This window comes from Streptomyces sp. NPDC001393, from assembly GCF_053597455.1.
Window position 1 is genome coordinate 1 of the sequence record NZ_JBSFIH010000034.1, and the last position, 92015, is coordinate 92015.

Annotated in this window: 80 protein-coding genes and 10 pseudogenes; 46 read left to right on the plus strand and 44 right to left on the minus strand. The window is 69.8% G+C overall.

Going from position 1 to position 92015, the window contains the following annotated elements; genetic code table 11:
• Window positions 1-279: 279 nt before the first annotated feature.
• Entirely contained in the window at window positions 280-552 is a 273-nt protein-coding gene (locus tag ACWC2T_RS29840; RefSeq protein WP_450673529.1) for a hypothetical protein, read from the minus strand.
• Here ACWC2T_RS29840 and ACWC2T_RS29845 point away from each other — a divergent pair.
• From ACWC2T_RS29845 to ACWC2T_RS29855, 3 genes and pseudogenes are all read left to right on the plus strand, one after another.
• Window positions 488-786, plus strand: a pseudogene (locus tag ACWC2T_RS29845) (transcriptional regulator). The gene ACWC2T_RS29840 and the pseudogene ACWC2T_RS29845 sit on opposite strands and share 65 nt — an antisense overlap.
• Window positions 787-1033: 247 nt before the next feature.
• The gene (locus ACWC2T_RS29850; protein WP_450673523.1) at window positions 1034-1336 is read left to right on the plus strand and encodes a KUP/HAK/KT family potassium transporter; all 303 of its coding nucleotides are present in this window, start codon (window positions 1034-1036) and stop codon (window positions 1334-1336) included.
• Window positions 1273-1868 (plus strand): annotated as a pseudogene (locus ACWC2T_RS29855) (pirin family protein); the annotation flags it as partial. The gene ACWC2T_RS29850 and the pseudogene ACWC2T_RS29855, both read left to right, overlap by 64 nt.
• A 336-nt stretch (window positions 1869-2204) precedes the next feature.
• Here ACWC2T_RS29855 and ACWC2T_RS29860 read toward each other — a convergent pair.
• Window positions 2205-2531, minus strand: coding sequence for a hypothetical protein (locus ACWC2T_RS29860; RefSeq protein WP_450673451.1), 327 nt, complete (start codon window positions 2529-2531; stop codon window positions 2205-2207).
• 257 nt (window positions 2532-2788) lie between these two features.
• Here ACWC2T_RS29860 and ACWC2T_RS29865 point away from each other — a divergent pair, with 257 nt between their 5' ends.
• The gene (locus ACWC2T_RS29865) at window positions 2789-3787 is read left to right on the plus strand and encodes a helix-turn-helix transcriptional regulator (protein WP_450673452.1); all 999 of its coding nucleotides are present in this window, start codon (window positions 2789-2791) and stop codon (window positions 3785-3787) included.
• Window positions 3788-4245: 458 nt separating this feature from the next.
• Window positions 4246-5286: a LuxR C-terminal-related transcriptional regulator gene (locus tag ACWC2T_RS29870; RefSeq protein ID WP_450673453.1), complete on the plus strand. Its 1041-nt coding sequence runs from the start codon at window positions 4246-4248 to the stop codon at window positions 5284-5286.
• A gap of 87 nt (window positions 5287-5373) precedes the next feature.
• Here the strand turns inward: ACWC2T_RS29870 and ACWC2T_RS29875 are convergent, their stop codons facing one another.
• The 10 genes from ACWC2T_RS29875 to ACWC2T_RS29920 all read right to left on the minus strand — a co-directional run bounded on the left by ACWC2T_RS29875 (window position 5374) and on the right by ACWC2T_RS29920 (window position 15792).
• Window positions 5374-6186, minus strand: a complete 813-nt coding sequence (locus ACWC2T_RS29875; RefSeq protein ID WP_450673454.1) for a glycosyltransferase — start codon at window positions 6184-6186, stop codon at window positions 5374-5376.
• A 16-nt stretch (window positions 6187-6202) separates the two neighbouring features.
• Entirely contained in the window at window positions 6203-7486 is a 1284-nt protein-coding gene (locus ACWC2T_RS29880) for an ATP-grasp domain-containing protein (RefSeq protein WP_450673455.1), read from the minus strand.
• 52 nt (window positions 7487-7538) lie between these two features.
• A complete protein-coding gene (locus ACWC2T_RS29885) occupies window positions 7539-8333 on the minus strand; it encodes a sulfotransferase family protein (protein WP_450673456.1) in 795 nt (264 codons plus the stop codon).
• Window positions 8330-9199: a sugar phosphate isomerase/epimerase family protein gene (locus ACWC2T_RS29890; RefSeq protein WP_450673457.1), complete on the minus strand. Its 870-nt coding sequence runs from the start codon at window positions 9197-9199 to the stop codon at window positions 8330-8332. The genes ACWC2T_RS29885 and ACWC2T_RS29890 overlap by 4 nt, the downstream gene beginning before the upstream one ends.
• A 63-nt stretch (window positions 9200-9262) precedes the next feature.
• Entirely contained in the window at window positions 9263-9988 is a 726-nt protein-coding gene (locus ACWC2T_RS29895; RefSeq protein ID WP_450673458.1) for a hypothetical protein, read from the minus strand.
• Complete coding sequence (locus ACWC2T_RS29900; RefSeq protein WP_450673459.1) at window positions 9985-10920, minus strand: Gfo/Idh/MocA family protein; 936 nt, start codon at window positions 10918-10920, stop codon at window positions 9985-9987. Before ACWC2T_RS29900 ends, ACWC2T_RS29895 begins: the two co-directional genes overlap by 4 nt.
• A 3-nt stretch (window positions 10921-10923) precedes the next feature.
• Window positions 10924-12522 carry an Ldh family oxidoreductase gene (locus ACWC2T_RS29905; protein WP_450673460.1) on the minus strand — a complete coding sequence of 533 codons (1599 nt, stop codon included), beginning with the start codon at window positions 12520-12522 and terminating at the stop codon, window positions 10924-10926.
• Window positions 12523-12542: 20 nt separating this feature from the next.
• Window positions 12543-12938: a VOC family protein gene (locus ACWC2T_RS29910; RefSeq protein WP_023549584.1), complete on the minus strand. Its 396-nt coding sequence runs from the start codon at window positions 12936-12938 to the stop codon at window positions 12543-12545.
• A gap of 104 nt (window positions 12939-13042) precedes the next feature.
• Window positions 13043-14347 (minus strand): ATP-grasp domain-containing protein, encoded by a 1305-nt coding sequence (locus ACWC2T_RS29915; RefSeq protein WP_450673461.1) that lies wholly within the window; start codon window positions 14345-14347, stop codon window positions 13043-13045.
• Between the two features lie 80 nt (window positions 14348-14427).
• Complete coding sequence (locus ACWC2T_RS29920) at window positions 14428-15792, minus strand: MFS transporter (protein ID WP_450673462.1); 1365 nt, start codon at window positions 15790-15792, stop codon at window positions 14428-14430.
• Between the two features lie 299 nt (window positions 15793-16091).
• Between ACWC2T_RS29920 and ACWC2T_RS29925 the strand changes: the two genes are divergently transcribed.
• From ACWC2T_RS29925 to ACWC2T_RS29970, 10 genes are all read left to right on the plus strand, one after another.
• Window positions 16092-17564: a nucleotide sugar dehydrogenase gene (locus ACWC2T_RS29925; protein ID WP_450673463.1), complete on the plus strand. Its 1473-nt coding sequence runs from the start codon at window positions 16092-16094 to the stop codon at window positions 17562-17564.
• Window positions 17565-17594: 30 nt separating this feature from the next.
• The gene (locus ACWC2T_RS29930; RefSeq protein ID WP_450673464.1) at window positions 17595-20828 is read left to right on the plus strand and encodes an amino acid adenylation domain-containing protein; all 3234 of its coding nucleotides are present in this window, start codon (window positions 17595-17597) and stop codon (window positions 20826-20828) included.
• The gene (locus tag ACWC2T_RS29935; protein WP_450673465.1) at window positions 20825-21625 is read left to right on the plus strand and encodes a polysaccharide deacetylase family protein; all 801 of its coding nucleotides are present in this window, start codon (window positions 20825-20827) and stop codon (window positions 21623-21625) included. The genes ACWC2T_RS29930 and ACWC2T_RS29935 overlap by 4 nt, the downstream gene beginning before the upstream one ends.
• Window positions 21615-22166: an adenylyl-sulfate kinase gene (gene cysC, locus ACWC2T_RS29940; RefSeq protein WP_450673466.1), complete on the plus strand. Its 552-nt coding sequence runs from the start codon at window positions 21615-21617 to the stop codon at window positions 22164-22166. The genes ACWC2T_RS29935 and cysC overlap by 11 nt, the downstream gene beginning before the upstream one ends.
• On the plus strand, window positions 22163-23128 hold the full coding sequence (gene cysD, locus ACWC2T_RS29945) for a sulfate adenylyltransferase subunit CysD (protein WP_450673467.1): 966 nt from the start codon (window positions 22163-22165) through the stop codon (window positions 23126-23128). The genes cysC and cysD overlap by 4 nt, the downstream gene beginning before the upstream one ends.
• Window positions 23129-23142: 14 nt before the next feature.
• A complete protein-coding gene (locus tag ACWC2T_RS29950) occupies window positions 23143-24450 on the plus strand; it encodes a sulfate adenylyltransferase subunit 1 (RefSeq protein WP_450673468.1) in 1308 nt (435 codons plus the stop codon).
• The gene (locus ACWC2T_RS29955) at window positions 24447-25574 is read left to right on the plus strand and encodes an aliphatic sulfonate ABC transporter substrate-binding protein (protein WP_450673469.1); all 1128 of its coding nucleotides are present in this window, start codon (window positions 24447-24449) and stop codon (window positions 25572-25574) included. The genes ACWC2T_RS29950 and ACWC2T_RS29955 overlap by 4 nt, the downstream gene beginning before the upstream one ends.
• A 5-nt stretch (window positions 25575-25579) precedes the next feature.
• The gene (locus ACWC2T_RS29960; protein ID WP_450673470.1) at window positions 25580-26398 is read left to right on the plus strand and encodes an ABC transporter ATP-binding protein; all 819 of its coding nucleotides are present in this window, start codon (window positions 25580-25582) and stop codon (window positions 26396-26398) included.
• Window positions 26385-27302: an ABC transporter permease gene (locus tag ACWC2T_RS29965; protein ID WP_450673471.1), complete on the plus strand. Its 918-nt coding sequence runs from the start codon at window positions 26385-26387 to the stop codon at window positions 27300-27302. The genes ACWC2T_RS29960 and ACWC2T_RS29965 overlap by 14 nt, the downstream gene beginning before the upstream one ends.
• Window positions 27303-27726: 424 nt before the next feature.
• The gene (locus ACWC2T_RS29970) at window positions 27727-28785 is read left to right on the plus strand and encodes an IS630 family transposase (protein WP_450673524.1); all 1059 of its coding nucleotides are present in this window, start codon (window positions 27727-27729) and stop codon (window positions 28783-28785) included.
• On the opposite strand, the gene ACWC2T_RS29975 is transcribed toward ACWC2T_RS29970, so the two are convergent.
• The 3 genes from ACWC2T_RS29975 to ACWC2T_RS29985 form a co-directional block, all read right to left on the minus strand.
• Complete coding sequence (locus tag ACWC2T_RS29975) at window positions 28741-29130, minus strand: hypothetical protein (protein WP_450673472.1); 390 nt, start codon at window positions 29128-29130, stop codon at window positions 28741-28743. The genes ACWC2T_RS29970 and ACWC2T_RS29975 overlap by 45 nt on opposite strands.
• A gap of 342 nt (window positions 29131-29472) precedes the next feature.
• Window positions 29473-31245, minus strand: coding sequence for a sigma-70 family RNA polymerase sigma factor (locus tag ACWC2T_RS29980; protein WP_450673473.1), 1773 nt, complete (start codon window positions 31243-31245; stop codon window positions 29473-29475).
• Window positions 31246-31421: 176 nt separating this feature from the next.
• A complete protein-coding gene (locus ACWC2T_RS29985) occupies window positions 31422-33359 on the minus strand; it encodes an autotransporter (protein ID WP_450673474.1) in 1938 nt (645 codons plus the stop codon).
• 205 nt (window positions 33360-33564) lie between these two features.
• On the opposite strand from ACWC2T_RS29985, the gene ACWC2T_RS29990 reads away from it, so the two are divergent.
• Entirely contained in the window at window positions 33565-33999 is a 435-nt protein-coding gene (locus ACWC2T_RS29990) for a hypothetical protein (protein ID WP_450673475.1), read from the plus strand.
• Between the two features lie 255 nt (window positions 34000-34254).
• Here the strand turns inward: ACWC2T_RS29990 and ACWC2T_RS29995 are convergent, their stop codons facing one another.
• The 5 genes from ACWC2T_RS29995 to ACWC2T_RS30015 form a co-directional block, all read right to left on the minus strand.
• Complete coding sequence (locus tag ACWC2T_RS29995) at window positions 34255-35664, minus strand: alginate lyase family protein (protein WP_450673476.1); 1410 nt, start codon at window positions 35662-35664, stop codon at window positions 34255-34257.
• Between the two features lie 1480 nt (window positions 35665-37144).
• The gene (locus ACWC2T_RS30000; protein ID WP_450673477.1) at window positions 37145-37924 is read right to left on the minus strand and encodes an SDR family NAD(P)-dependent oxidoreductase; all 780 of its coding nucleotides are present in this window, start codon (window positions 37922-37924) and stop codon (window positions 37145-37147) included.
• A gap of 14 nt (window positions 37925-37938) precedes the next feature.
• The gene (locus ACWC2T_RS30005; RefSeq protein WP_450673478.1) at window positions 37939-38550 is read right to left on the minus strand and encodes a nuclear transport factor 2 family protein; all 612 of its coding nucleotides are present in this window, start codon (window positions 38548-38550) and stop codon (window positions 37939-37941) included.
• Window positions 38551-38587: 37 nt separating this feature from the next.
• On the minus strand, window positions 38588-38812 hold the full coding sequence (locus ACWC2T_RS30010) for a hypothetical protein (protein ID WP_450673479.1): 225 nt from the start codon (window positions 38810-38812) through the stop codon (window positions 38588-38590).
• Window positions 38813-38872: 60 nt separating this feature from the next.
• On the minus strand, window positions 38873-39433 hold the full coding sequence (locus ACWC2T_RS30015) for an NAD(P)-dependent oxidoreductase (protein WP_450673480.1): 561 nt from the start codon (window positions 39431-39433) through the stop codon (window positions 38873-38875).
• Between the two features lie 102 nt (window positions 39434-39535).
• On the opposite strand from ACWC2T_RS30015, the gene ACWC2T_RS30020 reads away from it, so the two are divergent.
• Window positions 39536-40366 carry a helix-turn-helix transcriptional regulator gene (locus tag ACWC2T_RS30020; protein WP_450673481.1) on the plus strand — a complete coding sequence of 277 codons (831 nt, stop codon included), beginning with the start codon at window positions 39536-39538 and terminating at the stop codon, window positions 40364-40366.
• Between the two features lie 266 nt (window positions 40367-40632).
• Here ACWC2T_RS30020 and ACWC2T_RS30025 read toward each other — a convergent pair whose 3' ends face one another.
• Both ACWC2T_RS30025 and ACWC2T_RS30030 read right to left on the minus strand, forming a co-directional pair.
• Window positions 40633-40803, minus strand: coding sequence for a hypothetical protein (locus tag ACWC2T_RS30025; protein WP_450673482.1), 171 nt, complete (start codon window positions 40801-40803; stop codon window positions 40633-40635).
• Window positions 40804-40932: 129 nt separating this feature from the next.
• A complete protein-coding gene (locus ACWC2T_RS30030) occupies window positions 40933-41757 on the minus strand; it encodes a hypothetical protein (protein WP_450673483.1) in 825 nt (274 codons plus the stop codon).
• A gap of 118 nt (window positions 41758-41875) precedes the next feature.
• Here ACWC2T_RS30030 and ACWC2T_RS30035 point away from each other — a divergent pair.
• The 3 genes and pseudogenes from ACWC2T_RS30035 to ACWC2T_RS30045 form a co-directional block, all read left to right on the plus strand.
• A pseudogene (locus tag ACWC2T_RS30035) lies at window positions 41876-42337 on the plus strand (SDR family oxidoreductase); the annotation flags it as partial.
• A gap of 283 nt (window positions 42338-42620) precedes the next feature.
• Window positions 42621-43286, plus strand: coding sequence for a nitroreductase (locus tag ACWC2T_RS30040; RefSeq protein ID WP_450673525.1), 666 nt, complete (start codon window positions 42621-42623; stop codon window positions 43284-43286).
• Between the two features lie 689 nt (window positions 43287-43975).
• Window positions 43976-44221, plus strand: coding sequence for a hypothetical protein (locus ACWC2T_RS30045; RefSeq protein WP_450673484.1), 246 nt, complete (start codon window positions 43976-43978; stop codon window positions 44219-44221).
• Window positions 44222-44237: 16 nt separating this feature from the next.
• Here the strand turns inward: ACWC2T_RS30045 and ACWC2T_RS30050 are convergent, their stop codons facing one another.
• Window positions 44238-44684, minus strand: coding sequence for a MarR family winged helix-turn-helix transcriptional regulator (locus ACWC2T_RS30050; protein WP_450673485.1), 447 nt, complete (start codon window positions 44682-44684; stop codon window positions 44238-44240).
• Between the two features lie 66 nt (window positions 44685-44750).
• Here ACWC2T_RS30050 and ACWC2T_RS30055 point away from each other — a divergent pair, with 66 nt between their 5' ends.
• The gene (locus tag ACWC2T_RS30055) at window positions 44751-45293 is read left to right on the plus strand and encodes a phenolic acid decarboxylase (RefSeq protein ID WP_450673486.1); all 543 of its coding nucleotides are present in this window, start codon (window positions 44751-44753) and stop codon (window positions 45291-45293) included.
• A 4-nt stretch (window positions 45294-45297) separates the two neighbouring features.
• On the opposite strand, the gene ACWC2T_RS30060 is transcribed toward ACWC2T_RS30055, so the two are convergent.
• Window positions 45298-46308: an AsnC family transcriptional regulator gene (locus ACWC2T_RS30060; RefSeq protein WP_450673487.1), complete on the minus strand. Its 1011-nt coding sequence runs from the start codon at window positions 46306-46308 to the stop codon at window positions 45298-45300.
• A gap of 116 nt (window positions 46309-46424) precedes the next feature.
• Here ACWC2T_RS30060 and ACWC2T_RS30065 point away from each other — a divergent pair, with 116 nt between their 5' ends.
• The 4 genes from ACWC2T_RS30065 (at window position 46425) to ACWC2T_RS30080 (ending at window position 50948) form a co-directional block, all read left to right on the plus strand.
• A complete protein-coding gene (locus tag ACWC2T_RS30065; protein ID WP_450673488.1) occupies window positions 46425-47852 on the plus strand; it encodes an MFS transporter in 1428 nt (475 codons plus the stop codon).
• Window positions 47853-47872: 20 nt separating this feature from the next.
• Window positions 47873-49084, plus strand: coding sequence for a M20 metallopeptidase family protein (locus ACWC2T_RS30070; RefSeq protein WP_450673489.1), 1212 nt, complete (start codon window positions 47873-47875; stop codon window positions 49082-49084).
• Between the two features lie 416 nt (window positions 49085-49500).
• Window positions 49501-49665 carry a hypothetical protein gene (locus ACWC2T_RS30075; RefSeq protein WP_450673490.1) on the plus strand — a complete coding sequence of 55 codons (165 nt, stop codon included), beginning with the start codon at window positions 49501-49503 and terminating at the stop codon, window positions 49663-49665.
• A gap of 182 nt (window positions 49666-49847) precedes the next feature.
• Entirely contained in the window at window positions 49848-50948 is a 1101-nt protein-coding gene (locus ACWC2T_RS30080) for a hypothetical protein (RefSeq protein WP_450673491.1), read from the plus strand.
• A gap of 4 nt (window positions 50949-50952) precedes the next feature.
• Here the strand turns inward: ACWC2T_RS30080 and ACWC2T_RS30085 are convergent.
• The 3 genes and pseudogenes from ACWC2T_RS30085 to ACWC2T_RS30095 all read right to left on the minus strand — a co-directional run.
• Window positions 50953-51447 (minus strand): annotated as a pseudogene (locus tag ACWC2T_RS30085) (transposase); the annotation flags it as partial.
• 11 nt (window positions 51448-51458) lie between these two features.
• Window positions 51459-52118, minus strand: coding sequence for an MSMEG_1061 family FMN-dependent PPOX-type flavoprotein (locus ACWC2T_RS30090; RefSeq protein WP_450673492.1), 660 nt, complete (start codon window positions 52116-52118; stop codon window positions 51459-51461).
• Between the two features lie 196 nt (window positions 52119-52314).
• Window positions 52315-52980 carry a nitroreductase gene (locus tag ACWC2T_RS30095; RefSeq protein WP_450673493.1) on the minus strand — a complete coding sequence of 222 codons (666 nt, stop codon included), beginning with the start codon at window positions 52978-52980 and terminating at the stop codon, window positions 52315-52317.
• 183 nt (window positions 52981-53163) lie between these two features.
• Between ACWC2T_RS30095 and ACWC2T_RS30100 the strand changes: the two genes are divergently transcribed.
• Complete coding sequence (locus ACWC2T_RS30100; protein ID WP_450673494.1) at window positions 53164-53700, plus strand: DUF4118 domain-containing protein; 537 nt, start codon at window positions 53164-53166, stop codon at window positions 53698-53700.
• Window positions 53701-54431: 731 nt separating this feature from the next.
• Here the strand turns inward: ACWC2T_RS30100 and ACWC2T_RS30105 are convergent.
• Entirely contained in the window at window positions 54432-54737 is a 306-nt protein-coding gene (locus ACWC2T_RS30105; RefSeq protein WP_450673495.1) for a hypothetical protein, read from the minus strand.
• Window positions 54738-54811: 74 nt separating this feature from the next.
• Window positions 54812-55357, minus strand: a pseudogene (locus ACWC2T_RS30110) (LysR family transcriptional regulator); the annotation flags it as partial.
• Window positions 55358-55499: 142 nt separating this feature from the next.
• Here ACWC2T_RS30110 and ACWC2T_RS30115 point away from each other — a divergent pair.
• From ACWC2T_RS30115 to ACWC2T_RS30130, 4 genes are all read left to right on the plus strand, one after another.
• Window positions 55500-55577, plus strand: a complete 78-nt coding sequence (locus ACWC2T_RS30115; protein WP_450673526.1) for a hypothetical protein — start codon at window positions 55500-55502, stop codon at window positions 55575-55577.
• Window positions 55578-55741: 164 nt separating this feature from the next.
• Window positions 55742-56860 (plus strand): dimethylsulfone monooxygenase SfnG, encoded by a 1119-nt coding sequence (gene sfnG / locus ACWC2T_RS30120; RefSeq protein ID WP_450673496.1) that lies wholly within the window; start codon window positions 55742-55744, stop codon window positions 56858-56860.
• Window positions 56861-56911: 51 nt separating this feature from the next.
• Window positions 56912-58129, plus strand: a complete 1218-nt coding sequence (locus ACWC2T_RS30125) for an acyl-CoA dehydrogenase family protein (RefSeq protein ID WP_450673497.1) — start codon at window positions 56912-56914, stop codon at window positions 58127-58129.
• A gap of 696 nt (window positions 58130-58825) precedes the next feature.
• The gene (locus ACWC2T_RS30130; RefSeq protein ID WP_450673498.1) at window positions 58826-59635 is read left to right on the plus strand and encodes a hypothetical protein; all 810 of its coding nucleotides are present in this window, start codon (window positions 58826-58828) and stop codon (window positions 59633-59635) included.
• Between the two features lie 610 nt (window positions 59636-60245).
• Here ACWC2T_RS30130 and ACWC2T_RS30135 read toward each other — a convergent pair.
• Window positions 60246-60695 (minus strand): multicopper oxidase domain-containing protein, encoded by a 450-nt coding sequence (locus ACWC2T_RS30135; protein WP_450673527.1) that lies wholly within the window; start codon window positions 60693-60695, stop codon window positions 60246-60248.
• Between ACWC2T_RS30135 and ACWC2T_RS30140 the strand changes: the two are divergent.
• Window positions 60633-61361: pseudogene (locus tag ACWC2T_RS30140) on the plus strand (APC family permease); the annotation flags it as partial. The gene ACWC2T_RS30135 and the pseudogene ACWC2T_RS30140 sit on opposite strands and share 63 nt — an antisense overlap.
• 181 nt (window positions 61362-61542) lie before the next feature.
• On the opposite strand, the gene ACWC2T_RS30145 reads toward ACWC2T_RS30140, so the two are convergent.
• Window positions 61543-62562 carry a LacI family DNA-binding transcriptional regulator gene (locus ACWC2T_RS30145; protein ID WP_450673499.1) on the minus strand — a complete coding sequence of 340 codons (1020 nt, stop codon included), beginning with the start codon at window positions 62560-62562 and terminating at the stop codon, window positions 61543-61545.
• A 211-nt stretch (window positions 62563-62773) separates the two neighbouring features.
• Between ACWC2T_RS30145 and ACWC2T_RS30150 the strand changes: the two genes are divergently transcribed.
• The 7 genes from ACWC2T_RS30150 to ACWC2T_RS30180 all read left to right on the plus strand — a co-directional run bounded on the left by ACWC2T_RS30150 (window position 62774) and on the right by ACWC2T_RS30180 (window position 70910).
• Window positions 62774-64078, plus strand: a complete 1305-nt coding sequence (locus ACWC2T_RS30150) for an extracellular solute-binding protein (protein WP_450673500.1) — start codon at window positions 62774-62776, stop codon at window positions 64076-64078.
• Between the two features lie 9 nt (window positions 64079-64087).
• A complete protein-coding gene (locus ACWC2T_RS30155; protein ID WP_450673501.1) occupies window positions 64088-65020 on the plus strand; it encodes a carbohydrate ABC transporter permease in 933 nt (310 codons plus the stop codon).
• A complete protein-coding gene (locus ACWC2T_RS30160) occupies window positions 65020-65838 on the plus strand; it encodes a carbohydrate ABC transporter permease (RefSeq protein WP_450673502.1) in 819 nt (272 codons plus the stop codon). Before ACWC2T_RS30155 ends, ACWC2T_RS30160 begins: the two co-directional genes overlap by 1 nt.
• An 8-nt stretch (window positions 65839-65846) precedes the next feature.
• On the plus strand, window positions 65847-68207 hold the full coding sequence (locus ACWC2T_RS30165) for a beta-xylosidase/alpha-l-arabinosidase (protein WP_450673528.1): 2361 nt from the start codon (window positions 65847-65849) through the stop codon (window positions 68205-68207).
• Window positions 68208-68225: 18 nt separating this feature from the next.
• A complete protein-coding gene (locus ACWC2T_RS30170; RefSeq protein ID WP_450673503.1) occupies window positions 68226-68669 on the plus strand; it encodes an acetylxylan esterase in 444 nt (147 codons plus the stop codon).
• On the plus strand, window positions 68666-68941 hold the full coding sequence (locus ACWC2T_RS30175; protein WP_450673504.1) for an acetylxylan esterase: 276 nt from the start codon (window positions 68666-68668) through the stop codon (window positions 68939-68941). The genes ACWC2T_RS30170 and ACWC2T_RS30175 overlap by 4 nt, the downstream gene beginning before the upstream one ends.
• A gap of 433 nt (window positions 68942-69374) precedes the next feature.
• Window positions 69375-70910 carry a glycoside hydrolase family 43 protein gene (locus tag ACWC2T_RS30180; protein ID WP_450673505.1) on the plus strand — a complete coding sequence of 512 codons (1536 nt, stop codon included), beginning with the start codon at window positions 69375-69377 and terminating at the stop codon, window positions 70908-70910.
• A gap of 482 nt (window positions 70911-71392) precedes the next feature.
• Here ACWC2T_RS30180 and ACWC2T_RS30185 read toward each other — a convergent pair whose 3' ends face one another.
• Window positions 71393-72223: a HAMP domain-containing sensor histidine kinase gene (locus ACWC2T_RS30185; RefSeq protein WP_450673506.1), complete on the minus strand. Its 831-nt coding sequence runs from the start codon at window positions 72221-72223 to the stop codon at window positions 71393-71395.
• Between the two features lie 251 nt (window positions 72224-72474).
• Between ACWC2T_RS30185 and ACWC2T_RS30190 the strand changes: the two are divergent.
• Together ACWC2T_RS30190 and ACWC2T_RS30195 are read left to right on the plus strand one after the other, a co-directional pair.
• A pseudogene (locus ACWC2T_RS30190) lies at window positions 72475-72972 on the plus strand (VTC domain-containing protein); the annotation flags it as partial.
• A gap of 160 nt (window positions 72973-73132) precedes the next feature.
• The gene (locus ACWC2T_RS30195; protein ID WP_450673507.1) at window positions 73133-73990 is read left to right on the plus strand and encodes a phosphatase PAP2 family protein; all 858 of its coding nucleotides are present in this window, start codon (window positions 73133-73135) and stop codon (window positions 73988-73990) included.
• On the opposite strand, the gene ACWC2T_RS30200 is transcribed toward ACWC2T_RS30195, so the two are convergent.
• The 3 genes from ACWC2T_RS30200 to ACWC2T_RS30210 all read right to left on the minus strand — a co-directional run bounded on the left by ACWC2T_RS30200 (window position 73977) and on the right by ACWC2T_RS30210 (window position 75903).
• The gene (locus tag ACWC2T_RS30200; RefSeq protein WP_450673508.1) at window positions 73977-74708 is read right to left on the minus strand and encodes an MFS transporter; all 732 of its coding nucleotides are present in this window, start codon (window positions 74706-74708) and stop codon (window positions 73977-73979) included. The two genes, ACWC2T_RS30195 and ACWC2T_RS30200, sit on opposite strands and share 14 nt — an antisense overlap.
• Window positions 74709-75187: 479 nt before the next feature.
• Entirely contained in the window at window positions 75188-75739 is a 552-nt protein-coding gene (locus ACWC2T_RS30205) for a hypothetical protein (RefSeq protein ID WP_450673509.1), read from the minus strand.
• Window positions 75739-75903 (minus strand): hypothetical protein, encoded by a 165-nt coding sequence (locus tag ACWC2T_RS30210; RefSeq protein WP_450673510.1) that lies wholly within the window; start codon window positions 75901-75903, stop codon window positions 75739-75741. Before ACWC2T_RS30210 ends, ACWC2T_RS30205 begins: the two co-directional genes overlap by 1 nt.
• 119 nt (window positions 75904-76022) lie before the next feature.
• On the opposite strand from ACWC2T_RS30210, the gene ACWC2T_RS30215 reads away from it, so the two are divergent.
• A complete protein-coding gene (locus tag ACWC2T_RS30215; protein WP_450673511.1) occupies window positions 76023-76679 on the plus strand; it encodes a TetR/AcrR family transcriptional regulator in 657 nt (218 codons plus the stop codon).
• Window positions 76680-76912: 233 nt separating this feature from the next.
• Here ACWC2T_RS30215 and ACWC2T_RS30220 read toward each other — a convergent pair.
• Together ACWC2T_RS30220 and ACWC2T_RS30225 are read right to left on the minus strand one after the other, a co-directional pair.
• A pseudogene (locus ACWC2T_RS30220) lies at window positions 76913-77374 on the minus strand (DUF305 domain-containing protein); the annotation flags it as partial.
• A 429-nt stretch (window positions 77375-77803) separates the two neighbouring features.
• Window positions 77804-78208: an ArsR/SmtB family transcription factor gene (locus tag ACWC2T_RS30225; RefSeq protein WP_450673512.1), complete on the minus strand. Its 405-nt coding sequence runs from the start codon at window positions 78206-78208 to the stop codon at window positions 77804-77806.
• 119 nt (window positions 78209-78327) lie between these two features.
• Between ACWC2T_RS30225 and ACWC2T_RS30230 the strand changes: the two genes are divergently transcribed.
• Both ACWC2T_RS30230 and ACWC2T_RS30235 read left to right on the plus strand, forming a co-directional pair.
• Window positions 78328-80298, plus strand: coding sequence for a heavy metal translocating P-type ATPase (locus ACWC2T_RS30230; protein ID WP_450673513.1), 1971 nt, complete (start codon window positions 78328-78330; stop codon window positions 80296-80298).
• Window positions 80295-80702, plus strand: coding sequence for a (2Fe-2S) ferredoxin domain-containing protein (locus tag ACWC2T_RS30235; protein WP_450673514.1), 408 nt, complete (start codon window positions 80295-80297; stop codon window positions 80700-80702). Before ACWC2T_RS30230 ends, ACWC2T_RS30235 begins: the two co-directional genes overlap by 4 nt.
• 64 nt (window positions 80703-80766) lie before the next feature.
• Here ACWC2T_RS30235 and ACWC2T_RS30240 read toward each other — a convergent pair whose 3' ends face one another.
• Both ACWC2T_RS30240 and ACWC2T_RS30245 read right to left on the minus strand, forming a co-directional pair.
• Window positions 80767-81141 carry a hypothetical protein gene (locus ACWC2T_RS30240; protein WP_450673515.1) on the minus strand — a complete coding sequence of 125 codons (375 nt, stop codon included), beginning with the start codon at window positions 81139-81141 and terminating at the stop codon, window positions 80767-80769.
• 243 nt (window positions 81142-81384) lie between these two features.
• The gene (locus ACWC2T_RS30245) at window positions 81385-81600 is read right to left on the minus strand and encodes a hypothetical protein (RefSeq protein ID WP_450673516.1); all 216 of its coding nucleotides are present in this window, start codon (window positions 81598-81600) and stop codon (window positions 81385-81387) included.
• Between the two features lie 158 nt (window positions 81601-81758).
• Between ACWC2T_RS30245 and ACWC2T_RS30250 the strand changes: the two genes are divergently transcribed.
• Entirely contained in the window at window positions 81759-83345 is a 1587-nt protein-coding gene (locus ACWC2T_RS30250) for a protein kinase domain-containing protein (protein ID WP_450673517.1), read from the plus strand.
• 253 nt (window positions 83346-83598) lie between these two features.
• Here ACWC2T_RS30250 and ACWC2T_RS30255 read toward each other — a convergent pair whose 3' ends face one another.
• A complete protein-coding gene (locus ACWC2T_RS30255; protein WP_450673518.1) occupies window positions 83599-86358 on the minus strand; it encodes a protein kinase domain-containing protein in 2760 nt (919 codons plus the stop codon).
• A gap of 323 nt (window positions 86359-86681) precedes the next feature.
• Here ACWC2T_RS30255 and ACWC2T_RS30260 point away from each other — a divergent pair.
• Window positions 86682-87116 (plus strand): annotated as a pseudogene (locus ACWC2T_RS30260) (hypothetical protein); the annotation flags it as partial.
• A gap of 6 nt (window positions 87117-87122) precedes the next feature.
• On the opposite strand, the gene ACWC2T_RS30265 reads toward ACWC2T_RS30260, so the two are convergent.
• From ACWC2T_RS30265 to ACWC2T_RS30280, 4 genes are all read right to left on the minus strand, one after another.
• On the minus strand, window positions 87123-89027 hold the full coding sequence (locus ACWC2T_RS30265) for a S53 family peptidase (protein WP_450673519.1): 1905 nt from the start codon (window positions 89025-89027) through the stop codon (window positions 87123-87125).
• Between the two features lie 93 nt (window positions 89028-89120).
• Window positions 89121-89513: a sugar nucleotide-binding protein gene (locus ACWC2T_RS30270; RefSeq protein ID WP_450673520.1), complete on the minus strand. Its 393-nt coding sequence runs from the start codon at window positions 89511-89513 to the stop codon at window positions 89121-89123.
• Between the two features lie 23 nt (window positions 89514-89536).
• A complete protein-coding gene (locus tag ACWC2T_RS30275) occupies window positions 89537-89770 on the minus strand; it encodes a GPP34 family phosphoprotein (protein ID WP_450673521.1) in 234 nt (77 codons plus the stop codon).
• A gap of 144 nt (window positions 89771-89914) precedes the next feature.
• On the minus strand, window positions 89915-91513 hold the full coding sequence (locus ACWC2T_RS30280) for a hypothetical protein (RefSeq protein WP_450673522.1): 1599 nt from the start codon (window positions 91511-91513) through the stop codon (window positions 89915-89917).
• Between the two features lie 377 nt (window positions 91514-91890).
• On the opposite strand from ACWC2T_RS30280, the pseudogene ACWC2T_RS30285 reads away from it, so the two are divergent.
• Window positions 91891-92015: pseudogene (locus ACWC2T_RS30285) on the plus strand (oxidoreductase); the annotation flags it as partial.

Genomic DNA, 92015 nt, shown 5'->3' on the forward strand with positions numbered 1-92015 from the left:
GCCTCGCTTCGTGTTCAGGCGTACCGCCAGGGGCTGTGCAGGCGCTGAGAAACATCAATCCGCCGACTGACAGCAGGGCCCGACGGGTGACATGCGTACTGCCTGTGTTCTCCATGCCATGGGTAACTGCATCGCCCCGTACGGTGGTTGCGCTGTGTGGGGGCAGAACACTGGGAGCCTGATCTCGGCGCCGCGCGCCGCCGCGCGCCGCGCGCCGCCCCGGGTCCGTGGCGGCGCAGCTCTCACGCCACGAAGGGCGCGGGGATTCCGACGGCGTTGTCACCGAGTCCGACGGGCGAAGGCAGCCAGCAATTTGCCGAGTGCCATGACGATCAGGATGGCCACCCCGATCACCCGCAGGGCCTGGGGGAGCGTCAGTCGTGCGATGGCGTCCGGAACGGTGAGCGCACGGCGGACGGTCGGCGGCCGGGTGGCGGCGAGCAGCACGGCCAGGAAGCCGAGCAAGGCGGTGCCCAGCCCCGCACTGATGTTGGTGGTGCCGACGGGGCGTAGGCGCCCGCGTCGGCGAGCAACCAGTCGCCGGCGAACCACGCTCCGGCGAGTCCGGCCAGGCCCCGGGCTCATCCTCGCCCGGCTGGGCGAAGGCCCGCTGCCCGCCACCGAGCTGGCCGCTGAGGTCCGGTCGTGTACGCGCTGTACGACAACCATGTCGCCGAACTGTTGGACCAGGCCCTGTACCACATCGAGCACCTGAAACTCGGCCTCGCCGATACCCCGCCTCGCGCCAGCGCCGGGGATGAGGAGGCAGTCGCCGCGGCACGCTGAAGGCGCGGGCCAGAGGGCAACAGGGTTCGGTGTGCCAGCAGTGCCAGGCTGCGTCCGCAATATCTTCATCTTCCCCTGAACGGCGCCCCACCAGGCATCCAGGGTCGATTTCAAGAACATGCCAGTGGAAACGGCCCCCGCCTGCCGGTATTCGCACCTGCGATCGGTATCGTCCGCCCCGATGACGGGGCCTTCAGCACAGCGGCCTGCACAGAGGAGGATCGCCATGGCCGATCACCGGCAGGGGATGGCGCCGGATGGCGGATTCCCATCGCCGGCGCCGGAGGCTCGTCGTGAGAGCGTGCGCGAAACGGCACGCCTCGCTCTCGTGATCGGTGCTCTGGGCGTGGTCTTCGGTGACATCGGGACCAGCCCGATCTACACGCTGCACACCGTGTTCAACCCGAGCGCCCCGCATTCCATCGCGGTCAGCATGCAGAACGTGTACGGGGTGGTGTCCCTGGTGTTCTGGTCGGTGGTGATCAGGAGGCCCCGCCGGAGTCCCTCGTCGTGTCCGGCGGCCTCTTCCACGGCCTCCAGCTGTGGGTGAACCTGCCCGCCAAGGACAAGATGATGGCCCCGAGGTACCAGGAATCCGCGGCGGTCAGGTCCAGCTGCTCACCTCCCCCGACGGCGGCGCGCTGTTGCGGGTCATCGCGGGCGAGCTGGACGGCCACCAGGGCCCCGGCATCACGGACACGCCGATCACGATGATCCACGCGACCCTCGCCCCGGGCGCGGAGATCACCCTGCCCCGGCGGGAGGACTTCAACGGCCTGGCCTACGTCCTCGTGGGCCGCGGTGCGGTCAGTGCCGAGCGGCGTCCGGTCCACCTGGGCCAGACCGCGGTGTTCGGCGCCGGGTCCTCAGTGACCGTCCGCGCGGACGAGAAGCAGGACAGCCACACCCCGGACCTGGAGATCGTCCTCCTCGGCGGACAGCCGATCCGTGAGCCCATGGCCCACTACGGCCCGTTCGTGATGAACACCCGCGAGGAGCTCCAGCAGGCGTTCGAGGACTTCCAGAAGGGGAGGCTCGGCACGATCCCGGCGGTGCACGGGATGTCTGAGAGCGGACTGTAGGGCGCGCTAAAACCGCATGGCGGACGAGTCCTGTCCAGACAGGGACGGGGCTTGGCCGTCGTTGCTGCCTGTTCAGGCCGTCTTATTTGCGTCGGCTGGATTCGAACCTGCGACATCCGCCTTGGGAGTGGGATCGAATCCTTGCCGGGGGTTCTCGACGCTGCCGCGGGGTACCGTTTTGCCTGTTCAACGCCTGCGGCGGCGTACCCCATCCACCTCACGACATCTCGTGCCGGACTATCCGCAACATGCTCGACATCCGCGTTCTGGTCCCAGCGCGTTGGCGGAGCCCGCCGGCTCTGAAGGCGGGCGACACCCAGTCCCGAACACTCCCTGTCATTCCTCGGTCGTCGCCTCGCCCACGAGGAGTTCTTCGAAGTAGGCGAACGGGGCCTCGGCGCTGCATTGGAGGAGAGTGAACGAGTGGAGCTGTGGAGCGTGGGACAGTGCGCGCAGGCACACCTGGAGTGCGCTGCACTCTGCTGCCTCCAGGGAACGGGCGAGGAGGAAGAGGCCGAGCACAAGCCCGGTTCCGGCGTCGTTGTGGACGCTGACGTGTTCGAGACCCGTGTCGGCGTCGGCGTGACGTGTGACGATGTCTGCCACGTCGGCCGGAACGGCTGTTCCGGCTGCGGCCCGAAGCCTTGCGTGGACGAGGTACATGCTCAGGATCATGCATCCCGGGCAACGGGCCCATGTCGCCTCAACCCTGGACGGTTCAGGCCGCTGCACAAACAGGCCAGCGAGGGGGCGACTGAAGCGATGCGCCTCGTCTGCCGTTCAAGCGCGCCTTTCGGTGGATCCTCTGTATACCTGGCACTCTTGGTGATCTCTTTACTGAATCCATGGCTTTGTCATTCCGGCCGCCTTGACCTGTGTATTTATAATCCGTGCGGATTTTAGGCGGTCAGGGGGGGGCGATGCTGGAAACACTGGGACTTGATACCCGCTCGGAACGGGTGTATCGGGCGATGCTGGCGCATCCGTCGGAGGGTGTCGCCGCACTGACGGAGCGGCTCGGAATGAGCGAGTCCGATGTCCGGGGGAGTCTCGACGTGCTCAGCTCGCTGTCCCTCATCCGGTCGTCAGCGGGACAGGGGGCCGAATTCCTGACGGTGAGCCCCGAGGTGGCAATGGAACTCCTGCTGGCTCGCCGCCAGGCGGATCTCGCCGCACAGCAGGAGCGGCTGGAAGCTTCCCGTGCGGCCGCCGCACAGCTGATCGCCGAGTACTCCATGCTGAACCGGGGGCAGGACGGCTCCGAGTCCGAGCCATTGGTGGGTGCTGATGAGATTCGCCTGCGACTTGCCCAACTCGGCGAGCAAGCCCAGTCCGAGGTCATGACATTCGCGCCCGGAGGTGCCCACACCGCCGAGGACCTCAAGGCGAGTCGCGGCCCCAATGAGGCCCTGCTCAACCGAGGAATCCGGATGCGCACCGTGTATCTGGACAGTGTGCGCAACCATCAGCCCACGCTGGAGCACGTGGCGTGGCTGAACAGCCAGGGAGGGCGCGTACGCACCACGCCCACCCTGCCCGTCCGCCTGATCATCATCGATCGGCGCCTGGCCGTTCTGCCGACCGACACCTCCGACGCACGTGCCGGCGCGGTGGTGCTCAAGGGAACGGGTGTCGTCGCGGCGTTGTGCGCTCTCTTCGAGCAGGTCTGGACCACGGCCGCTCCGCTGGGAGACGCTCCTTCGGCGGACTCTCGAGGACTCGCCCCACAGGAGGCCGAGGCGTTGCGCCTGCTCGCGAGTGGTCTCACCGACGAGGCGATGGCAAAACGTCTGGGCGTTTCCCCGCGGACCGCGCGGCGCATCGCCGCCGATCTGATGGAACGCCTGGAGGCCAGGAGCCGGTTCCAGGCGGGGGTGCACGCGGTCCAGAACGGCTGGCTTCCAGCCAGCCGCCACTGAACCCCGCACGCACCGGCCCTCATTGCCTTGCGCGGTTCTGACCACAGTGGACGCATTGTGCCAAGGTCAGTTCCGGCCATGGCCGATCTCTTCCCCTCGTACGGGCGCCGGGCCAGAGTAGAGGGCGTCGGCAGGGATTCGCGAAAGCCGACGGCAGGAATTCTGATCCTGTTTCTGACCTACTCGGGATATTCGTACGGGGGTTTGCTGTGCCTATTTCGAAGCGATTCTCCAAGACTGTCGTCATCAAGTCCGCCATTCTGGTGGCACCCGTTCTCGCAACAATCGGCCTTGCTGTAATTCCCGGACACTGTCAGCCCGCCCAGCACCCGACGCGGACGAGCGCCTCCTCGGCCGTCACCGCGTCCGTTGCTCCCAACGACCTGACGTGGGGCGCATGAGCGCCGGTTCTCCCGGCAGCCGAAAACAGTGGACCCGCGAACTCGGACGGAGCTGATATGGCAAGGCGGACGGTCACTTCGGAGGAACTGAGCGAGCTGGTGTACCGGGCGGCGCTCCAGGACGCGAACTGGACCATGGAGTCCATCGCCCTGCGTGCCGGCATCGCCACGCCCGCGGTCGAGGAGGCGCTCGACCACCTGGAGACTGCCGGATTGGTAAGACCCTCCCGGAACTCTCCCAGCGGATACGACGCGGTGGATCCGAATATCGCCCTGATGCGCCTCTTCTCACTGGAGGACCAGCAGCTCGCCCGCCACCAGGAAGAGGTGTCCCGAACGCGCCGGGCGATCTCCATCATCATGCGGGATTTCCTCGGCGTCAGCTCGGCCCGGCGCAGGACGGTCGAGCTGGAGACCCTGGCAACCGCGGAAAGCGTCACCGCCTTTATGGACGACGCCGCGGCGGTGGCCCGTGGGCGCGTCTGGTCGATGTACGGGGGCGCGGCGCTGAGTGCCGACACTGTTGACGCGATGCTGCTGCGGGACTCGGCCATGGCCGCTTCAGGGGTGGCCCTTCGGCTGCTCTTCCCGCGAAGTCACGCGAAGGACCCGATGTTCTCCGGCTACCTGGAGGAATTGGCCAGGGCAGGGGCGGAGGTGCGGCTGGCGGCGCACCTGCCGGCGTCGATGGTCGTCGTCGACGACGACCTCGCGTTGTTGTCCGTCGACCCTGAGGACGAGTGGGCCCCGGCCCTGGCGGTCCACGGCCGTGACCTCGTACCGACGCTCCAGGCGCTGTACGACCACTGCTGGCTCGCGGCGGAGCCCTGGGGCGGCCACGCTGCGGCGCAGGAGCCGGCTGCCGGGAGAGGCGAGGCGCCCCTCAGCCCGGAAGAGCGGGCCATCGTGCAGTTCCTCGTGGAGGGGATGAAGGACGACGCCATCGCGCGGCGGCTCGGTGTTTCCACGAGGACCCTCAGCAGGATGATCGCCTCGCTGCTGGAGCGACTCGGCGTGCAGACCCGCTTCCAGGCGGCCCTCGAACTCAGCCGACGGGGCTGGCTGGCCGTTTCCGGCCCCGCTCTGGCTTCGGTCTGACGGCGGGTGGCGCTTGGTTGGTGGCGGCAGGTCACGGCGCCACCACCCGGCCCGGGGTTCCGCGGTGGCCTCGGTCGATTCCCGTCCTCACCGGGTCGGCAGCGCCCTGGCGAGGGAGTGCGCTGCCTGGAGAGCGGTGTTGAGGCCGGCAGCCGGGCGGTCGGCGGCCCACGGCTGGGTGCGCGCTGCGCCTCGGAACTGGCGCCAGCAGTCGACGGGCCGGCTCCCGCCGGCGAGACGGCCGGAGCGCCACGCCTCGCGGAAGGCGATGCGGGCCCCCTTGCTGTTGCGGTGGGCGACGCGCAGTTCCGGCACGAAGATCACCTCGCCCCCTTGCTCGGCCACTCGTTCCACGAGCCCGTTGTCGCTGGCAGTGACGAGGTCGGGGAACCCACCCGCGGCGCGGAACCGGTCCGTCCAGACGGCCGAGTTGCCTCCGGCGAAGAAGCGCACGGCGCTGTAGGGGGCATGGGCGTCGTACCTGGTGTCGTAGCGGTGCTGACGTGCCCGGGAGACCACGCCACTGTCGAAGGGCAGGACGCGGCCGGTGATCGCCGCCCGGTTGGCGGTCAGCGTCTCGCACAGCACCGCGCACCAGTCGGGCAGTGGACGTGCGTCGTCGTCAAGGAAGGCGAGCACCTGCCCGTGCGCGGCCTCGGCGGCGAGATTGCGGCTGGCGGCGGCTCCGCGCCGCACCTCGTTGCGCAGCAGACGCAGCCTGAACGGCCACTCTCCGGAGGGGAGGACGAGGGGGCGTCCGGACGCGTCGTCCACCAGGATCACCTCGGTGATGGCCCCGGTGTCGCAGACGCGCAGCGCGTTCAGCAAGTGCAGGACGTCGGCCGGCCGGTCTCTGGTGGCGACGACCACGGAAATGTCGGGTGCGGACTCGGCGTGCATCAGCTCTCCTGGAAGGTCAGTGGGCATGGGCAGCGGCGAACGGATCCAGGACCTCGTCAACCTCGGCGAGCAGGCGTCCGAGGGTGAGAGGCTCGTCGACAGCGGCGTCCTGGCCCTGCGGAACGGTACGGATGGTGATCAGGCCGGCGGCCCGGCGTGCGAGAGCCTCGGCACGCTCGCTGTCCTCGGCACGGACCAGGATCTGGCCGCAGCGGTCCTCCGACCAGTGCAGCGGGCGTACCGTGTCCCCCGGTTCGACCTGGATCCTGACGTCGAGGACTCCGTCGAGGGAGCGGGCCTCCTCGATGCCCTCGACGGCCACCACCCGGCCGGGCTCCGCGGTGAGGAACCGGATCGCCGCTGCGCACCCCGCCCCGGAGATGCCGGGCGTGCGGAAGCCGGGGAGGGCCTGCCGGTAGGCGAGCTGCTCCATGTCCACGCCGCAGGCGATCTCGACCAGGTCATTGATCCGGTCGCCGCCGCGCCGAGCATGCGACTCGATCACGCGCGGGCCCTGGCCGGTGAGCATGATCTCTGTGTGTGCCGTGCCGTCGACCAGCCCGACCGCGTCCAGGACCTGGCAGGTGAACTCGGCGACGCTATCCGCCTGTTCCGGGGAGATCCGGGCGGGGACGACGTGGCCCAGTTCGACCACGCCCCCACCGGTGTCCTTGCCGGTGACGGCCAGGACCGTATGGTCGCCGGCGCAGCTGAAGGTCTCCACGCTGAGCTCGGTTCCGGTGAGGAGTTCCTCCACCATGAAATCCTTCAGTCCGAACGACTCCAGCCAGTCCCAGGCCGCGTCGGCCTCCTCCGCGGAGTGGATCAGACGTACGCCGAGACTGCCGGAGCCCATCGTGGGCTTGACGACAGCCGCGCCGTGGCGCCGTACGAAGTCCCGCAGGGCGCTCCGATCGGTGCCCCGCTCGACCGCCACAGGGCCGAGGCCCCGGGCGTTGAGCAGTTCGCGAAGCGCCCTCTTGTCGTGCAGGGCGCGGGTGATCTCGTCGCCGTTGCCTGGTAGCCCGAGGCGGGTGGTCAGGTGGCCGGCGACGACTTGGGCCGCCTCCGTCTGGGTGAGGACGCGGCTGAACGGTGAGGTCGCGTGCAGTGCCTCGGCGAGCGCGGTCACGGCCGGTATGTCCTGATAGTCCATCAGGTGGATTTGGGTGCAGTAGGCCACGGCCGCCGGGTCGAAGGCACTGGGCTTCTGGATGTTGACCACATCCAGTCCCAGGTCGGCGGCTTTGCGGAGGATTCCGGCCTTGCCCCCGAGGACGAGGACGCGGGGTGCTGACATGGGTGTTGCTCCCGGGTTCTTCGGATGCGTCGGATGATCGGAGATGCGGGCTTCAGCGGCCGACGGAGAGCACGGGCCGGGCCTGATCCGTGAGGGCGGCCCACACGCGCTCGGTCTCGGCAGGGAGCGCACCGCCCGTGACTTCGTTCGTGCGGGGCGCCAATTCGGCGAGGAACGGTGTGAGTTCCAGGCCGAGGAACGCCTCCATCCGGGCCGTCGCCTCGCCCCGGCACACGTCCCGGTACTCGGCGACCAGGAACCGGTCCGTCGGGAGCGAGGCCGAGAACTCCAGCCAGGCGGCGTTCCACGCGGTCCACTTGGCGTGGGCGGCGGCACGGCTGACCGGACACCAGGGCCGGTCACCGGTCCACCGCAGCATGGAGTCGGCGACCTCGTCGGGGTGCCGCACCAGCACCAGGAAGCGGGCGTCGGGCAGCATGCGGCCCAGCCTCGGCAGGTGGAGCAGGTACTCGTTGTACTTGTCACCCCAGTACGGGAAGCCGGCGTAGCTCTCGCTCGTGATGCGGTGCGCCAGTTCGTCCGCGTCCCGGACGGCGCCCTCGGCGACGTCGCGTGCGGCGCGGCGCAGAGCGGCCTCCGCCTGGGCGCGCCACACCTCTACCCCGGTTCCCTGCGGAGGCTTGCGGTCCAACGCGTAGAGGACCTCGTCGGCGCGGAAGTGACGGGCTTCCAGGTCGACCGGGGTGAGCCAGCGGTCGAGCAGGTAGGGCAGTTTGCCGTTGACGGTGAAGTGTCCGCCGGCCGCGGCGAATGCGGAGCTCAGCGCGTACGACAGCGCGGTCGTCCCTGACCTCTGGCAGCCGACCAGGAGCACGGGGCCGGTCATGCGCGGGCTCCCACGCTCTGGCGGACGTCGTCCAGCAGGGCGGAGAGGAGACGCATGCACGTGGCGCTGGCCTCGCTGCCTCCTTCGGAGAAGGAGTCGCCCCAGGGCTCGTCGCGCTGTCCGGCGGTGAGTACCCGGCCGATACGCCAGTGGGTCTCCAGGGACAGCCAGCCCGCGTATCCGTCGTCGGACAGAGCGGTCAGGATCTCCCGCCAGGGCAGGTCACCGTCACCCATACGGACGTAGCCGCTGCGGCCCGCCGGGTCCTTCACGTGCACGTGCTTGATCCGCTCCCGGCCGAGCGCGTAGTCCGCGGGGAACGGCTGCGGGTCCCAGCCGCTGAACACGCTGTTGCCCGGGTCCCAGAGCGCGCCGAGCCGGTCGTCGCCGACCTGGTCCAGGAAGTCCATCAGGTGGCGCATGGTGGGGGTGTTGGTACGGGTGCCGGACTCCACCAGGGGCTCCACGCCGTGCCAGTCGAGGTCGGCGAGCACATCGCGGGCCACCGTGGCGGCGGCGGACGGGTCCGGGTCGCCCTCGCGGAAGAAGCTGAAGATGCGCACGGTGGGCGACCCGAGCAGGCGCGCCCGGCGAATGGCGTCCTCCAGCTCGGCGCGCACCCGCGCGGCGTCCTGGCTTGTCCGGGGCAGGGCACACTTGAGCGCGGGCGGGCAGAAGCCCGCGACTTCGAGCCCGGCGGACGCCAGCGTCTCGCGTATCCGGCGAAGTTGCCCGTCGTCGAGCAGGTGGGGCGGACGGTTCCAGACCGAGCGCACTTCAAGCCCTGCATAGCCCAGGTGTGTTGCGAGGCCGATCGCCCTGTCGAGGCTCTGATCGATCTCGTCGTTGATGATGGCCAGGCGCATACGTCTCCTCCTGACGTGGAGCAAAGAGGGTGTTGTCGGGTGAGGCCGGGCGCGCGGGCGGGGTCAGGACAGACCGAGCCAGGCGCGCAGCAGCGGCACGTCACGGTCGAGGCAGCCGGCCTTCGACTCGACGGTGGCAGTGGCGGTCCGGGGCAGGGCGTCGAGAACGTGCCTCGTCGGCTTCTCGCACGCGGAGAGCGCCAGGTGCCGTGACAGCTCGGGACTTTCCCAGTCGAACCCCTTGACCTGCACGGCGTCGGTGCGGGGGGCCAGCAGCGGCAGGGCTCGCAGCGCCTGGTCCGCCCCGCCGACCAGGCGGACCAGGCCCATGGTGTCGACGAGCACACGCACCCCGAAGTCGTCGCAGAGGTCGAGCAGTTCCGGGATCGTGGCGTAGCCGTGATGCGTCTCGACGAGTACGGCGCAGGGGCGCACGCCGAGGCTCTCCAGCGCCCGTAGCTGGCGTAGCGTCAGCTCGCGGCTGCTCGTGTTGCATCCGTCCGCGGCGAACACCTTCACCGGAACTCCCGCGTCCGGCACGGAGAGCGAGGAGTGCAGTGTCTCCGGATCCCACCGCGGGTCGCCCAGCACCAGGCTCAGCCCCACAAAGGCGACCCCGACCCCCTGCGCACGCACGGCGGGCAGGCCGTCTTCCTCCCAGCGATGTCCCTTGTCCGCACGCAGGTCCACGACGTCTCCGCCCAGGGAGAGAGTCAGGGCCGCGAGCTCGGACCCGGTGAGCTTCGGGTCGCAGCCGGAGGACAGGCCGACGCGCACGGCGGCCGTCATACCGGTACCCCGGCAGGCGCGGAGAGAGCCTCCAGGATCATGGTCACAGCCCGGGCGCCCGCCAGGTGGCAGTGGCGCGGTGCGCGGCCGGTGGCAATCGCCTCGACCATGTCCCGGTAGACCTCGCGGCGCAGCTCCGGCGTGTGGGCGGCCGGGGCGGCGAACGGTTCACCGAGGTCGTCGCCGGTGACCCGGCCATCCTCGACCAGTAGCCGCCGGTCGGGACCGAGCAGGTCGAGACGCTCGGTCCGGGAGCCGGACTCGGCGGTCACGGCGAAGCTCAGCGTTGCGCCGCCGGCGAACCGCACCACACCGGCGGTACGGGTCTCGATGCCGGGCGCCAGCTCACGGGTGCCCGTCACCCGCACCTCGCTGGGCTCGCCGAGCAGCTGGCAGGCCAGGTCGAGGTAGTGCACGCCCAGGTGGGCGGTGATGCCGCCCAGTGCGTTGGCAGGGTCGCCCCGCCAGGAGGCGCGCTGGAAGTGCGCCGCCGGGCGGAACCTGGAGACCTCCAGGACCGCCGACGTCGCAGCGGGCCAGTCCCAGGCGAGCACCTTGTCCGGCAGCCTCAGCCGGTGCTGGAGCATGACGCCGATCGGATTGCCGGTCCGCCGCGCCGTCTCGACGAGGCGGTCGAGCTCGGCAGTGGAGGTGGCGGGCGGCTTCTCCAGCAGCACGGCCTTGCCGGCCTCCAGGGCCTGCTCCGCCAGCTCCGCCCGGCCGCCGGGCGGTGTGCACAGCGCGACGAGCCGGATGGAGCGGTCGGTGAGCAGGTGCTGCCAGGACGTGTAGCGCGGAATGCCGGGCGGCGTCTCGACGTCGGGGTTCTCTTCCACGATCGCGCGTACGTCCGCGAAACCCGCGTCTTCAAGGGCCTGGACGTGCTGGCGTCCGGCCGCGCCGTATCCGACGAGTCCTACCGCGATGGTCACTGCTTACCCCTTTCCCGCCGCTGCCGGCTGGAGGCGGTGGTCGATGGAGTGGCCGCTGCCTTCCCCGGAGGGGGAGGCGGCCGTCCAGCCGAGTGCGGCGGCCACCGAGAGCGGCACCGGGATGCCGCTCTCCTCCGCCCGGCGCTCGGCGATGCGTTCCTGCTGTTCGGGGAAGTGGACAAGGGGCGGCTCTGCGGCGTAGCCGGAGGCCACGGCCGTGTGCAGCGCGTTCACCAGATCGTCCACGGGAGGGTCGCCGAACGCAGCCGGATCCAGCGCGATGAACAACTGTGCGCAGTCCATGGCGCGTTCGGGCTCGGCGCGCTGCTTGTGCACCCGCGGGCTGATGGTGCCGCCGCCCAGGATGCCGCCGAGGACCTCCGTGATCAGGGCGACGCCCAGCCCCTTGTGGGCGCCGAAGACCGGGACCGCGCCACCGCGGTCCAGTTCCTCGGGGTCGGTGGTGGGGCGGCCCTCGCGATCCACGAGCCAGCTGTCGGGCACCGTGGTACCCCGCTGCGCGGCGTGCCGGATCTTTCCGCTGGCGACCGTGCCGGTGGCGAAGTCGACGACGAACGGCTCGTCGTGGCCGCGCGGCACGATCATGCACACCGCGTCGTTGCCCAGGGTCGCCCGTGCCGCACCCGGCGCCGCGACCCCGGGGCCGGAGATATTGAAGATCAGGCCGATCACGCCGTGCTCCACGAAGTGGTGCCGGTAGGCGGCCAGCATGCCTATGTGGTTGTTGCCGCGTACCGCGACAGTGGCCACGCCCGATTCCTTCGCCGTACGGGCGCAGGTCGCGGCGGCCAGCTCGGCGGCCACCTGACCGAACCCGCCGTGGGCGGCCAGCACCGACACCGGACCGCCGGCGCTGATCCACTCGAGCTCGGCGTCGGCCCGGATACCGCCCCTGGCCAACCGGTCCAGGTACATCGGCAGCAGTCCGACACCGTGCGAGAAATGACCGCGCGCGTCGGCATCGACGAGGACCCGCGCCACCAGGCGTGCCCGGTCCGGTGTGACGCCCGCCGCGGTGAGGGCGTCCGCCACCCCGGCGAGCAGTTCGCTCCGCTTGAACCTGAGCGGCTCCGGCGCCGTCGGCTGGTCGCCGGCGGGCCGGCGTTCCGCGCGGTCGAGAGGAAGTTCCCGGTCCGCCACCCCTTGGACGGCGGCCGCGTCGTCCGCGACGACCAGGACCGCGGTGCCGCGCTCGGCCAGGTCGCGGACCAGGGCACGCAGTCGCCCGGGGTCGCCGGGCGCAGAGGTCCGGCGGGCGTCGACCACGACCGCCTCTGCGTCCGGCACCGCGCGGACCGAGCCGGCGACCACGGTGAGGGGGTCGCGTGCGGCCCGCCGTCCGCCGCCTCCGACGGGCCGCGACCCGACGCGGATCGTTCCGTACTGCGGGCGTCGCCGCCCCGTGCAAGCGTCCAGGAACGCGGCCGTTCCGTCGCGACCACCGATGACGGCGACCGCCTCTCCGGCCGGCACCGTGACGTTGAAGCCCGGTACGAGGATCCGCTCGTCGCCCACCGGGCCCTCGGCGACGATGAGGTCGTCGATCCGCAGGACGGACGTGCGGACAGATGTGCTGCTCACATCAGTCTCCCGGCAGTCGGTCAGCTGTCGGCGACCGGCTCGAGGAACTCGAGCCGGTTGCCGAGGCTGTCGAAGGCGTAGAAGCGGTCGTGGCCGGGGAAGTTGTCGTCCCAGGTGACCTCGACGCCCTTGGCCTCCAGGCGCTTGGCGAAGGCGCGCAGGTTGCGCACGAGGATGCCGGGGTGCGCCTTCTTGCTCGGCCGGAAGTCGGCCTCGACGCCCAGGTGCACCTCCAGGCCGCCGCCGCGGAACCAGCAGCCGCCGCGGGCCGCCAGGACCGGGGGCTTCTCCAGCTCCGTCATGCCGAGGATGTCGCCCCAGAAGGCCCGGCACTGGTCCTCCGCCCCCGGGGGGATCGCGAGTTGCACGTGGTGGAGCGGGCCGAAGGCGTAGTCCTCGGTGGTCTGATCGGTCATGCCGGTGTTCTCCTTAGGTGTGGTGTCGTCGGTCGGTCAAGGGATGGGGTGGTCGATCCGGGACGGGTTGCGAGGGCCGGGAGACTGTGTGCCCTTCCGGGCAACTACTCAAGCAGGTCGCCGAGTTCCGCCGAGAGGTCCTCGAACGCTCCCGACATGCCGGTCGCGGCGACGGTGAAGGTGAGGCACTTCGCAGCGTCCCGGGCCCGGTCGAGAGCCTCCTGCGGGGTCGCCCCCACGGCCCAGGCGTGCCCGGCCCGGGCGAACGAGCCGGTCACCCCGCGCAGCTTCTTGCCGACGCCGCGCAGGACGCCGACCTCGCACACGCCCGGCATGGACCGCGCCTCATCGACTCCGTCCACGGCGAGCACGTCCCCGACCGCGTCCGGGCAGGCGTACCAGATGGCCGCGTACTGCGCGGTGTCCGTCCGGGCGTCGACCTTCTTCTCGATCTCCGCCAGCGCGGGCAGTCCGAGGCTCTGCCGGGCCACTGCGTCGATCAGGTCGATGCCCGACACCCTGGCCAGCATGTAGGGGATCTCGTCGCCGGCGGGACGCAGGTGGGTCTCGATGATGTGCACCGAGCCGGCCGTGACGATCACCTCCGTGTGTGTCACGCCCGAGGTGATCTCCAGGGCGTCGAGGGCCGCGGTGACGGTGGCCTCGATGCGCTTGGCGACCTCGGCGCCCACCGGTGCCGGCAGGACGTGGCCCACCTCCACGAAGTGCTCGCGCTCGGAGATCTTCTGGGTGATGCACGCCACCACGTGCCGGCCGCCCTCGCTGATGCTCTCCACGCTGAACTCGGCGCCGGTGAGGAACCGCTCCACGAGGATCTCGGGCGAATCCATCTCCGCGGCGCCCTCCGCCGCCCAGGCGAGCGCGCGGTCGATGTCGGACGGGGCATCGATCCGGGCCACGCCTTCGCTGCCGACGCCTCGCAGCGGCTTGCAGATGAGCGGATACCCGGCCTCCTCGGCGAAGGCCCTGATCTCCTCGGCGTCGCGGACCACGCGGGCCGGGGTGCCGTCCACGCCCCGCTCGGCCAGCCGCTGCCGCATGCGCAGCTTGTCAGCCACCAGCTCGTAGGTATCGGCGGCGGGGGTCGGCAGGCCCAGTGCCTGTCCGATGGCCGCGGTCTTCTCGGTGTCCTTCTCGGTGTAGTTGGTGATCAGGTCGACCGGGTCGGTGCGGTGCACGAACTCGGCCGCCGCGACCCACTCCGCGACAGGCGCGTCGGCACGCAGCACGATCAGGCGCTGGATCTTCTCGGGGTGGACCAGTCGCGGCACGACGTCCTGGCGGCAGATCACGCTGGTGCGCAGGCCGGGTTCCACCGCGCGGGCACGTTCCGGGAGATCACGGCCGCCGCTGATGATCAGCAGGTGGCGCGGGTTCGGATCGGGCATCGGGTTGCCTCCTTGGGCCGTTGGGATGCGGTGGGATGCGGGGGATGCGGAGCGACCGGCGGGGCGCCGCGTCGTAGGGGCTATGGGGTGGCGGTCACCGGTGCGGCCGCCGGCTCGCCGGTACCGGCGGATGCGGTGGCGGCAGGCTCGGCGGACTCAGTGGCGGCAGGCTCGTTGGCGTGGGCCCGGGCGCGCCTGCGTTCGACCCGGTCGGCCGACGTACGGGCGGCGAAACCGGCGAGCGCGAAGGCGGCGGCCAGGCCGAGCCAGCCCCACGGGCCGACCGCCATGGCCGAGGTGACCAGCAGGGGGCCGACGATGTCCCGGGCGGACTCGCCCAGTTGGAAGACCGCGAGGTACCGGCTGCGGGCGTCGGCCGGGGAGAGGTTGAAGGAGACCTCCCAGGCCGCGGAGGAGTGCAGGTTCTCGCCCACGGTCAGCAGCAGCACCCCGAGCACCAGCAGCGCGCAGGCCGCCGCACTGCCCACGTAGTGCGCCGCGAGAACGGCGACGGCGGCCACAGCCAGAGCCAGGCCCGCGGTGACCATGCCCCGGACCGCCTTGGCGGTGGAGTCGGTCAGCCGGGTCCAGCGGACCTGGGTGAGGGCGGTGATCACCGTGTTGACGATCAGTACGGCGCTGACCAGCTGACGCGGCGCGTCCGTGTGGGCGGAGATCCACAGCGGAAGGCCGACGAAGAGCACCGAGTCGTGCAGCGCCAGCACGCCGTTGAATCCGCTCAGGGCGAGGAAGGGCCACTCCCGCAGCGGCCGGCGATCGGCGGCCGGGGCCTCTTCGGTGGCGTCGCCCGGGGCCGCGGTGGCAGGCGCCGACGAGTCCCGTGCGGGCTCGTACCGGTGCAGACTCCAGATCAGCGCGGCCATCACGAGGAACGACAGGGCGTTGCCGAGCGCCAGAGAGTCGTAGGCGACCCGGGTGTCGTAGGACAGGGCGATGCCGGCGAGCAGCGCGCCGAGCGAGAGACCCACGTTGCGCACGGCACGCAGGAAGGCCATGGTGCGGGTGCGCTGCTGCTTGGTGAAGAGGGTGCCGACCATGGCCTGGTTGATCGGCGGGCCGGCCTTCTCGGCCAGGGTCGTGGCGCAGATGACGGCGAGGAACGCCGGGAAGCTGTGCACGAGCAGGTAGAGGCTGTAGGTGACGACCCGCCACAGGTGCAGCGCCACCATCGTGCGGCGCGGGCCGATCCGGTCCGCCAGCATCCCGGTCGGCACAGAGGCCACCATCCCGGCGACACCGGCGATGGAGAGGCCGAGAGCGACCTGGTACGCGGGCAGTCCGACGCTGCGGGTGAAGAAGAGCATGCTGCCGGTCAGGAAGAGCCCCGTACCGATCGAGCCCGCAAAGGCGTTGAGCGTCAGCACGCGCGCGGCCCCGGGAGGCGGCAACGCGTCGAGGAGCTTTCGCGTTATCGGTCGTTGCATGGTTCCTCGCATTTCGAGGGTGCACTGGTCGGAATTCATCCTGGGGGTCCGGAAGTTGTGGGTCCAGCCCGTCCGTATGCGTGCGGAAGCCATGGCGTCAGCACGCCAGGATCCGTTCCGTCTCAGCACCCGAGACGCCCCTGAGGTGTCTCACATGCCGAGAATCCGGGGCGTCGCGGCAGCTCCCCGTCATGTCGGATCGTCGGGCGCGGGATCTGTGGACCGGGTGCCGGAACACCGGTCAGGATCTGACCCTGCGTTGTCCGAAACGCATCCCGACACGTACTGCGGAGGATTCGATGACCCCGGAGAACTCCGGCCCCTTGCTTGTCGACCGCATTTCCGCGATTCCCGGCTCCCTGACCGATCCGCTTTCCGATCTGCTTTCCACGTCGATTTCCGAGACGCTTCCCAGCTCCGTCTCCGGCTCTCTCTCCGAAACGGGACTGGATTCCCTCTCCGCGGAACTCGATCCTGAATACTCCGGAAACGGTGCGTTCTTCACCGCGGATCCCCTGACGCATCCCGAGGTCGCCGTCGTCGGACTGGGTTACGCCGGGCTCCCGGTCGCGGTGTCGGCCGCGGCCGCCGGGTACGTCACCTGCGGCATCGACCTCCGCGCCGAGGTGGTGGACAGCCTCAACGCCGGCCGGCCGCTCGTGGACACCGTGTCCGCCGAGCAACTCGCCGGAATCCGCACGCGGTTCGCCGCGACCACCGACCCCGCGGTGCTGGCGCGCTGCACCGTCGTGGTCGTGTGCGTGCCCACCCCCGTCGACGAGCGGGGCCGGCCCGACCTGGCGCTGCTGACGGCCGCGGTGGCCACGGTCCGCGACCATCTGCGCCCCGGCCAGCTCGTCATCATCGAGTCGACCACCTACCCGGGCACCACGGACGGCGTCGTCCGCGCCGTCCTGGAGGAGTCCGGGCTGCGGGCGGGCGACGACTTCGCCCTGGCGTTCTCCCCCGAACGCGTCGATCCGGGCAACCGGGACTTCGCCTTCCACAACACGCCCAAGGTGGTCGGCGGGTTCAGCGACCGCTGCCGGGACCGGGCCGCGGCCTTCTACACGCGGCTCACCGAGCGGGTGCACGTCACCCGGAGCACCCGCGAGGCGGAGGCTGCGAAGATACTTGAGAACACCTTCCGGCAGGTCAACATCGCGCTGGTCAACGAGTTCGCCCGGGTCTGCCACCGGCTGGGCGTGGACGTCTGGGACACCATCGACGCGGCGGCCACGAAGCCGTTCGGCTTCATGCCGTTCCGGCCCGGCGCCGGAGTGGGCGGGCACTGCATCCCCGTCGACCCGCTCTACCTCGCCCATCGCGCACGCGAAGCCGGCTACCCCTTCAGCCTGGTCGAGGCGGCCCAGACGGTGAACGACGCGATGCCGCTGTGGGTGGCGGAGCGCGCGATCGCCGAACTCGGCGCCCAAGGCGTCACCGCGGCCGGCGCGCGCGTGCTGCTGCTCGGCGTCACTTACAAGCCGGACGTGGCAGACGTACGGCACTCACCGGCCGTTCCACTGGCAGAGGCGCTCCTGGCGTCCGGAGTGCGGGTCTCCTACCACGATCCGTACGTCGACGTGTTCGAGGCAGCGGGTACGGCCTTGCCCGCCGTCGAAGGCGAGCTTTCCGAGGCTGTCGCGGCCGCCGACCTGGTGGTTCTGGTCCAGCGGCACGGCTGCTACCCGGCAGACCTGCTGGCCGGGGCCCGCCGGGTCATGGACGCCACCGGTCCCGCGTCTGCCCCGAACACGGCCCAGCTCTGAGCGGGCGATACCACCATGAAGGAGACAAGGATGGAGGGCACCCTCGCCCGCATCGCGGACCGGGTGACGCGGACCCCGCAGGCCACGGCTCTGCGCACGCCCGCCGGTTCGTGGACCTACCAGCAGCTGTGGGACGACGCGGGTCGCATCGCCGCCTCCCTGCGCACGAGCGCCGGGGTACGGCCTGGCGGGCTTGTCGCCGTACAGCTGCCGTCCGGGCCGGATGCAGTGGCCGCGATGCTCGGCGTGTGGCGGGCCGGCGCGGCCTTCCTGCCGATCGACGTGACGACACCGGCCGAGCGGCGCGCCTACCTGCTCACGCACTCCGGTGCCACGGTCCTCATCGGCACCGCCGGGGCCGGCGACACTGCCGTCCCGCCGCACGGCATCCCGGTCCTCACCCTGGACGGCTGCCGCCGCGACGGCGCCGGACAGTCCGCCCCCGCCCTCGCCGAGCCGGGCCCCGCCTACGTCATCTACACCTCCGGGTCCACTGGAACCCCCAAGGGCGTACTGGTCGAACACCCCGCGCTGGGCGGCCATGTGGACGCGGTCGTCGACAGCTTCGGCCTGACCGACCGCGACACCGTGCTGCAGTTCGCCAGCATCGGATTCGACGTGGCCCAGGAGGAGATCTGGCCCACCCTGGCCGCGGGCGGCACCCTCGCCTTCCAGGCCGGATTCCACGCCTCCGGTCTGCTCGACGCCGCGTTGCTCGCCGAGCTCGTCGCCGGGCTCGGCGTCACGATGCTCCAACTGCCCACCGCCTACTGGCGGATGCTCTGCGCAGAGTTGGAGACCCGGCCGGACATCCGGTTCCCGTCGGTCCGCCTCGTGGTCATCGGCGGTGAGAACGCCACCCTGCGCGACGCCGAGGTCCACCGCCGTACCTCTCTAACCGGCGCCGAACTCGCCAACGGCTACGGCCCGACCGAGACCGTCATCACAGCTACCCTGCATCAGATCCCACCCGACGGCCCGCTCGGCAGCCGCACCGGTAGCCTGCCCATCGGCGTCGCCCTGGGCGACCGGCAACTCCACGTCCTGGACCAGGACCTGCGCCCGGTCGGCCCCGGCGGCCAGGGCGAACTGTGGATCGGCGGCAATCTGCTGGCCTCCGGCTACCTCCACGACCCCGGGCGCACCGAGGAACGGTTCCGCCCGGACCCCTTCGCCGAGCGACCCGGTGCACGGATGTACCGCACCGGCGACCTCGTCCTCGTCCGCTCCGACGGAGCCCTGGAGTTCCTCGGCCGGGTCGACAACCAGGTCAAAGTGCGTGGCTACCGCATCGAACTCGACGAGGTCGACCGGCACCTGCGCGACCTCGACGGCGTGCTCGACGCCGTCAGCTTCGTCCTGGACACAGGGGACGACACCACCGCAGGAGGCGCGAAGCAACTGGCCGCCGCCGTCGTCACCGCCCCGGGCGGCCCCACCCCGGCCGGTGTCCAGGAGCGGCTCGCCGCTTCCGTGCCGGGCTACCTCGTGCCGAGCCGTGTGCTGGCGCTCGACGAACTGCCCATGACCACCTCCGGGAAGGTGGACCGCAACGCGGCCCGCGATCTGGCCGAGCGGCTCCATGCCCGTCCGTCCGCCCCAGACCAGCGCGGGAAGGCGGAACCGGCCCCCCTGCCTGCAGCCGACGACGATCCGGTCGCGATCGTGACCTTGCTCATCGCGCGGCTGCTCCAGACCCCGCACGCGGGCCCCGCAGACGACTTCTTCCTCCTGGGCGGCGACTCCCTGGTCGCCATGCGAGTCACCGCGCTCGCCCGCCAGGCCGGCGTCCCGCTACGCCCGGCCGACCTGCTGCGAGGCAGGACCGCCCGCGCGGCCGTGACGCTGGCCGGAACCCGCGAGCGCGCCGTGCCGCCGACCGACGGCCCGGGGCAGGAACGGGTATCCGGTGCCCCGGGACAGGAGCGGCACACCGGTGTCGTGGGCCTACTGCCCGCACAGTGCCGCTGGCTGCACGACGGCCCGCTGCCGGAGCGCGACCACTTCAACCTCAACGCTGTGTTCAGCGTGCCCGCCGGACTCGGTCGCGAGACCATCACCGCCGTCGCGCGCACCCTGCTGGAGCGGCACCCGGCGCTTCGCTCCGCGTTGCGAGACGGCGATGACATGGTCGACATCCGGCCCGTGGACGCGGAGGCCGCCGTCGCCTGCCACCGGCTCGCCAAGGTTCCGGAGGCGGAGCTCACCGACCGGATCGAGGACCTGCTCGCGGGCGCGCAGCGCACACTGTCGCTGCCCGAGGGCCGAGTTTTCCAACTGCTCCACGTGGACCTCGGCGACGCTCCCGGCCGTCTGCTGATGACCGTTCACCACTTCGTCCTCGACGGGGTCGCCATGGGGCTTCTCGTCGACGAACTGGAGGCCGCCCTCGACCTGCACCTCGGGCGCCCCTGCGACCGGCTGGCCCCGACCGCCACCGTCTTCGGCCTGCACACCGCCGTCTCCGCCTGGGTCACCAGCGACCAGGCCCGCAGCGACTTCGCCCGCTGGACCACCGAACTCGCAAGCCCTTGGGAGGCGTTGACGCCAACGCGACAGAGCGGCCCCGCGCTCCTGCCCAGCCTGCGCACCCACCGCTTCCGGCTCTCCCCGCAGCTGACCCACCGCATCATGCACGAGCTGCCCGCGCTCGGCCTCCCCGCCCACGACTTCGCACTCGGCTGCCTCGTCGGCGGCCTCGCCCAGTGGAGCGGAGAGGCGGCGCACGCGGTGGACGTCTACGCCCACAGCCGGGACACCAGCATCGGCGACCTGGACGTCAGCAACACCGTGGGATACCTGCAGAGCACCTTCCCGGCCGTGCTGCGCTGGCACGGCGACGGACTGGAGAACCTCCGTCACACCCTGGCCGTTCTCGACCGGTTGCCCGCCCGCCGCTACGGGTTCGACGCCCTCCGCTACGGCTCCCCGCACGCCGGGGAACGCGCGGCCCTGAGCGCACTGCCCCGCCCGCAGGTACGCCTCAACTTCCGGGGGCACATCCTGCGGCTGGAACAGCGCAGGCCCGGAAGCGTGCTCACCTCCGCTCAGGAGAGCTTCGGCGCACACCGGTCGCCCACCCAGACCGAGCGTTACCTCGTCATGGCCGAGGCCGACATCGTCGGCGACCGCCTTGAGATGGGTCTGCGCTACAGCATCGACCACTGGCACGCACACGACATGGAGTCCCTCGGCGCCGCCATCGAGGAACGCATGCACCTGGCCGTACCCGCACTCGGCCCCGCCACGATCGGAGCGGCATGACCACCCCGGCAACGACCACCCCCGTGCGTCCCGCGCCGCACTTTCCCGGCATCGCAGCAGAGCACCAACCCGCCACCGGCACCGCACCCGGCTGGCCCCTCGTGCTCTACTTCCACCACGTCAACCCGGCCGTCCAGCACTACACCGCGCTCGCACCGGACGGCTTCGCGCGCGGCCTGGAGACCGTACTGGAACGGTTCCGCCCGTACAGCCCGTCCGATCTGCTCGCACCCGGCGGTCCCGTGCGCCCGGCCGAGCCAAGCGTGCTGATCACCTTCGACGACGGTTACCGGGACAACGCCGTGTACGCCCGGCCGGTCCTCGACGCGTTCGGAGTCCGCGCCGTGTTCTTCGTCAACACCGGCCGGATCTCGGACCGTTCCACCAATCCCCGTGAAGACTTCCTGTCCTGGGAGCAGTGCGACGCATTCGCCGAGGCGGGACACATCATCGCCGCCCACACCCGGACCCACCCACACCTGGACCGGATCGGCCATGCAGAAGCCCGCGACGAGGTCGAGGGCTCCCTCCAGACCATCGAGGAACGCTACGGCCGCCGTCCTGACCTCTTCGCGTATCCCTATGGCGGCATACCTGCCGAGCCCCTGCTCCCGCCTGGTGTCCTCGGCTTCGGGACCGTGCGCTCGCCCGCCCTCCCCTGGCCCCGTGCCCCGCACGCCATCCGGCGCACCTACCTTCCCGTCGGCGCCACCGAGGCATGGCCGGACCTGGTACGTCACTGGCACGAGAACTGGTACGGCGACTCCGGCAACAGGGAGCCGCGCGATGACCGGTGACGTTCGCGGACCGGGCGCCACCGTGTGGCTGACCGGCCTGCCCAGCGCGGGGAAGAGCACCATCGCGCTGGCGCTGGCCGAGCGGCTGAGCGGAGAGGACCACCGGGTGGAGGTGCTGGACGGGGACGAGGTGCGCGGCTTCCTCTCCGCCGGGCTCGGCTTCTCCCCGCAGGACCGGCACACCAACGTCACCCGCATCGGGTACGTCGCCGAACTGCTGGCCTCCCACGGCGTCCTCGTACTGGCCCCGGTGATCGCCCCCTACGCGGCCTCCCGCGCCGCCGTCGCGGAGCACCACGCCGCGCAGGGGACCCCGTATCTGGAGGTACACGTGGCCACACCGGTCGAGGTGTGCAGCCGGCGCGATGTGAAGGGGCTGTACGCACAGCAGGCCGCAGGCCGGCTCGCCGGCCTGACCGGTGTCGATGACCCGTACGAGGCGCCGACCGCACCGGACCTGCGGATCGAGGCCCACACACAGACGCCGAGGGAGTCCGCGGCCGCCGTCCACAGCCTTCTCAGGGAACGGGGAATCGCATGACCACCGTCATCGACCGATCAGTCGGACACGAGCGGCAGCACGCCACCGCGCCCCTGCCGGGTCCCGGGTACCGGCTTTCCCACCAGGACGCCCTCGAAGCGGAGTCGGTGCACATCTTCCGTGAGGTGGCGGGAGAGTTCGACAACCCCGTGCTGCTGTTCTCGGGCGGCAAGGACTCCATCGTGATGCTCCATCTGGCGCTGAAGGCTTTCCGGCCCGCTGCGGTGCCGTTCGGGCTCCTGCATGTGGACACCGGACACAACTTCCCCGAGGTGCTGGAGTACCGGGACCGTGTGGTGGCCGCACATGGGCTGCGCCTCCATGTGGCCTCTGTACAGGACTACATCGACCGGGGTGTGCTGCGCGAACGGCCCGACGGGACTCGCAACCCCCTGCAGACGCTGCCGCTGACGGAGAAGATCCAGTCCGAGAGGTTCGACGCGGTGTTCGGCGGCGGGCGCCGGGACGAGGAGAAGGCCCGTGCCAAGGAGCGGGTGTTCTCGCTGCGGGACGAGTTCGGCGGCTGGGACCCCCGCCGTCAGCGGCCCGAACTGTGGAACCTGTACAACGGCCGGCATGCGCCCGGTGAACACGTGCGCGTCTTTCCACTGTCCAACTGGACCGAGCTGGACGTGTGGCAGTACATCGCCCGCGAGGAGATCGAACTCCCGTCTCTTTACTTCGCCCACCGTCGCGAGGTCTTCCGGCGGGCCGGCATGTGGCTGACGGCCGGTGGCTGGGGCGGGCCGAGGGCCGGTGAGCCCGTCGAGGCAAGGCGGGTCCGCTACCGCACCGTCGGCGACATGTCCTGCACCGGTGCCGTCGATTCCGACGCCGACACCGTCGAGAAGGTCATCGCCGAGATCGCGGCGTCGCGTCTGACAGAGCGCGGCGCCACGCGTGCTGACGACAAGCTGTCCGAGGCCGCGATGGAAGACCGCAAGCGCGAGGGGTACTTCTAGCCATGACCGCCACCATGACGACAACCGCTGCCTCCGTCGACACCCTGCGGTTCGCGACCGCCGGGTCGGTCGACGACGGCAAGTCGACGCTTGTCGGCCGACTGCTGCACGATTCCAAGTCGGTCCTCACGGACCAACTGGAGGCTGTGGAGCACGCCTCCCGCAACCGCGGCCAGGACGCACCCGATCTGGCACTGCTGACGGACGGACTGCGCGCCGAACGCGAGCAGGGCATCACCATCGACGTGGCCTACCGCTACTTCGCGAGCACAAGCAGACGGTTCATACTCGCCGACACCCCTGGCCATGTGCAGTACACCCGCAACATGGTCACCGGCGCCTCGACTGCCGAGCTGACGGTGATCCTGGTCGACGCGCGCAACGGCGTCGTCGAGCAGACCCGTCGGCACGCCGTGATCGCCGCGCTGCTGCGCGTCCCGCACGTCGTCCTCGCCGTGAACAAGATGGACCTGGTCGACTACCGGGAGTCCGTGTTCGCCGCGATCGCCGAAGAGTTCGGCACCTTCGCGAACCGCCTCGGCATCCCGGGCATCACCTCGATTCCAGTCTCGGCACTGGCCGGGGACAACGTCGTGGAGTCCTCCGCCCGGATGGACTGGTACGGCGGCCCGACCCTGTTCGAACACCTGCAAGCCGTCCCGGTCGGTTCCGGTGCCGCCGCTCTGGGCACTCGCTTTCCCGTCCAGTACGTCATCCGTCCCCGGACCGCCGAACACCCCGACTACCGCGGTTATGCCGGCCGCCTGGCATCCGGCGCCCTGCGGGTCGGCGACCGCGTCACCGTGCTGCCGGCCGGGCTGACGACCACCGTCGCCGGTCTCGACCTGCTGGGCGAGCCGGTCGAGGAGGCGTGGGCGCCACAGTCCCTGACCGTGTCCCTGGCCGACGACATCGACGTCTCTCGCGGCGACCTGATCGTGTCCGGCACGGTGCCCGAGCCGGTCCGGGACATCGAGGCCACGGTCACACATCTCGACGAGCGCCCGCTGCGGGTCGGCGACCACGTCCTGCTCAAGCACACCACCCGCACGGTGCGCGCGATCGTCAAGGACGTCCCCTACCTGCTGGATGTGTCGACCCTGGAGCGCCGGGAGCGCCCGGAGGCGCTGCGGGCCAACGAGACCGGGCAGCTGGTGCTGCGCACCGCCGAGCCGCTGGCCCTGGACTCGTACGCCGCCAACCGCAGCACCGGGTCGTTCCTGCTCATCGACCCAGCGGACGGCACCACCCGGACCGCGGGCATGGTGGGAGAGGCTTTTTCCCCGACGGCGAATGAACCCGTTCGTGAGGTACTCACATGACCGCGATCCTCCACATCTCCCGCTTTCGGCGTCTCATGGGCGTGTGGCTGGCCGGAGCCGCACTGCTGGGTCTGGCCGGCTGCGGTTACGGATCCAAGGCAGCCCCGGGCACGGCGGCGGACGCGCTTGCCGGATCAGGGTCCGGGCCCGGATCCTCGACCCGGCTCTCCGCCTCGAACGTGAAGATTGCCTACTTCGCCAACCTCACCCATGTCACACCGTTGGTGGGCCTCCACGACGGACTGTTCCAAAAGGACCTCGGCGGCACCAAGGTGGAGCCCCAGGTGTTCAACGCCGGCCCATCGGAGATCGAGGCACTCAACGCGGGCGCCGTCGACATCGGCTGGATCGGCCCCTCACCCGCGATCAACGGCTATGTGCGGTCCGGCGGGCGAAGCTTGAGAATCATCTCCGGGTCGGTTTCCGGCGGCGCCGAGCTGGTGGTCGACCCGTCGAAGATCAAGAGCGTCGCGGACCTCAAGGGCAAGAAGATCGCCACCCCGCAGCTCGGCAACACCCAGGACGTGGCCCTGCTCAACTTCCTGGCGTCCAAGCGGTTCAAGGAGAACGCGTCCTCGGGCGCAGGCGACGTTTCGGTCATCCGCAGCGACAATGCCCTGACCCCGCAGGAGTTCCGGTCCGGGCAGATCGACGGCGCCTGGGTGGCGGAGCCGACCGCGGCCAAGCTCGTCGCCGAGGGCGGCAAGGTGCTCGTCGACGAGGCGTCATTGTGGCCCGGCGGCAGGTTCGTCACCACCAACGTGATCGTCTCGCAGACCTTCCTCAAGGCTCACCCGGACGTGGTGGAGGCAGTACTCAAAGCCTCGATGGACACCAACGCCTGGATCAACTCCCACCCGGACCGCGCCAAGGCGGACGCCAACGCAGCACTGACCGCTCTCAGCGGCAAACCACTGCCCGCCAAAGTGCTGAACCTGGCCTGGTCGCACATCACCGTCACCGACGACCCGCTGACCGCCACGCTCCGGCAGGAGGCGCAGCACGCGCAGACCGCCGGATTCCTCAAGCAGCCCGACCTCACCGGCATTTACGACCTGTCCTTGCTGGACAAGGTGCTCACCGCGGCCGGCCGGTCCCCCGTCGAAGAACCGGAAGAGAGGTGACCGGCATGGCCATCGCCACGCCACTCGGTCGTGCGGCCGCCGCATCCCCTGACGGAGCCGGTCCGGTCGCCGGAACCGGTCCTGCCGTCCGGCTCGCGCATGTGCACAAGACCTTCGGCCGACCGGGCCCCGCGGCTCCGGTACTGGAGGACATCAGCCTGGACATCGCCCCCGGGGAGTTCGTCTGCCTGCTCGGCGCTTCCGGCTGCGGCAAGTCCACCCTTCTCAACCTGGTCGCCGGCCTGGACCGGCCGACTCAAGGCAGTGTCGAGGTGCCCGGTGGGCGCCCCGCGCTGATGTTCCAGGAGCACGCCCTGCTGCCCTGGCTGACGGCAGGTCGCAACGTCGAGCTGGCGCTGCGCCTGCGCGGCGTGCCGCGTGCCGAACGCCGTGCCGAGGCGGAGCGGCTGCTGGAGATCGTACGGCTGTGCGGCGCCCATCGTAAGCGTGTGCACGAACTCTCCGGTGGCATGCGGCAGCGCGTCGCGCTGGCCCGTGCGCTGGCCCAAGCCCCGCAGGTCCTGCTGATGGACGAGCCGTTCGCCGCGCTGGACGCCATCACGCGTGACGTACTGCACCAGGAGCTGATCCGCATCTGGGCCGGACAGGGGTTCTCCGTCGTCTTCGTCACCCACGACGTGCGCGAGGCCGTTCATCTCGCGCAGCGCGTGGTGCTCCTCTCCTCCCGCCCGGGCCGCGTGGCCCGGGAATGGGCCGTGGACGTGCCACAGCCTCGCCGGACCGAGTCGGCCGCCTTGGCCGGGCTCTGCAAGGAGATCACCGACCAGCTTCGCAAGGAGGTCAGCCTCCATGGCCGTGACTGACGCCTGCACCACGACGTCCACCGCAGACTCCACGCCTCGCGATGCGTTCGGCGGCGCAGGCATGGCCATGGGGCTCGATGTCCTGCAGACCACCGCCGTCCGGCAGCGCGCTCTGCCCCGACTGCTGCTCGGGAGGATCGTGCCGCCCGTAACGGCGGTGCTCCTGGTGCTCGCAGCGTGGCAGCTTCTCTGCATGGCGCACGTCCAGCGCGCCGACCTGCTGCCCGGCCCGCTGGACGTGTGGGACAGCCTCCACGAGCAGTGGCTCGAAGGCACCACCCTCGGCGTGGTCTGGACCAGTGTCTCGCGCGGCGTCCTGGGCTTCCTGGCCTCCGTGATCATCGCGTCCCCCTTGGGCCTGGTCATCGGCCGGGTCAACTCCGTCAGGGCTGCGATCGGCCCCATACTGACGGGACTCCAAGCCATCCCGTCCGTGGCTTGGGTACCCGCCGCCATCCTCTGGTTCGGGCTGAGCAACGCCGCCGTCTATGCCGTGGTCCTGCTGGGCGCCGTACCGTCCATAGCGGGAGGCCTCGTCGCGGGCATCGACCGCGTGCAGCCCGTTCACCTGCACGCCGGGCGCACCATGGGCGCGACGGGAATCCACGGCATCCGGCACATCCTGCTGCCCGCGGCACTGCCCGGTTACGTCGCCGGCCTTCGCCAGGGCTGGGCCTTCGCCTGGCGCTCACTGATGGCAGCCGAGCTGATCGCCGGCTCACCTTCCCTGGGCCTGGGCCTCGGCCGGGCTCTGGAGAACGCCCGCGAGGCACAGGACATGCCGGCCGTCCTGGCCACCATCATCCTCATCCTGCTGGTCGGTATCAGCATCGAGCTGATCGTCTTCGCGCCGCTGGAGCGCCATGTACTCCGCTCCCGCGGCCTGCTGGCGAGCGACAACTGACACGAGGCTGCCGCGCCGGGGAGCTCCGGCGTATGCGGCCCGCGCGCCACATACGCCAGTCAATCGGCACCTGGCGGGCCGAGTCCCCACACCGATGCGCTGGGCCGAGCTGTTGACATGACAGAGGGAGGATTCACCCGTTGGCCACTGTGGGTCCATGCGCCGTTGTCCGCGTTTGGTGTTACCTGGTCGGACGCACGGTGTGAGAGGACATTCTGAACCGGTATGCCCGATTCTGGCGGTGGCTCGGGAGTGAGGCACTGTTCAGGCGATCGCGTGGTCCTTCGGCGGCTTCTAGTGGCTCGTCTCGGAGCCTTGACCAGTCAATTGACCCTTCGTCCGTTGCACGGCAGGCTGCCTTCAAGCTGTGATCGCGGAGGTCGTCGTGGGGCGTCGTCCGGGAGTGTTCGTCCGGCCGGTGAGCATGGAGGAAGGGCGTCGGCTGCAGCGGATCAGCCGAACCGCCAAGGACCCGGTGAAGCTACGGCGGGCGATCGTCGTGCTGATGTCCGCGCAAGGCCAATCCGTACCGGATATCACCTTGTTGATGCAGGTCAGCGCCGACTGTGTGCGCGACGTCATCCACGCCTTCAACGGGCGGGGATTCGACGCTCTGGACCCAAAATGGAGCAGGGGACGCCCCAGGACGATCAGTAGCCAGACGCGCGAGCACATCTGCCTGATCGCCCGGACGTCCCCCGCCGACTGGAAGATCGCTTCGTTCTCCACCTGGAGCCTGACCAAGCTGGCCGAGCATCTGGTCAAACAGGCAGTAGTCCCTGCGATCAGCCGCGAGACACTGCGGCGGATACTGCGCGAGGGCAAGGTCTCCTGGCAGACGACTACGACCTGGAAGTCCTCGAACGACCCCGACTTCATCGCCAAGATGCACCGCATCCTGGCCCTCTACGACACCCCGCCCGACGACGGCCGGGTAGTGTGTATGGACGAGTTCGGCCCGCTGAACCTGATGCCCCGCAAAGGCAGGGCATGGCGACCGGCAGCCTCCTCGCGCCGGCTGCGGGCCACCTACAACCGCTACGACGGCGTCATGCACATGCTCGCAGCCCTCGACCTGGCCACCGGCAAGATGTACTACCGCATCCGCCGGCGAAAGCGATGGCGCGAGTTCCTGTCCCTGCTCAAAGCCCTGCACGCCCGCTGGCCCGGAGAGAAGTTATACGTCGTGCTGGACAACTTCTCCCCGCACAAGCACCCGAACGTCCGGGCCTGGGTGGCTTCCCATGACGTCGAGTTGGTCTTCCTGCCGACCTATGGATCATGGCTGAACTGGATCGAGTCCGAGTTCGCCGCCCTGCGCTACTTCGCCCTCAACGGCACTGACCACCGCAGCCACGGCGAGCAGAACGCCGCCATCGCCGCGTACATCCGCTGGCGCAACGCCCGGGCCCAACCGAAGACCAACTTCGCCCCCGACTCACCCATCCGTGCCTGGGCCCAGTACCCGGCGAAGGCGGCTTGAGAAGTCCTCCACGGGCGCCTCCGGGAGTGACGGCCACTTCTCCATGGCTTCGACGATCTCCGCCAGACGGGTCTCGAAGGCCGCCGCGTCGACCTCGCCAGTCCCACACTCCTGCCACAGTTCAACGAGCTGATCCTCCAGCTCGCCGAGCTCGATCATCTTGTCGGACAGCGTGTAGCCGTCCAAGGAAGGTTTCCCGACCTCAAGCACCCAACGGTTTGCAGCCGCGTCTGCGGTGATTCCGCGACCCGCCAGTTCGACAACGCTGAACGCCACCCCGGGGTGAGCCGCCACGGCGAGGAACACACCCAGCGACACCGAGTTCCGCACGGGCTTCTCCGCCACGCGCCAATCCTCCTCCACGAGCACACCAGGCCGTACGTCCACGACAGTGATCAAGACCAGTTGGCAGCCTACAGAGTTATCCACCCAAGGATCCGAGACGAGCCACTAGCCAGACGTCCTTGTCCCTGTCGCTCATCGCCAGCAGACGCAGCATGGCTAACGCGTTCGTGACGCCGAAATAGGCCAGTCGCAGCAGCATGACCGATCACCATGTCGCAGCGATCGCCAACTGCGGGAGAGCACAGGCGCAAGCGGCCGCGGTCGCCGAACCGCACACCGGCTCCCACCAGGGCAGACAAGTTTTCGGCAAGGGCACCGCCCCGCCTGGGCAACCGCCCGTGGTCAGGACACGACGGAGCGCTGGGGCACGGTGCCCGCGTCGGTCGGCGTGGAGCGGGTGGTGTACTGCGGTACGGGGGCGTCGTCGCGGCCGGTGTCGCGCACGAGTCCGTACCGTTCGCGGTCGGCGGAGTGCGGGGCCGGGGGACTGGCGATGTCGTCGGCTGTCTCCTGCCAGGAGGAGGGCAGGACGTCGAGGTTGTAGTCGGCCTGGGTTTCGTTGAGGTGGAGTGTGACGCTGCCGTCGAGGTAGTAGTACTCGTTCTGCCACATCTGCTGGGCTCCCGGCGGCAGGATGATCAGTCCTTGCTGCCGGTTGCCCATCCAGGTGCCGCCGGCGGTCGCGCCCGGCTGACGGTCGTCCATGCGGTGGCCGCCGCCCGAGGCCACGTGGAACAGCCTTCCTCGCAGTCCGGTCCACGAGGGCATGGTCAGCAGCCCGGGGCGCAGCCCGTACATCACGTCCCAGTGGACGGTGAAGTAGCCCTTCCCGCGCAGTACCACCGTGTCCCCGCGGTGGACGAGCTGGTAGCCGTCCAGGTGTCTCTTGAGCCCCGTCATCGTCACCGTGGTCTGCGGGCGGTGGGGCAATGCGGCGGGCGGCCGGTCCGGCGGTGGCGCGCTGTCCACGGCGTCGACCACGGACCCGTACCGCGGCCGGGGCGAGGGATGCGAGACGGCCGAGCCCCGTAGCGGTGCCGGCCGTGACGGTGATGCGGATGCGGATGCGGTGAGCGAGGGCGCGGGTGCCGGGCCGGAAGCCGTCGGGGCGGTGGCCGGACGCGCCGACGGGCTGGACCATGGGGCCGCGTACACGAGCACGCCACCGCCCACGGCGAGCAGCGCACTCGCCGCCACCACGGCCTTCGCGGTGAGGCTCGTCCCTGCGGTCCCTGCCGTCCCCGCCGTCGCGGAACCCCTGGTGCCTGAAGTGGTCGTGGTGCCGGCATGGCCGGCCGCCGTGGCGTGCGTTCCCGCGGACAGCCACGGGCGCCAGGCCAGCAGTGCCGCCGGCACGGGCAGGAGGGCCAGGGGCGCCAGCAGTCCTTCCGGGGCCAGCATGCCTTCCTCGTGGCGGACGCACCGCGGGCATTGCCGCACATGGCGGCCGAGGCGTTTGCGCCACAGGCCGCTGGGGGCCCCGTTCCAGTCCAGGGTCAGCCGGGTCAGTTCCCCGCATGCGGGCCTGGCCGCGAGGGCTCGGACGATGACGCGGGAGGTGTGCAGGCGCTCCTTCATGCGTTGCACCCGTACAGCCGCTTGGTGGCCGGTCATGTCCAGAGCGGAGGCGAGCTCGGCCCGGGCGAGTCGGCCGGCCGTCTCCAGCCACCACAGTGACAGCAGCTCCCGGTCGTCCTCGTCGAGCCAACGGGTCGCGCGCACGGACTCCTCGCGTTGCCCGGACAGCCGCAGGTTGAGGATGACCCCCTCGGCGAAGTCGGCGGCCGGGTCGGGCCGGTGCTCAGCCGCGTCGAACGCCGCTCCCGTCGTCTCCCTCCGGCCGCGCCTGCGGATGTGGTCGCGGACCTCGTTCACGGTGATGGTGATCACCCAGGACCGGAACGCCTCCGGGCGCTCCAGTCCCCCGATGCCGCGCAGGACGCGCATCATCGTCTCTTGGACGATGTCGTCGACGTCGTCGCGGTACGGGTGCGCACGCGCCGCGACGCTGTAGACCAGCGGAAGCGTCCGGGAGCTGAGCTCTTCCAGGGCGCCGCGATCGCCGGCCCGAGCCGCGGCTATCACGTCGGCCGCGGGCGCGGCATGCCTTGGCATCGGGTCTCCCTTCGATCTGACGCGGGTACGATGCCCCGCTCGCGCCGACCGAGCCGGGTTGCGGGGGTCCTCGGGCAATCGCCGTCGGTATCACACACACCGTGGCAGCGATGTCATCGTAAGGTGTGAGCGCTGACAGCCATGGGCGGGCCGGTGGAATCCGTGGCGGCCGGGGATCAGCGGGAGTGACGCGGGGACGTACGCAGACGCGAGCGGCCGCGGACGAAGACGAAGACCGCGGCGACGCCGGTGAGAACGACGCCCGCCAGTCCTGTGACGGCCCACAGAGCACCGAAGTTGCTGCCGGTGTCCGCCATGGTGCCGGTGGAGGCGCCCAGGGGGGTGGCCGCTCGGCCGGTCCGGGCCGGGGAGGGCGCCGGTCCTGTCGCGGCGGAGGACGGGTGTGCGGCTGTGGTGGGCGTGAGGGCGGTGAGCATGGTGTGGGCGCCGGCCCGGCTGACGGAGAAGCGCGCCCCGCCGATGGTGAGACCGGTGCCGGAGACTGTTGCGGTCGTCGAACCGACGGTCAGCTCGGTGGAGTTCCGGGAAAGAAGGATCTTCGCGCCTGTGACGACCTGCAGCGTGCGCAGGGTCGTGTCGCGTGCCTTGCTGAGATCCAGGACGGCCGAGGGACCGGTCAGAGCGACCGCGCTGGATGTCCGCAGAGAGGTCCCGGAGACGATCAGGCTGCCTCTGGCCACGGTGGTGGCGCCGGTGTAGGCGGCGCCGGTGACGGTGGTGGCCGCGGCTCCGTTCTGCGTCACCGATCCGGCACCGGTCACTGCCGGGAGGGTGGTGCGTGTCCTGGTGTTGCGGAGCACGAGTGAACCGTTGTCGATCACTTTGTCGAGGGCTCCGCCGGTGTGGAGGCTCCCGTCGCCGCCCGCGGTCCCGGAGCCGAGACGGAGGGTCGCATTCCTGTCGATGGTGGTGGATCCGTCGTAGTACTGCGCTGCTGCGAAGGTCACGTCGTTGCCGCTGGTGCCGGCGATGACGACGTCCCCGGCGCCGGGAGCGCCGAGGGTGTCGTGATACATGCCGCCGCCGATGGGCGCGCCCAGGGTTACCGGTCCGTTGTAGTCGAAGGTGAGCCGGGAGCGCTGCCGTCTGGCGTGCAGGTTGATGTAGACCGTCTGCGCCGTGCCGGGCATGAAGATCTGGTGCGTGGTCCCGTCGCCCCACTGGACGTCGGCGCCCTCGATGTTGGTGCCGCGCTTGTTCAGTTTGTGGGCCACGGGCCGCCAGTTCAGTCCGAGGTCGCTCAGCGACGGCGCCGCCCCGTCGCCGCTGTCACTCCAGCTGTAGACGCCGGTGAGGATCACCTTGCTGCCCGGGCGGGAGTGCACATTGACGTCGTTGCCGTACTCGTGGCTGTAGAAGTTCTGCCGCTGTACGACAGTGTGGTTGAGCGGGGTGTCGATGATCCATGAACCGCGGTTGACGACGGAGCGGGCGCTTGGCAGGTCGGCGGCACAGGTGGTGCTCGCGAAGTTGACGCCCGTGCCGTTGTCGAAGATGCCGGAGAACGGGTTGGTGCCACAGATCTGGAGCGTTCCCCACATGTTCCGGGGCTGGGTGACCAGGCCGGAGCCGCTGATGATGCCCAGGTTGAACAGCCGGGTCAGCGACAGACGCAGTGTGCCGTCCACCCGGATGTTGTCCTGGTTCTGCTGGTAACCGGGCGTGTTGTACGGGAAGGACCCGATCAGGCCGGTCGTACCGCCGGTGCCGTACTGGAGGGTTGCCCCCGCGTCCACGGTGACCGCGGGCTCGTCGGGACTGCCGACCACGACGTACGGGTGGTTGCCGCCCGGGATCTGGACCCTCTGGTGCTGCCGGGAGTGCGGCAGGGTGAAGGTGCTGTCCTTGGCGAGGACCAGTGTGCCGGTGCCGGACACGCGAAGGGCTCCCTCACCGCTGATCACGCCGGTATACGTGTGGGTTCCCTGCGGGACGCGCACGACCGCGTCGCCGGTCAGGACGACATCACGGTTCGCCAGGACAGCCGAGGTGATGTCGCCGTCTGCGGCGACTGCGCTGCCCACCGCAACCACCGGTGTGACGGCTCCCGCGACGAGGGCCGACGCCAGGACAAGGTGCCAAGAACGCTTCATCGAGTCAGGGTGCTTCCTGAAGTGCTGGTGATCCTTACGGACGTGAAGACCGGTGGCCGGCCACCGGGATCTCAAAAACCCGGAGAAGTTCTCCATGCCACCTACGTCGCCCGTCGGGCAGGACGAGGCGCAAGGGGTATTGAGGACTTGCCCGGGCGGTGGAGCCTGTTGCAGGCCGAGCAGCTTCAGCTCCACCGTCAGAGCCGTGTTCGGCCCTGCGGCCTCGGATTCGACGATGCGCCGCCTGCTGGCCGAACCGGACGGCAAGACCCTGATACGGATCGTGAAGGTACGGCGGCGGGTGCGCCGGCATGTGTGGATGCTGCTCCACCGGCGGCCCGGCGGCTTCCCGTGGCTCACGGTCGCCGAACGGAGGCTGAGGGGCTGGATCGTCGTCGGCCTGGACGCCACCGTCATCACGAGCGCGTCCAGGAAGCAAGGGGCCGCGGCCACGTTCAAGGGCACGCTCAGCTTCCACCCGCTGGGCAGCCGGCTGGCGAACCCCGGCGAGAGCCTCGCGATGGAACTGCGAGCGGACCGGAGAACGAGGCGGCGATCGCGTAGGCTCCCCGAGCAGGCGTGGGAGACCTCGCTGACACAGGACGGCGACGTCCAAGCGGCCTACCAGGCCGGGAGTTGACCTACCTGAACGCCCGCGACGGCTGGCCCAAGGGCATGCGGCTGATCGTCCGCCCCAGCAAGACGATCTGGGCCGAGCAACCTCTGCCGGATCGGCCGTCCCGGCGAGCAGGACAGCCGACAGGGAACCAGGGGCCAGGGCCGGATACACCCGGTTTCGCGGACCAGACCCTGGAGGAGCCCCTGGGGATGTGACACATGGTCGGGATGTAACAGATCCCGGGAATGTGCTACATCTTGCTACGACGCCCCGTGGCTACGACGCCCCGTGGCGCCCCCGGTCGCGGCGGCGCAGGAAGAGCAGGCCGCCGGCGACGGCGGTGACGCCCACAGCGGCCGTCCACCCGACGATCTCCCCGGAACCGGTCGCGGCGAGGCCGCCCCCAACGGCGGGGGAGGCGGAAGCGGCCGGCTTCGGGGCGGCCTTGGTGTCCGTTGCCTTGTCCCGCGTGAACGCCAGCGTCCCGAAGCCGAGCTGGTCGAACCCGCCGCTGTTGGGCCCGTAGTCCCCGCCGCCGCCCTCGGGCGCGGCCTTGGCGGCGATCTGCGTGAGGTACGTGGCAGACAGTCCGCGCCGCTTGGTGTAGTGGTTGGCGGCCATGGCCCAGACCGGCCGCATCTGCGTCGCGCTGGCGGTGGCGACGTTGGTGGGGTGCTGGATCCCCGGCCGATGGTCCACGAGGGCGTAGGGCGTGTACGGCACATTTCCGCCCAGGCTCCACTTGGCCACGTACTGAGCGCCCTTGAGGAAGCGGTTGTCGTCGTAGCCGTACAGGTCGATGCCCTGGTTCCAGGCCATCTCGCAGATGGTGCTCATCAGGCCGACGCCCATCAGCGAGTGCCCCTGGTCGCGCCCGGCCTCCATCCACTCGGCGAGCCCGTCGTCGTGCACGACCGGGATGGCGTGCTTGATCGAGCCCATGCCGTCGCCGTGCTTGAAGTACTCGACGGCCCGCTCGACCTTGGCCTGGTCGTCGCAGAAGATGCCCGTGGCCAGCGCGCAGGCCATGTTGCACAGGTCCCAGTTGGGCCAGTAGTGGGGGGCCGGGGTGCCGTTGTTGTGGTTGACGAGAAAATCCTCACTCACCGAGTAGAAGACGTCGAGCAGCATCTTCTGGAATCTTTCGAGTGCGAAGTCGCTGTGGTCGCGGACGAGTTCGGCTGCGTTGGCGGCCTGGTACCCGTATATCCCGGCGGCCAGGAACCGGTCGGCGCTGCCGTCGACTTTCGTCAGCTTTGCCGACCAGGCATTGAGGATCGCGACGGCAGTGTCGGCGTGGGAGCTGTCGCCGCTGACGTGGTAGCGCAGGGCGTTCTGGTACGCGGCGTGGATGTCGTGATACAGGGCCCCGTAGTTCTGCGGGTTGCCCGTGCCCCTGTACACGGTGCCCCTGTACACGATGGCCTGCGGATTGGGCGTCCAGCCGCTCTGCGAATGCCGGTTGGCGGTCAGCTTCGCGTACCCGGCGGTATAGGGGGAGGCGCCGGCCTTCACCTTGGCGGCCATACGGGCGAGGTCGGGGCCGGTGTGGAGGAGGCCGGGGTGCGCGAAGGCCCCGCCCGCCGCGACCGAGGGGGTGGCGGCGGTGGCGATTGAGGCGGCTCCGGCTGTGATGCCCGCGGCCTTGAGTATGGCGCGTCGGCTGATCTGTCGTGTCACATGCATGCTTATGAGACGCGTGAGGGCGGACGCCGATCACGAAAACTGGACGGTCCGTGGTGCAGAGGGCCACCGGGCCATGGGGCCCGGCACCCCGCCTCGGCCGCGGAGCGTGTCGGCGCGGAGCGCGACCAGGGCAGGTCTGCGCGCGAATACCGCCAGTCTCAATGGGCGCTCATGGACTTCCCGAGCGGCGAACGTGAGCCCGGCGGCTGCCGCTTGCGCGGCGTTCACCGACGGTAGTTCCTCTTGTGGCGGCACCCGCCGCATACGCCGGGCGCCATGACCCGCTGCGGGAGGGCACCGGGCGTCATAGGCTGACCTTCAGGGGCTGTGCCTTCGTGGCACGGGGCACGGCCGGAATGGCCTGGCGGCCATGCGGTGAAGTCCGTGGCAGTGGCGTGGGAGGCCCGTGAACTGAGCTTCGCGGTGACAGGGCGCGGCTTGGCCTACGGCCGGCTATGCGCCTGGCCGTCCGCGCCCGCGTCTCGGACGCCCGCGCGGGCCGCGCGGCGAACTGGACTGGCGCACGAACATCCAGCGTGGCCGTGCGCAGCGGCGTGGTTCGGGCCAAGGACAACCGTGCCGCCCGCCGCGGGCGGAGCGTGGGGAGAACCCGCGGCCCGAACTCGCGCCGGACGTCGTCAACAACTCCTGGGGCGCGGACGTCGGCGTCCCCGGCGCTGCGGGGCGACGTCGCCACCACCGAGCGCATCCTCGACCACAGCGCCCACGACGTCGCGGACACCACATGCGGCGGCACCGCCGCGAACAACAACGTCTACGGTGAGAAGCGATTTCCAAACCGAGGGATATGGCTACTGCTCGAACTTCCGCGCGTATCAGCCTCGTTCGGGTGATCGCTCCGCAGTCGGCGCATAGGAGAAGGGTAAGGGCCTCCCGCACAGTTCGGTGATGGCGAGTCAACGAACCATCAGGAGGCCCGGGTGTCCCACTGTGGCGTGCTTGCTCCGTCCGCGTCCAGCTCCGAACGGCCGTCGGCGCCTCGGATACAACGGCTTCATCGGCCGCCTCGGCCAGGGCCTCGACGGTCTCCTCGCGAGCGATGACCGCGCGTTGCGCGGCCTCCTCCGCCCGAGCCAACGCCACCCGCTCACGCCGCTCCAGCACCCCCAGCACCGACGCCATCCGCCACCTCCCAGCAGGCCCCGCACCGACACGACGGCCCGAGCATGCCTAACGAGCGACGGCCACACACCTCACCTGGGAAAACGTGACCCTACCTTCGGTTTGGGAATCGCTTGCAAGGAGGAGGGTGGCAGCCCTTCGTCCTCGGCGGTACGCCAGCGCAAGTAGCACGCCGGTCGCGGTGGTAGTTCTGCATGATGAGCTGCCGCAGGGCCTCGGCCTGCGGGCAGGGCCGGTAATCCGGCCCGTGGCGGAGGTGTTCGAGTAGCCGACAGGCGGCAGTTCCCGTGTCGCCCGGTCCCGGCCGCATGGCCGGGGCCGGGGGCGAGGGCCTGGTTCAGTTGGCCCGGTAGCGGGAGGCGAGAGCGGGGCTCTGGCCGCCGAACGCGGCGAGGTCGGCCTGGAAGACGGCGTCGAGCAGGCCGGCGTCCTCGACGCCGGGGGCGCAGACGACCTCGCCGAGTTCGAGGCCGCGCAGGCCGGCGGTGACGACGTCCTCGGCGCTCATGCGGGGCACGACGCTCATGTCGAGGCCCTGGCGGGTGTGGAACTCGGTGGCGACCACGCCCGGGCACAGCACCTGGACCTGGACGCCGGTGTCCTCCAGTTCGGCGCTGAGGGTCTGCGACATGGCGACGAGGTGGGCCAGGCTGCCGGCGTAGACGGCGCGGCGGGGCATGACGGACTTGTCGGCGGGGCCGCTGAAGGCGATCATCCCGGCCACGTTGACGATCTGTCCCTCGCCGCGTTCCTGCATGCCGGCGACGGCGGCGCGGGTGAGCATGGTCGGTGCGACGACCTTGACGTGGACGAGTTCGCGGGCCTTGTCGGCGGGCAGCTGGGCCAGCGGCATGTAGTGGGCGACTCCGGCGTTGTTGACGAGCATGGTCAGCGGCTCGGTGGCGCAGATGTCGGCGACGGTGTCGACGCCGATGTCGGTGGACAGGTCCGCGGCGACGGTGCGGACGGTGACCTCGGGGTGGGCGGTGGCGAACTCCTCCAGGCGGTCCTTGTTGCGGCCGACGATGATCAGGTCGTAGCCGTCGGCGGCGAGGCGTTCGGCGAAGGCCTCGCCGATGCCGGAGGTGGCGCCGGTGACGAGGGCGAGCTTGCTCATGGGAGTGTTTCCTTTCAGGGGGTGGCCGAAGCGGCCGGGGTGGGGTCCTGGCGGAGCCAGGCGTGTTCGGCGCGGTACTGGGCCGCGACGGCCTCGGGCCGGTCGTCGCCGAGGTGGTGGTCGCCGACGGTGTAGCCCTTGCGGTTCAGGTACCAGGCCAGGAACCGGTAGGAGGGCCTGTAGCGGGCCAGCTCGTCCGGGTCGACGGTGAGCCGGGCGCCCGGCAGAACCGGCACGAGGGTGTCCTTCTCGTAGATCGAGGTGATCCGGGCGATGCGCCACTGGCCATCGGTGCCGCGCTGGGCTCGGTACTGCGAGCGGCAGGCGGAGGCCAGATCCGCCTCCACGCCGTCGACACCGATGCGCCACTCGATGATCAGCGGCAGTTCGGCCAGGGCCCGGTCGCCGTCGATGCGGACGGCGGGTGGACTGAGCCGGTGCACGGCGTAGTCGCCGCGCCCGGCCATAGCACGGGTCTGGCGGACGAACTCGGCTCCGCTGCCGGTAAACCAGCTCATCTGGACCACGGAGTCGTCGGCGAAGCAGGCCGCCATCTCGGTGTACCAGCCGCGGTCCCGGCTCTGGCGTTCGCGCAGCACCAGCTGCGTCACGTCATCGGCCGGCATAGGGGCCCTCCTTGTGCGAAGTGAAGGCGGTCGTGGCTCAGGCACTCAGGCGGTGCACGAGCTGCGTGAGCCCGTGTGCGCCCGCCAGGCCGCGCTCGGTGACCGGGGTGGAGTCGATTCCGGCCTGGCGCATGACCTGGTCGAACAGCTGCATGTCGAGGGCTTCGACGGCGGAGAGGTGGTCGACGTTGTCGGGCCGCACCATGGTGTTCAGCAGGGACAGGGCCGCGCTGGCGGCGCTGCCCAGCTTCAGGACCTCCACCAGCCGGGCGGGGTCCAGCTCCAGCCGGGTGGCCAGGTCGACGATCTCGGCGATCGCGGCCTAGTTCATCATCAGCAGCGCGTTGTTGAACAGCTTCGCCGTCTGACCCGCCCCGGCGTCACCGAGGTGCACCACATGGCCGGAGAACGAGCGGAACACCGGCGTGCAGCGTTCGGCCGCGGACTGCGGACCGCCGACCATCACGGTCAGCCGGCGCTCCTGCGCGGCCGGGCGCTCGCCGCTGACCGGCGCGTCCAGCACCTCGACGCCGCCCTTCGCGCACAGCTCGGTCAGACGGACGGCGTTGCCGGGCAGGCCGGTGCCATGGTTGACCACGATGGCGCCGGGACGAAGGTCTTCGAGTAGCTGATCGGCAAGCTGCAGGACGTCGTCGTCGGTGCCCACGCACAAGCAGACGATGTCGCAGGCGGCGGCCAGCTCACTGAGCGTGTCGTGCCGCTGGTGGGGGACCTCGGCGAGGCCGTCCAGGGAGGTGGGGCGCCGGGCCCAGGCGTGCAGGGGGAAGCCGGCTTCGGAGATCGCGGTGGCCATGGGCAGGCCCTGGTCACCCAGCCCGATGAACCCCACGACGGGTCGTTCAGGGAAGCGTGCTCGTGTCATGCCTCCACGGTCGGCGAGGACCCTGCGACCAGCCAGTAGACCGGTTTTCCTGGGAATGGCAGTACCAGGCTGGTCATCGACTCATTTGCCACAATCGACGGTATGGCGACCACAGAACTCGGCGCGGCCCTGCGCCACTGGCGCGATCACGTCCCGCCCCAGGCCGTCGGCCTGCCCGGCGGGGGTCGCCGGCGTGCCGCCGGGCTGCGCCGCGAGGAACTGTCCCAGCTGGCCGGCGTCTCCGCCGACTACATCATCCGGCTGGAACAGGGACGCGCCACCAGCCCTTCACCCCAGATCGTCGAAGCCCTGGCCCGCGCCCTGCGGCTCACCCAGGACGAACGCGCCCACCTGTTCCGCCTGGCCGGCCTCGCGCCGCCCGGGCCCGGCATGGTCCCGCGGCACATCACTCCCGGCGTCCACCGCATGCTGGACCGCCTGGCCGGCACACCCGTCGCCGTCTTCGACGCCGCCTGGAACCAACTGCTCGCCAACCCCCTCTACACGGCTCTCATGGGCGAATGGCAGGGCGACGACCTCAACGGCGTCTGGCGCAATTTCCTCAACCCCGACCACCGCGTGCGCCAGACGCCCGAATCCAGGGGCGCCCTGCAGGCCTCCCTCGTCGCCGACCTGCGCCACACCGCCGCCCGCTACCCCGACGACGCAAACCTCAAGGCCCTCATCGCCGAACTGCGCCGCCGCAGCGCCCACTTCGAGAGGCTGTGGGAGTCGGGCGCGGTCGGCGAACACCAGGCCGCCCGCAAGACCATCGACCACCCCATTGTCGGCGCGCTGACCCTGGACTGCGACATCCTCAGCGTCACCGGCAGCGACCTGCGGATCATGGTCTACTCCGCCCAGCCCGGCACCGAGGACGCCGACCGGCTGGCGCTCCTGAACGTCATCGGGACGCAGTCCCTCCTCGGGTAAGAAGCGATTTACTACAAACCGAGGGATACGGCTGCTGCTCGAACATCCGCGCGCATCAGCCTCGTTCGGGTGATCGCTCCGCATCTGGCGCGTAAGAGAAGGGCCTCCTGCTCAGTTCGGTGATGTCGAGTCATCGAATCATCAGGAGGCCCTGGTGTCCCACTGAGCCTCCGCCAACTTGAAACCGCAGATCAAAGGGCTGGTGTGACCGGCTCTCGGGGTGCTCACGCTGGTCGTGGGCAGCAGTCTGCGGAGTAGATCGTCTGTCAGCGGTTGACTGCGAGGTTCGTCAGGACGTGCAAGGCGCGCAGGCCGACCAGGACGTGGTGGTGGCGGACGGCGGTCATGTTGTGGTCCGGCCGGGGCAGGCGGCGGATCTCCAGATCAGGCGGCCCCTCTCGTCGTGCCAGTAGACAGGACGACCGCGGCCACGCCATCAACAAACTCAAGGCATACGAGGCCCTCGCTACGCGCTAGGACAAACGGGGTTCCGTCGTCTTCTGCACAGTCACCGTTGCATCCCTGGTCATCCGACTCCGTTCATGATCGCCCGAGCAGGCTCTCGCCTAGTTCCTCACGCTTTGCGTGACTCGTAGGAACTCGGCGTCAGTCATGAACGGGTCTTCTGCCCAGACGGTGATGGTGTATCCGTTCTGCGGCCACACTGCCGTCCACGTCGGTTCGGTACCCGGCGTCCTTTGGAGCCGGGCGGGGTGACGGTTGACGGATATCGGGGTCCCCTGTGTGGGGGTGGTCTCGCCGGTGATCGCCGTGATGCTCACGGCTCCGGCCTGCCCTCCCTTATCGCGGTTACGTTGATAGGTGTAGGTCCATGTGGGTTTGGCACCCCTGGTGTACGGCGGGTCTGCGCGGTTGCCCAGGCTGATGACGTTGTCCGCGGGAGTGAAGCCGGACGGCAGGTATCGGGGGTGGGGCAAGTGCGCGTCGTCGAAGGGAGTGATGCCCGAGCCGGTGACCAGGTCGGTGATCTTCCTGTCGCCCACCGGATGGTCGAGGGAGGTGGTGGCCAGTCCGTCGTGCATGCCGTCGCAGGGGTCGCCGGCGTGCTGGAAATCGTGCCGTTTCCGCTTCAGCACCAGCGTGATGGAGTGGGCGGATTCGTGGGCTTCCAGGCGGGGTTTGTCCTCGCAGTCCGTCCAATCCATGGGGGTGGTGAGGGTGCGCCCGTGGTTGCTCATGAGTACGTCGCCCGACACCGGAGCGTCGTGGATATGCGCGTGGTCCCAGGCGACCCAGCCGGTCGCAGCCGCCGCGAGACAGGCCGACACGGCGCCGGCCCAGATCATGCGGCGCAAGCGTCGGGAGTTCTTCAAGGGCACGGTCGCATACTCCGTAGTCTTCCGGCGGATGGCTGGCGTTAAGCCTGCCATCGCGGATCCGAAGAGAGGGAGGCGGGTGGGGGTGCTCCACCCGCCATCGCATCAGCCGGTGACGAGCGTCCAGTTCATGTCGTGGAGCGTCTGGTAGATCGGCACGTAGTAGAGGCCCTTCGTCATCCTCTCGATCGTCGGCGTGGACCAGGTGCCGGAGCTGGACTACTACCGGGCCAAGGCGCTCCAGGAGAAGATCCTCGCGGCCGGGCCGATCCCCTACTCGATCGTCCGAGCCACGCAGTTCATGGAGTTCATGGACGCCGCCATGTCCTGGACCGCCGACGCCGACACCGTCCGGCTGCCCGCCACGCCCATCCAGCCCATCGCCTCCAAGGACGTGGCCGACGCGGTGGCGGAGGTCGCCGCCGGTGCTGCGCTGAACGGCATCCGCAACATCGCCGGCCCCGAGATCCTCACCCTGGACGAACTGGGCCGGATCACCCTGACCCACAGGGGCGACAACCGTACCGTCGTCACCGACCCCACCGCCGGCATGTTCGCCGTCGTCAAGGGCGACGTCCTCACCGACAAGAACGCCCACCTCGCTGCCACCCGCTACACCGACTGGCTCTCCTGACATCCGCGCCCCCTCCGTATCCCCCCCAGATCCCTCCAGCTGGGCAGTCTTTTCGCTGCGCCCGCCGGGTACGGCGGCGTGAGTCGGATGGGAATCCCGCTGCGGTCCTCCGATCCCCGGTCAGGCGGAGGGCGGGGGACTCGCATGCACCCATTCGGCCCCTCCGGGACAGACGGGAAACGGCTCTCGGGGTAGGACGCCCCGAGGACGTCGCGGCGGTCGAATGCTGGCGCGCGGCGCAGGCGCATGGCGCTGGATGCGCAGATGAGTGAGATAGATGATCTTGGATGTCTATGAGGCGGTCACGAGCCGACGGGCCGTGCGCGGGTTCACCGACCGGCCCGTCCCGAGGCAGGTGCTGGAGCGGGTGCTGTCCGCCGCCGCCTGGGCGCCGTCCGGATCGAACCTCCAGCCGTGGCGCGCCTACGTGGTGACCGGCGGGCCGCTGGCCGAACTCAAGAGACGCGCCGGCGAGCGCGTGGCCGCAGCCGACCCCTGGGACGAGCGGGAGTACGAGATGTACCCGCCCGCACTGAAGTCTCCCTACCACGAGCGCCGATCCGCCTTCGGCCACGAGCGCTACAGCGCACTTGGTATTGAGCGCGAGGACTGGGAGGCGCGCCAGAGGGCCGCGGCCGCGAACTGGGACTGTTTCGGTGCGCCCGCCGCCCTGTTCTGCTACATCGACCGCGACATGGGCCGACCTCAATGGTCCGACGTCGGCATGTATCTGCAGACCGTCATGCTCTTGCTGCGCGCCGAAGGGCTGCACAGCTGCCCGCAGATGGCCTGGTCGGTGTATCGCAAGACCGTAGCGGAGATCCTCTCACCCCCGGACGAGCTCATCCTCTTCTGCGGCATGTCGATCGGCTTCGAGGACGTCACGGTGGGTTACGCCCGGACGGGCCGAGCGCCCCTCGACGAGACCGTCACGTTCGTCGAGGGGTAGATTCGTGGCTGCGTGATGATCACGGTTGGCCGGGCCGCCATCCTGATCGGCGACGACGCCGGCCTCCTGACTTGAGCGCGAGCTCATACCCCTGAGCGTCCAACAGATCAGCAGGCCTTTTTGCGTGAGCGATGCGTGAGCGGATGGTGGAGCACGAGCGTCATGAGGTGGATCGCACCTCACAGCGAATGTGCTCTGACCTGGTGGGTCCGGACGTCGAAGAACGGTCCGGACCCACCCGGCACACCCTGACCAGGACTTTTAATCCAATGGATTGGGGTTCGGGCTCCGATGGTCTACCGGCCGGGCCGACAGGGATGCGTCCAGAGCCGGATGGCCGCGCGGGCGCTTCCTCGCTGCCGGGGAGCCAGGACGGCTGGCCTTCTGCTCGGGGCGGCTCGACTGCTCACCACCAGTCCGCAGGACGGTCGAAAGCGGTCGTCGCACGCCATCGCTTGCCAACAGCAAAGTAGCTGGTCAGAAGCGTCATCGACCTCCCGTCGCAGGTCAGGATCTGCCCTCATGTATTCCGCTTCAACGTCTGATGGCGCCCGTAGCATCGCTATTTGTTACTGCCAAATAGGCAGGTCAAACGGCCGCGTCCCGAGTGGTGGACGCGGCCGTTTCGTACCCCGTGCTGGATCCGTGCTGGATGGGCTGACGGTTCGTCACCTGTCGTCATCGCCGGGGTGCAACGCTCGGCCATCGAGGCCTTCGTGGCCGCGGCGCGCAAGAAGCTGGCGGTGGCCACGGTCGAGGACCGTATGCACATGATCGGCAACATGTTCCGCACCGCCGCACGCGACAAGCGCCGAACCTCCCCTGTTGGCTCCCGACGAGTGGCCGTAGGTGTCCTCGTCGATCAGGTCGAGGTCGACCTTGCCCTCGGTGACCATCTGCCGCATGCGCTTGATGGCAGCGGCGCGCTCGTGTGACCAATGGGCAGTCGGTTCAACTTCCGGACCGTTCAACGCTCGCCGCCAGCCGGGTCAGGGCGGGCAGCGCCGTACGCAGGGCCGCGCGGTCGTCCGGGCTCAGGCGGTCGATGCCCTGGGTGATGGCGCGGGCGCTGGCCCGGTCGTAGCGGGCGAGCAGGTCGGCAGCGTGGTCGGTCGCCGTCAGCAGGGCGGTGCGGCCCTCGTCGGGGTGGGTGGTGCGCTCGATGAGGCCGGCGGGCCGCATCGCCTTGACGAGGTTGCTGACGGTGGACGGCGCGACGCGCAGCCGGTCGGCCGCCTGGCGCGGGGTGAGCGGCCCGCCGGCGAGCACCCGCAGCAGTTCGATCTGCGCCTCGGGCAGGTCGGGGAGGTTCTCGGCGGTACGGGTCGCGCGGATCACGGCGCGGCGCAGCGGGCCGAGGAGGCGGCTGAACTCGATGGCTGTGTCGGTGCTGTCCATGGCCACATTCTGCACCGGAATCCGGTTTGGTTTTGCATCAAAATAGTTTTGTGTCAAAATCAAGTCATGGAAACCATCAAGCCCGCATATCCGACCACCGTCGAGCGCCCCGTCCCGACGCAGGACCTCTCCGGCGCCGTCGGCCACCGCTTCATCTACACGTACGCCAACGGCTGGCAGTACGAGATGTACGTCAAGAACGCGACCACCATCGACTACCGCATCCACACGGGCCACGTCGGCGGCCGGTGGGTCAAGGACCAGAAGGTCGACCTGGTGATGCTCACCCGGGGCGTCTACAAGATCTCCTGGAACGAGCCCACCGGCACCTCGGTCTGCGTCACCGTCGTCCCCGCCGAGCGGGTCCTGCACGGCGTCATCTTCTTCCCGCACTGGATCAAGGACCACGGTGAGCGCACCGTCCTGTTCCAGAACGACCACCTCGACGAGATGCGCGCCTTCCGCGACGCGGGCCCGACCTACCCGATCTACGAGGTCCCCGAGTTCGCCCGCATCACGCTCGACGAGTACGTCGGTGAGGACGACGAGGAGGTCATCTCCGTCGCCCCCGGCGAGCTGCCCGCAGGCTGGTCCGACCGCACCAACTGAACGGCTACCGCCGCTGATCGCGTACCGCGCGACCCCGCTCGTCCAGTAGCTGACCCATCCGCTTGACCGCCCGGAGGCCGGTGAGCCAGCGCACCACGCGTACCCCCGGGAACTGCTCCGCCAGCATCCGCCCGAAGGGATGCGTGTCGGCCAGGGACGGGAGCCAGGCCGACACGAGCAGGTCGGCCTCGCCGACGCAGGTGGCGACCAGGCGGGTGTCCGGGCGGGCGCTCAGTGCGCGGGCCGTCTCGTCGAGCCGGTCGGCGGGGACCCGCAGCGCGACCACCGTCGGGACGGGCCAGCCCGCCGCCTCCCAGGCCACGTCGCAGCGGACGGCGACCCGGCCGGTATCGAGGAGTCGGCGCAGGCGGCGGCGGAGCGTCGGCTCGCTGACGGCGGCGGCCTCCGCCAGCGCCGCGTAGGAGGCGCGGCCGTCGGCCGAGAGGGCGGTCACGATGCGCTCGTCCACCGCATCGACCGCGGTGCGTGACGCCGCGGCCCGGTCGGCCGGCGCTGCGTTGCGCAGTTGGCGCACCTGGGCCGGGCTCAGTGCCCGCAGCCGCCATTTGCTGCCCTCCTTGTAGAGCCGTGTCACCCAGCACGTACTGGACTGCAGCAATCCGTCGACCTCGGCGAACGGGCCGAGCATGTACTCGGCGAACGCGTGCCGATCGGTCGCCGAGACCGTGAGGTGGAGGTCCCCGTCGCCGGAGACGATCTCGACGGAGAGGATTTCCGGGTGCGTGGCGAAGGTGTAGGCGATCTCGCTCAGCCTGCCCGGCGCGCAGACGGCGGTGACCAGTGCGTTCACCGGGTCGCCGAGCTGGCCGGCGAGGTCGGGGCGGTAGGCGGTCACCCAGGCGAGGCCCTCCTGGGACAGGCGCGCCCAGCGGCGGGCGGCAGTGGAGGGGGTGATGCCGAGGACGTCACCGAGCACGTTCCAGGGCACCCGCGGGTTGATCTGCAGGGCGTGCAGCAGCTGCAGATCGGCTTCGGACGCGGTGACTGATTCCATCCACGGCAACGTAACAGGTGACGGATATCAGCCAGATCGGCACCCGTCACGGCTTCTTGCTGCACGGTGATCCGCAATTCCGACTGCCCCGCCACCGTGCGCCCCAGGAGTCCCGTATGCCCGTGTCCCTGCCACCCCCGAAACGCGCCGAGGCCTCGGCCGCCGCGCCGGCCCGGATCGGCGCCGTCGTCGGTTTCATGGCCTTCGTCGAGCTGACCAGTGGCTTCTTTCAGGGCTTCGTGCCGCCGCTGCTGCCGTCGATCGCAGGCCTGCACGGAGTGTCCGCGGGCGACATCGCCCTGGTGGTGAGCCTGCAACTGCTCGCTGCTGCGGTGTGCGTGCCGGTGCTGACCAAGCTCGGCGACATGTACGGCCACCGGCGGATGCTCCGGATCGCGCTCGGTGTCGTGGTGCTCGGCTCGCTGCTCGTGGCGCTCGCCCCGTCGTACGAACTTGTGCTCTTGGGGCGGGTGTTGACCGGTCCGCTGTCGGCTTGGCTGCCGCTGGAGATCGCCATCACGCGCGACAAGGTGCAGGGCGACGCGGGCCGCCGGGCGATCGGGCTGCTCGTCGGCTGTCTGACCGGCGGGGTGGCCCTCGGGTCGCTGATGGCCGGTCCCGCGGAGGATCTGCTCGGCGGGGTGCGTCCCGCGTTGCTCGTCCTCACCGTGCTCGCCGTTCTCGCCTTCGGCTGCGCCGGGTTCCTCATCCCGGAGACGTCGGTGCGGGCCGCGCAGCGGATCGACGGGGTCGGGTTCGCGGGGCTCGCCGTGGCGCTGCTGCTGCTTCAGTACGGTCTTTCGCAGACGTCGAAACGGGGCTGGGGTTCGTCGACCGTGCTCGGGTGCCTGCTCGGCGGGCTCGTGGTACTCGCGGCGTGGGCGTGGTGGGAGCTGCGGACGGAGCAGCCCGCCGTCGATCTGCGCGTCATCGGGCACCGCTCGATGTGGCCGGTGCAGCTCGCGGCGATGCTGTTGGCCATTGCGCTGTTCGGGTCCCAGTCGCCCAATTCCACCTTCTTGGCGACGCGTTCGGGCGAGGCGGGGTACGGCTTCGGACTCGACACCACCGGCATCGCCCTCCTCACCCTGCCCAGCCAGATCGCCTCGGTGATCGGCGCCTCGCTGCACTCCCGGCTCGCCGCCCGGATCGGTCTGCACCGCACCATCGCCACCGGCGCCGCCCTGCTGGCCGTCGGATACGGGGCGCTGTGCCTGGCGCACGGCAGCGAGGCGGCCTTCGGGATCACCGTCACGCTGGTCGGGCTCGGCGTGGGCCTGATGTCCGGCGGCTTCCCTTCGCTGGTCGCCGAGCGTGCGCCCGCCGGGCAGACCGGGATCGCCGCGGGCATCTACAACACCGTGCGCACCTTGGCGGGCGGGATCGCCGGCGGACTGTTCGCCGTGGTGCTCAGCAACGTGCTGCTCGCGAACTCGCCGCTGCCGTCGGTGGAGGCGTACCGCCTGGTGTGGCTGACCTGCGCACTGTCGGGCCTGGTCGCGGCCGGGCTCGTCCTGCTCGCACGACGCCGTACGACCGACTGACCCTGAAAGGGACTTCACCGATGACGACTGAGCCGCTCGCGACGGACTTCCGGGACCGGGCCGAGGCCATCGCGCCCGAACTCACCGCCCTGCGCCACGCATTGCACCGTGAACCGGAGATCGGGCTCGAACTTCCCCTGACCCAGGGGAAAGTGCTTGCCGCCCTTGACGGCCTGCCGCTGATGATCACCACCGGCAAGGCGCTCGGCTCCGTGGTGGCGGTGCTGCGAGGCGGGCGGCCCGGGCCCGCGGTACTGCTGCGCGCTGACATGGACGCGCTGCCGCTGCAGGAGCTGGCCGACGTGCCGTACAAGTCGCGGATCGACGGCGTGATGCACGCGTGCGGGCACGACCAGCACGTGGCGATCCTGGTCGGCGCGGCCCGGCTCCTTTGCGAACGGCAGGCGGACCTGCCGGGGACCGTGGTCTTCATGTTCCAGCCGGGCGAGGAGAGTTACGACGGCGCCCGGTACATGATCGATGAGGGATTGCTCGACGCCGCCGGACAGCCGCTCGTCGGCGCGTACTCGGTCCACGTGTCGTCGAACGGCCCGGAGTGCGGCACCTTCAGCGGCCGCGTCGGCACCCAGACCGCGGGCAACGCCGAGCTGAAGGTGACCGTGCGCGGCAAGGGCGGTCATGGATCGACCCCGCACACGGCGGCCGACCCAGTGCCGGTGGCGGCGGAGATGGTGCTCGCCCTGCAGAACCTGGTGACGCGTACGACATCGGTCTTCGACCCGGTCGTCCTCACGGTCGGCCTGTTCCAGGCGGGTACGAAGCTCAACATCATCCCCGGCACCGCCGAGTTCGAAGCCACGGTCCGTTCCACCTCACCGGAGGCGATGGCCGACTTCCTGCCGCGCGCGGTGCGCCTGGTGCAGGGCATCGCGGGCGGCTGGGGCATGGCGGCGGACGTGGACGCGCACGAGGTGTACCCGGCGATGATCGCGGCGCAGGAAGCGGTGGAGCTGGGCCGCGAGGTCGTGAGTGACCTCTACGGCGACGCCCGTTGGGTGTACTCCGAGCACCCGATCATGGCGTCGGAGGACTTCTCCCGGGTCACCGCGGTCGTCCCCGGCGTCCAGCTCGGCCTGTCCGCGCGCCCGGCCGGTACGGACGAGGCGACTGCGCCCTTCAACCACTCCGCGTACGCCATCTTCGACGACGCGGCGCTCCCGAGGGGCGCGGCCGTGCTGGCCGAGATGGCGGTGCGGCGCCTTGCTCGGTGAGGATTTCGCGGGTGGAGCGGTGATCAACCTGGGGAAGCGGGCCCATGCCTACGAAGACCGACTGCACGTGCTGCCGCTCGATACGCTGGGGCGCTGACGGTCAACCGCCTTGGCCGCGGCCGCTTCGTATGGGGTTCCGGTGGCTGGATCCGCGTTGAATCGCCAGCGTTTCCGCAGGTCAAATCCCTGGGCCGGATGTTCCGCTTCAACGAAGTGCCCCTGCGCGCTCCGTCATCCCAGGGCCTCACCTTGGGAAGCCGCGATGAGGCCCCAAGGAGCTCTGCGTCGTATTCCGGCTCCGTGGCACCCGGCCGCGGTCGGTTGGCCAGTTTTCTTCACTGGCTGCCGTCAGCGGCGCGTCACCTCTTCGACGAGCATGGTTGCAGTGAACAGTTCCCCACGTTGTCCTGTACATCATGACGGCCGACGCGCACGCCAGTCTGAGATACCGACGCGAGTACGCCGGATTCAGCGTCGAGGAGTTCGCCGAACGGCTCGGCGTCACCACCCGCGCCGTCCGCGCGACGAAAGCTTGTTCCGTAACCGCGGGCGCGGGATCAGGATCCGTTGTGGTCGGGTGAGGTGGTGCACTGCAGCCACTTATCCAGCACGTCGTGGGAGTCGTCGAGAGCCGGAACGCGACTCCCACTGGGCGCGTAGGCCGGTGACCGGTCGGCACGCAGCGGCAAGTGGGCGCAGTTCTAGGGCCTGTATCGGGTCCCGATCAATCTGCCCTGTCTGCCTTCATGGATAGGCTGACGGCATGTTGCGAACGCCTCCGTCCCTGATCACCGAGGAAGCGGCCCTGTCTGTCGCTGGAGCTGGCCTCCTTCGGTACGCAATGGGGCCGGCCTTGATCGGGGCGGGAGCTGACGCAACCGTCGTCATCGTCGAGTCTGGGGACAATCCGAAGGTCAGCGGCGTCCAGGACTCCGTCGGGGTGCTTCTGCGCGGGGATCGGATTCCGGAGCTCCACTCTCGGTTCGAGTTCCGGGGTGCCTTGCCCATTCACGTCTTCGCCCGACTAGAAGAGGGCTGCCTCCCGCTCGGCACCGCCCAGTGCAGGGCGATGCCGTCGGCGCCGGCCAACTTCGACCGCGCCGAACTGAGGCTCATCCAGCCGCTGACCCGCGAGACGCTGGATGCGGTCCGGCCAGTCCCCTCACCCGGGCCGGTGCCAGGCGTGGACTGGATCGACCTCGTGGAATCAGATCCGATCCGGGCCTTGGAGTCGTTCGTCCTCGGCTGGCTTCCCGAAGCGCAGTCGGCTGCCGACGAGACCACGGCAAACGAACTGGACAACCTGCCAGAAGCATTGGCCGCCTTCCACCGCCTGGCCCGCCTTCGCCCGGCCATTCACAGTTTCATCGACCCAGTGCTGAAGAAGCCCAGGCGTGCTTCCGGGCCACTGGGCGACCGGCTGGTCGTCGCCATGTGGAACGGGGCCGGGAAGGACTGGTCCATCCCCTGGCCTCTTAATATGCCCGACGGGGCCGATCCACGCGTGTGGTTCACCGAAGACCCCGACGATCCGAACCCGGAGACGACCCTTGAAGAGGAACCGCTGAGTCGCTTCCTCTTGCAGTTCACCCTCAACGGAGCCATGAGTGGCGCCCCCTACGGCGCTCGCACCTACTGCATGCCGACCGCGCGCCTTGACGCGCTGTGGAACCTGCTGCGCCCCGTACCTCTGAGTCCATTCATGCCAGCCGGAGCAGCCGAGCGGTTCTTTGCGGCGCCGGGACTGCTCGCCCAGGTCAGCGGCGACGAGGACGAGGCAATCGTGGGTTTCAGCGCTCTTCACCGCGGGACCCTGACACCGCTGCTCGAACACGGGTTCCGCTGGTCCGGGTTCGACGGGTGAGGCATCAGCCCCCGATGGGGTCGCTTGTGTGCCCGTGGGCGGGGCCGTTTCGCGTGAGGTCCTTGACCCAGATCATCGACGCTCGGAGGTGGAGTCCAGCGATACGGCTCTCGGGCGTTTTGTCATACCGGGTCGCGATGCCTCGCCAGGCCTTCAGCTTGTTGATCAGGCGTTCGACCGTGTTCCTCTCCTTGTGGAGGTCGGCGTCGTGGGTGACAGGCCGGCCGCCTCGGGCGCCCTTCTTCTTGCGGTTGGCTGCCTGATCCGCCTTCTCTGGGATGACGGCTTTGACATGGCGTTTGCGCAGGTGGGCGCGATTTCCACGGCACGAGTAGGTCTCGTCCCCGGCGACCGCGTCGGGCCGGGTGCGGGGGCGCCCGGTGGGTCCACGAACCCGGATCTTCCTCAGAACGATGATGAACTGCGGACTGTCAGCCGCCTGTCCGGCGGTCAGGGTGAACGCCAGCGGGCGGCACTTGCGGTCGGCGGCGAGGTGGACCTATCGGCCCGTCACTCGTACCGGTATTTCAGCGAATCCGCCTCCGCCTGCTCGATGTCAGCGATCGTCAGCTCCGGCATCCGCAGCTGGGCCAGCGTCACCTCGGCCGAGGTCGGCTGGGCGTCCGCCGGCAGCCACTGCTCCGGCTTCCATGCCCCGCTGCGCAGGAGCGATTTGGGGCAGTGCGGATAGACCTCCTCGATCCCCAGCACCAGTGCACTGGCCGGCGGCTTGCCCACGGCGGTCAGCTGCGACAGCAGCTCCGGGCGGGTGGAGACGCAGGCCCGGCCGTTCACCCTGAGCGTCGTGGTGCGCCCCGGGATGACGAACAGCAGCCCGGCCCGTCCGGTGGCGATGACGTTCTGCAGGGTGTCCAGACGCTTGTTGCCGGTCGCGTCCGGTATCGCCACTGTCCGTGCGTCCAGGACGGCAACGAACCCGGCGGGGCCGCCGCGCGGGGAAACGTCACAGTTGCCCTCGGCGTCCGCGCTGGCGACCAGGACCAGCGATGAGCAGCCGATCAACCGCCGGGTCTGCTCGGTGAGTTCGGTCATCTGCTTGCGTATGGCCGTGTCCTTGGGCAGTTCGTAGACCCGGCGCAACGCGTCCTGATCGGGCACGGCGTCGAGGCGGAGCGAGTCGAAGGCACTGCTGGTGAGGGATGTCGTCATGCCAGCGACCCTAATGGGTCGACCTGCGACTGATCTTGGTCGGTGAGTGCGGGGACATGGAGATGGTCGCGCCTGCTGATCCATCCCTCACCCGAACTGCGGGCCAACACGGCCCGAGATCAATGGCGGGTCAGCCCGTTACCCGTTAGGGGCCGGGGAGTCAAAGGCTGTCCTGCGGATCTTGACTGCCGGACGATCACACTCCGATGAAGCTCACTGTTTCCGTCATATCCGCTCGCCCTGCACGCAGCCGGGGTACGCCTTCCTTCTCGAATCCCACCGAGACACCGCAGAACAGTACGAGCCCGTCACCGGCTCCGACTATCTGGCTGACGGTCTTGCGATACATCGTCCACATCACCTGGGGACAGCTGTGCACCCCTTCCGCCCTCAGCAACAGCATGACCGTCTGCAAGTACATCCCCGCATCCCCCCACTGCCCGGGACCCATCGTCCGGTCGAGGTAGCAGAACAGCACGACCGGTGCTCCGAACGCCCCCGAGTTCAGGGCGGCGATCTTCATGGGCCTGTCGGGGTCATCGCGCTCGATTCCCAGCGCTTCGTACCGCTGGGCGGCCGCAGCGGAGAAGCGGTCCAGATACGGCGAAGGCAGCTCGGCCGGATACATCGGATACTCCCGCTCATCGCCCGGGTCTCCCGCAAGCGCCCTGGCAGTCGCACGCTTCTTCAGTTCGGCCAAGGGATCGCCGGCCACGACATAGACATGCCACGGCTGGAGATTTCCACTCGACGGAGCCCGCGTGGCAGCGGTCAGCACTCGTTCGAGCACCTCTTTGGGTACCGGCTTATCGCTGAACGCCCGCACGGCCCGCCGACTGTCCACAGCTTCATACACGTTCACGTGGATCCCGACCTCTCACTCAACGACAGCCACCTCTCTACCCTCTTGAGCACGCGCTGGAGGAGTTCATCGGCGGGGCAGAGGGACGACGCCTGCAGGGGCGGCGCTGACAACTCCCTCCTGCTGCTGTGGGACGACCATGGATACGTTCAACGACAAGCACTGCGGACAGGAGGTCGACGAGTGATTGCGATCCCGCTGCGTGACCGCCTCGCACTCGCGGCAGCACTGGCCTGCCCGCTGCTGGTCGCACTGATCCTGATCCCCTTCCGGGGCAACGTGTCCAGTACGAACCTGTCCCTGGTCCTCGTCATGGTCATCGTCGCGGTCGCCGCCCTCGGCAACCGCCCGGCCGGCGCGCTGGCGGCGCTGTCCGCCGCGGCGTGGTACGACTTCTTCCTCACCCGGCCCTACGAAGGCTTCGACATCACCCGCGGCGGCGACCTCGCGACCACGATCCTCATCCTGGCGGTGGGTCTGGTGGTCTCCCAGCTGACCGAACTGCTGCAACTGCGTGGCTGCCGCTTCGAGTACGGCACTCTTCTCGGCCACCCGGCCCGCTTGGAGCAAGACGGCACCCTCACCGTCGGCCGCAGGCGCTGGGACGTCGATCAACACGGCTGGCCGCAGGGGGGAGATCGAACTACGCGCCAGCGCAGGCGGGCGCTTCCAGGGCCGGTTCATGCTCACACCCGCGCCCGGCGCCCGCTCCACCCGTGAGGCCCGCCTGGTCGCCGTGACCCTCGCCGACCAGGCCGGGGCCGCCCCTGACACGGCCGGCCCGGTCCGCAGGAGTAGCCCTCGGGTCTTCAGCGGCGGGCCCTGGACTCATGGCTAGGCCCCTTGTCGCCCAAGGATCGGCTGGTCAGGCGGTTTGGGTCAGGGGGGCCGGGGTGATCTCGCGGCGGGTTGCGAGCTGGTCTTGCGGCAGGTGAGGCGCCGGGTCATGAGTGTGATGGCGACCCAGGTGATCAGCGATATACCCGGCACTGCGCCAGGGCCGCACACCCGCGTTCGAACGCCGCAGAGCCGCCCCTGGACGGCTTCCCGGGCGTCTACTGCTCCGGTGGCAGGAGTGTGCCCCCAAGCTCGTCAGCCGCTCGCGCTGCCCCGGCGTGAGCCCTTCCCAGACCACGTGCTGGCGCTGCCGCCCGGTGTGGGTGCGGCCCGGACTGCGCCGAGGACGGGGAAGATGCAGGTCAAGGCCGCAGACACATGGTGCACGCGGGGTGTCGTCTGCTCGACGCGGACCGGCAGGCCAAGGACACGCAGCCGTCAACCTGCTGGCCTGTTCAGGCACGGGTGAGGGCCGTTCTTCCCGGCCCTGCGTGAGACGGCCGGTCCTCGGATCGGCGATGGCCTCCTTCGGCCGTGACACAGCCGAAGGGGCGCGAAGGGGGCAGGGGCCGGGCGTGTGGCTGGCGGCGCCCGGAGGCGCACAGGCCGGCGGTTCAGGAGTTGACGAGCTCGGGGGCGATACGCGCCGCTGCAGCCGCCGCGTGGCGCCTGACCTCCTCCTCGTCCAGGTGGTCGAGGCAGAAGTCGACCACGAGCCGGTCGGCCTGCCGGCGTGCCAGCGTCTCGAGGGTGCGGGGCAGCATCTCATCGTCGATCGGCTGCCCGGACTCCTTCAGCTTGCGGGTCGCCTCCCAGGCGGCCGCGTGGCCCGCCTGCTCCTCGGTGACGAGTCGGTCCCGGCTGGTGCTGCCGTAGATGACGGTGTGTGCGTCCTTGTACTGCGTGATGCTCTGGGGCACGGTTTCTCCTCGCATAGGGCCGGACCGGGCTCTTGCACGCCGGCCGGTTACACCCCCAGACAAACCCTGCGCTGCCGGCCCGCGCCCGGCGACGACCCCCGAACGGGTGGCCTCACCACCGGCTGCCCGTGCAGCAGTTGTGTCGACTCCAGGGCGGCCGGCACGTCGTCGCCCTCCAGATGGTTCACCAGGCAGAGGTCGAAACCGCCGTCGGTCAGGGCCCGGTGTATGTCCGTCTGCTGCGCGGCGACCACCTTCACCTGGGCGACGGGGTGCGTGGCACGGAAGGCACGCACCACCGGGATGAGCAGCGCCACGGTAGCCGCGTTGACCGTACCCACCCGCGCCATGCGGCTGATGCGGTGCTGCTCGCCCGCCGCGAGCCGCAGCCGGTCCACTGTCTCCAGTACGCCGACGATGTGCGGCAGCAGCTCCCGGCCCTCGGCGCTCATCGTCGCCCCGGTGCGTTTGCGTTCCAGCATATCGACTCCCAGTTCGCGTTCCAGGTTTCTGACGGTTTCGCTCAATGCCGGCTGGGACACGCGGAGTTCCTCCACGGCCCGGCGTAGCGAGCCAAGACGCGTCACTGCGGCGATGTATTCCAGTTGTTCTGTCCGCACGGCAGCAGAATTCCTACGCCCCGGGACCGGTTCAAGGGTCTCCCTGTCACACCTTCGTGAAATCCGGTGGTCCGCGATACGGAACCGGTCGGATTTCCCTTGACTGTCCCGAGCGGCCACTGCGACGATCGACGGCATGACGATGCGACTGGACCTCACGTGGCGACGCCATGTCGACCTCGCGCGCGTCTCCAGCGCCTCCTGTTGCTCAGCGGCCTGATCCTCGCGATCCGCCGCCCCTTGGTCACGCCGCGGCTGTCGCCGCCGTACATGCCGCTGCCGCGTTTTCACCGCGCCATCTGAACTGTGCGCTGCCGCGCGCCCGCCGCTTTCCCGGGATGTGGCGTCCCTGAACAACCATGCATTCCGCAACAGGAGTTCCGCATGCCCGCGACCGTCAAATTCGCCTATTGGGTCCCCAATGTCAGCGGGGGACTGGTCACCAGCACGATCGAGCAGCGCACCGACTGGGGATACGACTACAACCGCGAACTCGCCGTCCTCGCCGAGAACAACGGGTTCGAGTACGCGCTCAGCCAGGTCCGTTACATGGCCAGCTACGGTGCCGAGTTCCAGCACGAGTCGACCAGCTTCAGCCTTGCCCTGCTGCTCGCCACCCAGCGCCTGAAGGTCATCGCCGCCGTCCACCCCGGACTGTGGCACCCGGGCGTCCTCGCCAAACTCGGCGCCACCGCCGACCACCTGTCGGGCGGCCGCTTCGCCGTCAACGTCGTGTCCGGCTGGTTCAAGGGCGAGTTCACCGCCCTCGGCGAGCCCTGGCTGGAGCACGACGAGCGCTACCGCCGCTCGGAGGAGTTCATCACCGCCCTCAGGAAGATCTGGACCGAGGACCACGCCGAACTCGCCGGTGACTTCTACCGGTTGTACGACTTCTCCCTCAAGCCCAAGCCCCTGAACACCCCCGGGCGGCCGCACCCGGAGATCTTCCAGGGCGGCAACTCCACCGCCGCTCGGCAGATGGCCGGCCGGGTCTCGGACTGGTACTTCTCCAACGGCAAGGACTTCGACGGAGTCGTCGAGCAGATCAACGACGTACGCGCCGCGGCGAGCCGAGCGGGCCGCACGGCACCCAGGTTCGGCCTCAACGGCTTCCTCATCGCCCGCGACACCGAGGCCGAGGCCCGCGACACCCTCCGGGAGATCGTCGCCAAGGCCGACTCCGACGCCGTCGAGGGCTTCGGTGCGGCCGTGAAGCAGGCGGGCCGGTCCACCGCCGACGGCAAGGGCATGTGGCAGGACTCGACCTTCGAGGACCTGGTCCAGTACAACGACGGCTTCCGGACGCAACTGATCGGCGCTCCCGAGCAGATCGCCGAGCGCATCGTCGCCTACCGCAGGCTCAGCGTCGACCTCCTTCTCCTCGGCTTTCTGCACTACCACGAGGAGATCGCGTACTTCGGCAAGCGCGTGCTGCCTCTGGTACGGGAACTGGAAACGCAGCTTCCCGACGACGAACTCCACTCTGCCCCCGCGCCTGTCTGACCCGCACCTGCCTCTCCCACACCGCTCCGCCCCGAGAAAGAGGTCACCCGCATGAGCACCACCACGGCCACCGAATGGCAGAACAGCCCCGCCCCGACGACCGCCCAGGACTGGATCGCACGCGCCGCCGAGGTCGCGGCGGTCCTCGCTACCGACGCCGCCGCACGCGACCGCGCCGGCGCCACCCCGTACGCCGAGGTCCAGCTCCTGAAGGACTCCGGCCTGGTCACCCTGCTCGGCCCCGTCGAGCACGGCGGCGCCGGCCAGGACTGGACCACCGCCTACCGCGTCGTACGCGAGGTCGCCAAGGCCGATGGCTCCATCGGCCAGCTCCTCGGCTACCACTACCTGTGGAACTGGGCCGCCCGCCTGGTCGGCACCCGCGAACAGTGGGAGCACCTCGAGGCCGAGGCCGCGCGCAACCGCTGGTTCTTCGGCGGGGCCGTCAACCCGCGCGACAAGGACGTCGTCGTCACCGAGGAAGGCGACGACCTCGTCTTCACCGGCCGCAAGACCTTCTCCACCGGCAGCAAGGTCTCCGACGTCACCGTCCTCGAAGGCGTCCTGCACGGCACCGACCAGCATGTCTTCGCGATCGTGCCCTCCAACAGCGAGGGCCTGACCTTCCACGACGACTGGGACAACATCGGCCAGCGGCTCACCGAGAGCGGAAGCGTCACCATCGACGGCGTCCGCACACCGTGGTCCTCGGCGGCCGGCTATGTCGACAAGGAGTTCCAGCCGCGCACCTACAACACCCTCAACGTGCCCACCATCCAGCTCGTCTTCGTCAGCTTCTACCTCGGCATCGCCGGCGGCGCGCTGGAGACGGCGGCCACCTACACCCGCAGCAAGACCCGGCCCTGGCTGCACGGCGGCCACGAGCGCGCGGTCGACGAGCCCCACGTCATCGACACCTACGGTGACCTCACCGCGAAGCTCTGGGCAGCCGAGGCGCTCGCCGACGCCGTCGCCGCCGAGGGACAGACACTGCACGACGACCCCGGCGCGGTCACCGAGCAGATTCGCGGCGAGTTCGAGGTGCGCGTGGCGGCCGTCAAAGTCCGCGCCACCGAGGTCGCCCTGGAGATCACCAGCCGCATCTTCGAGGTGACCGGCGCCCGGTCCACCACCACTGCCGAGGGCCTGGACCGCTTCTGGCGCAACGTCCGCACCCACACCCTGCACGACCCCGTCGCCTACAAACGCCGTGAGGTCGGCCGTTGGATCCTCGAAGGCGCACTGCCCGAACCCACCTGGTACTCCTGACCCTTCCCGGGGGCGCCCGCCGTGCGCGGGCGCCCCCGCTCCCCGAAAGAGGACCCATGACCACCGTCCGTGCGAAGAGCTGCGGAGTCCACGCCCGCGCTCACCCCTGTTCGTCGTGCCACAGCAGCAGCACGGGCCGCCCGGCCAGATCGACGATGTCCGGGTGGCGGTTCAGCACCATCAGCTGCGCGCGCATCGCCTTCGACCCGGAAGCGACGGGACGTTGGGTGGTCGCCGACCACCAGCTGCGCACCGCCACCGCCGTGCGGGGCCGGGTGTACGACGTCGTCGCGTACCAGCAGGTGGCGATGTCCGATCAGCTGCTCGCGCCCCCGGGTGTCGACCCCGAGCACGACGACCAGGAGCCGGAGGCCGAACCCCGGGAGGCGGTCGACCTGACGGTGCTGCGGGCCTTGCGGGAGTCCCGCACGGACGGGGAAACCCTCGATTCTCACGGCCGAGCGGCTGCGCCACCTCCAGGTCGCGTTCACCAAGGCTGCCGACGCCTCCCGCGCTCGCACGGACCGCTACGCCGAACAGGACGATGCCGGTGGAGCGTACCCGGTGCGCCCGAACGACCAGCAGGCGCACCGTCCGCAGGAGCCCGCACCGCACCGCGGCCGGGAAGCCGGCCACTGAATGGACCCGACGCCGCGCACCCGGTGCAGTTGGTCTTCCCCGTGCGTTGAGTGGTGCATGTCACCACCACTCGTCGTGGTCGCAGACCACCCGGAAGCTGCCCACGACGCCGTGGTGACCGAATACGCCATCGCCGTCGAAACCGAATTCGCCGCCGTGGCCATGGGGCACCACGCCGAAGGTCTCACTGCGGGGTCCCACGGTGGCGACTGGAGGGCCTCCGTCGCAGTTGAAACCTCGGAAGACTTCGACGGTCCTCCTGCTTTCATTGCGGACATTGAAGCTTTTCGCGCCCCGTCCGTCGGCCGCGGTGATGCACCCCTCGATGAAGGCGGGGTACGAACGCTCGTTGATGAAGATCCTTCCGGCTCCCCTGTGGCCGTGACCGTGTCCACCGCGGCCGTCACGTCCACCGCCGCCATCGTGTCCACCGCGGCCGTCACGCCCACCGCCGCCATCGTGTCCACCGCGGCCGTCACGTCCGCCGTCACCATCGCGTCCACCGCCGTCGCGGCTCCCGTTTCCGTCTCCGCCCCCGTTCTTGGTGCCCGAAGGAGCCGTGGCAGCGGCAGGAGCCGCGGATGCGGCGTGATGCCCGGGCCGGGTGACATGGTGGGCCGGTCGGGCGGGGTGGTGGAGTGGCTGGGCTGCCCGGTGGACAGGCGGGGAAGCCGGGGCGGACTCGACGGTCGAGGCATAGGTGATGCCGGCGGCTGCAAGGACCGTCGTGCCTATTCCGGCGCCGACCAGAGTGAAAGCACGCGAGGGCATGGGCACTTCTCTCTTTTCGTACGTGCGTCGGCCGGACGACCGACCTGCGATGAACGTACCGACAGCTCCCATAACCGGCATTCCGTACACATCTAAGGTGTGAGGCTGTGCGGCCAACCAGGTGTCAGAAGTTCAAACGGCGGTGCATGTCCGCAGCCGTGGGGCACCGACGAAGGGCGCGGCAGGATCCGACCCGCAGCACCTGCACCGGGAGTCGTGGATGTCAGCCGGCTCCTCGATACCCGTGGTCGCCCGTCCTGCTCGTCCAGGTGCGTATCTCGCACATGATCCGGCCCGGGCGCCCAGGCTTGGCCTCGCGAGGTTCCCTGGCACAAGGGGGAGGGCCTATGCCTCGCTGGACCCGCACCGGTGACCTCCTCTCCACCGATGGGGCGACGGTGCAGGGTGTGGCCGACGACCTCCGAGGTGCCAATCTGCTCGCCGACCCAGGCGTCGACCAACGCGACCCAGAGCGCCGCGCACTCGTGGACAGCTGGCTCCAGCAGATCAGCCTGGACTGGCCTACAGGGCGTGGAGCAGGTCCTGGACCGGCTCCACGCCACCTCCCCGGCCTCGTCATAGAGCCGCAGCGGGGCCGGACAGGATCACCCGAGATGGCCGCTGTCGTCGACACCGGCCAGCCGCCTCATGCAGCTGTTGTGAGACGTCTTCGCACCACCGACCGCATCCGGGGCCAGAAGAGACGTCAGGAGCAGCGCAGAAGGATCATGAACCCGTAGTCGATATGAAGTTGCTGGTCGCAGTGGAACAGGGACAGCCCCGGCTGGTCGGCGGTGAAGTCGAAGTCGAGGGTTTGGTAGCCGCCGAGCGTGATCACGTCCTTGCGCAGGCCGTACGTCGCGGTGCCGGCGATGTGGGTGACCTCGAAGGTGTGGCGGTGCAGGTGGATGGGGTGGACAGGCAGGTCAGCGGCACCACGCCCGGCCGACTCGTGTCCGGCTCGTGACCGTCTTCGGCGAGGACGACTCCGATCGGAGCTTCGGAAGTCGAGGAGCGCGACGCGCGCGACCTGCTGTTCATCCCCGACAGGTATCGTCTCGCGGTCCCGGATGTCGACAGATGGTGGTGTGGAGTGGGTCAGGCGTCGCAGGGCGGTGGAGCTGCTGTGCTGGAGCGGGGGCTGGGCGTTTTCGATGCCGTTGTCATCGGGCTTGGCTCGATGATCGGTGCGGGGGTCTTCGCCGCTCTGGCGCCGGCCGCGCGGGCGGCGGGCTCGGGACTGCTCGTGGGGCTTGCCGTCGCCGCCGTGGTGGCGTACTGCAACGCCACCTCCTCGGTCCGCCTGGCGGCACGCTAGCCGCAGTCCGGTGGGACCTACGTGTACGGCCGTGAGCGGCTGGGCGAGTTCTGGGGCTACCTCGCCGGATGGGGCTTCGTGGTCGGCAAGACCGCCTCGTGCGCGGCGATGGCACTCACCGTGGGGTCGTACGTGTGGCCGGCCCAGGCGCACGCCGTCGCCGTGGCAGCGGTGGTGGCGCTGACCGCCGTCGACTACGTGGGTGTGCAGAAGGCCGCGTGGCTGACGCGGGCGATCGTCGCCGTGGTCCTGGCCGTGCTGGCAGCCGTGGTGGCGGCCTGCCTGACCTCCAGTACTGCACAGACCGGGCGGCTTGACATCGGCTCGGACGCCTCCGTCACGGGGGTGTTGCAGGCGGCCGGGCTGCTGTTCTTCGCCTTTGCCGGGTACGCGCGGATCGCGACGCTGGGCGAAGAGTTGATGGACCCGGCCCGCACGATCCCTCGGGCGTTGGCGACGGCACCGGACGAACTGTCGATCACACGGCTGATCCTCGTGGCGGTGAAGGATTCCCGGGGTGGGCGTCGAGGTGGTCGATGACGAGTTGTCCGGAGAGCTCCGCGGGCAAGGTGCCTGCTCCCGCCGGGCGAGGTGGTCGCGGGTGTGGCGGCATTCGGTTGGAGGGGGACAAGGCCCGCCGGAGTGATGCGTCACGTGCTTTCGAAATTTCGAAGGTGCCGACGACTCAGTGGTGGTCGGCGGTCGGGGGCCGGGCCGTGCTGCTGCGCTCGACCAGGCTGGTAGCCAGGTCCACGCGCAGCGCGGACGGTGGGTTGCCGCGGGCGAGGTCGATCACCATGCGGGCGGCGACCTCGGCCATCTCGGTCAGCGGCTGTCGGACGGTGGTCAGGGGTGGGCCGACCCAGCGGGCGATGGGCAGGTCGTCGAAGCCGACGACGCTGAGATCCTCTGGGATGCGTAGGCCCAGCTCCCGTGCGGCCTCGTAGAGGCCGAGCGCCTGAAGGTCGTTGCCGGTGAAGATTGCGGTGGGCCGGTCGTTGAGGCGCAGCAACTCCAGGCCGACCCGGTAGCCGGTTTCGTGGTGGAAGTCGCCCTCGCGGATCAGTGCGGGATCGAAGGCGACGCCCGCTGTCTCCAGCGCGGCACGATAGCCGTCGATCCGGGCGCGGCTGCACATCATCCGCCGTGGTCCGGCGATCATGCCGATGCGCCGGTGGCCCAGGTCGAGCAGGTGGCGGGTGGCGGCGAGGCCGCCGTTCCAGTTGGTCGTCCCGACCGCCGGCATGTCCTGCCCGGGGTCCCCGGCCGGGTCCATCACCACGAACGGGATGTCGCGACTGGTCAGCTGCGCCTGCTGGGCCTCGTCGAGCCCGGACAGCACCAGGACCACGCCGGTGGGGCGGCGGGCGAGCACTCCGTCCATCCAGGACTGCCCGAGGCTGAGCCGGCCTGAGGATTCCGACAGGACGACGCTCATTCCCTCCTCGCGGACCACGTTCTCGACCCCGCGGATGACCTCCATCGCCCAGGCGCTCTCGAGCTCGTGGAACACCAGCTCCAGCAATGGGCTGGACGGGGCGCTGTTGCTGCGTCGCCGCTGGTAGCCGTACTGATGCAGCAGCTCCTCCACCCGCTCTCGGGTGGCGGGGGCGACGTCCGCGCGGCCGTTGACGACTTTCGAAACAGTCGGTGTGGACACCCCCGCCTCGCGCGCGATTTCGGCGAGTGTCGCCGCTCTGGTCACGAGCCCTCCTGTGCTGCCCTGGTGTTGCGAAGTACGAAGCCGTTGCGGCTGTACGCGACGGATACTAGCTGGTCAGAGCCTCAGCCGGTACGTCCGAATCGAGAACGTCCAGAGCCTTGACTGACGTCGATGTTGCGCCTAGGTTTCCCGCATCATTCGGCAATCTCTTCGAAATTATCGACGGAGTGGCAATCCAATGGGCTCTCTTCGCTTGACCGTTCGCAACGGTGCGACCCGAAACAGATTCGCCGCAGTAGCGGCAACGACCGCGCTGGTGCTCGGTCTGACCGCCGCGTGCGGGTCTGGCGGCGGCTCCAGCTCCGGGACGATCCACGTCCTCGTCTACGGGGACGCCGCGAACAAGGTCGAGAAGCAGATCGTCGATACGTTCAACAAGACCTCGAAGGTCAAGGCGGTGCTGGACACCATTCCCGGCGCCGACTACCAGTCCAAGCTCAACACGATCATCAACACCCCGCAGGCCCCGGACATCTTCTTCAACTGGGGCGGCGGCAGCATCGCGCCCTTCGCAAAGAAGAACCTCCTGCTCCCCCTGGACGACATGATCGCCAAGGACCCGGGGCTCAAGTCCAACTTCCTCCCTTCGGTCTTCAACACCGCGGTGATCGACGGCAAGTCCTACGGTGTGCCGATGCGCGGCACCCAGCCCGTGCTGCTCTTCAACAACAAGAAGGTCCTGGCGAGCGCCGGCCTGAGCGTCCCGCGGACCTGGGACGACCTGATCGGCGACGTCAAGGTGCTCAAGGCCAAGGGCCTGACCCCGATCGCGCTCGGCGGCGGCGACCAGTGGCCCACCCTCATGTGGTTCGAGTACGTCTTCGACCGGGTCGCCGGGCCGGACCAGTTCCAGAAGGCGCTCGCCGGTGACAAGAGCGCGTGGGCCAGTCCGGACAGCCAGAAGGCCTTGGGCATGCTGAAGCAGCTGGTCGACGCCGGCGCATTCGGCAGCAACTTCGACTCGGTGAAGTTCACCGATGGCGGGTCCCCGGCGCTGCTGGCCAAGGGCAAGGCCGCCTTTGAACTGATGGGCTCCTGGGAGTACTCGACCCAGCAGTCCAGCAACCCCGACTTCGCCAAGAACGACCTCGGCTACAGCGCCTTCCCGACCGTCAGCGGCGGCAAGGGCGACCCGAAGGACGTCGTCGGCAACACCAACAACTTCTACTCCGTGCTGAAGAAGACCCAGCACCCCGATGCCGTGGCGGCCTTCCTCAAGCTCATGTACTCCGACGAGTTCGTCAAGGCCCAGCTCGCCATCGGGAACCTGCCGACCACCACCAACACCGCCAACTTCCTGTCCACCTCGGCCAGCCCGGACTACTCGCAGTTCCAGTTCAACCTGGTCAAGGCGGCCCCGTCGTTCCAGCTGTCCTGGGACCAGGCCTACCCGCCGGCGGCGGCCACACCGCTCCACACGGCCATTCAGAAGTTCTTCGACGGCAAGACCGACGCCAACGGCTTCATCCAGTCGATGCAGTCGCTGTCCAACTCCTGAGTAGGACCGATGAGCTCACTTTCTCTCGCAGCCGTGTCCGGCCGCCGCCTCAAGGCGCGCCAGGCCGGCGTCGGGGTAACCCGCCCGGGCTTCGCCTGGGCGGTACCCGCGACCGTCTTCTTCCTGCTGTTCGCGATTCTCCCGCTGGTGCTGGTCGCGGTGCTGTCCTTCACCGCCTGGGACGGCATCACCTCGCCGCACTTCAACGGCCTGGCGAACTGGACCAAGCTGGTCCACGACCCGGTGATGACCCAGAGCATCTGGCTCACCCTCGTGCTCACCGTGCTCGGGGTCGTGACGCAGACGCCCATCAGCCTCCTGCTGGGCGTTTGGGCGGCCGGCCATCAGCGCAACCGGGCCGTGCTGTCCGCGATCTTCTTCGTCCCCCTGCTGCTCTCGGCGACCGCGGTCTCGGTGCTGTGGCGCGCTCTGCTCGACCCCAACTTCGGCATGCCGGGCCAGCTTCCCTGGCTGTTCGGCAACGGCAACCTGCTCGGCAGCCAGACCGGTGCGATCGCGGTGCTGACCTTCGTCGGAATGTGGCAGTTCACCCCCCTGCACGCGCTGCTCTACCAGGGCGGCGCCCGCGCGGTTCCGCAGGTGCTCTACCAGGCCGCGGCGATCGACGGGGCCGGCACCGTGCGGCAGTTCTTCCACATCACCCTGCCACAACTGCGCAACACCATGATCACCTCGGTGATTCTCATGGTCGTCGGCGGGCTCACTACCTTTGACACGGTGCTGATCCTCACCCAGGGCGGCCCCGGCACGGACACCACGGTCAGCGCCTACTACATGTACGAGCAGGGCTTCAAGGATTTCGACTTCGGCGCCGGCTCGGCCATCGCGCTGGTCCTGGTCGTGGTGGCCACCCTCATCTCCCTGGCCGTGGTCCGGCTCTCCGGCTACGACAAGATGCGCAGCACAGCGGAGGGGATCTGATGCGGCAGCGCCCCAACTACCTTGCCGGGCTGGGCTCCCTGATATGGCTCGCTCTGATCGGCCTGCCGCTCTACGTGCTGCTGATCGCGACCCTGCGCACCACCTCCAACTACTCCACCCAGGGCCCGCTGAGCTTTCCGTCGCAGCTGACCCTGAGCAACTACTTCAACGCGTTCTCCAACGGCTTCGGCCAGGACTTCCTCAACACCCTGATCGTCACCGCCAGCGTCGTCGGCATCGTGCTGGTGGTGGTCCCGCCACTCGCCTACGCCATCGTGCGCGCCCAGGGCCGGACCATCACCGTCGTGTTCCGGGTCTTCCTGCTGGGACTCGCGGTCCCCGCGCAGGCGGTGATCGTGCCGATGTTCTACGTGATCAGCCAGGTCGGGCTCTATGACCACCTGATCGGCGTCATTCTGCCCACCGCTGCGTTCTCGCTGCCGGTGTGCACCCTGGTGCTGACCGGGGCGATGCGCGACATCACCCCCGAGCTGTACGAGGCCATGGCGATGGACGGAGCCTCCCCGTGGCGGGTCTTCAGGCAACTGGTCCTGCCGCTGTCGAAGGGCGGGCTCTCCTCCATCGTGGTCTTCTCGGCCCTGCAGGCCTGGAACGGCTTCCTCTTCCCGCTGATCCTCACCCAGTCGGACTCGACCAAGGTGATCACCCTCGGTCTGTACAACTTCCAGACCGAACACGGCGTCGACGTCCCCGGACTGCTCAGCGCCGTGGTGCTGTCCATGCTCCCCATCTTCATCGTCTACCTGTTCGCCCGCCGCGCCCTGGTCCAGGGGCTCATGGGGGTCGGAGGAAAGTGACCGGCAACATGAATCCCGCCGCCGAGGTCGCCACCCCTGTGTGGCGGGACGTCTCGCTCGACCCCGCGATCAGGGCCGACGCCCTGATCGCGGCGATGACCCTGCGAGAGAAGACAGCGCAGTTGGTCGGCGTCTGGGTGGGTGCCTCCGACGAGGGCGGCGAGGTCGCCCCGCACCAGCACGAGATGGAGGAGCCGCCCGACCTGGACGAGTTGCTGCCGCACGGTCTGGGCCAGCTGACCCGGCCCTTCGGCACCGTTCCCGTGGACGCCGCCGTTGGTGCGCTCTCGCTCGCCCGCTCCCAGCAGCGCATCGTCGCCGCCAACCGCTTCGGCATACCCGCGATCGCCCACGAGGAGTGCCTGGCCGGGTTCGCGGCCTGGGGGGCGACCGCCTACCCGGTCCCGCTGTCCTGGGGAGCGACCTTCAACCCGGAGCTGGTGCGCACCATGGCCACCGCCATCGGCACCGACATGCGCGCCGTCGGCGTCCACCAGGGCCTCGCCCCCGTGCTCGACGTGGTGCGCGACGCCCGCTGGGGCCGCGTCGAGGAGACCATCGGCGAGGACCCGTACCTGGTCGGCACCATCGCCACCGCCTACGTGCAGGGCCTGGAGTCCGCCGGGATCGTCGCCACACTCAAGCACTTCGCCGGCTACTCCGCCTCGCGGGCGGGCCGCAACCTTGCACCGGTCGCCATGGGCACCCGCGAGCGCGCCGACGTCATCCTCCCCCCGTTCGAGATGGCGCTACGCGAGGGCCGACCGCGCTCGGTCATGCACGCCTACACCGACACCGACGGCATCCCCTCGGCCGCCGACCAGGAACTGCTCACCGGTCTGCTCCGGGACACCTGGGGCTTCGACGGGACGGTAGTGGCGGACTACTTCGGTGTCGCCTTCCTCAAGCTCCTGCACGGCGTCGCCGGAAGCTGGGCCGAGGCCGCCGAGCTTGCCCTCGCCAGCGGCGTCGATGTCGAATTGCCAACCATCAAGACATTCGGACAGCCGCTGCTCGACGCGGTCGAGGCCGGCGCCGTCCCTGAGGAGTTGATCGATCGCGCCCTGCGCCGGATCCTCATCCAGAAGGCACAGCTCGGCCTGCTCGATCCCGACTGGAACCCTGTTCCGCAGGCGCTCTCCCGAGCGGAACTGGCCGCTCCCGAAGCGCTGCGCGGCAGCGTCGACTTGGACCCCCCAGCCAACCGGCGGCTGGCGCGCGAGCTGGCGGAGCAGGCCATCGTGCTGCTACGCAATGACGGCACGCTGCCGCTCGGCCGTCCCCGCCGGATCGCGCTGATCGGCCCCAACGCCGACACCCCGACGGCCGTGCTGGGCTGCTATTCCTTCCCCGTGCACGTCGGCTCGCAACACCCCGAGATCCCGACCGGCATCGCGCTGCCCACGCTGCGCGAGACCTTGGCGGCCGAGTTCCCCGACGCCGAGATCTTCTCCGCGCCCGGTGCGACGGTCGACGGCGACAGCACGGCCGGCTTCGCCGAGGCAGTCGCAGCAGCCCGCATCGCCGACGTCGTGGTGCTCGCCCTCGGGGACCGCGCCGGCCTGTTCGGCCGCGGCACCAGCGGCGAGGGATGTGACGCCGAATCGATGCAACTTCCCGGCGTGCAGCAGCAGTTGCTCCACGCCCTGCTGGATGCCGGCACGCCCGTGGTGCTCGTCATGCTGGCGGGCCGCCCTTACGCACTGGGGCGCGCCGACACGGAGGCGGCGGCGATCGTGCAGTCCTTCTTTCCCGGGGAGGCGGGCACCGAGGCGATCGCCGGCGTACTGAGCGGGCGGGTGAACCCCTCCGGACGGTTGCCCGTGAGTGTGCCGCGGCACAAGGGTGTTCAGCCCTCCACCTACCTGGCCGCCCGGCTGGCCCAGGACAGCGACGTGTCCAGCACCAGTACCAGCGCGGCCTACGGGTTCGGGCACGGGCTCTGCTACACGGAATTCGAGTGGTCCGCACTCGACGTCAGCGTCGCGGAGACCGGCACCGACGGCAGCTTCCGGATCGCCTTCGAGGTCCGCAACACCGGCGAACGCTCCGGCTGCGAGGTGGTGCAGTTCTACCTGCACGACCCAGTGGCCTCCGTGGTCCAGCCGATGCAGCGCCTCGTCGGCTACCGGCGCCTCCCGCTCGACACCGGGGAAGTCTGCCGGGTCCTCCTGGAACTGCCCGCGGACCTGGCCTCCTTCACCGGCCGCGAAGGCCGTCGCATCGTCGAACCCGGCGAGCTGGAGCTGCGGATCTCCGCCAGCAGCACCGACCACCGCATCACGGTCCCGCTGCGCCTGACCGGCCCCGTCCGGGAGGTCGACCACACCCGCAGGCTGCACCCCGTCGTCACCGTCGAATGCCGCTGACGCAACGAAAGGCCGCGCATGTACACCGACCTGCCCGAGGCCGAGCTGCGGCGCTGTCCCAGCAATCAGATCGAACCGGACGACGACGCCTCCTGGGATGAGACACTCACCGAGGCCCGCCCGTGCCGCGGCAAGGTCCGGCTGACGCCGGTCAGCACCGGACTGAGCACCGCGAACACCTTCGACGTCACTTTCCCAGGCTTCGGCGGGGAGCCGGTCAAGGCGTGGCTGCGCCTGCCGGGCACGGCGACCGGCCCGCTTCCGGCCATCGGTGCGGTACGCCGTTCATGGCGGCGGAAAGGACATGTCTGGAGAACCTGCTCTGGGCGCCGCCGGGCACGCCCACCTTCAGGTGGACACGCGCCGCCAGGGCTCGGGCTGGAGCCGGGGGCGACCCCGGCCTCCGGCCCTACCGGTCCGGAGGCCGGCTGGACCGCGTCGATCCTGACCGAGTCGCCGTGATCGGACAAAACCCGGGCGGCGGCATCGCGCTCGCCGTCGCCGCCCTGGTCCCAGACCTGACGGCGCTCGGCGCGCGCACGCCGTTCCCATGCGAATTCCCCAACGCCGTCAGATCACGGACAGCGCTTCCGCAAGATCGCGGACTACTGCCTCTCTGTCCAGCGCGACCAGAGGACACCGTGCACCGCCACACCTGCCCTACAACGACGGCGTCAACTTCGCCCGCAGAACCAGCGCACCAACCCGCTTCCCGGCAGCTTCGATGGACATGATCGCGATCGTGCACCCTCCACCGTCTTCGCCCACTACCACGCCCACGCGAGGCCAGGGATATCGCTCTCTGGCGTTGCGACGACAACAAGGCCGGCGGCCCGGACGACGGCCAGGGCCCCCTCGGCTTCCTCACCAAGCGGCCCGGCCGGCCCAGCTGCTGAACGGAGCCCGCTACTTCGGTGCGACAGTGCGGCGCTACGCCAATCGCGTCGCGCGCGGCGACCGCCCCTCGACGGCATCGTGCACCGCCTGGAAACTCGAGTCGACGGCACCACCCTCCACGGTGTCCATACGGCACCACCCTCCACGGTGTCCATGCGCCCGGGCCGCCCCTCCTGCCGCAGCGGTGATCAACTCTTCCGAACTGACGCGGACTCAACCCAGTGAAGGACTCGCTCCCCGGCACCCGGCACCCCGAAGGGAACACATTCTGTGCGTACGTACGACAACCCTGTCATCAGCGGGTTCCACCCCGATCCGAGCGTGTGCCGGGTCGCTGACGACTACTACCTGGTGTGCTCCAGCTTCGAGTACTTCCCCGGGCTGCCGCTCTTCCACAGCAAGGATCTCGTGCACTGGGAGCACATCGGCAATGTGCTCGACCGGCCCGAACAACTGCCGCTGCCTCTCCCCGGTACCAAGGCGTCCGGCGGCCTCTACGCCCCCACGATCCGCCACCACGACGGCCGCTATTGGATCATCAACACCAATATCAACGGCGGCGGCAACTTCGTCGTCTCGGCCGAGCGGCCCGAGGGGCCGTGGGGCGACCCGGTGTGGATCGACCTGCCCGGGATCGACCCCGATCTGGCCTGGGAGGAGGACGGCACCTGCTGGTGCGCCTTTTCCGGGCCCGAAGGCGGCATCAACATGGCCAGGATCGACCCGGTCAAGGGGGAGGTGCTGGAGGGGCCCTTTGCCACATGGTCGGGCAGCGGCCTCAAGTACCCCGAGGCGCCGCACCTCTACCGCATCGGCGACTGGTGGTACCTACTGATCGCGGAAGGCGGCACCGAACGCGGCCACAGCGTGTCCATCGCTCGCGGCCGCTCGCCGCGCGGCCCCTGGGAAGGCGCACCCGCCAACCCCCTGCTGTCCCACAGCGGTACCGCCCGCTCCATCCAGAACACCGGCCACGCCGACCTGGTGGAGGCTCCCGACGGCAGTTGGTGGATGGTGCTGCTCGGCGTCCGGCCCCGCGGCTTCACACCCGACGTGCACGTGCTCGGCCGTGAGACGTTCCTGACCCCTGTGGAATGGGACAAAGATGGCTGGCCCGTCGTCGCGCCCGTTCCCGAGAGCCATGCGGCCCCGGGCGGCGCCTGGCACCCCGTACCGGCCCTGCCCGCCCGCGACGACTTCAACGAAGCCGCTCTCGCGCCGCAGTGGATCTCGCCGTTCGCCCGCCCGGGAGGCTCCTGGTCGCTCAGCGAGCGCCCTGGCTGGCTGGCCCTCAACGCCACCGGCACCACCCTCGACCGCCCCGGGTACACTTTCGTCGGCCGCCGCCAGCAACACCACGACTGCCGCGTCACCGCTGCGATCGACCCGGGTACGGGACGCGGCGGCCTCTGCGTGCGCCTGGACGAAGCCCACCACTACGAACTGGAAGTCGGAAACGGAGAGGCCAGCGTCGTCGCCCGGATCGGTCCGCTGCGACAGACCGTGGCCAGCCGACCGGTCCCTTCCGGGCCGCTGACCCTCATCGTCGAGATCCGGACGTGCGACATGGTGCCCGCGTCGCCCGAACTCACCGATGGCGGGACCACCGGCCCTGACACCATCGCCTTCTGGCTCGGCGATCCCGACGCCTCGGACACCCAGCCACTCGTCGAACTGGACGGACGCTACCTGTCCACCGAAGTCGCCTGCGGCTTCACCGGCCGCGTTATCGGCATGTACGCCACCGAGGGGACGGTCGCCTTCGACTGGTTCGAGTACGCGCCGGCTCCGGCACCCTCCGCTTGACGCTCCGCGTCCGGCCGCGTGCGACACCTGCGTCCGGTCGCGCACCCTCCCGGCATCGTCACACCGCCGTGACCTGCACACTCACGAGATCACCACGACTTCGCAATCGCCCGGGGGCTGGCTGGGTGCGCAATGCCCCAGCCAGCCTTGCCGACCGCCCCTGACCCCTCCGTCGGGCGGAGTATTGAGCCGCTTGGTATCCCGGGTGAAGTCGGTGGCGGGTGTGGACTACGAGCCGTCGATTCCGGATCCGTCGAAAGCGAGTTGCGCGGTGACGGCCGCGGTCATAGCGGGGGTCCTTCCGTGAGAGCACGTCGTGTGAGCGTGGCGTGAGTACGAGGGGAGGCGCGCGCCTCGATCCGCGTGACCGGTCCGCTCTGCCTTCGCGATGGCATACCGGTGACGTCGCGGTGTCGTGTGGATGACTGCCCGGTCAACCTATTGCATGTTGTAGAAACACAGAGGTTGTGCAGAGACGGGCGTCAGCAGGGCAGGCGCAGTGCGACAGCCGCTCCTTGTCCCATGTTGTCGGCGTGGGCAGTGCCGCCGTGGGCGGTGGCCACCGCCTGCACAAAGGCGAGGCCCAGGCCGGATCCATCGCTGGTGCGGCTCGCCTCTGCACGGGCGAAGCGGTCGAACGCCCGCGGCAGGAACTCCGGCGGAAAGCCGGGGCCTTCGTCCGTGACGCTCACCAGCAGCATGTCCTCCTCGACCGTCGCCGTGAGGCGGACGGTGCCGTGGCCGTACCGCAGGGCGTTGTCGACGAGGTTGCCGATGGCAGGCCGCAGCCACCGGGCGTCGACGTCCACGATCGCGCGGGTGGCGTCGACGGTCAGCGAGCGACCGGCCCGCTCCGCGGTGCGCCGGTGTGGGGTGACGGCGGCGTCGAGAAGGTCGGCGACGTGCGCGGGTGCGCGGGTGATGTGACCGGTGCTGCCGAGTTCCTCCAACTCCAGCAGTGCGTTGGAGAGGTCGATCAGGCGCTGGACCTCGGCGTCCACGGAGCGCAGGGTCTTGGTGAGTTCTTCGGCGGAGCGTGGACGGTGCAGGGCGACGTCGAGTTCGGCGCGCATCAGGGTGAGCGGAGCGCGCAGTTCGTGGCTGGCGTCCGCGACGAACCGGCGCTCGCGCTCGGCGGACGCTTCCAGGCGGTCGAGCATGTGGTTGAGGGTGTGGCCGAGGCGGGTGATCTCGTCGTCGCGGTCGACGGGCACGTCCAGGCGCGGGTTCTGCGTGCCGTCGGCGAGGGTGGCGGCCCCTGCACGGTAGCGCTCGACGGGGCGCCGCGCCGCGGGCGGTGCGGTAGCCGACATAGGAGGCGGCGATCAGGGTCAAGCCGGAGGCAATGGCCAGTTGGGCGAGGAGTTCGCGCAGCGCTTCGTCGCGGTGGCCGCGGCGGACGGCGGCGATGACGGTCCGCCGGTGGTCGCCGGCCGTGACGCGACGGGCCTGGAGGCGCAGGGTGTCCGAGGTGATCGGCAACAGAGAGCCGACGTCACGCCGGACCGTGGCTCCGCGTGCGACGGCGTCCAGTTCGGCCGGGGTGAGAAGGATCTGGTGGCGGATGGCCCCGCTGGAGTCCAGCACCCGGCCGCGCGCGTCGAGGATCTGCTACTTCAGCACGTACTTCGACACCGAGCAGCTCGGCGCCTGGCGCGCCCACGTCCAGGGGCGCCGACGGCGCTGGAAGGTCCGCACCCGCCTGTACGCGGAGGACGGGCTGTGCCGGGTGGAGGTGAAGACGAAGGACGGCCGCGGCGCCACCGTCAAGCACGCCCTGGAGGTCCCGGCCGCCGAATACGGCGAACTGACCGCGCGGGCGACTGAGTTCGTCGACGAGGTGCTGGAGCGGGCCGGTATCCCTGTCGCCGCCAAGGGGCTGTCCGCCGCTGCCGAGGTCCGCTACGTCCGCGCGGCCCTCGCCGACCTCGACCACGGCAGCCGCGTCACCCTCGACGGCTCCCTCAGCTGCCACCGCGACGACCGCACTGCCGCCCTCGACCCCGAACACGTCCTGATCGAGACCAAGGGTGGCACCCAACCCGCCCCCGCCGATCGGCTGCTGCTCGGCATGGGCGTCAGGCCGGTCTCGCTCAGCAAGTACATCGTCGGCCAGTCCCTGCTCACCCCGGGCCTGCCGACAACGACGTACGCCGCCTCGCCCGCACCCATTTCACCGCCGTTGCCGACCCGGCACCGCTCCCCGAAAGGATCCCCGCCGCATGAACGTCCTGCGTGGCATCAAATGGCCGTACGCTTTGATCGCTCTTCTCGCTGTCGCGGCCGTCGGCGTCGGCACGCTCCAACCGCAGCTGGTCTCGGCCGCCGCCGGCTTGCTGAAGAAGAAGCCCAGCGTGACACAGAAGATCAAGCAGGATCCGCCGCCCACGCTCTTCACCGACGCCGAGATCGCCACGATCGGCAAGCAGGCAGCGGCTCAGCGCACGAAGGCCGACGCCGTGTTCGCCCAGTGGAAGAAGGTGCACGGCACCACCCGCGACGACAAGGCGTTCGCCGCCTGGGCCGCCCAGCAGGTGCCCGCCCCGCCCACGACAGCGCAGCGCACCGCCGAACTCCACCAGGACCAGCAACTCGCCAAGACCCGCACGGCCGCCGGGAAGAAGGCCGCGACCTGGCTGGAGCTCCACGGCAAGAAGGACATCTGGAAGCTCTACCTTCACGATGAGGGCGAACTGATCCCCGCCAAGCAGGGCACGGCTGAGAAGGCGCAGCTCAAGGCGGTGCTGAAGCTGGCCAAGACGATCAGCGACCAGGTGGCCGCCAAGGACAAGCAGCCCGCCCCGTACGTCCTGGACCCGACCCTGCGCCCGGACAAGCACATCAAGCCCGGCGCCAAGGGCCCGTACTCCTACCCCTCGAGCCACGCCTCCCGGTCCGCCGCTGCCGTCACCTATCTCAGCGCCCTGTCCTCGCACCGAACCGAGGACTATCAGTGGATGCAGGACGAGATCCTCTACTCCCGCCTCTACATGGCCGGTCACGTCACCAGCGACATCACCGCCGGAACTCTCCTCGGTGACCTGATCGGCGACTACGAACTCGCTGTCAGCGGCCACTGACACCCGCCGTCGTACTCAGCGCCCTCCGCTGCCCGGGGTTCACCCTCCGGCGGGACGGCGGGACGGCGGGACGGCGGGACGGCGGTACGGCGGTGAGGGCCGGGCCGAGGGCGAGGAGGAGGGCGAGGGTGGCCCAGCCATGGGTGAGGGTGGCGACCGTTGCGACGAGCAACGGGCCGCCCGCGTCGCCGAGTTCGCGTCCGAGTTCGGCGGCGCCCATGGTCTGCCCGAGACGCTCCGTGGGGGTGCTCGCGGCGAGCGCGGCGAAGCCCAGGGGGGTGATCAGACCGGTTCCGGCACCGATCAGTGCGGCGCCGACAAGGATGCCGGTCAGCCCCGGCAGCATGGCGCACCCCATTCCGGCGGCGGTGCGCAGCAGCCCCGCCGTGCTACCCGTACGGGTCGTGAGCCGGCCGCGGTCCAGCGCCCGCTCAGCCCTCGGCTGGACGACGGCCGAGCAGGCCGCCGGCACCGACACGGCGGCACCGGTGGCCACCGTGCCCAGACCGGCCGCCCGCCAGGACACCGGCAGGAATCCCACTCCGACCGACAGGGCGGCCGTCGCCGCGGCGAGCGCCGAGGCCGGCGCGAGGAACGCCGGGTCGGCCAGCCGCCGACCCAGATCCAGCACCGTCTGCCGGGCCTTGGGCAACGGCGGTACGACCGGAACGGCGAGCGCGGCCCAGGTGGCGACCACCGCACCGAGCACCGCGAGCACGGCGAAACAGCAGCCGCAGGCCCCCGGCCCACACCAACACTCGGGCTGTCTGGTCAATCCACAGGATTTCAGGGCTGACGGCAACTTTGACGGCGACGACCACTCGGACCCGGGCTTCGGTCTGTGGACGTACGCGCACCTCCCGCCGTCCGGCGAGACCCGCACCCACAAGGCGGTCGACGACGCCTTCACGGAAGCCGAGGCGGAAGACGAGGGCGACTGGCCCGGCACCCAGGGCACATCCGTGCCCCCAACGAAACCACTGTGCTCTGGTGGCTTGACGAGCCCTCTCCGCACATGACGAGGGCAGGTTCGTAATGCCTCGCCCGAAATCAGCGAAACCCCAGGTCAGGGCCGAACCAAGCAATACGGCTGATGCCTCGCCCTACGCGCGGCTGCCGCCCGGCCTGGTCCTCTCCATTCCGTGCCCCGCACCAGCCTTCCGGCCGAGGGGAAGGAGCTGATGGGGCGTCGCCTGTTCACAGGATCGTCGCACTCCCCAGGGTGCGGCCGGTGGTGGCTGCGTCGAGGGTCTTGCTGCGCAGCCCCTGCCGGGTGCGGCCCTGGGGCTTGTACACCGACAGTGCCGTCACCACCACCAGCGCCACCAGGGCGGCACCGGATTGAACGACGAGCTGGACCCTCAGCCCTTCGAGTTCGCCGCCGGACCACGTTGCGGCCGCCGCCAGCCGGGAGATCCGGTCGATCGGGCCCATGTGGATGAGCAGGACCAGGGTGGACAGGACGGTGATCACCAGCTTGACCACGACCCAGTAGTACCGGAACAGGCCCCAGGCGGTACCGAGTGATGAGACCACCCCGGTAGCCAGGGAGGCGAAGCACAGCGGGACGATGACGAACCAGCCGGTCGTCCCCATGGCGGCGTAGACGGACCGCACCAGCAGGGCGTCATGGCTGGTCAGGCCAGTGATCGCGAGGGCCAGGAAGACGGCGACCGCGCCGACCCAGCCCACCGAGACGGTGACGTGCGCGGTGAGCGCGAGCTTTCGCAGGCGGTGTGTCATGGCCATCAGTGGTGCATGCCGTTCATGCCGCCGGCCAGGTGCACGATCAGGAACACCACGACCAGGGCGCCGGCGGCGATCCCGAAGGCGTTCACCCAGCGCGGCCTGCCCGGGACCGGTTCGTGGCGCTCCACGCTCGTGTGGTCGCCGGTGGGGAGATGCTCGGCCATGGCTGGTCCTCCGCTGCTGCGCTCGGTTGTCGGGGGCTTCATGGCGCTCAGCTTTTTCGAGACATAGTGTCTCTGTCAAGTCATAGTGTTGTGAACCCGTCGGCGCGTATGCTGAGGCGATGCCGAAGCTGTGGAACGAGACGATCGAGGCGCATCGCAGTGCGGTGCGCGACGCCGTTCTGGACGCGACCGCCGCGCTGGTTGCCGAGCACGGGCTGCTCTCGGTGACGATGTCGCGTATCGCGGAGGAGAGCGGCATCGGTCGGGCAACGCTGTACAAGTACTTCCCGGACGTCGAAGCGATCCTGACCGCATGGCACGAGCGCCAGGTCGCCGCCCATCTCGAACAGCTCGTCGCGGTCCGGGACCAGGCCGCCGGCCCGGGCCAGCGTCTCGAGGCCGTGCTGGAGGCGTACGCGTTCATCTCCCACCAGCAGTCCGCGAGCCATGGCACCGAACTAGCCGCGCTGCTGCACCAGGGTGAGCACATGGCCCGCGCGCATCAGCAGCTCAACGGCCTCGTCCGAGACCTCTTGGCCGAGGGCGCGAAGAGCGGCGACTTCCGGGACGACGTGGCGCCCGACGAACTGGCGACCTACTGCCTCCACGCCCTCACCGCAGCCGCCGGCCTGCCGTCCAAGGCCGCGGTCCGAAGGCTTGTCGCGGTCACACTCGCCGGGGTGCGCCCACAGGCCGAGGTTGTCGAGCCGCCCCTCGCCCATGATGAAGCGCCCGGCGGCGAGCCGCACGCGCACCACTGGCACGGCGCGCACTGAGCATTTCGGGCTGGCGCAACGCCAGCCGACTGCAGGGCCGCCTGTGCGCCCGCAGTGTCCGAAGAGCGGTCAGCATGCGTCGTGCGGCGGCCGCCGTGTTCCTGCGCTGCTACGGCCGTTGAACGGCTGCGGCCCACATCAGGACAGTCACTGCGATCAGACTCAGCAGCAGACGACCGCGGCTGAGGGGGCTCCGGGGGAGTGGCTCACCCTCCAATTGGCGGATACGGGCGTCAAGCATCCATGCCGAGCCCATCGCCGCTGCCGGAGCACCGGCTGACCCGGGATGGTCGACAACCCTCAGCAGGGCCCCCACCACAGCGCGCCGCCCCTACAAGCTCACTGCCATAAGTACCCTGCTGCTTCTGGGTGTTGGCCACCTCCACGGCACTTTCGTGGTGCTTGATCATCATGGTCAGGAACATGGTGTCGCAGGCCCTGCCAGAGGTCCGTCTGAGCTGGTCCATGTCGTGGTTGCTCATCATGCCCGGCATCGCGGAGGCGCTTTCGTTGCCCACGCCGTTCATGCCCTCGGGGACCTGCTCGGCCCAGGACCCCAACCAGGCCGTCATGGTCGCGATCTCCGGTGCCTGTGCCCCCTTCACCTTCCCAGCGAGGGCCCTGACGGCCTGGGAGGAGGCGTGCGCCTGGGCCATGGCGATGGCCTGGCGGTGCTGGGGGATCATTCCCTGGACGAAGGTGAGATCGGCCTGATTGTGCGATCCGGAGGACGCGGGCGCAGTTCGGTGTGACGCTCGTCCTGCGGGCGGAGGGTCAGCGAGTCCATGGGGACATCGCCGAGGATCCGGTAGTCGATGCGCTCGTTGGAGACCGGAGTTCCAGGTCGAACTCCGCGCGACGTCCCTCGACGTCCTCTACGACGTGCGCCCCGTTGGCGCCGTGTGTCTGCATGTCCTCCACCCAGGAGAACCGTGCGTAGCGTTGGTTTCGTCCGCCGAATGGAAGCTCCTGGTCAACGTGGAACTCGCCTTCGTGGCCGAGTCGGAATCCGCCATCGCCGGCATCATCAAGCTGCGCAATGTCCTTGAGAGGCCGGCTCATACGAGCCCCGCCGGACCCATGACCGCGCTTCCCGCTATACGACGGCCTGCCGATCGAGCCGGTCAGAGGCTTGGCACAGCCGCTTCTTCTTGCGTCGGCTCGGTGACGGTGCCATTGGTGTCGCTCATGCCGAGGCGGAGGTGTTCGATGTGGTAGATCGCCTGGTCGAGGAGTTCGGCGACGTGGTTGTCGTAGAGCGAGTACACCACTGAGCGGCCCTTGCGGGTGCCGACCACCAGGCCGAGATTGCGCAGCAGGCGCAACTGATGGGAGCAGGCGGACTGTTCCATACCGACCTCGGCGGCCAGTTCGGTCGCGGGCAGGGAGCCTTCGCGCAGGCGGGCAAGGATGAGCAGCCGTGAGGGGGTTGCCAGTGCCTGGAGAGTGGTGGCGACCTTGGCGGCGCTGGCGGCGTCCAGGCGCCCGCGCGGAACGCCTTCTGCTGATGGTGCGGCTCCATGACCCATGGGCCCATGGTAGCGGCACTTTCCATGAATAAATGAATGGCTCTTCATTCTTTCCTGCTACGGTGGGTGGGGTCGGACTGCGTTCCGCCGCCCCGCTACTGATGAAGGACCCCACGTCGATGTCATCCACGCTCACCTGCCCGGCGCCGCCAGGCGTTGCCCGTGACACGGTGGTGCGCCGCCGCACCCGGATCCTCGCCCTGCCCGAGGCCCGCTGGGCCGCGGCCGCGCTGGTGCTGTTCCTGCTCGCGCTGCCGCTGTACCTGACCGGTGCCCCGGCCTGGTCGTGGGGCCCGCTGTTCGCGGCCGTCTACGTGACCGGCGGCTGGGAGCCGGGCTGGGCCGGACTCCAGGCGCTGCGGGAAAGGACCCTGGACGTGGATCTGCTCATGGTGGTCGCCGCGCTCGGGGCGGCGGCGATCGGGCAGGTCCTGGACGGTGCGCTGCTGATCGTCATCTTCGCGACCTCAGGCGCGCTGGAGGCGATCGCGACTGCCCGTACCGCGGACTCCGTGCGCGGCCTGCTCGACCTGGCCCCCGCGACTGCCACACGTCTGACGGACGACGGCGGGGAGGAGACGGTGCCCACTGAGCAGCTGCGCGTGGGGGACACGGTCCTGGTACGGCCCGGCGAGCGGATCGGCGCCGATGGCCGGGTGCTGGACGGGGCCAGCGAGGTCGACCAGGCGACGATCACCGGCGAGCCGCTGCCGGTGGCGAAGGAGGAGGGGGACGAGGTGTTCGCCGGGGCCCTGAACGGCACCGGCGCGCTGCGGGTGAAGGTCGAGCGCGACCCGTCCGATTCGGTGATCGCTCGGATCGTGGCGATGGTCGAGGAAGCCTCTGAGACCAAGGCACCGACCCAGCTGTTCATCGAGAAGGTCGAGCAGCGGTACTCGATCGGGATGGTCGCCGCCACCGTCGCGCTGTTCGTCCTGCCCCTGCTCTTCGGCTCGGCGTTGCAGCCGACGCTGCTGCGGGCGATGACGTTCATGATCGTCGCCTCGCCGTGCGCGGTGGTGCTGGCCACCATGCCGCCGCTGTTGTCCGCGATCGCCAACGCGGGCCGCCGTGGCGTGCTGGTGAAGTCGGCCGTGGTCATGGAACGTCTCGGTCAGGTGGACGCGGTTGCCCTGGACAAGACCGGCACGTTGACCGAGGGGACCCCGCGTGTCACCGATATCCGCCCGCTGACCGGCTCCGGTCTGAGCGAGGACGCGCTGCTGCGGCTGGCGGCGGCGGCCGAGCACCCGAGCGAGCATCCGCTGGCCCGCGCGATCGTGGACGCCGCCCGCACTCGCGAGCTGGACATTCCCGTGGTGGAGGACTTCGCATCCGCGCCCGGTACGGGCGTCGCTGCGACTGTCATCGGCCGGAAGATCGCGGTCGGCAGCCCCGCCCGGTTCGTGGATGGCGGCACTCACCCGGCCGTCGCGGTCGCCGCCGGCCTGGAGGAGGAGGGCCGCACTGCCGTGCTGGTCACGGCCGACGGCACGCCGGTGGGCGTGCTGGGCATCGCCGACCGGCTGCGCGAGGAGGCCGCCGGCACCGTCTCCGCCCTGGGCGCGCTGACGGGCATCGCCCCGGTGCTGGTCACCGGTGACAATCCGCGCGCGGCGGCCCGGCTCGCCGCCGAGGTCGGCATCACCGACGTCCGCGCGGGCCTCCTCCCGCAGGACAAGGTCACCGCCGTGCAGGAGATGGAGCAGGCGGGCCACAAGGTCATGGTGGTCGGCGACGGCGTCAACGACGCCCCCGCGCTCGCCGCCGCCCACACCGGCATCGCGATGGGCCGGGCCGGATCCGATCTCGCCCTGGAGACCGCCGACGCGGTCGTCGTCCGCGACGAGCTGGCTACCATCCCCACCGTCGTGCGCCTCTCCCGGCAGGCCCGCCGTCTGGTGGTGCAGAACCTGGTGATCGCCGGTGTGTTCATCACCGGCCTGGTCATCTGGGATCTGGCCGGCACCCTGCCACTGCCGCTGGGCGTCGCCGGGCACGAGGGCTCCACCGTCATCGTCGGCCTCAACGGCCTGCGCCTGCTGGCGGACGGAGCCTGGCGCCGCGCCCGCAACGGGGCCGCCAGGTGAGCCGCCGTACCCGCAAGGCCGCCCCCGCCACGGCAGGGGCGGCCCGCTGCACGGTCACCGTCTGCCGGGGCTGCTGCTGCGGCACCGCGAAGATCCCCGGCCTGGACCACGCCGGTCAGCTCGCCCAGCTGCGGCAGGCTCTCGCCGACACGGCCCAGGTGAGGGTGACCGGCTGCCTGGACGCGTGCGAGCACGCCAACGTCATCGTCGTGCAGCCCTCCGCCACAGGACGAGCCGCCGGCGGGCGCCCGGTGTGGCTGGGCCTGGTCAACGACACCGACGCCGCCGACGACATCGCCGCATGGATCGCGGCGGGCGGCCCCGGTCTTGCGGATCCTCCCGGAGTCCTCGACCTGTACGAGTTCACCCCATCTCGCCGCATCCGCCAGGCCGTCGAGGGCTGACCCGACCCGACCCGGCATCGGCAGCGGCCCAGGTGACAGGTACGTACCGCGCCTCTGACTCACGTCAGGTACTGGTCTCCACGCGAGGGAAGAAAACGCGGACGGGCAGCAGCCGCCCGGCCAACGACACAACGATGAAGACCACTTGGTGGACGTGGTCCTTGCCCGGCAGTAGTCCTCCCACCAAGTGTGTGATCCAGAAGAGCGGATAGAACCACTGCGCGCACCACGCCCACCGTTCCCCGCGACGGAACGGTACGACGGTGATCAGCACGCCGAACAGGCCCATGCCGAATGCGGCCACTCCGTCTGCCCGCATGAGCCGCTCATCACCGGACCCCGGTACCGCCGTGGCGACGATGCCGAAGACCAGGACGCCGGCACCCACGATGAGCAGGCAGATCCAGCCCGCCTTCAGACGCACGCTGTCGTGCAGCATGCGGGGCCTGCACCCACTTCCAGAAGGGTGATTCAACACGCCTCAGGCCAGCGCCCGGCGCTCTCGTGGGCGAGTCGCAGCAGGCGGTAGACGCCACGGGCCGCACCGGCGCACCACGCAAGGGCCGTGGCCACGAGGAGCATTGCGAGTGCCGGGACGCGGGATTGGGCGCTGGCGCCGCTGTGGGGCGGTGCGGGCAGGGAGGCGACTCCACCGGGGGGCCTGCCGCGGCCGAAGGCCCGGTCAGGTGGGGCAGAGGTTGGGAGACACATGCTCGGGCGCCGTGCGCCGTCTGGCCAGGGCCGCCTTGCCGATCGTGCGGGCCACACGGCGGCGGTCGCATGTGGCGAGAGCGGCTTCCTCGTCGGCCCAGCGCTCGACCATGCAGGAGAGGTGCCGGGTCAGCAGGCGCGGCGGTGAGTTCAGCGCCTGGGCGGCTGGGCCCCGCCGGCGGAACACCCGCGGTGCCGACCTGTCGCCACCGCGGCGAGTGGTCCAGTTGTCCGTGCCGATAATCTTGTGCTCGTTCGGGGGGCCGAGCGGGGCCGGCCGGCGGTCTGCGGACCACGGGCACGCGGTGTACGCGTCCCGGTGGGCGAGGGGGGATGTTGAGGCCGATGGGTGATGACACTACGGGTGGGGCGGGCGCCGGGTTGCGCACGGTGGGCCACGGCAGGTACATGCTGCGGCAGCTACTGGGCCAGGGCGGGATGGCCACCGTCCACCTTGCACACGACTCCGTGCTGGAGCGCTCGGTGGCGGTCAAGACGCTCCACACCGGTCTGGGCCACGAGCCGTCCTTCCGCGAGCGGTTCCGCCGCGAGGCACAGGCGGTGGCGCGGCTGAGCCACACCAACATCGTGGCGGTGTTCGACAGTGGTGAAGACGTCGTTTCGGACACCGGCCCGGTGCTGTACATCGTCATGGAGTACGTCGAGGGCGCGTCGCTGTCCGCACTGCTCCGAGAGGAGATCGACAAGCACGGCGCGATGCCCTGCGACCGTGCTCTGAGGATCACCGCGGATGTGCTCTCGGCGCTGGCCGCCTCCCATGAACAGGGCCTGGTCCACAGGGACATCAAGCCGGGCAATGTGATGGTCACCCCGCGCGGGGTGGTGAAGGTGATGGACTTCGGCATCGCCCGCGCGCTGCAGTCCGGGGCGACGTCCATAACGCAGACGGGCATGGTGGTGGGCACGCCCCAGTACCTTTCGCCGGAACAGGCGCTGGGCAGGAGCATCGATGCCCGAACCGACCTTTACTCGGTGGGCTGCATGCTGTTCGAACTGCTCACCGGGCGGCCGCCGTTCGACGGGGGCACGGCCTTCTCCATCGCCTATAAGCACATCCAGGAGCAGCCGCCCGCGCCGTCCAGCATGAACCAGGCGATCAGCCCGGCGGTGGACGCCCTGGTGGCCCGAGCGCTGAGCAAGGACCCGGCGCTCCGCTTCCCCACCGCCGAGGCGATGCGGGATGAGGTGGAGCGGGTGCTGTCCGGCCTGCAGAGCGGCGTGAAGTCGCCGCACGCAGCGGTGCCGGGCCTCAGGGGTGTCACACCGGCGAAGCACCCGCGGCGCCGACGTGTCGCATATGCCGCCGGTGCGGCCGTGGTCTTCGCGGCCGGTGGAACCGCCGCAGCCCAGCTCTTGCCGGATCACACTGGGCCCGCCAAGGTTTCGCATAGCAAGCCGTCCGAGGAGAGAAGCAGCCGGGCATCTGGAGGCTTCACCGCGGCGTCCCCGTGGCGGCTCGTCGTCAGCGACCAGATCGGGGGCCGGGACAATGGCTGCACCGTTACGCTGACCAACACCGACACCGGTCAGCAGCAGGTTTTTGAGAACTACGGCACCAAGTCGTTCCTGGCACACACCTCAGGACCGTTTCGCTGGGCGGCCAACAACCCGGGTTGCCAGGTGGTCCACCGATCCGGAGCGGGGGTGGCGGTGCTGCCCGCCACTCGGGAGTACGGCACGGGCGACACCGAAGCCTTCAGCGCGCGGGGGCCGATATCCGTGAGGGTGTTGGACTTCAACGGTGCCGGCGACTGCAGGCTTGATCTACGCGACGCTGCAAACGGAGAGGCCGTCGACCTGGGTACAGTCCCCAAAGGCGGCGGCCCGCTGAAGCTCGACCCGAGCGGACACTCCCAGGTCTACCTCGCTGATCTGCAGTGCAGTGTGAAGGTCACCGCTGCTCGCCGGTGAGAGCTGACCGGAGACGGTGCACGGCTCGCTATCCGTTCGCTGCCGGGGCGAGGTGACGGGCAGCGGAGCTGCCGCAGAGCCGCAAGGCGTTGTACGGCGCCATAGAGCCGTACGCGGCATCGTGCACCTGGTTCCAGGTCGGGAGGGTTGAAACAGACACTTGCCGATCAGTCGAGGCGCTCGGCGATGAGCTTGTCTCGCGCCTTGGAGGTCGCAGAGTCGTCCCGCAGCTCAACCGTTGTGGTCGTACCGATCACCCCGCGTCAGCCGGAGGCTGGGACCGGCGGACCACGGTGGGTTCGGGGCGTAGCGGTACTGGTGTGGTGGCCGGGGCCTCCGGTGTCGGCGGCCCCGATTGATCCAGGGTGCGAGGTGAGCTCAGGTGGCGGTCGATGAGGGCGGCGACAGTCTCGGGGCCGGACTCCGCCGCCGCTTCAGGAGTGGCAGCCAGTTCGGTGAGAAAGGCTTCGGGAGTCTGGTGGCGGTGGCCCGCCTCGCGGGCGGTGGCCTTGCGGATCAGGTCGCGGAACTGGGGGGAGACCGGCAAATCGGCGACAGGCAGGTCCTCGCGGATGATGCGAAAGATCATCTGTGCCACATCGGCCGCCTGGTACGGCTGCTGTCCGGTGACGCACTGATGCAGCAGTACCCCGAGCGAGTAGATGTCCGATCTGATGTCGGCGTCGTCCCCTTTGAGCTGTTCCGGTGCCATGTAGGCGGGCGTACCGATGAAGTACCCGGACCGGGTTATCCGGTCAAGCCCGTTCTCCAGGAAGCGGGCCAGGCCCAGGTCGACGATGACGGCCCCGCGCACAGCCTCCATCAGGACGTTGCTGGGTTTTAGATCAAGCCTGGACAGGCCGAGGCTCGCGGTGAATTCGAGTGCCTCCCCGAGTTCCCTGCTGATGCGGGCGATCAGACCGGGCGGCAGCGGTCCACCACGATCGAGGAGCTCTTGGATGGACGGTCCCTGAATGAGCTCCATGATCAGGGCTGGCTCGGGGTCATCCACGGCCGTGAGGGTGTGGACGATGTGAGGGTGGCTCAGACGCATGCCGATGTCTGCTTCGCGGCGGAAGCGGGCCCGGCTGGTCTCGTCGCCCAGCAACGCAGGGTGCAGGAGCTTGATGGCAACGGGCTTGCCGGTCATCAGGTCCTTGCCTTGGTGGACCGCGCCCATCCCGCCCTGACCGATCAGGCTCCGTACCTCGTAGCGCTCGTTGAGGACGGTGATCGGTGCATCGGGCAGAGCCAACGGTGCCGGCGCGGGCTGCGCGTCGGGCCTGGGGTCGGCCTCCCTGCTCGATCCCGCACGGGGGGTGGGGCGCAGGGCTGTGGTGAGGCTGGTGCCGGTGGTCGTGTATGGGCCCGGTGCCGGGAGGCCCAGGTCGGCGCGCTCGCTCTCGCTGTGGCGGGCGAAGCCGGCGACCTGACGCTTGTACGCGTCCGTGAGCTTGTAGTAGGTCATCCGGACGTCGGCACGGCGCCCGTAGAAGGTCGCGTCCGTGCGGTCCGCCTCGCTGACCACGTCCAGCACCCCGGCGTGCGCGAGGTGCCGCAGCAATCGCTCCACCGTGGGACGGTCCATGCGCAGCAACGGGTCTAGTGCCTGCTCGGCGGCGCCGCCCTGTGTGCCGACAACGTCCGCCGAGGTGAAGACCCTCCCTTTGCTCCGCAGGGCCCAGTCCACGACGTGATAGCCGCCCATCCGCCAGCGGTCCTCGTCGATCGGGACCGGGGCCAGCGCAGCGTAGCCGTGGCTGGTGACAGCCGCTGAGACGATTGATTCGAGGTTACTGTAGAAGGTGATCCGCGCCCAGTCCTGCGGGTGTACGCGCAGTGAGGGCACGCCCGCCTCCCACTCGATCAGGTGGTTGAACTCCTGCAGCAGCCGTCGGGGCACACCGCGTGCCTTGAACCGCAAGTACTGGATGAACTCCTCGACGTCACCCGATTCGGCTTCCGGGTCGGCAGTCCCTCCCGCCCCGTTGCTGCTGTCCTGGTCGGCCGTGACTCCCGTCGGCCGGCCCTGCGAGGGGTGCGGCAGCGCGGCGCGCTCCGCTCTTCCCGCCTCTGACAGCCCGCGCACCAGCCGCTCCGGCGCCTCCCACAAGCAGGGCACGTACATCCGCCAGCCGAAGACGCTCTCGTGCAGGCCGTTGCCTCGGTCGGAGTCGCGGATCGCGCGGTCGAGCAGGTCCGGTCCGGCGACCAGGATGAAGTGAGCGCCGCGCGCGGTGAGGACGTTCTTGAGGCGGCCGAGCAGCAGCTCCAGGTCTTCAAGCGCCTCTTCGCGGTTGTCGGTCAGTTTGTCGACCTCGTCGAGTATGACCACCGGGTGCACGCGTAATCCCGTGCCGCGATTGCGGCGCCGCAGCAACCTTCGTGGAGTGGGGCGGCCCTCATTGCCGTTCAACAGGTGGATGATCCGTACGAGATCGTGCTCGACGTCGGTCTCGGAGTACGCGAGGAAGGCTGCCTCCGTGGCCAACGAGCGCGTCCGCTTGCCCGACATGCCCAACGTCGGTGAGAGCGAGGCGAGCGGACCTTTCTGCGGACCGATACCCATCGTTCCGCCGCGCTCGGTGCTGTCCGACTGCGTCTGTTTGAAGGAGAGCGACGTTCGAGTGTACGCGAGCAGCAGTTGGTGCTGCACCTCGCGCGGTAGCTGCTGCAGGAGGTTTCGGTCGTCGAGCGATTCGAAGATACGCCGGACTACCGCGAACAGCAGCTGATCAGTCGTCATCGACCGGGCCACGTTGAGGTGGACCGTCAGGAGCACCTCAGTGCTGCCCCAATCGTGCGCAGCCTCCGCCAGAGCGCGTAGGACCAGTGTCGACTTCCCAACCCCGCGGAAGCCGGTCACCAGGAATGTTCCACCACGCGAGTATGTCAGCCGCTCTTTGAGCGCGCCGACGAGTTCCTCGTGCCCGAGAACCGGAATCGCCGTGTCCCCAACGGACAACGGCTCATGCACGTAACGGAATTGCCGGTGCAGCGGCACATTCAGCACCGTGTCCCCCTGATCCAGTTCCCAGCTGTCAACCCAGACTAGGACTGCGAGGCGCGGGACGGGCCAAGACGGCGGGAATCCAGGCTTCGGCGAGCCGTGCGGCGACTACGGTCCCCGGCGTAAGGGCCTTGCACCCCAACCTGTAGTACACCGGCGCGGGTTGTAGATCCTTGAGTAGAGCTCCGGGACCGAGCACGGGTTGCGCGGCGCCATGAGCGCGCCACATCGTGCGCCCGGGGTTCCCAGGTCGGGAGGGGGAAATCGGCCGCAGACGGGCGGCTGGAGCCGTTCTCGAGTGTCCGTGGCCTCGCCGGTGGCCTGTTGAGCAGGCGGAGTCGTTTCCCAGCGACCGGTCCGCGCTGGTGCGCGCTTGCGCCCGGTATGTCGTACGACAGCCGGGAGGTGATCCGGTGGCCTGGTACCGGGAGCGGTGCACGGCACCGGACGACCTTGAGTTGCCGCCCGGTGCGGTGATCGGGCCGGCCGAGTGCGGGAACCGCGTGGACGCTGGGCTGCTGTGGCCGCTGCTTGCCCACCCAGCGGCCGGGGTGCGAACGCGGGCGGTGGCAGGGCTGCGGGCACTGGACTGCGTTGTTGTGAAGCAGTTGCAGCCGCTCCTCGACCACCCTGCCGCTGGTGTCGTCCGCGAGACGGCCGTCGCCCTGCTGCCCTTGGCAAAGGAACTGCCCGCCGACTGACTACTGGAGCGCACCAGCTCCGAGCACCCGCGACACGTCCGTGTCGGCGCATTCCGGCTGCGCCCGTCAGTCTCCGTTGGTGCGCAGCCCCGCGATGAACGCGGCGCCGTTCGGCGTGCCGACGCCCGTCATGGTGTCGTAGCCCCTGGCGGTCACCTGACCGGTGTAGGCGCGCTCCTGCGAGTCGAACACATCGAGGCCCACGGACCCGTCGCCGGCGACATAGGCGCCGCGGTCCTGCTGGGGCGTCGACGCGGTGACCGGCAGGACGTCGTGGAACGCATGGGTTCCGGCCAGGTGGTAGAGCAGCGGGTTGATGAAGCCGAAGGCGGACTTCTGGCCCTGCTGGGCGTCGGCGACGAGACCGGCGATCAGCGGGCACGCCAGACTTGTGCCCGCGTTCGGCACGGTCCGGTAGGGACCCGGGTTCCCGTTGCTCGTCGACTCGATGTAGCCGGTCAGCATCCCGGTGTCGGGATCGCCGTCCGCGGCGATGTCGGGCACCGTGCGCCCGGTGACGAACCGCTTGCCGACCTGTACGCGCGACATCGACGCGGGAACGACACCCTTCTGGTAGGAGGGCTGCCCGTAGACGGCGCCGACGCCTCCGCCGCCCCCGCTGATGCCCACGTCGGTCCACATGCCCTTGTCCAAAGAGCCGTAGTCGTCGGACCACCCGGTCTCGAACACCCGGTTGTTCGCCGCCCCGATACCGAGGCTGGTGCCGCCGACCGCCACCGCGTACGGGTCGGAATCGGTCACCGTCAGACCGGGCGTGTCACCGGAGGCGAAGTACATGCCGACCCCTTCAGCGGCGGCCCGTACGTCGATCGCGTGCACGGTCTTGGCCGGCACCACACCCAGGGGGATCTGCCATGAGTTGGACACGATCGAGGCGCTGGGACGACCGCCGCTCCCGGTCAGCACGGCGAGGGAGGCGTTCAGCAACGCCTGGTTCTCGTCGCACCCCTGCCCGACCACCATCAACTGGGTGGCGTCAGGCGCCATCGCGTAGAGCGCTTCGGAGTCCATCTCCGCCTCGTCATTGATGGCGGGCGACCGCGTCGCCATGGGCGAGGCCGACGAGGCGGTGCAGGCCTTGCCGGCCTGCACTTGCCTGAACTGTGAGCGCTTCGGGACCGGTAGGTGATTGGCCTTGGCGTAGTCCGTCAGCGTCTGGAACATCGCGGCCGGCGCCTCGTCCTCGGTCAGGGCGACGGTCTGGCCCTTTCCGGTGTCCGTCCACGTCGCGCCGTAGGCGGCGCGGATCTGGTCGGCGGAGTAACCGCAGACCGGCTGCGAAGCCTTGGTCAGCCCGTGGTAGCCCGGATGAAACGCCTGGACGTGCTGCGCCCAGTACCTGGAGCACGTCGGTGCCTTCGATGCCTTCGTCGCCCGCTGACGCGGCCCTGGTGCCGAGGCGGGTGTGACCTGAGGCACGGTGGGTGGAAGACTGCTCAGCCCGGTCACGCCCAGCACATCGGACGCGAGCGAGGAGGCAACGGACACCTCGCGGTCATTGGACCGCACCATGGTCGACCGGCCGTTCGCACCCTTGACCCGGTACTGGTCGATCCGCACCCGGAACGCCGATTGCACCTTGGCCACCGGTCCGGTGGCCGAGATGTAGTCCCGGCCGCTGTCGGCGTGCACCTGGGTGAGACCGCGGGACGCCAGCCACCGCGCCACCGCTGTGGCGTGCGCGGGGGAGGGGCCGAACCTGGCGGTGTAGGCGTTCGGACTGAGGTAGTGGTGGAACTCGGCGCTGCCGGGCGTGGCGACCGCATCGGCGAATGCGGCGGCGCCCGCCAGATCGGGCGTCAGCCATACCTGCACGGTCAGCTGCTGCGAGGCGGGCACGGCTCCGACGCGAGACGCCGTGCGGACCATGGGGGAGACCGACTCCGGGACGGGGACGGCCGTCGCCGCGCGTGCACCGCCGGCCACCCCCAGCACGGCAGTGGCCGCCAACGTGGCCGCGCAGGCACCCCAGACGGCCGCGGCTCTGCGACCGCGCCTCACCGTCGAGCCCACTGCACCCCTGTGCGAAGTACTTTCCAAGCCTCAGCCCACCCCTCCGGAAGGGCAACGGCACAGCAGGTCTCCGTCCCCTTTCCCGGTACGACGCGGGTCTGGCGCCCGGGGGTGCATACGGGCTTGCGCTTGATGGCGTCGTAAATTTTTCGGCTGACGGCACAACGATTGTCCCGGCGTGCCCTGGCGTTCAGCGCAATTGACGACATGGTGCCGCCGGTGTTCGCGCAGCTCCCGACGCACCGCTGCCGCGTCCGTGACGTCGAGATCTCGTCGGCCGAGAGCCAGTACCCGGTATCCAGCACCGTCCAGCACCCTGGCCATGTCCTGCCCGGGCATGCCTTTCGCTGCAGTGACGAGAACTGTCACCGCCTGCGCCGTCGATCCAGAGCCCGACCCGCCTGCCTGCCCAGGGAACTCCACCCCGATCCTCTCTGCGCTCAGCCTCAGGTGAACATCCCGGGCACGGACGATGCAGTGAGCACGACGAGCGCACGGAGGGCGGACTGCACCGCTTCCCCCAACTTGTCCGCCGGCCCCTGCCCCTCGGCGATGTCGGCCATCCGGGCCTCGACCGCTGTCGCGTCAGCGGTCGGCAGGGCCACGGTGTGCAGCCCCGCATGATGCAGTAGGGCGATCAGCGCCGCCGTTTGGTCCTCGGGCTTCCCTGGAGCGGTCATTCGCCCAACGCCCGGCGACGGGCGATGTGCATCGCAGGGGGAAGGCGCCGTGTACGGGGACGCCCGGTGGACCCGCCGTGCCCCGGGTGGTAGCGCGTGAGGATGTCGGTGGCCCGCACCTCCCCGTCTCCGGCCCGGCGGAGATCAGCCGTCACAGCCCCGCCCACACGACGGGGAGGCGGGGGCGTCGGTCGACGAGGTGGCCTGGGTGGTGGCGGTCGGACCTGCGCCCCTGCCGGCCGGCGGGGTGCTCGGTGACGCGGACGGGGAGGTGCTGGTCGTGGGAGCGGCCGAGGAAGGCGTCCGCCCGAGCGCCGTCAACACCGCGTCGGTGACCATGCCGTCCGCGTCCGTGGTGAGGACGACGGGGTCGGCGGCACCGAGGAGATGATCACAGCCCAGGTTGGTGAACGTCTGGTTGGCCCGTGCCGCGAGGAAACCGAAGAGGTTCGGCGCCATGGCCGGGTCCGGCGAGGGCGCCTTCTCGAAGAGCGCCTTGTCCTTGAAGACGCGCTGGATGCCGGCCGGATCACGGAAGAGGGCGGTGCAGAAGGCCGCTCCGTCACCGTCGGCTCCGGCACCGACCGCGGGCATGTCGACTCCGGTGCGGTACGCGTCGGTCTTCGCGACGCTGCCACGGCCGTCGACGAGCGTCATCGGGTCGTTCCGCGGGACCAGGGCGATCGGCGCTTTCTGGTGTGCCGCGGCGGACAGTTCGTCCAGCGCGAGGGCGGACGTGGCCCGGCCGTCGCCGGACTGGTCGGGCGCGGTGAAGGGCGTGCAGCCGAGGGCAGGGTCCATGAACTGGGTGAGCAACAGGTTGTCGCTGCCGTTGGCCAGGTCCTTGGGGGCGCGGGTGGTCGCCGACCTGGTCCTGCCGTTGTGCCGGTGGTGTCGGTCGCCGTGGTTGGTCAGCCGGGCGGCCTTCTTGAGTGCGGCTCTGCTCGCGGCGTTGTTCTGGGCGATACGGCCGTGCCCGTCGGCGAGGTAGTGGGTCACCACGTTGTCGCTTCCGTCCTGGTCCACGACGGAGAAGTCCCGCGTGGTCGGGCAGGGCAGGCCGTCCTTGGCTCTGCCGAGCGCCGGAATCCTGAGGCGCCCCTTGGCGATCTGGGCGTTGGCGGCCCGGAAGAAGGCCGGCGCGTTGCAGTACGCGAACTGGCCGAAGACCGAACCCTGCAGGCCGTTGACACACTGGCCCCGGGATGGAGCGGCCCGGCGGCCGCTTGCCCGCAAGGTCAGCTCGGCGCCGTTGAAACCGAACCAGATACCCACGGTCGAGCCGCGCGGCACCGAGGGCCGGACGGTGGGCGCGGCCGGTCTCGTTCCCTTGTCGACCACCAACGGGTTGTAGACGGTCAGCTTGCCGTTCGGGGTGACGATCGCTGCTTCCACGAACGCCGACTGGTCGGGGTTGGCCTCGTGACAGGGTCCCAGTGCCGGATCGGTCGCGACGAGTCTGTACGGCGTGGCCAGGCCGCGGGCGGTGAGCGGATTGTCCGGCACCAGCAGCGTGCAGTTCGGATCCGGTTTGCGAGCCGCTGCGTCGGGCTGTGCGGAGGCTGCCTGGTTTGTTTGCGGGCGGTGCTGGGCATGGACATCCGCCGCGAACACCGACCCCGCGACGACGGCGAGAATCACGGGGCCGCCGATGAGCGCGAGTGACACCTTCGACAGCTTCCGGTGCCGGGCGTGCTCCCGCCGCGCGGTACGCGACGACTGTGTCAGGTCCTTGCGGGCCACTTCGGTGCTCCTCCCTGTGCGTCCTTCCGTGGGGAGTGGCCCACGGCCGCGCGGGCGCACGACGGTCGTGACAGTGCGGACCCTTCTGGGCGTGGCAAAGGGACAGACAATCCGGATCGCCCCGCCCGAGGGATCCAATCGCGGTACGTGCCGCGCTCACGGGCGGTTCAACGGCCGCGCCGGTCATTGCCGAACGTTGAAGGAGCGGGAGGTGTGATCGATGGTGAGCGCACGCCGACGAGAGGCCGGGCGGACCGCGAATCGGTCACTGGGGGTATTCGCGCAGGGTGCGGCCGTCTGCGGCATGAACGCTCTTGCTGCGGTGGCTCAGCGCTCCGCTTGACTTCGAGTGCGCTCGAATTCATGGCGTTCCGGGTATGAGCACTGCACAGCACAAGATCGGATCCGGTTTCGGCGCCACCAGTACCGCCGACGACGTCCTGCAGGGCATCGACCTGACGGGCAAGCTTGCCCTCGTCACCGGGGGTTACTCGGGGATCGG

Bases quoted from the DNA above. Each gene is read 5' to 3' on its own strand.
- cysC (WP_450673466.1), top strand. From the start codon at position 21,615: ATGACCGGTGACGTTCGCGGACCGGGCGCCACCGTGTGGCTGACCGGC.
- ACWC2T_RS30115 (WP_450673526.1), top strand. From the start codon at position 55,500: ATGCGACTGGACCTCACGTGGCGACGCCATGTCGACCTCGCGCGCGTC.
- ACWC2T_RS30005 (WP_450673478.1), bottom strand. From the start codon at position 38,550: ATGCCGGCCGATGACGTGACGCAGCTGGTGCTGCGCGAACGCCAGAGC.
- ACWC2T_RS30170 (WP_450673503.1), top strand. From the start codon at position 68,226: ATGTACACCGACCTGCCCGAGGCCGAGCTGCGGCGCTGTCCCAGCAAT.
- ACWC2T_RS30125 (WP_450673497.1), top strand. From the start codon at position 56,912: ATGAGCACCACCACGGCCACCGAATGGCAGAACAGCCCCGCCCCGACG.
- ACWC2T_RS29955 (WP_450673469.1), top strand. From the start codon at position 24,447: ATGACCGCGATCCTCCACATCTCCCGCTTTCGGCGTCTCATGGGCGTG.
- ACWC2T_RS29865 (WP_450673452.1), top strand. From the start codon at position 2,789: ATGCTGGAAACACTGGGACTTGATACCCGCTCGGAACGGGTGTATCGG.
- ACWC2T_RS29895 (WP_450673458.1), bottom strand. From the start codon at position 9,988: ATGACGGCCGCCGTGCGCGTCGGCCTGTCCTCCGGCTGCGACCCGAAG.
- ACWC2T_RS29970 (WP_450673524.1), top strand. From the start codon at position 27,727: ATGGAGGAAGGGCGTCGGCTGCAGCGGATCAGCCGAACCGCCAAGGAC.
- ACWC2T_RS30230 (WP_450673513.1), top strand. From the start codon at position 78,328: ATGTCATCCACGCTCACCTGCCCGGCGCCGCCAGGCGTTGCCCGTGAC.
- ACWC2T_RS29870 (WP_450673453.1), top strand. From the start codon at position 4,246: ATGGCAAGGCGGACGGTCACTTCGGAGGAACTGAGCGAGCTGGTGTAC.
- ACWC2T_RS29880 (WP_450673455.1), bottom strand. From the start codon at position 7,486: ATGTCAGCACCCCGCGTCCTCGTCCTCGGGGGCAAGGCCGGAATCCTC.
- ACWC2T_RS29875 (WP_450673454.1), bottom strand. From the start codon at position 6,186: ATGCACGCCGAGTCCGCACCCGACATTTCCGTGGTCGTCGCCACCAGA.
- ACWC2T_RS30030 (WP_450673483.1), bottom strand. From the start codon at position 41,757: ATGGCAGGCTTAACGCCAGCCATCCGCCGGAAGACTACGGAGTATGCG.
- ACWC2T_RS29920 (WP_450673462.1), bottom strand. From the start codon at position 15,792: ATGCAACGACCGATAACGCGAAAGCTCCTCGACGCGTTGCCGCCTCCC.
- ACWC2T_RS30065 (WP_450673488.1), top strand. From the start codon at position 46,425: ATGCCCGTGTCCCTGCCACCCCCGAAACGCGCCGAGGCCTCGGCCGCC.
- ACWC2T_RS29860 (WP_450673451.1), bottom strand. From the start codon at position 2,531: ATGTACCTCGTCCACGCAAGGCTTCGGGCCGCAGCCGGAACAGCCGTT.
- sfnG (WP_450673496.1), top strand. From the start codon at position 55,742: ATGCCCGCGACCGTCAAATTCGCCTATTGGGTCCCCAATGTCAGCGGG.
- ACWC2T_RS29980 (WP_450673473.1), bottom strand. From the start codon at position 31,245: ATGCCAAGGCATGCCGCGCCCGCGGCCGACGTGATAGCCGCGGCTCGG.
- ACWC2T_RS30080 (WP_450673491.1), top strand. From the start codon at position 49,848: ATGTTGCGAACGCCTCCGTCCCTGATCACCGAGGAAGCGGCCCTGTCT.
- ACWC2T_RS30015 (WP_450673480.1), bottom strand. From the start codon at position 39,433: ATGACACGAGCACGCTTCCCTGAACGACCCGTCGTGGGGTTCATCGGG.
- ACWC2T_RS29950 (WP_450673468.1), top strand. From the start codon at position 23,143: ATGACGACAACCGCTGCCTCCGTCGACACCCTGCGGTTCGCGACCGCC.
- ACWC2T_RS30050 (WP_450673485.1), bottom strand. From the start codon at position 44,684: ATGGACAGCACCGACACAGCCATCGAGTTCAGCCGCCTCCTCGGCCCG.
- ACWC2T_RS30055 (WP_450673486.1), top strand. From the start codon at position 44,751: ATGGAAACCATCAAGCCCGCATATCCGACCACCGTCGAGCGCCCCGTC.
- ACWC2T_RS29935 (WP_450673465.1), top strand. From the start codon at position 20,825: ATGACCACCCCGGCAACGACCACCCCCGTGCGTCCCGCGCCGCACTTT.
- ACWC2T_RS30090 (WP_450673492.1), bottom strand. From the start codon at position 52,118: ATGACGACATCCCTCACCAGCAGTGCCTTCGACTCGCTCCGCCTCGAC.
- ACWC2T_RS30130 (WP_450673498.1), top strand. From the start codon at position 58,826: ATGTCACCACCACTCGTCGTGGTCGCAGACCACCCGGAAGCTGCCCAC.
- ACWC2T_RS29995 (WP_450673476.1), bottom strand. From the start codon at position 35,664: ATGCATGTGACACGACAGATCAGCCGACGCGCCATACTCAAGGCCGCG.
- ACWC2T_RS29985 (WP_450673474.1), bottom strand. From the start codon at position 33,359: ATGAAGCGTTCTTGGCACCTTGTCCTGGCGTCGGCCCTCGTCGCGGGA.
- ACWC2T_RS30060 (WP_450673487.1), bottom strand. From the start codon at position 46,308: ATGGAATCAGTCACCGCGTCCGAAGCCGATCTGCAGCTGCTGCACGCC.
- ACWC2T_RS30165 (WP_450673528.1), top strand. From the start codon at position 65,847: ATGAATCCCGCCGCCGAGGTCGCCACCCCTGTGTGGCGGGACGTCTCG.
- ACWC2T_RS30000 (WP_450673477.1), bottom strand. From the start codon at position 37,924: ATGAGCAAGCTCGCCCTCGTCACCGGCGCCACCTCCGGCATCGGCGAG.
- ACWC2T_RS29910 (WP_023549584.1), bottom strand. From the start codon at position 12,938: ATGACCGATCAGACCACCGAGGACTACGCCTTCGGCCCGCTCCACCAC.
- ACWC2T_RS30160 (WP_450673502.1), top strand. From the start codon at position 65,020: ATGCGGCAGCGCCCCAACTACCTTGCCGGGCTGGGCTCCCTGATATGG.
- ACWC2T_RS29850 (WP_450673523.1), top strand. From the start codon at position 1,034: ATGGCGCCGGATGGCGGATTCCCATCGCCGGCGCCGGAGGCTCGTCGT.
- ACWC2T_RS30185 (WP_450673506.1), bottom strand. From the start codon at position 72,223: ATGTCGGCTACCGCACCGCCCGCGGCGCGGCGCCCCGTCGAGCGCTAC.
- ACWC2T_RS29960 (WP_450673470.1), top strand. From the start codon at position 25,580: ATGGCCATCGCCACGCCACTCGGTCGTGCGGCCGCCGCATCCCCTGAC.
- ACWC2T_RS30070 (WP_450673489.1), top strand. From the start codon at position 47,873: ATGACGACTGAGCCGCTCGCGACGGACTTCCGGGACCGGGCCGAGGCC.
- ACWC2T_RS29925 (WP_450673463.1), top strand. From the start codon at position 16,092: ATGACCCCGGAGAACTCCGGCCCCTTGCTTGTCGACCGCATTTCCGCG.
- ACWC2T_RS30155 (WP_450673501.1), top strand. From the start codon at position 64,088: ATGAGCTCACTTTCTCTCGCAGCCGTGTCCGGCCGCCGCCTCAAGGCG.
- ACWC2T_RS30020 (WP_450673481.1), top strand. From the start codon at position 39,536: ATGGCGACCACAGAACTCGGCGCGGCCCTGCGCCACTGGCGCGATCAC.
- ACWC2T_RS30240 (WP_450673515.1), bottom strand. From the start codon at position 81,141: ATGCTGCACGACAGCGTGCGTCTGAAGGCGGGCTGGATCTGCCTGCTC.
- ACWC2T_RS29890 (WP_450673457.1), bottom strand. From the start codon at position 9,199: ATGCGCCTGGCCATCATCAACGACGAGATCGATCAGAGCCTCGACAGG.
- ACWC2T_RS29930 (WP_450673464.1), top strand. From the start codon at position 17,595: ATGGAGGGCACCCTCGCCCGCATCGCGGACCGGGTGACGCGGACCCCG.
- ACWC2T_RS30215 (WP_450673511.1), top strand. From the start codon at position 76,023: ATGCCGAAGCTGTGGAACGAGACGATCGAGGCGCATCGCAGTGCGGTG.
- ACWC2T_RS30210 (WP_450673510.1), bottom strand. From the start codon at position 75,903: ATGGCCGAGCATCTCCCCACCGGCGACCACACGAGCGTGGAGCGCCAC.
- ACWC2T_RS30250 (WP_450673517.1), top strand. From the start codon at position 81,759: ATGGGTGATGACACTACGGGTGGGGCGGGCGCCGGGTTGCGCACGGTG.
- ACWC2T_RS30075 (WP_450673490.1), top strand. From the start codon at position 49,501: ATGACGGCCGACGCGCACGCCAGTCTGAGATACCGACGCGAGTACGCC.
- ACWC2T_RS29965 (WP_450673471.1), top strand. From the start codon at position 26,385: ATGGCCGTGACTGACGCCTGCACCACGACGTCCACCGCAGACTCCACG.
- ACWC2T_RS30275 (WP_450673521.1), bottom strand. From the start codon at position 89,770: ATGACCGCTCCAGGGAAGCCCGAGGACCAAACGGCGGCGCTGATCGCC.
- ACWC2T_RS30225 (WP_450673512.1), bottom strand. From the start codon at position 78,208: ATGGGTCATGGAGCCGCACCATCAGCAGAAGGCGTTCCGCGCGGGCGC.
- ACWC2T_RS30025 (WP_450673482.1), bottom strand. From the start codon at position 40,803: ATGGCGTGGCCGCGGTCGTCCTGTCTACTGGCACGACGAGAGGGGCCG.
- cysD (WP_450673467.1), top strand. From the start codon at position 22,163: ATGACCACCGTCATCGACCGATCAGTCGGACACGAGCGGCAGCACGCC.
- ACWC2T_RS30205 (WP_450673509.1), bottom strand. From the start codon at position 75,739: ATGGCCATGACACACCGCCTGCGAAAGCTCGCGCTCACCGCGCACGTC.
- ACWC2T_RS29915 (WP_450673461.1), bottom strand. From the start codon at position 14,347: ATGCCCGATCCGAACCCGCGCCACCTGCTGATCATCAGCGGCGGCCGT.
- ACWC2T_RS29885 (WP_450673456.1), bottom strand. From the start codon at position 8,333: ATGACCGGCCCCGTGCTCCTGGTCGGCTGCCAGAGGTCAGGGACGACC.
- ACWC2T_RS30195 (WP_450673507.1), top strand. From the start codon at position 73,133: ATGAACGTCCTGCGTGGCATCAAATGGCCGTACGCTTTGATCGCTCTT.